The 113,593-nt window shown below is 63.2% G+C and carries 110 protein-coding genes and 1 pseudogene (2 of these 111 cut by a window edge); 69 read left to right on the top strand and 42 right to left on the bottom strand.

The features are described 5' to 3' along the window. The 4 genes from oxlT to J2R80_RS34745 all read right to left on the bottom strand — a co-directional run. Nucleotides 1-206: the 5' portion of an oxalate/formate MFS antiporter gene (oxlT, locus tag J2R80_RS34760; protein ID WP_253640159.1), read on the bottom strand. 1,153 nt of this gene lie to the left of the window's left edge; 206 of the gene's 1,359 nt are visible here — the first part of the coding sequence; the start codon lies at nt 204-206; the stop codon falls past the left edge of the window. Between the two features lie 65 nt (nt 207-271). Continuing rightward, nucleotides 272-1,054 carry a fumarylacetoacetate hydrolase family protein gene (locus tag J2R80_RS34755; protein WP_076826248.1) on the bottom strand — a complete coding sequence of 261 codons (783 nt, stop codon included), beginning with the start codon at nt 1,052-1,054 and terminating at the stop codon, nt 272-274. Between the two features lie 5 nt (nt 1,055-1,059). Next, nucleotides 1,060-2,079, bottom strand: a complete 1,020-nt coding sequence (locus tag J2R80_RS34750) for a 2-dehydropantoate 2-reductase (RefSeq protein WP_057017096.1) — start codon at nt 2,077-2,079, stop codon at nt 1,060-1,062. An 85-nt stretch (nt 2,080-2,164) separates the two neighbouring features. After that, entirely contained in the window at nt 2,165-2,578 is a 414-nt protein-coding gene (locus tag J2R80_RS34745) for a CBS domain-containing protein (protein WP_253641056.1), read from the bottom strand. Between the two features lie 238 nt (nt 2,579-2,816). Here J2R80_RS34745 and J2R80_RS34740 point away from each other — a divergent pair, with 238 nt between their 5' ends. From J2R80_RS34740 to J2R80_RS34725, 4 genes are all read left to right on the top strand, one after another. Beyond that, the gene (locus J2R80_RS34740) at nt 2,817-3,665 is read left to right on the top strand and encodes an IclR family transcriptional regulator (protein ID WP_253640158.1); all 849 of its coding nucleotides are present in this window, start codon (nt 2,817-2,819) and stop codon (nt 3,663-3,665) included. Between the two features lie 181 nt (nt 3,666-3,846). Further along, nucleotides 3,847-5,634 (top strand): glyoxylate carboligase, encoded by a 1,788-nt coding sequence (gcl, locus tag J2R80_RS34735; protein ID WP_168856846.1) that lies wholly within the window; start codon nt 3,847-3,849, stop codon nt 5,632-5,634. Nucleotides 5,635-5,670: 36 nt separating this feature from the next. Then, nucleotides 5,671-6,456: a hydroxypyruvate isomerase gene (gene hyi, locus J2R80_RS34730; protein ID WP_141341031.1), complete on the top strand. Its 786-nt coding sequence runs from the start codon at nt 5,671-5,673 to the stop codon at nt 6,454-6,456. 124 nt (nt 6,457-6,580) lie between these two features. Continuing rightward, entirely contained in the window at nt 6,581-7,468 is an 888-nt protein-coding gene (locus J2R80_RS34725) for a 2-hydroxy-3-oxopropionate reductase (RefSeq protein ID WP_168856845.1), read from the top strand. A 142-nt stretch (nt 7,469-7,610) separates the two neighbouring features. Here the strand turns inward: J2R80_RS34725 and J2R80_RS34720 are convergent, their stop codons facing one another. The 21 genes from J2R80_RS34720 to J2R80_RS34620 all read right to left on the bottom strand — a co-directional run bounded on the left by J2R80_RS34720 (nt 7,611) and on the right by J2R80_RS34620 (nt 31,697). Next, nucleotides 7,611-9,971, bottom strand: coding sequence for a xanthine dehydrogenase family protein molybdopterin-binding subunit (locus tag J2R80_RS34720; RefSeq protein ID WP_253640157.1), 2,361 nt, complete (start codon nt 9,969-9,971; stop codon nt 7,611-7,613). Nucleotides 9,972-9,986: 15 nt separating this feature from the next. Next, nucleotides 9,987-10,445 (bottom strand): (2Fe-2S)-binding protein, encoded by a 459-nt coding sequence (locus J2R80_RS34715; RefSeq protein ID WP_253641055.1) that lies wholly within the window; start codon nt 10,443-10,445, stop codon nt 9,987-9,989. Nucleotides 10,446-10,461: 16 nt separating this feature from the next. Continuing rightward, a complete protein-coding gene (locus J2R80_RS34710; protein WP_253640156.1) occupies nt 10,462-11,355 on the bottom strand; it encodes a xanthine dehydrogenase family protein subunit M in 894 nt (297 codons plus the stop codon). Continuing rightward, nucleotides 11,352-12,365, bottom strand: a complete 1,014-nt coding sequence (locus J2R80_RS34705; protein WP_253640155.1) for an ABC transporter permease — start codon at nt 12,363-12,365, stop codon at nt 11,352-11,354. Before J2R80_RS34705 ends, J2R80_RS34710 begins: the two co-directional genes overlap by 4 nt. Next, the gene (locus tag J2R80_RS34700) at nt 12,358-13,374 is read right to left on the bottom strand and encodes an ABC transporter permease (protein WP_253640154.1); all 1,017 of its coding nucleotides are present in this window, start codon (nt 13,372-13,374) and stop codon (nt 12,358-12,360) included. Before J2R80_RS34700 ends, J2R80_RS34705 begins: the two co-directional genes overlap by 8 nt. After that, on the bottom strand, nt 13,371-14,909 hold the full coding sequence (locus tag J2R80_RS34695; RefSeq protein ID WP_253640153.1) for a sugar ABC transporter ATP-binding protein: 1,539 nt from the start codon (nt 14,907-14,909) through the stop codon (nt 13,371-13,373). The genes J2R80_RS34700 and J2R80_RS34695 overlap by 4 nt, the downstream gene beginning before the upstream one ends. A 72-nt stretch (nt 14,910-14,981) precedes the next feature. After that, nucleotides 14,982-16,082, bottom strand: a complete 1,101-nt coding sequence (gene torT, locus J2R80_RS34690) for a TMAO reductase system periplasmic protein TorT (RefSeq protein ID WP_168856840.1) — start codon at nt 16,080-16,082, stop codon at nt 14,982-14,984. A 103-nt stretch (nt 16,083-16,185) separates the two neighbouring features. Continuing rightward, a complete protein-coding gene (locus J2R80_RS34685) occupies nt 16,186-18,147 on the bottom strand; it encodes a hydantoinase B/oxoprolinase family protein (RefSeq protein WP_253640152.1) in 1,962 nt (653 codons plus the stop codon). A gap of 3 nt (nt 18,148-18,150) precedes the next feature. Continuing rightward, a complete protein-coding gene (locus J2R80_RS34680; protein ID WP_253587231.1) occupies nt 18,151-20,178 on the bottom strand; it encodes a hydantoinase/oxoprolinase family protein in 2,028 nt (675 codons plus the stop codon). Between the two features lie 165 nt (nt 20,179-20,343). Further along, nucleotides 20,344-21,303 carry a helix-turn-helix domain-containing protein gene (locus tag J2R80_RS34675; RefSeq protein ID WP_200844621.1) on the bottom strand — a complete coding sequence of 320 codons (960 nt, stop codon included), beginning with the start codon at nt 21,301-21,303 and terminating at the stop codon, nt 20,344-20,346. Nucleotides 21,304-21,408: 105 nt separating this feature from the next. Next, a complete protein-coding gene (locus tag J2R80_RS34670; protein WP_253640151.1) occupies nt 21,409-22,374 on the bottom strand; it encodes a LysR family transcriptional regulator in 966 nt (321 codons plus the stop codon). 218 nt (nt 22,375-22,592) lie between these two features. Further along, nucleotides 22,593-23,570, bottom strand: a complete 978-nt coding sequence (locus tag J2R80_RS34665) for a biotin-dependent carboxyltransferase family protein (RefSeq protein WP_229189496.1) — start codon at nt 23,568-23,570, stop codon at nt 22,593-22,595. Next, nucleotides 23,560-24,435 carry an allophanate hydrolase subunit 1 gene (locus J2R80_RS34660; RefSeq protein WP_057017112.1) on the bottom strand — a complete coding sequence of 292 codons (876 nt, stop codon included), beginning with the start codon at nt 24,433-24,435 and terminating at the stop codon, nt 23,560-23,562. The genes J2R80_RS34665 and J2R80_RS34660 overlap by 11 nt, the downstream gene beginning before the upstream one ends. Nucleotides 24,436-24,477: 42 nt before the next feature. Continuing rightward, nucleotides 24,478-25,878, bottom strand: a complete 1,401-nt coding sequence (locus J2R80_RS34655; protein WP_253640150.1) for an acetyl-CoA carboxylase biotin carboxylase subunit — start codon at nt 25,876-25,878, stop codon at nt 24,478-24,480. Between the two features lie 16 nt (nt 25,879-25,894). After that, the gene (locus tag J2R80_RS34650) at nt 25,895-26,137 is read right to left on the bottom strand and encodes an acetyl-CoA carboxylase (protein WP_018270951.1); all 243 of its coding nucleotides are present in this window, start codon (nt 26,135-26,137) and stop codon (nt 25,895-25,897) included. A gap of 40 nt (nt 26,138-26,177) precedes the next feature. Next, a complete protein-coding gene (pxpA, locus tag J2R80_RS34645) occupies nt 26,178-26,906 on the bottom strand; it encodes a 5-oxoprolinase subunit PxpA (RefSeq protein ID WP_028345053.1) in 729 nt (242 codons plus the stop codon). Between the two features lie 89 nt (nt 26,907-26,995). Continuing rightward, on the bottom strand, nt 26,996-28,183 hold the full coding sequence (locus J2R80_RS34640) for an ABC transporter substrate-binding protein (protein ID WP_028345052.1): 1,188 nt from the start codon (nt 28,181-28,183) through the stop codon (nt 26,996-26,998). A 31-nt stretch (nt 28,184-28,214) separates the two neighbouring features. Continuing rightward, complete coding sequence (locus J2R80_RS34635; RefSeq protein ID WP_253640149.1) at nt 28,215-29,288, bottom strand: branched-chain amino acid ABC transporter permease; 1,074 nt, start codon at nt 29,286-29,288, stop codon at nt 28,215-28,217. Nucleotides 29,289-29,291: 3 nt separating this feature from the next. Further along, a complete protein-coding gene (locus tag J2R80_RS34630) occupies nt 29,292-30,206 on the bottom strand; it encodes a branched-chain amino acid ABC transporter permease (protein ID WP_038381946.1) in 915 nt (304 codons plus the stop codon). Between the two features lies 1 nt (nt 30,207). Then, nucleotides 30,208-30,930 carry an ABC transporter ATP-binding protein gene (locus J2R80_RS34625; RefSeq protein ID WP_141341045.1) on the bottom strand — a complete coding sequence of 241 codons (723 nt, stop codon included), beginning with the start codon at nt 30,928-30,930 and terminating at the stop codon, nt 30,208-30,210. Further along, nucleotides 30,927-31,697, bottom strand: a complete 771-nt coding sequence (locus J2R80_RS34620; protein ID WP_253624002.1) for an ABC transporter ATP-binding protein — start codon at nt 31,695-31,697, stop codon at nt 30,927-30,929. Before J2R80_RS34620 ends, J2R80_RS34625 begins: the two co-directional genes overlap by 4 nt. A gap of 100 nt (nt 31,698-31,797) precedes the next feature. Between J2R80_RS34620 and J2R80_RS34615 the strand changes: the two genes are divergently transcribed. Further along, a complete protein-coding gene (locus tag J2R80_RS34615; RefSeq protein WP_057017118.1) occupies nt 31,798-32,718 on the top strand; it encodes a LysR substrate-binding domain-containing protein in 921 nt (306 codons plus the stop codon). A gap of 103 nt (nt 32,719-32,821) precedes the next feature. Here J2R80_RS34615 and J2R80_RS34610 read toward each other — a convergent pair whose 3' ends face one another. After that, nucleotides 32,822-33,184 carry a hypothetical protein gene (locus J2R80_RS34610; protein WP_063790083.1) on the bottom strand — a complete coding sequence of 121 codons (363 nt, stop codon included), beginning with the start codon at nt 33,182-33,184 and terminating at the stop codon, nt 32,822-32,824. A gap of 8 nt (nt 33,185-33,192) precedes the next feature. Further along, on the bottom strand, nt 33,193-33,723 hold the full coding sequence (locus tag J2R80_RS34605) for a hypothetical protein (RefSeq protein ID WP_159109551.1): 531 nt from the start codon (nt 33,721-33,723) through the stop codon (nt 33,193-33,195). A 66-nt stretch (nt 33,724-33,789) separates the two neighbouring features. Here J2R80_RS34605 and J2R80_RS34600 point away from each other — a divergent pair, with 66 nt between their 5' ends. Together J2R80_RS34600 and J2R80_RS34595 are read left to right on the top strand one after the other, a co-directional pair. Beyond that, complete coding sequence (locus J2R80_RS34600) at nt 33,790-34,401, top strand: exopolysaccharide biosynthesis protein (RefSeq protein WP_253640148.1); 612 nt, start codon at nt 33,790-33,792, stop codon at nt 34,399-34,401. A gap of 109 nt (nt 34,402-34,510) precedes the next feature. Then, nucleotides 34,511-34,783 (top strand): DUF2312 domain-containing protein, encoded by a 273-nt coding sequence (locus J2R80_RS34595; RefSeq protein ID WP_016842183.1) that lies wholly within the window; start codon nt 34,511-34,513, stop codon nt 34,781-34,783. A 216-nt stretch (nt 34,784-34,999) separates the two neighbouring features. Here the strand turns inward: J2R80_RS34595 and J2R80_RS34590 are convergent, their stop codons facing one another. Continuing rightward, complete coding sequence (locus J2R80_RS34590) at nt 35,000-35,593, bottom strand: alpha-ketoglutarate-dependent dioxygenase AlkB (protein ID WP_307720382.1); 594 nt, start codon at nt 35,591-35,593, stop codon at nt 35,000-35,002. A 508-nt stretch (nt 35,594-36,101) separates the two neighbouring features. On the opposite strand from J2R80_RS34590, the gene J2R80_RS34585 reads away from it, so the two are divergent. The 9 genes from J2R80_RS34585 (at nt 36,102) to J2R80_RS34545 (ending at nt 47,297) form a co-directional block, all read left to right on the top strand. Further along, a complete protein-coding gene (locus J2R80_RS34585) occupies nt 36,102-37,088 on the top strand; it encodes an ABC transporter permease (protein WP_083714936.1) in 987 nt (328 codons plus the stop codon). Between the two features lie 59 nt (nt 37,089-37,147). Further along, nucleotides 37,148-38,170, top strand: a complete 1,023-nt coding sequence (locus tag J2R80_RS34580; protein WP_028334112.1) for a sugar ABC transporter substrate-binding protein — start codon at nt 37,148-37,150, stop codon at nt 38,168-38,170. A gap of 115 nt (nt 38,171-38,285) precedes the next feature. Beyond that, nucleotides 38,286-40,397: an SMP-30/gluconolactonase/LRE family protein gene (locus tag J2R80_RS34575; RefSeq protein WP_076826289.1), complete on the top strand. Its 2,112-nt coding sequence runs from the start codon at nt 38,286-38,288 to the stop codon at nt 40,395-40,397. A gap of 3 nt (nt 40,398-40,400) precedes the next feature. Beyond that, complete coding sequence (locus J2R80_RS34570; protein WP_253640147.1) at nt 40,401-41,519, top strand: SMP-30/gluconolactonase/LRE family protein; 1,119 nt, start codon at nt 40,401-40,403, stop codon at nt 41,517-41,519. Then, on the top strand, nt 41,516-43,057 hold the full coding sequence (locus tag J2R80_RS34565; protein ID WP_076826291.1) for a sugar ABC transporter ATP-binding protein: 1,542 nt from the start codon (nt 41,516-41,518) through the stop codon (nt 43,055-43,057). Before J2R80_RS34570 ends, J2R80_RS34565 begins: the two co-directional genes overlap by 4 nt. A 49-nt stretch (nt 43,058-43,106) precedes the next feature. Then, nucleotides 43,107-43,862 (top strand): GntR family transcriptional regulator, encoded by a 756-nt coding sequence (locus J2R80_RS34560; protein WP_028345041.1) that lies wholly within the window; start codon nt 43,107-43,109, stop codon nt 43,860-43,862. A 111-nt stretch (nt 43,863-43,973) separates the two neighbouring features. Then, nucleotides 43,974-45,650, top strand: coding sequence for an AMP-binding protein (locus J2R80_RS34555; protein ID WP_083714937.1), 1,677 nt, complete (start codon nt 43,974-43,976; stop codon nt 45,648-45,650). 11 nt (nt 45,651-45,661) lie between these two features. Continuing rightward, complete coding sequence (locus J2R80_RS34550; protein WP_076826293.1) at nt 45,662-46,966, top strand: acyl-CoA dehydrogenase family protein; 1,305 nt, start codon at nt 45,662-45,664, stop codon at nt 46,964-46,966. Between the two features lie 136 nt (nt 46,967-47,102). Further along, the gene (locus tag J2R80_RS34545) at nt 47,103-47,297 is read left to right on the top strand and encodes a hypothetical protein (protein WP_057017127.1); all 195 of its coding nucleotides are present in this window, start codon (nt 47,103-47,105) and stop codon (nt 47,295-47,297) included. A gap of 128 nt (nt 47,298-47,425) precedes the next feature. On the opposite strand, the gene J2R80_RS34540 is transcribed toward J2R80_RS34545, so the two are convergent. Further along, the gene (locus J2R80_RS34540) at nt 47,426-47,827 is read right to left on the bottom strand and encodes a hypothetical protein (protein ID WP_225646077.1); all 402 of its coding nucleotides are present in this window, start codon (nt 47,825-47,827) and stop codon (nt 47,426-47,428) included. A 117-nt stretch (nt 47,828-47,944) separates the two neighbouring features. Here J2R80_RS34540 and J2R80_RS34535 point away from each other — a divergent pair, with 117 nt between their 5' ends. Beyond that, nucleotides 47,945-49,237 carry a c-type cytochrome gene (locus J2R80_RS34535; protein WP_253641054.1) on the top strand — a complete coding sequence of 431 codons (1,293 nt, stop codon included), beginning with the start codon at nt 47,945-47,947 and terminating at the stop codon, nt 49,235-49,237. A 52-nt stretch (nt 49,238-49,289) separates the two neighbouring features. On the opposite strand, the gene J2R80_RS34530 is transcribed toward J2R80_RS34535, so the two are convergent. After that, a complete protein-coding gene (locus J2R80_RS34530; RefSeq protein ID WP_253640146.1) occupies nt 49,290-49,583 on the bottom strand; it encodes a hypothetical protein in 294 nt (97 codons plus the stop codon). A 4-nt stretch (nt 49,584-49,587) separates the two neighbouring features. Continuing rightward, nucleotides 49,588-51,558 carry a 4Fe-4S binding protein gene (locus J2R80_RS34525; protein WP_076826700.1) on the bottom strand — a complete coding sequence of 657 codons (1,971 nt, stop codon included), beginning with the start codon at nt 51,556-51,558 and terminating at the stop codon, nt 49,588-49,590. A 152-nt stretch (nt 51,559-51,710) separates the two neighbouring features. Here J2R80_RS34525 and J2R80_RS34520 point away from each other — a divergent pair, with 152 nt between their 5' ends. The 10 genes from J2R80_RS34520 (at nt 51,711) to J2R80_RS34475 (ending at nt 60,871) form a co-directional block, all read left to right on the top strand. Continuing rightward, a complete protein-coding gene (locus J2R80_RS34520) occupies nt 51,711-52,466 on the top strand; it encodes a biotin/lipoate--protein ligase family protein (protein WP_229189510.1) in 756 nt (251 codons plus the stop codon). Continuing rightward, nucleotides 52,463-53,002, top strand: a complete 540-nt coding sequence (locus J2R80_RS34515; protein WP_076826297.1) for a DUF6505 family protein — start codon at nt 52,463-52,465, stop codon at nt 53,000-53,002. The genes J2R80_RS34520 and J2R80_RS34515 overlap by 4 nt, the downstream gene beginning before the upstream one ends. Then, the gene (locus J2R80_RS34510) at nt 52,999-54,006 is read left to right on the top strand and encodes a DUF6352 family protein (RefSeq protein WP_253640145.1); all 1,008 of its coding nucleotides are present in this window, start codon (nt 52,999-53,001) and stop codon (nt 54,004-54,006) included. Before J2R80_RS34515 ends, J2R80_RS34510 begins: the two co-directional genes overlap by 4 nt. Further along, nucleotides 54,003-54,518, top strand: a complete 516-nt coding sequence (locus J2R80_RS34505; RefSeq protein WP_076826300.1) for a DUF3305 domain-containing protein — start codon at nt 54,003-54,005, stop codon at nt 54,516-54,518. Before J2R80_RS34510 ends, J2R80_RS34505 begins: the two co-directional genes overlap by 4 nt. Beyond that, the gene (locus J2R80_RS34500; protein ID WP_076826302.1) at nt 54,515-55,132 is read left to right on the top strand and encodes a DUF3306 domain-containing protein; all 618 of its coding nucleotides are present in this window, start codon (nt 54,515-54,517) and stop codon (nt 55,130-55,132) included. The genes J2R80_RS34505 and J2R80_RS34500 overlap by 4 nt, the downstream gene beginning before the upstream one ends. A 128-nt stretch (nt 55,133-55,260) precedes the next feature. After that, nucleotides 55,261-56,040 carry a Cro/CI family transcriptional regulator gene (locus J2R80_RS34495; protein ID WP_143270780.1) on the top strand — a complete coding sequence of 260 codons (780 nt, stop codon included), beginning with the start codon at nt 55,261-55,263 and terminating at the stop codon, nt 56,038-56,040. A 29-nt stretch (nt 56,041-56,069) separates the two neighbouring features. Further along, the gene (locus J2R80_RS34490) at nt 56,070-56,282 is read left to right on the top strand and encodes a twin-arginine translocation signal domain-containing protein (RefSeq protein ID WP_076826306.1); all 213 of its coding nucleotides are present in this window, start codon (nt 56,070-56,072) and stop codon (nt 56,280-56,282) included. 2 nt (nt 56,283-56,284) lie between these two features. Then, nucleotides 56,285-59,227, top strand: coding sequence for a formate dehydrogenase subunit alpha (locus J2R80_RS34485; protein WP_253640144.1), 2,943 nt, complete (start codon nt 56,285-56,287; stop codon nt 59,225-59,227). Between the two features lie 13 nt (nt 59,228-59,240). Further along, on the top strand, nt 59,241-59,837 hold the full coding sequence (gene fdh3B / locus J2R80_RS34480; RefSeq protein ID WP_011088224.1) for a formate dehydrogenase FDH3 subunit beta: 597 nt from the start codon (nt 59,241-59,243) through the stop codon (nt 59,835-59,837). A 41-nt stretch (nt 59,838-59,878) separates the two neighbouring features. Next, complete coding sequence (locus J2R80_RS34475; RefSeq protein WP_057017138.1) at nt 59,879-60,871, top strand: formate dehydrogenase subunit gamma; 993 nt, start codon at nt 59,879-59,881, stop codon at nt 60,869-60,871. A 30-nt stretch (nt 60,872-60,901) separates the two neighbouring features. On the opposite strand, the gene J2R80_RS43340 is transcribed toward J2R80_RS34475, so the two are convergent. Continuing rightward, complete coding sequence (locus J2R80_RS43340; RefSeq protein WP_256520575.1) at nt 60,902-61,024, bottom strand: hypothetical protein; 123 nt, start codon at nt 61,022-61,024, stop codon at nt 60,902-60,904. 619 nt (nt 61,025-61,643) lie between these two features. On the opposite strand from J2R80_RS43340, the gene J2R80_RS34470 reads away from it, so the two are divergent. Beyond that, entirely contained in the window at nt 61,644-62,288 is a 645-nt protein-coding gene (locus tag J2R80_RS34470; RefSeq protein WP_141342514.1) for an ATP-dependent Clp protease proteolytic subunit, read from the top strand. Nucleotides 62,289-62,728: 440 nt separating this feature from the next. Next, entirely contained in the window at nt 62,729-63,046 is a 318-nt protein-coding gene (locus tag J2R80_RS34465; protein WP_253640143.1) for a hypothetical protein, read from the top strand. Between the two features lie 36 nt (nt 63,047-63,082). Here J2R80_RS34465 and J2R80_RS34460 read toward each other — a convergent pair whose 3' ends face one another. After that, complete coding sequence (locus tag J2R80_RS34460; protein ID WP_057017141.1) at nt 63,083-63,502, bottom strand: hypothetical protein; 420 nt, start codon at nt 63,500-63,502, stop codon at nt 63,083-63,085. Nucleotides 63,503-63,906: 404 nt separating this feature from the next. On the opposite strand from J2R80_RS34460, the gene J2R80_RS34455 reads away from it, so the two are divergent. After that, nucleotides 63,907-64,986 (top strand): AI-2E family transporter, encoded by a 1,080-nt coding sequence (locus J2R80_RS34455; RefSeq protein ID WP_076826310.1) that lies wholly within the window; start codon nt 63,907-63,909, stop codon nt 64,984-64,986. Beyond that, entirely contained in the window at nt 64,986-65,423 is a 438-nt protein-coding gene (locus J2R80_RS34450; protein WP_038374727.1) for a potassium channel family protein, read from the top strand. Before J2R80_RS34455 ends, J2R80_RS34450 begins: the two co-directional genes overlap by 1 nt. 6 nt (nt 65,424-65,429) lie before the next feature. Here J2R80_RS34450 and J2R80_RS34445 read toward each other — a convergent pair whose 3' ends face one another. Continuing rightward, nucleotides 65,430-66,098 carry a helix-turn-helix domain-containing protein gene (locus J2R80_RS34445; RefSeq protein ID WP_057017143.1) on the bottom strand — a complete coding sequence of 223 codons (669 nt, stop codon included), beginning with the start codon at nt 66,096-66,098 and terminating at the stop codon, nt 65,430-65,432. 332 nt (nt 66,099-66,430) lie between these two features. On the opposite strand from J2R80_RS34445, the gene J2R80_RS34440 reads away from it, so the two are divergent. From J2R80_RS34440 to J2R80_RS34430, 3 genes are all read left to right on the top strand, one after another. Next, entirely contained in the window at nt 66,431-68,194 is a 1,764-nt protein-coding gene (locus J2R80_RS34440) for an ABC transporter substrate binding protein (RefSeq protein WP_253640142.1), read from the top strand. A 118-nt stretch (nt 68,195-68,312) separates the two neighbouring features. Beyond that, complete coding sequence (locus J2R80_RS34435) at nt 68,313-68,945, top strand: response regulator transcription factor (protein WP_253640141.1); 633 nt, start codon at nt 68,313-68,315, stop codon at nt 68,943-68,945. Between the two features lie 169 nt (nt 68,946-69,114). Continuing rightward, entirely contained in the window at nt 69,115-69,489 is a 375-nt protein-coding gene (locus J2R80_RS34430; protein ID WP_057017145.1) for a response regulator transcription factor, read from the top strand. 16 nt (nt 69,490-69,505) lie between these two features. Here J2R80_RS34430 and J2R80_RS34425 read toward each other — a convergent pair whose 3' ends face one another. Next, entirely contained in the window at nt 69,506-70,087 is a 582-nt protein-coding gene (locus tag J2R80_RS34425; RefSeq protein WP_253640140.1) for an invasion associated locus B family protein, read from the bottom strand. Nucleotides 70,088-70,114: 27 nt separating this feature from the next. Beyond that, entirely contained in the window at nt 70,115-71,002 is an 888-nt protein-coding gene (locus J2R80_RS34420; protein WP_076826319.1) for a S9 family peptidase, read from the bottom strand. A gap of 163 nt (nt 71,003-71,165) precedes the next feature. On the opposite strand from J2R80_RS34420, the gene J2R80_RS34415 reads away from it, so the two are divergent. From J2R80_RS34415 to J2R80_RS34405, 3 genes are all read left to right on the top strand, one after another. Next, on the top strand, nt 71,166-72,860 hold the full coding sequence (locus J2R80_RS34415) for a SulP family inorganic anion transporter (protein ID WP_253640139.1): 1,695 nt from the start codon (nt 71,166-71,168) through the stop codon (nt 72,858-72,860). A 185-nt stretch (nt 72,861-73,045) separates the two neighbouring features. Further along, complete coding sequence (locus J2R80_RS34410; RefSeq protein ID WP_253640138.1) at nt 73,046-75,796, top strand: decarboxylase; 2,751 nt, start codon at nt 73,046-73,048, stop codon at nt 75,794-75,796. Between the two features lie 91 nt (nt 75,797-75,887). Next, entirely contained in the window at nt 75,888-76,322 is a 435-nt protein-coding gene (locus J2R80_RS34405) for a hypothetical protein (protein ID WP_057017289.1), read from the top strand. Between the two features lie 42 nt (nt 76,323-76,364). Here J2R80_RS34405 and ppk2 read toward each other — a convergent pair whose 3' ends face one another. Beyond that, nucleotides 76,365-77,165, bottom strand: a complete 801-nt coding sequence (gene ppk2, locus J2R80_RS34400; protein WP_057017150.1) for a polyphosphate kinase 2 — start codon at nt 77,163-77,165, stop codon at nt 76,365-76,367. Nucleotides 77,166-77,187: 22 nt separating this feature from the next. Next, the gene (locus J2R80_RS34395) at nt 77,188-77,643 is read right to left on the bottom strand and encodes a hypothetical protein (protein ID WP_057017151.1); all 456 of its coding nucleotides are present in this window, start codon (nt 77,641-77,643) and stop codon (nt 77,188-77,190) included. A 155-nt stretch (nt 77,644-77,798) separates the two neighbouring features. Here J2R80_RS34395 and J2R80_RS34390 point away from each other — a divergent pair, with 155 nt between their 5' ends. The 12 genes from J2R80_RS34390 (at nt 77,799) to J2R80_RS34335 (ending at nt 87,245) form a co-directional block, all read left to right on the top strand. Next, nucleotides 77,799-78,236 carry a hypothetical protein gene (locus J2R80_RS34390; protein WP_194295332.1) on the top strand — a complete coding sequence of 146 codons (438 nt, stop codon included), beginning with the start codon at nt 77,799-77,801 and terminating at the stop codon, nt 78,234-78,236. Beyond that, nucleotides 78,229-79,461 (top strand): HlyD family secretion protein, encoded by a 1,233-nt coding sequence (locus J2R80_RS34385; protein WP_141342518.1) that lies wholly within the window; start codon nt 78,229-78,231, stop codon nt 79,459-79,461. Before J2R80_RS34390 ends, J2R80_RS34385 begins: the two co-directional genes overlap by 8 nt. A 24-nt stretch (nt 79,462-79,485) precedes the next feature. Beyond that, nucleotides 79,486-79,899, top strand: coding sequence for a hypothetical protein (locus tag J2R80_RS34380; RefSeq protein ID WP_244558740.1), 414 nt, complete (start codon nt 79,486-79,488; stop codon nt 79,897-79,899). Between the two features lie 76 nt (nt 79,900-79,975). After that, nucleotides 79,976-81,313: a TAXI family TRAP transporter solute-binding subunit gene (locus tag J2R80_RS34375; protein WP_076826329.1), complete on the top strand. Its 1,338-nt coding sequence runs from the start codon at nt 79,976-79,978 to the stop codon at nt 81,311-81,313. A gap of 99 nt (nt 81,314-81,412) precedes the next feature. Further along, nucleotides 81,413-83,152: a DUF3300 domain-containing protein gene (locus J2R80_RS34370; protein WP_253640137.1), complete on the top strand. Its 1,740-nt coding sequence runs from the start codon at nt 81,413-81,415 to the stop codon at nt 83,150-83,152. Next, nucleotides 83,149-84,081, top strand: coding sequence for a DUF2950 domain-containing protein (locus tag J2R80_RS34365; protein WP_076826331.1), 933 nt, complete (start codon nt 83,149-83,151; stop codon nt 84,079-84,081). The genes J2R80_RS34370 and J2R80_RS34365 overlap by 4 nt, the downstream gene beginning before the upstream one ends. 29 nt (nt 84,082-84,110) lie before the next feature. Next, nucleotides 84,111-84,533: a hypothetical protein gene (locus tag J2R80_RS34360; RefSeq protein WP_076826333.1), complete on the top strand. Its 423-nt coding sequence runs from the start codon at nt 84,111-84,113 to the stop codon at nt 84,531-84,533. Nucleotides 84,534-84,721: 188 nt separating this feature from the next. Continuing rightward, complete coding sequence (locus J2R80_RS34355; protein WP_076826335.1) at nt 84,722-85,150, top strand: universal stress protein; 429 nt, start codon at nt 84,722-84,724, stop codon at nt 85,148-85,150. A gap of 53 nt (nt 85,151-85,203) precedes the next feature. Further along, nucleotides 85,204-85,500, top strand: a complete 297-nt coding sequence (locus J2R80_RS34350) for an HdeA/HdeB family chaperone (RefSeq protein WP_253640136.1) — start codon at nt 85,204-85,206, stop codon at nt 85,498-85,500. Further along, entirely contained in the window at nt 85,497-85,817 is a 321-nt protein-coding gene (locus J2R80_RS34345) for an HdeA/HdeB family chaperone (RefSeq protein ID WP_253640135.1), read from the top strand. Before J2R80_RS34350 ends, J2R80_RS34345 begins: the two co-directional genes overlap by 4 nt. Before the next feature lie 209 nt (nt 85,818-86,026). Continuing rightward, nucleotides 86,027-86,293 (top strand): hypothetical protein, encoded by a 267-nt coding sequence (locus J2R80_RS34340; RefSeq protein ID WP_253640134.1) that lies wholly within the window; start codon nt 86,027-86,029, stop codon nt 86,291-86,293. Nucleotides 86,294-86,507: 214 nt separating this feature from the next. Beyond that, nucleotides 86,508-87,245: an outer membrane protein gene (locus tag J2R80_RS34335; protein ID WP_057017159.1), complete on the top strand. Its 738-nt coding sequence runs from the start codon at nt 86,508-86,510 to the stop codon at nt 87,243-87,245. A gap of 105 nt (nt 87,246-87,350) precedes the next feature. On the opposite strand, the gene aspD is transcribed toward J2R80_RS34335, so the two are convergent. Beyond that, nucleotides 87,351-88,976 (bottom strand): aspartate 4-decarboxylase, encoded by a 1,626-nt coding sequence (aspD, locus tag J2R80_RS34330; protein ID WP_253640133.1) that lies wholly within the window; start codon nt 88,974-88,976, stop codon nt 87,351-87,353. 366 nt (nt 88,977-89,342) lie between these two features. Between aspD and aspT (J2R80_RS34325) the strand changes: the two genes are divergently transcribed. Next, the gene (gene aspT, locus J2R80_RS34325; RefSeq protein ID WP_076826340.1) at nt 89,343-91,034 is read left to right on the top strand and encodes an aspartate-alanine antiporter; all 1,692 of its coding nucleotides are present in this window, start codon (nt 89,343-89,345) and stop codon (nt 91,032-91,034) included. A gap of 26 nt (nt 91,035-91,060) precedes the next feature. Beyond that, the gene (gene aspT / locus J2R80_RS34320) at nt 91,061-92,755 is read left to right on the top strand and encodes an aspartate-alanine antiporter (RefSeq protein WP_076826342.1); all 1,695 of its coding nucleotides are present in this window, start codon (nt 91,061-91,063) and stop codon (nt 92,753-92,755) included. Here aspT (J2R80_RS34320) and J2R80_RS34315 read toward each other — a convergent pair. Beyond that, nucleotides 92,689-93,336: a cupin domain-containing protein gene (locus J2R80_RS34315; protein WP_246786804.1), complete on the bottom strand. Its 648-nt coding sequence runs from the start codon at nt 93,334-93,336 to the stop codon at nt 92,689-92,691. The two genes, aspT (J2R80_RS34320) and J2R80_RS34315, sit on opposite strands and share 67 nt — an antisense overlap. A 265-nt stretch (nt 93,337-93,601) precedes the next feature. Between J2R80_RS34315 and J2R80_RS34310 the strand changes: the two genes are divergently transcribed. The 5 genes from J2R80_RS34310 to J2R80_RS34290 all read left to right on the top strand — a co-directional run bounded on the left by J2R80_RS34310 (nt 93,602) and on the right by J2R80_RS34290 (nt 97,749). Beyond that, nucleotides 93,602-94,777 (top strand): MFS transporter, encoded by a 1,176-nt coding sequence (locus J2R80_RS34310; RefSeq protein ID WP_244558757.1) that lies wholly within the window; start codon nt 93,602-93,604, stop codon nt 94,775-94,777. A 19-nt stretch (nt 94,778-94,796) separates the two neighbouring features. Continuing rightward, nucleotides 94,797-95,291, top strand: a complete 495-nt coding sequence (locus tag J2R80_RS34305; protein WP_253640132.1) for a hypothetical protein — start codon at nt 94,797-94,799, stop codon at nt 95,289-95,291. A gap of 5 nt (nt 95,292-95,296) precedes the next feature. Next, nucleotides 95,297-95,671: a hypothetical protein gene (locus J2R80_RS34300; protein WP_253640131.1), complete on the top strand. Its 375-nt coding sequence runs from the start codon at nt 95,297-95,299 to the stop codon at nt 95,669-95,671. Beyond that, nucleotides 95,668-96,978: a tetratricopeptide repeat protein gene (locus tag J2R80_RS34295; protein WP_057017167.1), complete on the top strand. Its 1,311-nt coding sequence runs from the start codon at nt 95,668-95,670 to the stop codon at nt 96,976-96,978. The genes J2R80_RS34300 and J2R80_RS34295 overlap by 4 nt, the downstream gene beginning before the upstream one ends. Before the next feature lie 90 nt (nt 96,979-97,068). After that, nucleotides 97,069-97,749: a cupin domain-containing protein gene (locus J2R80_RS34290; protein ID WP_168856805.1), complete on the top strand. Its 681-nt coding sequence runs from the start codon at nt 97,069-97,071 to the stop codon at nt 97,747-97,749. Nucleotides 97,750-98,331: 582 nt separating this feature from the next. Here J2R80_RS34290 and J2R80_RS34285 read toward each other — a convergent pair. After that, entirely contained in the window at nt 98,332-99,414 is a 1,083-nt protein-coding gene (locus tag J2R80_RS34285; RefSeq protein ID WP_253641053.1) for an ROK family transcriptional regulator, read from the bottom strand. A 48-nt stretch (nt 99,415-99,462) separates the two neighbouring features. Continuing rightward, nucleotides 99,463-100,128 (bottom strand): SGNH/GDSL hydrolase family protein, encoded by a 666-nt coding sequence (locus J2R80_RS34280; RefSeq protein WP_200844587.1) that lies wholly within the window; start codon nt 100,126-100,128, stop codon nt 99,463-99,465. 316 nt (nt 100,129-100,444) lie between these two features. Between J2R80_RS34280 and J2R80_RS34275 the strand changes: the two genes are divergently transcribed. The 13 genes and pseudogenes from J2R80_RS34275 to J2R80_RS43850 all read left to right on the top strand — a co-directional run. Beyond that, entirely contained in the window at nt 100,445-101,518 is a 1,074-nt protein-coding gene (locus J2R80_RS34275) for an ABC transporter substrate-binding protein (RefSeq protein WP_168856804.1), read from the top strand. A 97-nt stretch (nt 101,519-101,615) separates the two neighbouring features. Then, nucleotides 101,616-103,094, top strand: a complete 1,479-nt coding sequence (locus J2R80_RS34270; protein ID WP_229189103.1) for a sugar ABC transporter ATP-binding protein — start codon at nt 101,616-101,618, stop codon at nt 103,092-103,094. Between the two features lie 15 nt (nt 103,095-103,109). After that, nucleotides 103,110-104,051 carry an ABC transporter permease gene (locus tag J2R80_RS34265; RefSeq protein WP_141340193.1) on the top strand — a complete coding sequence of 314 codons (942 nt, stop codon included), beginning with the start codon at nt 103,110-103,112 and terminating at the stop codon, nt 104,049-104,051. A gap of 3 nt (nt 104,052-104,054) precedes the next feature. Beyond that, on the top strand, nt 104,055-105,002 hold the full coding sequence (locus J2R80_RS34260; RefSeq protein WP_253640129.1) for an ABC transporter permease: 948 nt from the start codon (nt 104,055-104,057) through the stop codon (nt 105,000-105,002). A gap of 7 nt (nt 105,003-105,009) precedes the next feature. Beyond that, nucleotides 105,010-105,693: an SGNH/GDSL hydrolase family protein gene (locus tag J2R80_RS34255; protein WP_141340192.1), complete on the top strand. Its 684-nt coding sequence runs from the start codon at nt 105,010-105,012 to the stop codon at nt 105,691-105,693. 354 nt (nt 105,694-106,047) lie between these two features. After that, nucleotides 106,048-106,990 (top strand): IS630 family transposase gene (locus J2R80_RS34250; RefSeq protein ID WP_141343507.1). Its coding sequence is split into 2 segments (ribosomal slippage): nt 106,048-106,386 and nt 106,388-106,990, totalling 942 coding nucleotides; the frame shifts between segments, so codons are not numbered across the junction. A gap of 190 nt (nt 106,991-107,180) precedes the next feature. Beyond that, nucleotides 107,181-108,092: a helix-turn-helix domain-containing protein gene (locus J2R80_RS34245; protein WP_253640128.1), complete on the top strand. Its 912-nt coding sequence runs from the start codon at nt 107,181-107,183 to the stop codon at nt 108,090-108,092. A gap of 246 nt (nt 108,093-108,338) precedes the next feature. Next, nucleotides 108,339-108,851, top strand: coding sequence for a heme-binding protein (locus J2R80_RS34240; RefSeq protein ID WP_253640127.1), 513 nt, complete (start codon nt 108,339-108,341; stop codon nt 108,849-108,851). Nucleotides 108,852-108,861: 10 nt separating this feature from the next. After that, nucleotides 108,862-109,911 carry an alpha/beta fold hydrolase gene (locus J2R80_RS34235; RefSeq protein ID WP_229189060.1) on the top strand — a complete coding sequence of 350 codons (1,050 nt, stop codon included), beginning with the start codon at nt 108,862-108,864 and terminating at the stop codon, nt 109,909-109,911. Nucleotides 109,912-110,007: 96 nt separating this feature from the next. Then, nucleotides 110,008-110,805 carry an ABC transporter ATP-binding protein gene (locus J2R80_RS34230; protein ID WP_141340189.1) on the top strand — a complete coding sequence of 266 codons (798 nt, stop codon included), beginning with the start codon at nt 110,008-110,010 and terminating at the stop codon, nt 110,803-110,805. Between the two features lie 113 nt (nt 110,806-110,918). Beyond that, nucleotides 110,919-111,632: an ABC transporter permease gene (locus J2R80_RS34225; RefSeq protein WP_229189057.1), complete on the top strand. Its 714-nt coding sequence runs from the start codon at nt 110,919-110,921 to the stop codon at nt 111,630-111,632. Nucleotides 111,633-111,720: 88 nt separating this feature from the next. Beyond that, on the top strand, nt 111,721-112,875 hold the full coding sequence (locus tag J2R80_RS34220) for an ABC transporter substrate-binding protein (protein WP_253640126.1): 1,155 nt from the start codon (nt 111,721-111,723) through the stop codon (nt 112,873-112,875). Nucleotides 112,876-113,037: 162 nt separating this feature from the next. Beyond that, nucleotides 113,038-113,593: pseudogene (locus tag J2R80_RS43850) on the top strand (dihydroxyacetone kinase subunit DhaK) (its annotated part continues 334 nt past the right edge of the window); the annotation flags it as partial.

Genomic DNA, 113,593 nt, shown 5'->3' with positions numbered 1-113,593 from the left:
GGCACAAGCCATGTCTCCGTCATCACGAAAATCGTGAAGGCGAGCTGGATGGCCGGACGGCCCCAGTGAAACTTCGCGTCGATCGGATCAACGAACAGCGTCCAGCCATATTGCAGGTTGGCGATCATCGCCATGCAGACGATGCCGATCGCCAGTTGCAGCCAGCGGAAGCCGCCGGGCGATGATGCCGGGTTGGTGGAGATCATGTACGCTCCTAAGGCAGATAATCGTCGTTTGGGCCGGCTGCGTCGGGTTGTCGTCCCGCCGCAGCCTACTGACGGAATTCGTTGGTCAACTCGCCGATTCCGTCGATCGCGACGGTGACCGTGTTGACGGGCTCCTTCATCACCCCGACGCCAATCGATGTCCCGCAGCAGATCAGGTCGCCCGGCAACAGCGTCATGTCGTGCGAGATCTTGCTGACCAGCGTCTGTGCGCTGAAGATCATGTCCGCGATCGGGTAGTTCTGGCGCTCGACGCCGTTCAGAATGGTGCGCACCACGAGGCGTGCGGGGTCGAGGCCTGACGCAATCACGGGGCCGAACGGGCCGTATCCATCGAAGCCCTTGGCCCGCGCCCATTGCGGGAAGGTCGGGTCGCGATTGAGGATGTCCGCGGCGGTGACGTCGTTGGTGCAGGTGTAGCCGAAGATGAAGGCGTCGGCCTGCTCGGGCGCGACCGCCGTGCAGCTCTTGCCGATGACGATGCCGAGTTCACCTTCGTAGGTCGTCTTGCCATCATAGCCCAAGGGACGCCTGATGACGGCACCAGGCGCGGTGACGCTGGTCGGCGCCTTCAACAGGTACAGCGGTTCGGCAGGCTCAGGTGATTTCAGCTTCTCCGCAAGCGCGTGAAAATTGTTCCAGAGCGCGATGACCTTGCTCGGTTGCGTCGGGGCGAGCAGCTCGACGTTGTCCAGCGCCAGCGTTTGTCCAGTCGGTCGCATGTCGCCGAACATGTCCCCTTCGTGCACGGAGATGCCGGATGGAATGAGTTGCCCGAAGCCGATTTCGGCATGGTGGCGGAAGCGGACCCAGCGCGTAACATTGGCCATCGGGATCACGCCACCGCCAGCGTTTCTGCTGCTGCGGCGCCGGCCGCCCCGTCATAGAGGCCGGCCAGCCTGGTGCGCTGCGCGACCAGGGCCAGCACCGCATCGAGGGCGGGCGTCGCGATTCCTGTCATCCGGCCCATCTCCTGCACCACGGTGATCAACGGATCGATCTCGACCGGACGTCCGCGCTCGAGATCCTGCAGCATCGAGGTCTTGTGCGCGCCGACCTTGCGCGCACCTTCGATGCGGCGTTCGACATCGACCCGAAACTTGACGCCGAGGCTTTCCGCGATCGCCTGGGCCTCCAGCATGATCGCCCGGGACAGCGCGCGCGTGCCCGGATTGCTGCAGATCACGTCGAGCGTCGCGTGGGTGAGGGCGCTGATCGGGTTGAAACAGACGTTGCCCCACAGCTTGAGCCAGATCTCGTCACGGATACGGTCGAGGACCGGAGCTTTCATGCCCGCGGCCACGAACAGCTCGGAAAGTTTCTGGACGTCGGATGTGATCTCGCCGGAGGGCTCGCCCAGCGGAAAGTTGTTGCCGTAGACATGGCGGATCACGCCGGGCGCCTCGATCTCGGTGGCGGGGTACACCACGCAGCCGATCGCGCGCTCGGGGCCGAGCTCGTTCCACTGCTGACCGCCAGGATCGATGCTCTCGAGCGTCGATCCTTCGTGCCGACCACCGTGCTTGTGGAAATACCAATAGGGAATGCCGTTGACGGCGGTGACGATGCGGGTCCGATCGCCCAGCAGCGGCCGCATGGGCTCGATGACACCGGTGATCGAATGCGCCTTGAGGCAAATGATGACGTAATCCTGCTCGCCGAGTTCGGCGGGGTTATCGGTGCAGCGAGGATGCACGACGCGCTCCTCGTCGCCGATCAGGAGTTTCAGGCCGTTCTGCCGCATTGCGGCGAGATGCGCACCCCGCGCGACCAGGCTGACATCGGCACCAGCACGCATAAATTCGACACCGAGATAGCCGCCGATCGCGCCGGCGCCGTAGATGCAGATTCTCATTCGATCCTCGCAAGCAGAGTGGGGACACAGCAGGAGCCGCAGCGGCTCGAACCGAGTAGCGTGGCAATGGCCTTGGGCAAGTCTGTCAGGCCGCGCAGGCGGCTTCCTCGAAAGCAAGGGTGATGTCCCGCATGCTCACGACGCCGACGAGCCGGCCGTTGTCGATGACGGGGACATGGCGGATTCCATGACGGGCCATGAGGCGCTCGACATCCGTGAGCGCATCTTGCGAATTGCAGGACACGAGCGGCCGCGGCGAGATGAATTGCGCGACTTTCATCGCAAGACCATTGGTGCCGCGCTCGGCGATCACAGCGACGACGTCGCGCTCGCTGAACATCCCGATCACGGCGGCGTCCTTGCTGCGCGAGGCGTTCCGGACCACGAGGGCGCCGACATTGCTCGCGTACATCAGGTTCGCCGCAATGCTCACGGTTTCGTTCGAGCCGATCGTCACCACGTGCGCATTGTTGGCGCGAAGGATGTCCCCGACGTACATGGCATCGTCCTCCCGGTTGCTTGATTTGGTCGTTGTGAAGCGATCGTGGTATACATTATCCCAGAAGTCAAACAAAAGAATCGAGCCATTTGCCAAGAAGAATGGCAAAAATACTGACCTATTCGCGAGTATTGTCGCCTTGACTCCATGGCCTTTTGGTATGCCATATGCCAATTCTGAAGCTCGCTCTCGACGAGCAATTTCGTTCTGAACCGCAACCGGTTAGGGGCAGGTCGTGATGAAAAGAGAGCCGATCCGGCGCAAGCCGTCCGATCCCGATCTTCGCGCGCAGCCGGAGCTGGACGCGCGCGACGGCGGTGTTCAGTCCGTTGATCGCGCCATGCAAATCCTGGAGACACTTGCAGAGGATGATGAAGGCTATCGGCTGACCGATCTGGCGATCCGCACCGGCCTGTCTCCCTCGACCGTACATCGGCTGCTGACCACGCTCGAGAACCGCAGGTTCGTTCAATTCGACCGCGACGAATCCAAGTGGCACATCGGCGCGCAAAGCTTCGTGGTCGGCTCGACCTTCGTGCGCCGGCGGAATTTTGCCGCGCAGGCACTGCCTTATCTGCGCAAGCTGCGCGACCAGACCAGGGAAACGGCCAATCTTGCTGTGGTCGACGATGAATCCATCATCGTCGTGTCCCGCATTGAAAGCCGTGAGATCATGCGCTCGCTGACCAAGGTCGGCGGACGCGTCGCGATGATCGCCTCGGGAGTGGGCAAGGCGGTGCTGGCTACCTATTCCGATGCAGACGTCAACGCGATCATTCGCCGTCAGGGCATGCCGCGGCTGACGGAAAAATCGATCGTGCGGCCCGGCGAGTTGTTCAAGGAATTGGAGAGCGTGCGGCGTCAGGGTTATGCGGTGGATGATGAAGAGGCGCGCCTCGGCCTGCGCTGCGTGGCCGCGGTCGTCTTCAACGATTGCAACGAGCCATATGCCGCAATCTCGGTATCCGGCATGGCGGACAGGCTGACGAACGAACGCTTGCCCGAGATCGGTACGATCGTGCATCGGATCGCAGCCGAACTCACGGCCGAACTTCGCGGGAACCGCACGCAGCAAGCGCAGGCGTAGGGCGGGCTGCAATTCCGTCCGCAACAATTTCCATTTCTACACTGACGCTAATCGTTTGAAGACGCGCAAGAAATCGCGAGCGTTGCCACAGCGCGGAAATTCCAATCGATTGCGTTGAGATCGATGCTCGCGGGCCTGATGATCCTGCTCAGGCCAACTCATAGCGAAGCGGGATCATCACATGAAGATGCGAGCAGTCGATGCAGCAGTGCGCATTCTCCAACGCGAAGGGATCACGTGCGCATTCGGCGTTCCCGGCGCGGCGATCAATCCGCTTTACTCCGCGCTGAAGCGCAACGGATCGATCCAGCATATTCTGGCGCGGCACGTCGAAGGCGCCTCGCATATGGCGGAAGGCTATACCAGGGCGAAGGCGGGCAATATCGGCGTCTGCATCGGCACATCGGGTCCGGCCGGCACCGACATGATCACCGGCCTCTATTCGGCGATCGCTGATTCCATTCCGATCCTCTGCATCACCGGTCAGGCGCCGCGGGCGCGGCTCTACAAGGAGGATTTCCAGGCGGTCGACATCGAGTCGATCGCAAAACCAGTGACGAAATGGGCCGTCACCGTGCGCGAGCCGGCGCTGGTGCCGCGCGTGTTCAGCCAGGCTTTCCATGTCATGCGGTCGGGGCGGCCGGGACCGGTGCTGATCGACCTTCCGCTCGATGTGCAACTGGCCGAGATCGAGTTCGACGACGAGACCTATTCACCGTTGTCGGTCTACAAGCCGACGGCGACGCGCAAGCAGATCGAGAAGGCACTCGAGATGCTGAACGCCGCGGAGCGGCCGCTGATTGTGGCCGGCGGCGGCGTGATCAACGCCGATGCATCCGAGCTGCTGGTCGCCTTTGCCGAAGCGGTCAACGTTCCGGTCGTTCCGACGCTGATGGCCTGGGGCGCTATTCCTGACGATCATGCGCTGATGGCAGGCATGGTCGGCTTGCAGACCAGCCATCGCTACGCCAACGCCACGATGCTCGAATCCGATTTCGTGCTCGGCATCGGAAATCGCTGGGCCAACCGGCATACCGGCTCGATCGAGACCTACACGAAGGGCCGCAAATTCGTGCATGTCGACATCGAGCCGACGCAGATCGGGCGGGTCTTCAATCCGGACCTCGGTATCGTCTCCGACGCCAAGGCCGCGCTGGAAATGTTCGTGAGCGTCGCCAGGGAGTGGCGGAAGTCCGGGAGGCTGCGCGATCGGCAGGCCTGGCCCGCCGCCTGTCGCGACCGCAAGCGTTCGATGCTGCGCAAGAGCCACTTCGAAAACATCCCGATCAAGCCCCAGCGCGTCTACGAGGAAATGAACAAGGCCTTTGGCCGCGACACCTGCTACGTGACCGTGATCGGATTGTCGCAGATCGCTGGGGCCCAGTTCCTCAACGTCTACAATGCGCGCAACTGGATCAACGCCGGGCAGGCCGGTCCTCTCGGCTGGACGCTGCCGGCCGCGCTTGGCGTGCGTGCCGCCGATCCCGACCGCGACATCGTCGCGCTGTCGGGTGACTACGACTTCCAGTTCCTGATCGAGGAGCTCGCGGTCGGGGCGCAGTTCAATCTGCCCTACATCCACGTCGTCGTGAACAATTCATATCTCGGCCTGATCCGGCAGGCGCAGCGCGGCTTCGACATGGACTATCACGTCCAGCTCTCGTTCGAGAACATCAACGCGCCCGAGATCGGCGGTTACGGCGTCGACCATGTGGCCGTCGCAGAGGGTTTGGGCTGCAAGGCGATCCGGGTCACCGATCCGAACGACGCGCAGGCGGCGTTCGCGACCGCACGCGAGCTGATGGCGAAGCATCGCGTGCCCGTGGTCGTGGAGTTCATTCTCGAGCGAGTCACCAATATCGCGATGGGAACGGAGATCGACAACATCGTCGAGTTCGAAGAGGTGCTCGATCTTCCGCTCGATGACGTGCCGAGCGCATCACGATCCGGCACGCTGTTGCCGGCCTGACCACATCATTCATCGCTTCAAGCGGAGATACGACCCGTGCCTCAATTTGCCGCCAATCTCACCATGCTCTTCAACGAGCTGCCGTTCCTCGATCGGTTCGCGGCCGCCAAGGCGGCCGGCTTCAACGCAGTCGAGTATCTTTTTCCTTATGACTTCGAAAAGGGCGCGTTGCGGGAGGAATTGGCGCGCTGTGGGCTGACCCAGGTGCTGCACAATCTTCCAGCCGGCAACTGGGCCGCCGGTGAGCGTGGCATTGCGATCCTGCGCAATCGGGTCGATGAATTTCGCGACGGCGTGGTGCGCGCGATCGACTACGCAAAGGCGCTGGATTGCCGGCAGCTGAACTGCCTGGTCGGCATCGCTCCAGCCGATACGGATAGGGCGGACCTGCAGGAAGTCCTCGTGTCCAACCTGCGCTTCGCCGCAGGCGCGCTCGCCCAGCATGGCATCAGGCTCCTCGTCGAACCGATCAACACGCTCGATATTCCCGGCTTCTTCCTGAGCCGTACGGAACAGGCGGTGCAGCTCATTTCCGAGGTTGGCTCATCCAATCTGTTCATCCAGTACGACATCTATCACATGCAGATCATGGAAGGTGATATCGCGCGGACCCTGCAGAAGCATCTGGGCCGGATCGCGCATGTCCAGCTCGCCGACAATCCGGGCCGTTATGAACCGGGAACCGGCGAAATCAACTACTGCTATCTGTTCAAGCATCTCGACAGCATCGGGTATCGGGGCTGGATCGGGTGCGAATACAAGCCGCGGACGACCACGCTCGAGAGCCTGGGCTGGCACGCCGCACAGACTTTCGTGACCTAGAGCCTGTTCCGTTCCGATTGAATCGGGACGGAGCTCTGGAATTTTATTAACGCGGTTTCTTCACGCGAGCCGAGAGTCGCTCGCCGGAAAAACGCCTTCATCCGGCTGACAGGGAGCAACGACAATGAAAGACATCGGATTCATCGGACTTGGCACCATGGGACGTCCGATGGCCGGCCACCTCCTGGCTGCCGGCTATCGTCTGTTCCTGCACGACGTCGTACCTGTTGCGCCTGAGTTGATCGCGGCCGGCGGCATCGCTTGCGAGTCCGCCAAGCAGGTGGCGCAGGAGGCGGACGCCGTGATCATCATGGTACCGGACACTCCGCATGTCGAAGCCGTGCTGTTCGGTCAAGGCGGCGTCGCGGAGGGCATCTCCAAAGGCATGATCGTGACGGATATGAGCTCGATCTCTCCGCTGGCGACGAAGGAGTTTGCACGCTGGATCGATGCGCTCGGGGCCGATTATCTCGACGCGCCGGTCTCCGGCGGCGAAGTTGGTGCAAAGGCGGCCAGCCTGACCATCATGGTTGGCGGGCGGGAGCGGGCGTTCAATGCGATGAAGCCCCTGTTTGAAACGATGGGGAAGAATGTCACGCATGTCGGCGGCAACGGCGACGGCCAGACCACCAAGGTTGCGAACCAGATCATCGTGGCGCTGACCATCGAGGCGGTGAGCGAGGCGTTGCTGTTCGCCTCCAAGGCCGGGGCCGACCCCGCGCTGGTGCGCCAGGCGTTGATGGGCGGCTTCGCGTCGTCCCGAATCCTCGAAGTGCACGGCGATCGCATGCTGAAGCGCAATTTTGATCCGGGCTTCCGCATTGAGCTGCATCAGAAGGATCTCAACCTCGCGCTGGAAGGGGCGCGCGCGCTCGGCTTGTCGCTGCCAGGCACTGCCGCAGCCCAGCAGCTGTTCAACGCCTGTACCGCCCTCGGCGGCAAAAGCTGGGACCATTCCGGCATTCTGAGAGCGCTGGAGGTCATGGCGGGCCACGAGGTCGCGGCTGCCTGAGCGCCGCGGAGGGGAATGGACGAAAATATCGTGGGCCTGGTCGGTGCGGGGACGGTAGCGCCTACCTGCCACGGATCAGGCGCCTGGCGCCCAAGTCGGTCGCTCAGCGTTCGGATTGTTTGCTGGGCATTCTCTGATGTCCCTAGGGCCACTGGTGAGGACGAACAAGGTTGTCCGCCCACACCTCGGCAATGTGAGACAGTGCCAGACCCGGCTTGCGCTCGAGCAGAAGCTCGAGCACGCGCGGCGGCGTCAGGGGTAATTCCTGCACCCGCTTTCCTGTCGCGTTGGCAACGGCGCAGGCGACGGTGGCGCCGACATTGAGGATCGGTACCTCGCCGGCGCCCTTGGTGCCGAGCGGCCCCACCGACGCCGCACCCTCATAGAGGCTGATCTCCACCGGTACGACGTCGAGCGCAAGCGGTACGCGGTAAGTCTCAAAGCCGCTTTGACTGACACGGCCATTGCTGCCGATCGTCACCTCCTCGTGCAGGGCGTAGCCCAGGCCCTGCACGACGCCGCCCTGGATCTGGCCGTGGATTGCGCGTGGATTCAGCGCACGGCCGACGTCCTGGACCACGCGATAGCTTAGCACCTCGACATGCCCGGTCTCCGGATCGACGGCGACCTCGCAGTCGTGGACGGCGAAGACGGGGATGTCGATCGCGTCGATGAAATGACCGGCAACGCAACCGGGCATCGCCGGCACGCCGGCGCCGGTGAAGGCGCCGGTGCCGGCGACCGGTCCGCCCAGCGCTTGAGCGCGGGTCGCGACCTCCGCGACGGTGCGGCCGGAGCCCGGCGCACCGGCGATCTCGATCCGACCATCGCGCATGACGAGATCGCCGGGCGCGGCTTCGATCATCTCGGAGGCGATCCTCAAAAGCTTCGTGCGGACCTCCTGTGCCGCCGACAGGCTGGCGGCGCCGAGCGAGACGGTGGTGCGGCCGCCACCGACGCCGACATCATAACCGGCCGCATCGGTATCGGCGGCGCGGACGATCACTTGCTCGGGCGCGATGCCGAGCGTGCTGGCAACGATCTGCGGCAGGCTCTGCATCATCGAGCCGGAGCCGATCTCGACACCCGACGTGACCAGGGTCGCCGTGCCGTCGGCATTCATGTTCACCGTCGCGGCCGATGGGCCGACGAAGACGAACCAGGTGCCGACGGTGGTCGCGCGTCCAAGGAGCTTGCCGTCGGTGCGCGCCGGCAGCGGCGCTGCCGCGTCGCGCAACGTATCCATCCGGTCGAGCATCGGGCCGAGCACATCGCCTTCGAATACCTGGCCGGTGGCGCCGAGATCCTTGTCGCCGAGCACGTTGCGGCGCCGGAAAGCAAGCGGATTCATTCCGATCCGCGCTGCGATCTCGTCGGTGTGCCGCTCGAGCGCGAAGGTGTTGTAGACGCCATTGCAGCAGCGGAACGCGCCGTTCGGCGCCGTGTTGGTATAGACCGCGCGCGAGACCATGCGCACGCTGCCAAGCCTGTAGTTTCCGCCGAGCGTGTGTGCGGTCATGGTGGTCAGGAAGATCTGTTCGCCGCCATAGGCGCCGCAGTCCATCAGCACGACCGCCTCGCGGCCCACGATTTCTCCGTCGCGCGTCACCGCCGAGCGGATGCGAATATCGGCGTTCTCGCGGAACAGGCAGGTCAGCATCTCGTCCTCGCGGGAATTGACGAGGCGAACCGGCCGGCCGCTGGCGCGGGCGAGGAGGGCGGCGAAGGGCTCAACCGCCAGATCGAATTTGAGACCGAAGCCGCCGCCGACCGGCGGCACAGTGACGCGCACTTGCGATGCCGGCACGCCCAACGCGCGCGCGGTTGCATTGCGGACACTCCAGGGAACCTGCGTCGACGTCTCGATATGGAAGCGGCCGTCCTCGTAGCTTGCGACGACCGCACGCGGCTCGAAGGCCACGTGGTTCTGCCGGCCGACGCGATAGAAACTTTCGACGATCTCGACGTCAGGCCGCGCAAAGGCGGCGTCGACGTCGCCGCGAACGACGGTCGCCTCCCAGGCGACATTGCCCGCACGCGCGGCGCCTTCGAGCAGCACCTCATAGCTGCGCCAGTCCGGATGAACCAGCCGCGCATCTGGTGCCAGCGCCTCCGCCATGGTCAATATTGCGGGGAGTTGCTCGATTTCCACGTCGATCGCCGCGAGCGCGGCCTGCGCCTGCGCCAACGTGACGGCTGCGACCGCGGCAAGCGGTTCGCCGTCGTAGCGAATGACATCGCGGGCGAACAGCGGGTGATCGGCGATGCCGATGCCGATCATGCCGGGCGCATCCGACGCCGTCACGATCGCACGTACCCCCGGCATGCGGGCAGCCCTCGACGTGTCGAGGCGAATGATCCGGCCCGAAGGCAGGCCGGCACGCAGCACCGCGGCGTGCAGCATGCCGGGCAGATATCGATCGATGGTGTAGCGCGTACGGCCACGCAGCTTGTCGGCGGCGTCCCGCCGGCGCAAATCCATCGTCGCGGAAACGTCGGACATGCTTGCGCCTCCCGATTATGCGTCGGCCAAGGCGAGCAGCGTCGCCTCGACGATGCGTTCGTATCCCGTGCAGCGGCAGATGTTCCCGGTGAGTGCGGCCCGGATATCGTGACGGGTGGCGTCAGGCCGGGTCGTCAAGAGATGCGTCAGGCTCACCACCATGCCGGGAAAGCACATGCCGCATTGGACCGCATCGCTGGCCTCGAGGGCCGCCTGGATGCGGTTCAGTTCGCCGTGAGGCGCAAGGCCTTCGACGGTGCGGATCTCGCGGCCATCGGCGAGCGCGGCGGGCAACAGGCACGATGGCGTCGGCTCGCCGTCGACCAGCACCATGCAGGCACCGCAAAAGCCTTCGCGACAGACCGGTTTCGCGCCGGTCAGATGCATCTCCTCACGCAGAATGTCGATCAGCGGCGTGGCGGGGTCGGCCACGGAAGAGAGGCGATCACCGTTCACTGTCAAGTTGAATCCCATGTCGATCCCCACCGGTTCAGGAGCCAAGCGCTGCGATCGCAGCGCGGCGGACGAGACCGGGTAGCACGCTGACCCGATACCAGGCCGGGGCATCGACGCTGTCGCGGCCGACGAACTCATCCGCCAACGCGGCCGCACTCTGCGCCGCCTCCGCCGCATCGAGCGGGCGTCCGATCAGAGCTGCCTCGAGCCGCTCCCAGCGGCGCGCCACCGGCTCGGCTGAACCGACCGCGACGCGCGCCGCCTGGACACGGTTCGCTGCATCGATGCTGACCGACAGGCTGACGATGGCGACCGGGTAGTCACCCGATTTGCGCAGCGGCAGGCGGGCATGGGCGCTTCTGCGCGCCGCCCGCGGCAAGATGATCCGCGTCACCAGATGACCGCGCGGAAGGGACGATCGGATCTTCAGGAAATGCGACAGGCCGATGCGCTCGCGGCCGTCGCGGTCCGACATTTCCACTTGGGCATCGAGGCAGAGCAGCGCCGGTACGCAATCCGCGGCGGCGAATTCCGACGTCGCGAGGTTGCCGCCGATCGTCGCCATCGCGCGGATCGCGGGATTGGCGGAGCGGCCGGCGGCGCTGACCAGGACTGCGAATTCCGTAAGATCAGCCAGGGCCGCCGCGAGTGCCGCATGCGTAACCGCCGCGCCGATCTCGATTGCATCGCTGTCGATACGAACCGTGGTCAGCTCGGCGATCTTGCCGATCGCGACATAATGTGGCTTCAACCGCTCATGGCGGATCGGTGACCGCATGATCCACGTGCCGCCGGCAAAGGCAGCGCCGGCCGCGCCGAATTCGCTCAGTGCGTCGAGTGCGGAAGCGAGCGAGGGCGCAACGTAGATCGAGGCAGGTGCATCGTGCATCTCGCCCGCGACGCTCTGCATGGGAGAACCCGTCGTCATTGGCGCCGCTCCAGTCGCAGGCGATCGAGCAGAACGCCGACGATGACGATCGCGCCGAGCACGACCATCTGGACGTATCCGTCGATCCGGGTGAGGTTCATGCCGTTGGACAGAATGGTGATGAACAGGGCGCCGAGCACCGCGGTGCCGACCCCACCGCGCCCGCCCGCCAGGCTTGTTCCGCCGACTACGGCGCCGGCAATCGCCTGCAGTGAAAGCGCCCCGCCGAGGTTCGGCTCGCCCGATCCGGTCCGCGCCGTCATCATGATCGCGCCGAGCGCCGCAAGCCCGGAGCACAGCACATAGGTCGCGATCAGGGTGCGCTTGACCGGCAGGCCGGCGACCGCCGCTGCGCGCGGGTTGGTGCCGATGAGGTAAAGCGAACGGCCGAACACGGTCCGCGTCAGGGTCCAATGGAGCACGGCGCCGACCCCGACCGTGATCGCGATGGCCGCCGGAATTCCGAAGGCGCTGCCGCCGTAGAAGATCTGCGAGAACGGCGCCGGCACGCCTTGCACGGGCCGTCCGGACGATAGTGTGGTCGCAATCCCGATCGCGATATTGTAGCTGCCGAGCGTTGCGACAAAGGGGTTGACCCCGAGCAGCGCAATAACCACGCCGTTGAAGAGCCCGCACGCGGTGCCGAGCACGAAGCCGGCAGCGAGCCCGGTGAGCAGCACGGCGCCTGTACCATGGCCCGACGCCGTCGCGCCGGCCATCGCCAGCGCGGTGCCGACGCTCACCATCGATACGGTCGGGCCGAGTGCGAGGTCGAAGCCGCGCGTCAGGATCACCACGGTCTGGGCCATCGCGAACAGGGCCAGATAGCTGGTCTGCTGCGCGATGTTGAGCAGGTTACCCGGCGACAACACGCCGCGGTCGACCGCGGCGAAGCCGAGCAACAGGGCCGCCAACGCGACCGGCAGCACTGCGCTCCAGAGCCAGCGACCCGGCGCCAATTTCGGGCGATCCGCGTTCTTGGCGGCGACGGACAATTCGAGGTCAGACACGAGCCTTGCTCCGTCGGCTGAGTTCGTCCAGCGCCACGGCCGCGACCATGATGACGCCGAGAAAGACCGGCTGCAGCCGGGAGTCGACGTGCAGGAGGTTGAGCGCATTGCCCAGGATGGTCAGGAACAGGGCGCTGATGGCGACGATTTCGATGCGCCCGACGCCGCCGCGCAAGCTCACGCCGCCGATCACGGCGGCTGCGATCGATTGCAGCATCATCCGGTCGCCGCCGAAGCTGGCCTGGCCGGAGCCGACCTGCGCGGTCAGCAGGATGCCCGTCAATGCCGCGAGCATGCTCGAGACAACGTAGGTGCCGACGACGTGGCGCTGGATCGATACGCCCGAAACGATGGCCGCATCGACATTGCCGCCGATCGCGTAGACGTAACGGCCGAACAGCGTGCGCCGCTGCGCAAACACCATCACGATGATGATGACCAGCGCGACGTGGACGGCGGTCGGCAGGCCGAGCGCCTGGGCGCGCCCAAAGCCCTTCACGAAGATATCGGGCATGCCGTAAACCGGGATTCCGTTAGTGATCATCAGGCCTACGCCCGCAGTCGCCGACATCGTGCCCAGGGTCACCACAAAGCCGGATACCTTGAGCTTCGCCACGCAGAAGCCGTTGACGAGCCCGACTACGGCCCCGGAGCCGAGTCCGGCCGCCATCCCGCTGGCAATGATGAGGGCATTGTTGCCGGGAAACGCGGTGGCTGCGGCGGCCATGGTCTTGGCGGTGACGACGCTCGCGAGCGCCACGACGGCGCCGACTGAGAGATCGAAGCCACCCGCGATGATGACCAGCGCCTGACCGCAGGCGACGATCGCGAGCAGCGACGCGTTGCGCAGGATGTTGAGGATGTTGATGATGCCGTAGAACTGCGGATCGATCGCCGACATGCCGGCGACGAGCAAGACCAGCAGGGCCGGCAGGAACCCGACACGGCCTGCGATCGATCGCAGGCCGATCGCGCCTTGCGGGTTTGCGGTGACCAGCGCGGGGTTCACGCGACCTCCGCGGCGAGATGGTCGCGGAAGAAGCTCGACAGCACGTTCTGCTCGGTCTTCTCGGAGTCCGTCAGCTCGGCGGCGATGCGGCCGTGATGCATGACGTAGAGCCGGTTCGACAGCGCCAGAACCTCCGGCAATTCCGACGACACCACGATCACGGCGGCGCCGGCCTCGACCAGCCGCTTCATGAACTGGTAGACCTCGAGCTTGGCGCCGACGTCGATCCCGACGCTCGGCTCGTCGAACAGGAACACGGTCAGCTCACGCGTGAGCGCGCGTGCCAGGATCACTTTTTGACGGTTGCCGCCGGACAGTGCGCCGGCGCTCCGTTCGATGTTCGGCGGCCTCAGCTGCAACCGCCCCATGATGTCCGCGATCGTGGCGCGTTCGGCGGCTTGCCGCAGCACGCCGAAGCGCGCGAACGCGGGCAGGTCGAGCACCGTCATGGATGCGTTCTCGCGGATCGGACGGGACAGCGCGAGCCCTTCAGCAACCCGATTGGCAGGGAAATAGGCGATGCCGCGCTTGAGGCTTTGCCTCGGGGTCGGGAATTCGTAAGGCAGACCGTCGATCCGGATCACGCCTGATGCCGCGGCCTCGATGCCGTAGACCGCGCGGATCAGCTCCGATTTGCCGCAGCCGACGAGACCGGCGATGCCGGTGATCTCGCCGGCGCGGGCATGGAAATTCGCCTCCTGAACGCTGCCGTCCGCGAGCGTCAGGTTTTCGATGTCGACCATCACCTTGTCAGGCCGGTGGGCGATGGCCGGGAACAGCAGGTCGATCCTGCGGCCGGTCATCAGCTCCACCAGCTCGCCGTCGGTCGAGCCGGGGGCGTCGAGGGTCTGGATGTGGCGGCCGTCGCGCAGCACCGTCACACGGTCGGCAAGGGCGCGGATTTCGCGCATGCGATGCGAGACATAGATCAGCCCGACATTCTGGCTCTTCAGGCGCGCGATCAGCTCGAACAGCCGTCCGGTCTCGCGCTCGGTCAACGAGGCAGTCGGCTCGTCAAGGATCAAAAGGCGGACGCGGCCGAGCAGGGCCTTGGCGATTTCGGCCATCTGCTGGTGCGCGCGGGAAAGGTCGTCGATCCGCTGCGCCGGATCGAGATCGAAGCCGAGCTCGTCGATCAGCGCCCTGGCGCGCTTGCGCATCTCGCGCGAGCGCAGCACGCCGCCATGGGTGACCTCGCGGCCGAGGAACAGGTTCTCTTCCACCGTGAGGCTCGGGATCAGCGAGAACTCCTGAAAGACCGGGCTGATGCCGATCGTGCGGGCCCGCTGCGGCGTGAGATGATGGATCTCCTCGTCGCCAAAATGGAACGTGCCTTCGTCCGGCGGAAACGTTCCCGAGATGACATTGATCAGGGTCGATTTGCCGGCGCCGTTCTCGCCGAACAGGACATGAAGCTCGCCGGCACGAACGTCGAGGTCGACCCGGTCGAGCGCGCGAACGCCGGTGAAGCGCTTTGATATCCCCCGCAATCGAAGCAGAGGCTCGGCGGGCTTCGGGTCAATCTCGACATCCATCCGCGTCTCCGTTGGGCCGTGAGCAAGACGGGTGGGAGCACGTGCTCCCACCCGGCATCATTCGCGAGCGGCTTACTTGGCCTTGACCGAATAGACCGGTGTCCAACTCGCCGGAGCCAGCACGAGGTCCATCTGCAATTTCGGTACGGTGGTCTTGTCGATGACAGCGGCGATCGGCTGGACAAGGCTCATGACCGGCTTCTTCTCGATGAGACGCACCGCCTGATCGATCGCGACGGCGCCTTCTCCGACCGGATACTGGGTTGCGAAGGCGAGGATGTCGCCGCGGTTGAGCGCGTCGAGCATGGCCTGGTTTTCGTAAGACGATACGATCTTCAGGTCGCTTCGGCCGGCCTCGGCAACGGCGCCGATGGCCGCTTCAGCGGTGGGGGCCGTGCCCCAGATCACATTCATGCCGGGATAGGCCTGCAAGGCGTCCTGAATGAGCTGAAGCTGCACGGCGACGCCCGAGTCGCCGAACTTCTCGGCCAAAATCTTGGCGTTCGCGTTCTTGGCAACGGCCTTCTTGAAGCCTTCGTTGAACGACTCCGCCCAGCCAGAGCCGGCCGGACCGGGGAACGTCACGATGTTGAGCTTGTCGCCAGGCTTGGATTGCGCCAGCAGGCCGGCGCCGGTGACTTCGCCCATGGCGACGAAGTCGACGTAGTTGGCCGCGGGCAGCGCGTTCGGCGGCAGCGGGTTGGTGACGCCGACGACCGGAACGCCCTTGGCCTTGGCTTCCTCGAACTTCTTGCTGAGGCCTGCGCCGGAGATGGCGCCGACGATGATGGCGTCCGGCCCGCTCGCCATGCAGTCATCGAATTGCGACAGCTGTTTCGGCAGGTTCTCGTAACCTCCGGCCTCGTAGAGGTTCATGTTGACGTTCATCGCCTCGGCCTGTTTGACGATGCCATAGGCGACGGCGACCCAGAAACTGTCCTTCATGTGCGGAAACAGCACGCAGAGCCTGTAAGGCTTCTCGGCCTTGGGGAGCGGCGTGTACTCGGCCGGCTTCGGTGTGCCGGACGACGCGTCGTAGACCTTCATCGGAAACCACGGCGTCTCGGCCGCGGCCGGCGCGACCGCAGCGGCAAGGGCGAGGCCGGCGGCAAGGCCGAGCGCGGGGCGGATCGGCCAAACTCGATTGGGGGAAAGGCACGTCGTACTCGTCATAGCACAATCCTCATGGCTCGAATGAAAGTGGAGGGGCGGTGTCGGATCCAGTTTTTCGTGAACGCTCTGTGCGGTCTGCCGACGTCGCGGCCGGCGATGGCATTCAGCCTGCTTTCCACGTTGCGACCGAGCGCCGCTCAAACACCTCGCGGAACTGGCGCGTGGATTCGGGAAGCAAGGCACCGGTGCCCCAATCGAGGATCACCGCGTGCTTGCGGATCGCGTCGAGCGCGTCGATTGCTCCGCTGCGATAGCGTTGCGCCACCAGCTCCGGATCGAGCCGGACATTGGCGACACGCTCGGAGCGGATCTTCGCACGGAGCGCCTCGGTCGCGACCTTGTCGATCTCGTAGTTGCAGAGCTCGGCGTCGGTGGTGTGCACCACGACGCCATAGTCCTTGGCGGCACGCTCGACCGAGACATAGTCGTCCTTGATATCCTCGACGACGAGGTTCGGATCGCGCTCCAGCGGATCGCCAAATCCGCCGCCGCCGGCGGTCGGACGCGAGAAAGTGTCGCCTTCGCCGATCGGGACGTCCGAGAAGATCGAGCCGAGCCGCTCCGCGGCCGTGCTGCCGGCGCGCTTCAGGGTCAGGCCGTGCGGCATCGACGGCAGGCCGCCCTCGATGCCCCACACGATCGCACGCTCGCGGTCGCAGATATAGGAGATCACGGTTTTCTCGGCCTGCAGCATCCGCGACGTCTTCACCACGCCGGCGCCGCCGCGCCACTTGCCGGGGCCGGGAGAGTCCTTGAGGATCTCGCATTCCGTGGTCAGGATCGGGTTGGCGCGCTCCTGGCCTTCGACCGGCTGCGACATCAGGCCGGTGCCGAAGCAGGCGGTTGTGACATTGCTGCCATCCTTGCCGTTGCGCCCGCCCCAGCCGCCCGGCAGCCAGTCATAGAACATGAAGATCGGCTTGTCGGAGCTGCGGGCATCGAGCCCGCCGGTGAGCAGATATTCGAGATTGAACGCGCAAGCGAGCGCGCGCTCCGGCATCAGCTTCGACCACATTTCGTAGATCGAGTTCATGATTTTCTCGAACGGCATCAGAAAGCCGGTGACCGCGATCGGCCATTTGGCGTCGACGATCGATCCTTCGGGGGCGATGATCTCGAAGCAGCGGTAGAAACCGGAATTGAGTGGCAGGTCGGGGAAGAAAGTCTTCATGCCGGCGGCGACGGCAGAGAAGGTTGCACCGAACGCCGAATTGTAGATCGAGCCGATGGTTGGATGGCTGCCGGTGAAGTCGTAGATTGCGCGATCGCCCTTGATCGTCATCTTGATGCGGATCGGGATCATGCCTTCGCCGCCGGCCGGATCGCGGTCGATGAAGTCGACGGTTTCCCATTCGCCGTCGGGGAGCGCCGCGATGCGCTGGCGCGCCGAACGCTCCACATAGTCCTGGACGGCGGCAAGCCCGGTCTCGACGGTATCACGGCCATATTTGCCGACCAGGCGCAGGATCTCCCGTTCGCAGACGGCGGTGGCTTCGGCCTGTGCCTGGATGTCGCCGATGATCGAGGCCGGATCGCGCGTATTCGACGCGATCAGATGCGCGACGTCCTTGCGCAGGCCGTTCTTGTCGAACAGCCGGACTGGCGTGATGCGCAGGCCCTCGCGGAACATCTCGCGGGCGGCGACGTCGAACGATCCCGGCACGCTGCCGCCGACGTCGGACCAGTGTCCGTTGGACTGGCTGAAAGCGATGATCTTGCCGTCGGCGAAGATCGGACGGATCAGCCGCACGTCGGAGAAGTGCGTGCCGCCGGCATAGGGATCGTTGATGGCGAAAACGTCGCCCTCATGCATGTCGCCTTCGAAATGGCGCATGACATCCTTGCAGGTGAAATGCAGCGTGCCGACGTGGACGGCAATATCCTGGTTGCCCTGCGCCGCGCATTCACCGTTGGCGTCGTGCAGCGCGCTCGAGAAGTCGCGATTGTAGATGACGAAGGAGTAGCAGGTCCTCAGGACCTGCTCGCCCATCTGGTCGACGCTGGTGATGAAGGAGTTCTTCAAAACCTCGAAGGTCACGGGGTCGAGCGGGAGAGCTCCGGCCATGGTTTACTCCTTCACGCGGATGATGATGTTGAGATATCTGTCGACCTCGGCGGCGGCGCCGGGCGGAACGACGGTGGTGGCATCGACCTGCTCGATGATCGCGGGGCCTTGAAAGGAGAAGCCGCAGGGCAGGTTGTCGCGCCGATAGACGGGTGTATCGAGCCCGCTGCCCTCGAACCAGACCCTGCGGCGGCTGACCGGCTCGGGGCTAGCGCCGGTCGGCTCGTGGACGGCAAACTCGGCCTTGGGGACCACGCCCACTGCCTTCAGATTGAGACGGAAGAAGCTGACCGGCGCGCTGTCGCGGCGGAAATTGTATTCGCGCTGATGCTCGGCATGGAAGCTCTGCACCAGATCGGCGATCGCGCCGATCGGCCGCGGCGCGTTGACGGCAAGCGAACGCCACTGGCCGCGATACATCATGTCGATCGAGCGCTGCAGCACGATGTCCTGCTGCGCGACGCCCTCATGGATCAACCGTGCGAGCGCAGCCTTCTCGAGCTCGGCGAACTGTGCCTCGATCTCGGTGGCGTCGGCCTCGGCGGCGTCGACCATGCAGCTCTGCGAAAAATCGTGCTGCATGTCGACGAGCAGGCAACCGAGCGCTGAGGTCACGCCGGGATTGAGCGGAACGATCACGACGGGAATCGCCAGCTCACGTGCGACGTCGACCCCATGCAGGGCACCGGCGCCGCCGAACGCCACCAGCGCAAAGTCGCGCGGATCGTAGCCGCGACTGATCGAGATCAGGCGCACCGCATCCGACATGTTGGCATTGGCGACCTTGACGATTGCATCTGCGGCTTCGTGCAGGCCGAGGCCGAACGGCTTGGCGACGCCGCCCTCGACCGCTTGCCGCGCCAGCTCGGGGTCGAGCTTGACCTTGCCGCCGGCGAGATCGGTGCCAAGCCGGCCGAGCGTCACATTGGCATCGGTGTTGGTCGGCTGCGTATTGCCGTTGCCGTAGCAGGCCGGTCCCGGATAGGCGCCGGCCGATTGCGGGCCGTTGCGCAGCGAGCCGGCCGGATCGGTCCAGGCCAGCGAGCCGCCGCCGGCACCGATGGTGAGCACCTCGATCGATGCGAAGCGGATCGGATAGCCGAACTCGATGTGCCAGTCCTTGGTGATCCGCGACTGGCCCTCATAGGCGAGCGACACGTCGGTCGACGTGCCGCCCATGTCGAGGCCGATCGAATTGGGGAAACCGCAAAGACCGGCGATATGGCGGCTGGCTATGGCCCCGGCGGCGATGCCGGAGCCGGCAAGGCGCGCCGCGAAATCCTTCACGCTCGCCGGCGTCATCACGCCGCCGCCGGTGTGCAGCAGCAAAAGATCACGGGTGTAGCCCTCGTCCGAGAGTCGTTCGCCGAGCCGGCTGGTGTAGTTGACGACGACCGGGCTCACCACGGCGTTGGCGACCGTCGTCGAGAACCGCTCGTGCTCGAAGATTTCGGGAAGCACCTGCGAGGAGATCGAGACCGGAATATCGGGCATCTCGGCCAGCAGAATATCGCGCATGGCGCGCTCATTGGTGCCGTTGAGATAGGCGTTCATGAAGCACACCGCGACCGCGGCGACGCCGCGACGCTTGAGGATGCGTGCGACGCTGCGCGCAGCTTCGACGTCGAGCGGCTCGATCACCGTGCCGGCAGCATCGACGCGTTCGGGCACGGTGAGGCGGTCGCGCCGTGGCACATAGGGCCGGACCACGTCCTTGTAGGTGTCCCAGAGGTCTTCCTTGTTGGCGCGCCGGATCTCGATGACGTCGCGGAACCCCTTGGTCGTGACCACCGCGGTGCGCGGCAGGCGGCGGGTGATCAGCGCGTTCGTGGCAATCGTGGTGCCGTGCGAGAACAGCGCCACCTTGGACAGGTCGATGCCGGCCTTGGATACGCCGCCCATGATCCCTTCGATCGGATCGCGCGTGGAGGAGGTCTTCTCGATGCGCACGAGACCGGTCGTCTCGTCCATGATGCAGATGTCGGTGAAGGTGCCACCGACATCGACGGCCACACGAAGGTTCTGCGCCATGCCTCTTCCTTTCGAACGAGCGTTTCGCCGATCTTAGGCAGAGCGGCGGCCTTCGTTCTTGACGCTGAGCGCAGGAAGATTTGTGCGAGAGAGCGAACCGTGCCGGTGCCCATACATGCCCAGACCGGCGGCGGTGTGCCTAAGAATCGATCAGCAGGCCAGTCTTCAGGAGTTGGCTGTGCGCGAAATGGCGCGGGCCTCGCTCGGGGTGCGTCCGAACCGGCCGCGATAATTGCGGCTGAACTGCGCCTGGTCGGCAAAGCCCCATTGATAGGCGATTTCCGAAATGCTCTTGCGGCAGTTCGCATCGCGCAGCAGGGCGTCGCACATTGAAAGGCGCTGGTTGCGGATATAGGCGCAGACGGTCAGACCTTCGCCCTCGAAGATCTGGTGCAAATAGCGCAGCGAGATGCCGCAGCCGTCGGCAATCATCTGCGGCGTGAGCCGCATATCGTCGAGACGGGCCCGGATGAATTGCTCGCAACGCAGCAAATGGCCGTTGCGCACGGAGGACGAGTGACCGGTCAACACACGGTCGTCGGATTCAATGGCCATCGCAAGCAGCTCGATCAGGTGCTTGCCCATCATCGTGCGCGCCGTCTCGTCCATTTCCTCGATCCGTTCACCGGACAGGCGCAGCGTGTCGACGAACAGCGCGCCGACGCTGCGGCTGGCGTCGAATTGCAGCGTCGCGAGGCGCTCGGGCCGGGAAATGCGGGCGCGCAGCACCGCGCTCGGGATCTTCAGACACCACAGCGCCGTCGGATCCTGATGGCTGAACTCGTAGGGTAGGTGGCTGCGCTCGATCAGGAACGCGCCCGGGCGGCAATGCACCACCTTGCCGTCCTGCTCGAAACGGATTTCGGCGAGTTCGGGCACCGTGATCAGGAAGGATTCCTCCCGCTCGCTCAGGAGATGCCGCTCATGCCGCTTGTACAGCAGGCCATTGGCGATGTTGCGGGACACCGAGACAGGGCCCATCGACCAGGCGCCAAGGCGCGCATTGAAGTCGCGCGTGCTCGGGAAGCGCAGGTCGAGCGAGTAATAGGTCTTCGAGACGACCTCCTGCCAGTACTGGCGGCGGGTCTGCAACGGGATGTCGTTGGTCGTGTAGGTGACTTGCATGTCTCACTCCCGCCGCCGGCTGTGCCTCCGGTCGTCGTGTCCCCGGGCAAAGTTTGGCGAGGACAGCCGGACGGCGTCAAGTCGAATAAAACGGAAACTGATATTCTAGATTTCGATGGCCTCCTCGGCCTGATGTCGGTGGTCCATGCTGACCGGCGGCCGGGCCGGCCCGACGCCGGCAACCGCAAAGCGCATGAAATCGCGAAAAGCCATCGCAGCCTCCGATGGCTTGGTGTCGCGACGCCAGGCAAGACCGATGTCCATGCTGGGCACCTCGTCCTCGATGACGCGGGTCTCGATCCGCTGTCCTTCCAGCGACCAGGGCCGGTAGATCAGGTCGGACAGAATGGCGATCCCCATGCCGCCGGCGACCATGGAGCGGACGGCTTCGACCGAGGAGGTACGGAACACCGTCTTCGGTTCGAGTGAGGCGTTGTTCCAATAGCGCAACGAGGTGTGCTTGGCCTCGTCGACCGTGAGCATGACATAGGGATAGGTCGCGATGTCAGCGAGGTGGACCCGCTCGGCGCGGGTCAGGGGATGCTCGGGCGCAAGCCACAGCCGGCGCGGCGATCGCAGCAAGGTCTCGCTGGTGAGCATGGCGTTGTCGCGCAGGTTCGAGACCAGCATCACCGCGAGGTCGAGCGCACCATCGACGAGTGCGCGCTCGAGCACGTCGCGCGGCGCCTCGAACAGCTCGATCGTGATCCCGGGGAAACTCGCCTTGAAGCGCATCTGATGACGCGGCAGGAAGTAGCCCGACACGGTGTAGGTGACGCCGACGCGGATCGTCCCGAACAGGGGGCCGGCGGACATCTGCGTGTCGCGCACCGCCTCGGCGACGGCGGCGAGGATATGACGGCCCTGGGAGAGGAAGCGGCTGCCCTCCATGGTGACGGTTACGCCGTTCGGCGCGCGCTCCAGCAAGCGGGCGCAGACGGTGGCCTCGAGCTGCTGGATCGCCGCGGTGACCGCTGATTGCGAGACGTTGAGATCGATGGCCGCCTGGCTGATCCGCCCGGTCTCGGCGGCGGCGACGAAGTAGCGGATCTGTTTCAGAGAAACGGACATCGCGGTTGTTCCGATGTTTGCACAACTCATGAGCAGTGTTTCTCAGCCCGAATGTGTCCGCTGCAACTCTCGTGCCGTCCGGCGGACAGCACACCGTGGCACAGACCTCAGATGTGCGAGCGCGCAATCGACAGCCACAGGTTTAGACTTGACCATGCGCGATCGCTCCGGCACCCGCGGCCGAGGTCCGTTGGCAGATGCGGTGGGCCCCCTCGCGATTACGCCATGGCGCTGCGAAGCTTGCCCAGCAGCTCGGTCCGGCTCTTGCGTGCCGCAAGCGCCTGATCCATGTCGACCTTGACGAACTTCACCGGCGTGTTGGGCTGAAGCTGACCGATCAGATCCATGTCCGCGGCGATCACGGTGCCGACCATGAAGTAGCCGCCGCCGGATACGGCGTCGCGATGCAGCACGATCGGTTCGGTGCCGCCGGGAACCTGGATCGAGCCGTAGGGATAGCAGGCATCGGTGATGTTGGACGGGTCAGAGCCGGCGCCGAACGGCGGTTCGCGCGGAACGAATTCGAGCGCCTTGCCACCCTTGAAGCGGTAGCCGATCCGGTCGGCTTCCGGCGCGACCTTCCAGGTGTCGGAGAAGAAGCCGTTGCCGGCGGCCTCGGTAATGCGGTGCCAATAGAGGCCGGGCATGGCGCGCAGCTCTGTCGGCATTCCCGCCGGTTGTCCGCGTAAATCGTTGGCGACGGTGCGGCCGTCCTTGACCGTCACGCTGGCATGGCCGACCGGCAATTCGTCGCCGGCCTCGAGCTTGCGGCCCTTGAAGCCGCCGAGCGCGCCGAGTGCGTAGGTCGATCGCGAGCCGAGCACCACGGGCACATCGATGCCGCCGGCGACCGCGATGTAGCCGCGTGCGCCTCGCTTGAGGAAGTCGAAGGAGAGAATCTGGCCACGCTTCACCTTGAAGCTGGTCCAGGTCTCGCGCGGCTCGCCGTCGAGTTTCGGCGGCAGCTCCGCGCCGGTGACGGCGACCGTGGCGTCTTCGGTGAATTCGAGCTCGGGCCCCATGAACACCGCCTCAAGCACGGCTGCGCCTGCATCATTGCCGACGAGCAGATTTGCGGCGACCAGCGCGTGACGGTCCATGCCGCCGGAGAGCGGGATGCCGATGTGATAATAGCCGGGACGTCCGAGGTCCTGGACGGTGGTCGCAAGACCCGGCTTCAAAACCCTAACGGCCATGGAGAACTCCATCGAGCTTGCTGTTGTAGCCATCAATATCGCGGTTGAACTCGGTCAACGAGAACGAGACGTCGCGGATCACAGGCGCAAACCGGCCGGCGTCGACGTCGGCGACCGCGGAGTCATAGGCTGCCCGGTCGATCGGTTTCCATTTCACGATGTCGCCCGGCTTGAATAGGCACATGAAGTCGCGCAAATAGCTGATGGTCTGATTGGGATCATAGATCGGCATCGGCGTGATGCCGAACATCTGGTAACCGCCGGCGCCGCGCACCGAATAGATGCAGCTGAAACAGCCGCCATGTCCGACGGTGAGCTTTGGCGTATCCGTGCGCGGGCGCAGATATTTCGGGGCCTGAAGCTGCCGCTTGCGCTCGACCATCTGGTAGAGGAAGGGCAGGCCGGCGACGAAGCCGACCATCGAGACGAACCAGGGCGCACTGGAATGCGCCTTGATGAAGGCATCGACGCTGTCGAGGCCGTTGATCCGCGCGGCGTATTCGAGGTCGGTGCCGTCAGGATCCTGGTGACGCTCGCGGAAGCGCATCAAGGTCTCACGGGTCCAGGGGTCGTTGTAGAGCACGGGAATCTCGATGATCCGCGTCTTGATCACCGGTTCCGATTTCTCGGATGCGGAATCCAGCCGCTTCAGCTCGGCGAGGAGATCGTCGGGCTTGATCCGCTCCGGATCGAACTTGACCTGATAGGACGCGTTCGCCGGGCAGATCTCGGTGACACCCTTGATCCTGGCATCGCGCACCGCATTGGTGATGAACAGGCTCTTGAAAAAGGCCTCGAGCGACATCGCTTCGCCGACCTCGGCGAAAATGTGCTCATCGCCGCCGAAGGAAAATCGAGTTTGCATGCTAGCGGCCTCCTGTTGCTGACGGGGCGGATTCTCTCGCCATCATGAGGCGACCTTCGCGGCTGATGGCGGCTGAGCGGTGGCAAGGGCGGCGGCATGGGACTCAAGCCAGGATTCGAGCCATGCCGTATGGAAGCGCCCAGCCTGGACGTCGGCGTCGCGCGCCAGCGCCTGGTGTAGGGGCTTGGTCGTGAAAATGCCTTCGACGCTGAGCTCGGCGAGCGCGCGCTCGAGTTTCTTCATGGCGCTCGGCCGATCCTTGTCGTGCACGATCAGCTTGCCGAGCAGGCTGTCGTAGAAGGGAGGCACCGTGTAGCCCTGATAGAGCATGCTGTCGAAGCGAACGCCGTCGCCGACGGGCAGGCTGAGCGCGCTCACCGTGCCCGGGTTCGGCAGGAAGTTTCTGGCAGGATCCTCGGCGTTGATACGGACCTCGATCGAATGGCCGCTGACGCGCATCTCGTTCTGGCTGATGCGCAAGCGTTCGCCGCCGGCGATCCGGATCATCTCGCGGACGAGGTCGATGCCCGTGATCATTTCCGTGACCGGATGCTCGACCTGGATGCGGGTGTTCATCTCCAGGAAGTAGAATTCGCCGGTGGCGTCGTCGTAGAGGTATTCGAGCGTCCCGGCGCCGCGATAATTGACCGCTCTGGCGAGTGCCACGGCCGAGGTGCAGAGCCTCTCCCGCACAGCCTGGCTGAGCGAGGGCGAGGGGGCTTCTTCCCAGACCTTCTGGCGGCGGCGCTGCAATGAGCATTCGCGTTCGAAGCAATGGATCACGTCGTGTCCGTCGCCGAGCACCTGCACCTCGATATGCCGCGCGCCTTCGATCAGCTTTTCGACGTAAAGCCCGCCGTCGCCAAAGGCCGCGAGTGCCTCGGCCTGTGCCTGCGGCATCAGATGCTGAAACTCCCCGGGGGACCGCGCGATGCGGATGCCGCGTCCGCCACCCCCGGCGGCGGCCTTGATCATCACTGGGAAGCCGGTCTTCTCGACCAGCGCGAAGGCCGCTTCGGCCGATTCCAGCCGCCCCTGGCTGCCAGGGACGGTCGGCACGCCGGCCGCGGCGGCGGCCTCGCGTGCCGCGACCTTGTCGCCCATCAGCCGGATCGATTGCGCGGTCGGGCCGACAAAGATCAATTCCGCCGCTTCGACTGCGGCGGCGAACTCGGCGTTCTCGGCGAGGAAGCCGTAGCCGGGATGGATAGCGTCGGCACCAGTGCTCCGCGCCGCGGCGAGGATGGCGGCCTGGTTGAGATAGGATTTCGACGCCTGCGGCGGACCGATATCGACCGCTTCGTCGGCGAGCCTGACCGCAAGCGAGGCCTGGTCGGCCTTGCTGTAGACCTGCACGGTTGCAATGCCGAGATCGCGCGCTGCGCGGATGATGCGCACCGCGATCTCGCCGCGATTGGCTATGAGGAGCTTCTTGATCGCCATGGCTGGTCGAAGAGCCCTAAACGTCGATTTCGGCGATCGGCTGGCCGGCCATCACGGCATCTTCATTCTCGGCCAGGAAGCGGACGATCTTGCCGGCGATGCCGGCTTTCACCTCGTTGAACGATTTCATCACCTCGATGAGCCCGATCGTGTCGCTCTCGGCGACGGCGTCGCCGTCGTTCTTGTAGACCGGCTTGTCGGGTGCGGGCTTGCGATAAAAGATGCCTGGGAGCGGCGAGAAGATCTGCTGCGTTGCCATTGTTTCCTCTTGAGAGTCTTTGGTTCGTTGCCGCGACGGTTCAGCGCGCGGTGAGATAGGGGCGCACCGCCTCGCGGACGGCTTCGGCGATGGCGACGGCGTTCGGCGTGTCGGAGTGGATGCAGATCGAATCGGAGCCGACCACGATGTCGTTTCCGGCCACCGTGCGCGTCTTGCCTTCATTGACCGCCCTTGCGCATCGGGTGGCGGCGTCGGCCGGATCCTTCGCCTCGTGCTCGCGGGTGATGATCAGGCTGCCGTCGGCATTGTAGTCGAGGTCGGCATAGTATTCGGCGACGAAGGCATGACCGCGCCGCTCGTAGACCTTCTGGTGCAACGTTCCCTTCATGCCGAGCAACGGCACCTTGTAGACGTCAGCGGCATCAGCCACGGCTTCGGCGATCTCCTCGTTGCGCGATGCCATGCCGTAAAGTGCGCCGTGCGGCTTGATGTGATTGAGCGCCATGCCTTCGGCATCCAGGAAGGCCTTGAGTGCGCCGATCTGATAGAGCAGGCAATTGGCCAGCTCCTCGCGGTCGATCTTCATCTCCCGGCGACCAAATCCCTGCAGATCGGGCAGCGACGGGTGCGCCCCGACCTTGACGCCAAATTGCTTGGCGAGCTGCACGGTCTTGCGCATGTGATTGAAGTCGGAGGCATGAAAGCCGCAGGCGACGTTCGCGACGTCGATATGAGGCATCAATGCCTTGTCGTCGCCCATCTTGTAGAGGCCGTAGGCCTCGCCCATGTCGCAGTTGATCACGACCATCTCCTGATTTCCTTCCAACTGGCTTTGCATATGACCGGCGAAGGCCGCCCCGGGTATGACTGGCGCACCCAGGGCGGCGCATTGCCGGGTTACTTGGACACCAGATAGTCGAGCGGGATCTTTTCCGAGATCGTCCACTGGTCGATCACCTGCGGCTTGCCGGCCTCGGTGTCGACGATCAGGTAGCGACCCTGGTTCTGGTGGTGGATGTCCTTGGTGAAGGTGCGCGGCCCGAACAGCGTGGACTCGTTGTTCATCTTCTCGAGCTCGGCCACGACGGCTGCCGCATCGGTCGATTTGGCGCGTTCGACCGCCTTGGCCCAGACGTCGATCAGGACGTAACCCGGATAGACGTACTGGCTGGAGGGGTCACCGCCGGTGACCTCCTTGTACTTCTTGTTGAACTCGTTGACCTTCGGGTTCGGATCGTCGCCATAGACCGAGCCCTGCACCGGGACGTAGAAGTTCGAGAGGTCAGGAACGGCGTTCATCCAGTAGCTGCCGTCGACACCCGACCCGTTGAGGATCATCGACTTGATGCCGGCGGCGCGGATCTGCTTGATGGCGGAGACAGCGCCCGGCATCATCGTGCAGAGCATGATGGCGTCAGGCTCCTTCGGCAGGCTCTTGATGCGCGTGATCTGCGAGGCGATCGAGGCATCGTCGTTCTTGAAGGTGTCGCTGCCGACCAGCTTGGCCTCCTTGAGGCGCGGCAGCATCCAGTCGAAGCCGTCGCAGATGCCCTTGTTGTAGACGGTCCAGCTGTCGAGCAGCCGATAGAAGCTGCGTGCGTTCTTCTTGGTGTAAGCCCATTCCGACATGGTCGCTCCCTGCACCGGTGCCAGCACCGAGGCCGAGAACGAGAACGGGCCGACGCCGGGGATGCCGGCCTTGATCGATTCGGCGCAGAGGAAGAAGGAAACCTTGCCGGCAGCCTGCGCCTGCAGCGCCGCGGGCGCGCCGAAATCGTAGTCGCAGGAGACGATGACGAGGTCGGCACCCTGGTCGAGCACCGCAAGGCCGGCCTTGGCACCCTCGGCCTGATCGGTCTTGGTGTCGGCAAAGACGGGCTTGATCTTCTTGCCGAGCAGGCCGCCGGCCTTGTTGATCTCCTCGATCCGGATCAGTGCCGCGTCCTGCGCCGGCTTGTCGTAGGCTTGCATGAATCCGGATGCCGCGGTCGCAAACCCAACAACGATCTCGTTGGCTGCCCGGGCAGGCGTGAACCAGAGCGCGGATGCTCCGGCCAAGATGCTGAGTAATGTCGTAAAGCGCATATCCCCACTCCTCCAATTGTACAAACAAGCGTCAGTGCAGTTCCTTCAGCGCGGTCTGGACCGGTGGCGTCAGGCGGCGCTGCAACGGCCATCGACGCCAGGAGAATTCCTGGTTGCGGGTCAGTCCCGTCGGCAAGTACATCAGGATCGCGATGGTGATGATGCCGATCGCGATTTCCTGGACACCGTTCGGCAGGCCGACGGTGTGACCGCCGAGGCTGATGCCCTTCTCGAGATTGCGGAACAGCTCGATCAACACGGAGATCGCAACCACGCCCGAGACGGCTCCGCTGAGGCTGTACATGCCGCCGACCACCAGCATCGACAGCGTGATGAACGTCGTCCGCAGATAGAATGCGCCGGGATTGACGATGCTCAGGAAATGCGCGTAGAGCGCGCCGGCGAGCCCGATGATGAAGGCGCTGACGACGAAGGCGATCAGCCGTTCGCGGACGATGTCGATGCCGGAGGCGCTGGCCGCGACCGCTTCGTCTCGCGTGGCGCGAAGTGCCAGTCCGGAGCGCGAAATCGAGTAGAGATAGGCGATCGCGATGGCCACGGCGCCGCCGATCCATCCGGTCCAGACATTCATGGTGGGCGGAATGCCGACGATCGAACCCTGTCCGCCCGTCACCGAATCCCAGTTCGAATAGACATTGTTGATGACGCCGAGCAGGCCGAAGGTCGCGATCGAGGCGGCGATGCCCGAAAGGCGCATGATGACGCGCCCGACGATCAGCGCGAACAGTGCCGCAAACAGTCCGGATATCGGCGTCGCTACCCACATCGGCAGTTGCGCGTGGAGCAGCCATGCCGGCAGGCCCTTGAGCGTGATCGACTTCATCACCGGCGGAATCGTGAGCCAGGCGGTCATGTAGGCGCCGAGGCACATGAAGTTGATATGGCCGAACGACAGCAGGCCCGAATTGCCGACGAAGACGTAGAGCCCGACCACCACCATGATGTTGATGAACATCTCGACCACGGTGCGGTTGAAGGCCCGGCTGCCGAATTGATAGGAGAGGGCCGCCATGATGAGCAGCGCCACGATCAGCACGATCGGCGTGATGATCGTTTGCCGGATGACGGACGGCCGCTGCGACATCGATCAGACCCTCTGCTTGGCGGATTTCGGTGCGAACAGGCCCTGCGGCCGCACCAGAAGGACGACGATGACGGCGCCGTAGACGAAGGCGTCGCGGAATACCCTGGCGTCATGCGGCAGGGTCGCCTGGAACACGACGCTGGCCGCACCGATCAGGAAGCCGGCGGCAACGGCGCCGGGAATGCTGCCGAGGCCGCCGATCACGGTCGCGATGAACGCGATCAGCATCACGTTGGCGCCCATGCCGATGTCGGCGGTGCCGGAATTGGTCGCCAGGATCAGGCCGATCGCCGCCGCCAGCATGCCGCTGATGGCGAAGGCCAGCAGGATCACGCCGTTGGCGCGGACCCCGAGCATGCGCGCCATGGTGAAATTGTCGGCGGCCGCGCGCATCTCGAGCCCGTAGCGCGTGCGCTTGAGGAACAGGACGAGGACCACCAGCACGGCCAGCGTGATGATGATGGTCACGACCTGGAGCATCGGGATGTGAGCACCCAGGAGTTCGACCGGCAGGCCGAGGCTCGGCCACAGCGTGATCGACTTCGGCCGGCTGGAAAACAGCATCAGCAGGAGATGCCGGATCACGAAGCCGAGCGCGAAGGATGCGATCATCATCGTCGCCGGATTGGCATTGCGGAAGCGGCGGAAGACGACGATCTCCGACAGGATCGACAGCGCGGCGCCGATCAAGAGCAGCAGCGGGATCAGCAGATAGAACGGTAGCTGCCCGGCAAAGACGATCGCCGCCGCATCGATCGACGGCCACAGCATGGCGAAGACGCAAAACGCGATGAAATCGCCGTGCGCGAAGTTGACGAGCCGCATCACGCCGAAGATCAGGGCGATACCGAGCGCGCCAAGGGCGTAGAGGCTGCCGAGGCTGAGGGCATCGAAGATGATCTGGAGCAACTCGCGCATCTCAATGATCTCCGAAGCCGAAATAGGACTGCTTCAGACGATCATCCCTGACCATATCGGCCGCTGGGCCCTCGAGCACGATGCGGCCGCCGCGGATCAGGACCATCCGTCCGCCCGTCATCATGGCGCGTGTCGAGCTCTGCTCGACGATCAGGAGGGTGAGCTTGCGCTGCGTCCGCAGCCGCACCAGGATCTCGTAGATCTGGTCGATGATCTTTGGCGCAAGGCCGAGCGACGGCTCGTCGATCGCCATGATGCGGGGCGCGGCCATCAAGGCGCGGCCAAGGACGAGCATCTGCTGCTGGCCGCCGGAGAGCATGCCCGCCGGGGTGTGGCGGCGCTCGGCCAGCATCGGGAATTCCTCGTAGACCTGATCCAGGTCGTCGGCGATCTTCTTGCGGTCGGTGCGCATGCCGGTTCCGACCTTCAGATTCTCCTCGATCGTCAGCGCGCCAAAGACATTGCGTCCCTCGGGAACCAGGGAGAATCCGCGCCGGGCGATGTCTTCGGGTGCGGCACCCGTGATCTTTGCGCCATCGATCATGATGGACCCGGAGCCCGGTGGCACGACGCCTGCGATGGCGTTGAGCAAGGTCGACTTGCCGGCGCCGTTCGGGCCGGTCACGAACAGGATTTCGCCTTCATCGATCTTCAGCGTCAGGCCGCGGAGAGCCGTCAGGCGGCCATAGCTGACGGTGATGTCGTCGACGGCAAGCAGCGTCATGACGCGACGGCCTCTTCGGCGGCGACCGGAAGCAGCTCGTCGCGCTGCGTGCCCATATAGGCGTGCCTGACCGCGTCGCTGTCACGGATCTGAGCGGGCGGGCCGGCTTCGATGACCTCACCGGAATCGAGGACGTAGATGCGCTCGCAGAGCTCGAGCACGAGGCCGATATTGTGCTCGATCAGCAGCACCCCGACATTGAGCTCGCCCGCGATCCGCCGGATGATGGCGGCAAGTTCGTGGCTCTCATGCTCCGACATTCCTGCCGCCGGTTCGTCGAGCAGCAGATAGCGCGGTGTGCACATGATGGCGCGGCCGATCGCGACGCGGCGCTCGTCGGTATAGGGCAGGGCGCCGGCGATGGTGTTGGACAGATGCGAAATGCCGAGCCAAGCCATGACGCGCTCGGCTTCACCGATCGCCTCCGGACGGGATTGGCCCAGGCCGACGCCGGTGACCTCAAGGTTGTCCATCACCGGCAGGTCGCGGAAAAGTCGGCCCGACTGGAAGGTTCGCGCCACGCCTTTGCGACGCAACTTGTGCGCTGCAATGCCACTCAGCGTCTCGCCTTCCAGTTCCACGGTTCCGGCGCCAACCGGCTGGAAACCCGTCAGCACATTAATAAGGGTGGTCTTGCCGGCTCCGTTCGGACCAATCAGTCCGGCGATACGTCCCCGCGGTACGGTCAAGGTCACGTTGGACAGCGCCTTCAGGCCTTCGAATTGGACGCTGATATCGCGAGCGACCAACTCCAAACCATCGGACATGACCTCAATGCCTCTCACTCGCGAACCGATGGATTGATTTTTCCGGTCCGCCGGGGGATTGTAAAATTCGAAATATCGTTCGCTGATATCGGAAATTTTTATGTCTCTGACGTTCCGTCAGGTTCGGCATTTCATCGCAACCGCCGAGACCGGGCGCGTTTCGGCTGCCGCGGCGGCGCTCAGCGTGACGCAGTCTGCGGTCACCGCGTCCATCAAGGCGCTCGAGGCCGAGCTCGGCCACAAGCTGTTCGACCGTCACTCGAACGGCGTGACGCTGACCTTTGACGGACGGGAGTTCTTGCAGCGTGCCCGCGCCATCGAGGCCAGCGTATCGGATGCGATACGCGGGCCGCATCGCTGGGGAATGCAGGTGGACGGCACCGTCGATGTCGCCGTCAGCTACACCATCGCCGGATATTTCTTGCCGCCTTTGTTGTCGCGCTTCTGGCGATCATTCCCGGGCATCACGGTGCGTCTCCACGAGTTTCCGCGCGACGCGATCGAGCAGAGCTTGATCAGCGGTAGCGTCGATGCGGCCATCATGCTGGTTGCGAACTTGCATGACCGGGACTCCATTCGCTCGCGGCTCTTGTTGCGCTCGCCGCGTCGCTTGTGGACTTGCGTCAATCATCCGTTGCTTCGCAAGGACAGCATCAAGCTGGCGGACCTGGTGAGCGAGCCCTATCTGATGTTGACCGTCGATGAAGCCGAACGCTCCGCGATGCGTTACTGGCAGCATACGGCGTACGTGCCGAACGTCATCTTCCGGACCCTGTCGGTCGAAGCGGTTCGCAGCATGGTCGCAACCGGCATGGGAATTACAATCCTGTCCGACATGGTCTACCGTCCCTGGTCGCTCGAAGGACATCGCATCGATCTCAAGACGCTCGATGACGACGTCCACACCATGGATGTCGGGCTTGCCTGGAAGGACAAGGCGAAGCTTTCTCCGGCGGCTCGCGCGTTCTGCGAATTCGTCGCTCATTCCTATCCCGGATCCGAGCCGGTCCAATTTGAATAGCGGACTTGCACGTGCCAAGGCAGGTTTGATGATGGATTGGACCGAAGGTTGCCGACACGTGCCTCTGCGCCAACGTCGAACAGGGCAAAGGCGGCGCAGGACGTCAGGAGGTACCTGTCGGCTTGGACATCGCTGAAAGCGCGCGTCTCAGGGCATTGGCGGCGACAACGCCTGCGCAGCAGCCGGCACCTTTGACGAATATGTCTTTTATGTAGCCATGCCTGCCGGCGAGCAGCTTTTGAATGAGTTCGAAGCCGACGATGACGGCGAGCAGTGCCAGCAGGATCGGCAGGACATGCTTCGGATAGGCGAGCGAAAAGACGGCTCCGACAACGAAGAGCGCGGCAAAGCGATCGGCGTTTGGCGATATCAACGTGTGGGGACGAAATGCCAGCGTCGTATCGGTGACGATGAAGAGGCCCAGGATCAAACCCCAAGCCAAAAATCGGAATGCGGTTTGGGGCATTTCTGAGCTCAACGGGCCATGCTGCCGGGCGCGGCATTGAGCGGTACGCCGCCAATCGAAACGGGACCTGAAGGCCTGGCGGCCCGAGGCGGCGGCTTTCTCGGCTGCGGGGTAGTTGGCGCGATCGGGGCACGCGGCACCTCGGCCGTAACAGGTGGCGGCGGCGCTGCCGGCGGGGGCAGATGCTGCAACTCTTCGACCTTCGAGGTCAGGACCGCCAACTGGTCGGTAATGGCCTTCAACTGCGCCTGCCCGTCGGCTACCGACCGATCGAGTGCGGCGAGGTCTTCCTCGAGCTTCTGCTGGGCCGCGAGGAGAGTTGGCAATGCCTCCTTGTCGCTCGTCGGCGTCGCCCCGCCGGACGATTCGTGGCTTATGGCGGGGACCAATGCCGCGACTTCAGGCCAAGCGTAGACGCCGCCGGCGCCGACAAGGGCGACGACGACGATCAGAAGAAACCACGGCCAGCGGCGGCGACCGGCGGGCAGGGGGCTGTTCGGCGCATGGCCGTGCCACGCCTGGTCGGAATCGTTGTCCATCAATGCTTCCTAGGCGCCTCTGGCATTCGTTGCAATCGATACGGAGTTCGACCATGTTACCGGGTAATGCTTCATTTGCCCGTTCCCCGCTCAGCGCCTACCCGTACTTCCCAGCTTCTCGAAGAACTCGTCGCGCAAGCACCTGACGGCCCCGTCGACCTCGAATGGCTCCTCAGCCATCTGGACAGGCGCTCGTTCGGGCTGCTCCTGCTGTTGCTGGGGCTACTCGTGATCGTCCCCGGCGTCGCCACGGTTGCGACGCTGGCCCTCCTGTTTCCGGCGGTCGAGATGATGTTGGGGCACAGTGCTCCATCTTTTCCCCGCTTCCTGTCGAAGCGGCCGTTCGACTTCAAGCGATTCAAGCGGTTCACCGTCAAAGCAGGTCCGCTGCTGCGCGCGATCGAGAGCATCAGCCGGCCGCGCTGGAACGCGCGCCATGACGTGACTGACCGGCTTGTTGGGTTGGTCGTGTTCCTGCTGGGCCTGTTGGCGGGCTGGCCCCTGCCTCTGGTCAACGTCATTCCCGGGATTGTGGTCGTCCTGATCGCGATCGCTTACCTGCAGGAAGATGGTCTGCTGCTGGCCGTAGCAATGGCGGCCGCGGTGATGTCCCTGCTTGGCCTTGGATGGACGCTCTGGACGTCGGCCGCGGCCGTGATCAGCTGGATCGCGTTCTGAAATACCGCGGCAAGCCGCGGGATAGATGCGCTACAGGAACCGATGAAGCTTAAGACATTGGTTATCACTTTGCTTTCATTTTCACCGCCTCATTCAACAAAGAGGCACCATGTCTGACATCACCATTCCCGGCGGAAAAATTCGTTCTTTCATCGAGCGGATCGAGAATCTGGACGCTGAACTGCAGGAACTGAACGAGCAGAAGAAGGAAGTTTTTTCGGAAGCCAAGGGTGAGGGTTTCGACGTGAAGATCCTCAAGGAGATCGTCAAACTGCGAAAGCAGGATCAGGATGAGCGCGACGAGCGCGAATCGCTGCTCGATCTCTATATGCGCGCCATGGAAACGGCACCGGCCGACAAGGCTGCTGCGAAAGCGGCGTGAGACGCCCGCTGCGTTCCCCGCGATCGACACTCCGGGGGCGCGCGATCTCTCGGCGGACGAACTTCCCAAGTTCGTCCGCCCCCGTCCCATCAACCATTCGCGCGGCGTTGGTCGCACCTTCCGCTCATGATTGCGTCTTCCGATCGGATCGAAGTAGCGCTCGATCAGGGTTGATGCGGCGATGCGCAGCGGAGCGCTGGAACCGGCAATCCAAGGTTATCGCGACGCTTTGGCGCCCCGCACCGTTTCGACCATGGTTCGGAAGGTGATCGAGTATCTGGGGGCCTCGACCGGCGGAATGCTGTGCTCCCATATCTGCCGTGCATCACCGGCCATCAGGTAGAGTGATCGGGGCGCCGCATCGAGCGTGAACCGCTCCCATCCGTTTTCCGTCCGACAACGAAAACGGAACTTGCATGCGGATCCCAGGGACAGTCCAAAGATCCGGTCGAAATGCGGCTTGTCGCGGTGCCAGCCGATACCGACGCCGCGATCATACTCGGTGCACAGGATCTGCCCGATCTCGGTCGACGCGCCGCCGAAGGATTGGATCGCGGCGACGATGCCGTTTAACCAGGACGGGATCGGTTCGGCACATTCCAGTCGGCGCGACCCATAGTCGTACCGGTAACCGAACGAAGCCACGCGGCGCTTGCCTTCGAACTGTCCGAACTGGAAGGGGGCAAGCGGAAGTGCCCGGATGTGGCGGATGAGTTCGCCCTCGGCCGCTTTGGAGATGAAATCCGGCGCGTAGTGCAGACCTGCCGGTCCTGCGGCGGGCGCATCGAACATCGACAGTTGCTCGGACAAATCTGGTACCGTCAGCGTTTGCGAACCTGTCACGAATATGGGCGCGCCGAGACAGAATTCAAACCGGCCGTCAGTTCGCTCGGGCTTCCACCTGGCGCGGCTTCGATGGGCGAAAGGCGGCGTCAAAGCTCGGTCTCGGCATTCTCTTTCGCCACGATCTTCAGGCCTTGGCCAGGAGCGATTGCCGCAACGTCGTCGGCTTCGTTCCATCGCCGCGGGTGACGGCGCTATGAGGACCATTGGCCTTAGGGACAGGCTCTCAAGCCGAATGTATCCAATACAACAATGTCGGCTTCAAAAGGACCGATCGAACTCGGAAAATGCGCTTCGATCGCGGACGCCAGAACATACATATATCCATTTAAATATAGATAGTTATGGAGGGCTTCAGGTGTGAATATATCCTCCGTCAAACCAGCTGCTGTCCAAAATTTGGATACGGAGATTGACTTCTGGATACATTCTGTTCAATTTCCGCTCACAATAAAATCAATCCTGGGAGGACCCGGTGACCGGCAGTTCGGGCGCGCGCGGGGCGAAATTGACGCAGACGACGGCCGTGCTGGTGATGTGCGCGGTCCTGATCGTCATTTTTTCGATCTTCCTGAAGGGCTTCCTGACGCTGGGCAATCTGTTCGCGCTGGCGCGCAACATTTCGATACTCGGCATTCTCGCGCTCGGCATGGCGGTGGTCGTGATTGGGCGTGGACTGGATCTGTCGCAAGTCGCCTCCTTTGCCGCTTCCACCGCGATCGCGATCATCCTGATGAACTCGGGCTACGCGACGCCGGTCGCGCTGCTGATCGGCTTCGTGATGGCGATCGCCATCGGCGTCCTGAACGGGTTTCTGATCTCGGTGATCGAGATGCCGCCGCTGCTGACGACGCTGGCGTCGAGCCTTGCGGTGCTGGGGATCGTGCGCACCACAGCGGTGCAGCACTATGTCGTCTATCTTTCCAAGGGGCATGACGAATTCCTGCGGCTCGGCGGCAACATCTGGGGCGGCGTTCCGATCTCGATCCTGATCTTCGCGGCCACCGCGGTCGTCGTGCATCTTTTCCTGTCGCGCACCGTGATCGGGCGCTTCGTCTATGCCCATGGCGACAATCCCGACGCCGCGCGTCAGACCGGTCTGCCGACCCGCCCGCTGACCATGATCGAGTACGCGCTGTGCGCCGCGATCGGGTATGTCGGCGGTGTCGTGATGGTCGCGCAGACGGCGCTGATGCATCTCCAGGTCGCGGAATCGACGATCATTTTCGACGTCATCATGGTTGTGGTGCTCGGCGGCGTCAGCCTCGTCGGCGGCCGCGGCAACGTGATGAGCGTCATCGCCGGAACGCTGCTGATCGGCGTGCTGCTGAACGGCATGACCATCATGGACATGGACGTGCAGACCCAGAACATCGTCAAGGGTGTCGTGCTGCTGATCGCGATCCTGCTCGATTCCCGGCTGCATCCGCGCGACGAGGAGACGTCGAAGCAGGGCGATTAAAGCTCTGCATCAACCAACGGGCCGCAACAGTCGGCCGACATAACAGGGGAGGAATTGACATGACGAAAGCTGTGCACAGGAGGGCGTTTGCCGGCATCGGGCTGGCGGCGATGGTGGCAACCGCCGCGCTGGTGGCTGCGCCATCGCAGGCGGCCGGGCCGCGCGACCAGCTGCGCGAGAAATTCGACAAGTCGCTCAAGGGCAAGACGGTGGCCTGGTCGCCGGTCTGGATGGGTGTTCTGGAATCCGAATGGACGCGCGTGATGAAGGATCGTTTCGACGATTACGGCATCAAGCTCGTCACCCGCGACGCCAACATGAAGTCCGACATCCAGCTTCAGACCGTCAGCGACTATATCAACGACAAGCCCGACGTGATCGTGGTGCAAAATCCGAACGTCACGCTGCTCGCCAAGGAGCTCAAGCGTGCGATGGACGCGGGCATCTATGTCGTGCAGGTCAACATGGCATCGAACACCCTGACCGACGCCTATGTCGGCGTCGATGCCAAGGATCTCGGCACCAAGATCGCGCGCGAGGTCATCAATCAGTGTGGCGGCGGCAAGGGCTCCGGCGAGGTTGCGATCCTCGAAGGTGAGGCGACCGCGGCCTATTCGCTCGACATGAAGAATGGCGCTATGGAGGTGTTCAAGACCGACCCGTCGATCAAGGTCGTGTCGTCGCAGCCGACCAGCTGGGACGCCAACAAGGCCGGCGACATCACGACCACCGTGTTGCAGCAGCATCCCAAGCTGTGCGGGATCCTCAGCGTCTGGGGACCGCAAACCGCGGGCGCGGCGCAGGCGATCAAGGCCGCCAACATGGGCGACAAGGTGAAGGTGTTCGTCGCCAGCGACGGCCAACCTGCGGATTGCGATCTGCTCGAGCAAGGCGCGTTCTCCGCGAACCTGTCGTATCGCGCCGACGTGCAGGGCCAGACCATCGCCGACGCGGTGATTGCGCTGTTGCAGAGCGGCGACAAGCCGGGCGCGAAGAACATCGCCTATTACACGACCCCCGCCTGGGTGAAGTCGAAGGACGATCGCATGTACTGCTTCAGCATCCCGAAGGGCGCGAAGTAAGTCGTTCCGGCGCCCGCGCCCACCGCGGCGCGGGCAGGCCGGAGCTGTCGATCCCAATCCCCCGCGTCGTCCCGCCGTTCGGCCGCTGCTGCGCCGAGCCCGCCGGAGTCTGTTGATGAAGAGCCTGCAACGAGCCTGGCACCGCCATTCGCCCCAGTTGTTCCTGGGCGAACTGCTTGAGAAGCGCTGGATGGAGCCGATCATTCCATTCACGCTGACGATCGCGGTTTTCCTGGCCTTCGCGATCATGATCCCGCGCTACCTGACGGCGGGCAGCCTGCAGGAATTGATGCGGAATTTCGCGGAGCAGGGCATGGTCGCGGTCGCGATGGCCTTCTCCGTGCTGTCGGGCGGCATCGACCTGTCGGTCGGCGCGGTGTTCGCGATGTCGAACTTCCTCGCGCTCTATCTGTATCTCATCCTCGGGCTGCCGCTGCCCGTGACCATCGTGCTTGTGGTCCTGTTCGGTGCGGCGATGGGCGCGATCAACGGCGGCCTGATTGCCTACGGCAAGACCCGGCCGTTCCTGACGACGCTCGTCGTCCTCATCATCGTCCGCGCCGCCTACAACAAGGTGACGGTTGCGTTCACGAACGAACTCGCGAGCATCGACAGCGGGTCCAGTACGTGGGACTTCATGGGTTCGGGGAGGGTTCTCGGCATTCCCTTCAACATGCTGGTGCTGATCTTGCTTGCGGTCGGAACCCACTTCTTCCTCACCCGCATCAAGCCCGGCGTCCACATCATGGCGGTCGGGTCGAGCCGCAAGGCGGCCCGCCACGCCGGCGTCAACGTCAAGCGCGTGCTGTTCTCCGCCTATGTGATGTCGGGCGCGATCGCGGCGCTGGCGGGGATCCTCTATGCCGCGCGGCAGAGCAGCTCGGGCACCGACACCGGCGTCGGCTGGGAGATCAACGCGCTGGCCGCGGTGGTTCTCGGCGGCATCAGCCTGGCCGGTGGCCGCGGTACCATCGCGCGCGCCGTCATGGGCGCGGCGATCATCTTCATGCTCACCAGCGGCATGGTCCGGCTCGGCATCTCCGGCAACCTGACCACCGCCATCATCGGCATCATCCTGCTGCTCGCGGTCGGCTTCAACGTGAAGTGGGTCAAGAACAAGGGCAAGGTGCTGCAGAAGGTCTACGTCACCCCAAGCTGGGTTGATTTCGAGCCGCCGCCGTCGGTCGAGCGGGGCAGCGGCACGCCGTTCGCGGAGAACGATCGCCTGAAGAACGCGGAAGCGATCGCGCTCGACATGATCGAGGGCCCGGAAGACATCATCCTTGACCGCAAGGACAACCTCTACACCGTCAACCGCAACGGCTCGATCATCCGCTTTCTCGCGCCGGACTATACCGTGCGCGAAGAGTTCGCGCGCATCGGCGGCCGGCCGCTCGGGTTGGCGTTCGATCGGGATCAGAACCTCCTCGTCTGCATCGCGGGCATGGGCGTTTACGGCGTGAAGCCCGATCGCTCGGTCTTCAAGGTCACCGACCGCACCACGCGCACGCGTACGCGCCTCAAGGACGACTCGCGGCTCTATCTCGCTGACGATCTCGACGTCGCGCCAGACGGCAAGATCTATTTCAGCGAGGCCTCGACCCGCTATGAACTCACCGACTGGGCGCTCGACGGCTTCGAGGGGCGCGGCAACGGCCGGCTGATCTGCCACGATCCGAAGACCGGCACCACCAGGACGGTCCTCAAGAACTTGACGTTCCCGAACGGCATCTGCATTTCGCATGACGGTCAGTCGGTGCTGTGGGCCAGCACCTGGCTATGCCAGATCAACCGCTTCTGGATCGCCGGCCCGAAGGCGGGCACCAGCGAAATCCTGATCGACAACCTTCCGGGCTATTGCGACAACATCAACCGCGCCTCCGACGGCAAGTACTGGCTCGCCTTCGTCGGCCTGCGCACGCCGGTCTACGACCTTGCGATGCGCAACCCTGTTTTCCGCACCCGCATGGTCAAGCAGATCCCGCCGGACGAATGGCTGTGTCCGGGCATCAACTACGGCTGCGTGGTCAAGTTCGACGACAACGGCGTGGTGACGGAATCGCTCTGGGATCCAGGCGGGCTTTCGCATCCGACCATCACGTCGGTCCGTGAACACAAGGGCTATCTCTATATCGGGGGTCTGGAGAACAACCGCATCGGCCGCATCCGCCTGCAGGACGCCGACCCGACCTGGGAAGCGCACAAGTCCTATTGGGGAAGGGCCTGAGCCATGTCTCTGCTTGGCGATATCATCGATCGCGTGCTGTCCCCGAACCGGGAAATTCACGGCATTCCGGTGCTCGACGGCGCCTTCTCCCCGAACCAGCGGCTCGATCAGGCGCGCCAGCTCGGCGACGAGATCGAGCGACCGGACGACATTGCGCTCGGGCAGGACGGTGCGCTCTACGTCTCGACCGGCAACCACGTCCTGCGTTGCACGGGAGACGACTTCAACACGCGCACGGAGTTCGCGACGCTCGACGGCCCGGTCGGCGGGCTTGCCTGCACGCCGGACGGCCGGCTGCTCGCCTGCGTCTCCGGCGTGGGGCTGGTGGCGCTTTCGCCGGCTGGCGAGATCATCGGCAAGCTCGAAAGCGTCGGCGGTGAAAAGATTGCCTGTCCGCTGTCGGTGACGGTCGCGCCGGACGGGGCGATCTACCTGACCGACGGCTCGCGAAACAATCGGCCAGAGCATTGGCTGACCGACCTGATGCAGAACCGCGCCCCCTCGGGCCGGCTCATCGCCTGCAATTCCTCGCTCGGCAGTGCGAGCGTGCGTGCGGACAAGCTCGCATGGCCGCTCGGCTTGGTCGTATCCGGCGACGGCAAGGAGGTCTGGGTCGCCGAATCCTGGACCCACCGCCTGACCGCTTTTTCACGCACGGGTGACGACAGGCGCGTGATCGTCAAGAATCATACCGGCTACCCGGCGCGTCTTGCCCGAGGCGCGAACGGTGAGGTCTGGATGGCCTTCCTCGCGCTGCGCACGCAATTGACCGAATTCGTCCTGCGCGAGCGGGCATTCTGCGAAGAGATGATGCTGACGGTGCCACCTGAGCTTTGGATCGGGCCGGCGCTGGATGGCCGCCTCAATCCGCGCGAACCGACCCAGATCGGCCGCATCAAGAAACTCGGTATCCAGAAGCCGTGGGCGCCGCCGCGTTCCTATGGTCTCGTCGCCCGGCTCGACGACAAGGGCGCGGCGACCGAGACGCTGCACAGCCGGGTCGATGGTCGGGTTCATGGAATCACCGCCGTCCGCCCGATCGGCTCGCGCGTGCTGGCGGTGTCCAAGGGACGCGATTGCCTCGTCGAACTGCCGCCTGGTCGCGGCATGCAGGAAGGATGAACGCCATGCCGGCGGAACAACAGGCAGGGACCCCGCTGCTTCAGATCGTCAATGGCAGCAAGGTCTATGGCGGTCTGAACGCCATCGATGGTGTCAATTTCGATCTGCGGCCGGGCGAAATCCACGCGCTGCTAGGAGAGAACGGCGCGGGGAAATCGACGCTCTGCAAGGCGATTGCCGGTGCGATCGTGCTGACCTCCGGCGACTACCTGATCCAGGGACGCAAGGTTTCGTTCGCCTCGCCAAAGGAAGCGCTCGAGGGTGGGGTCGCGATGGTCTACCAGGAATCCAGCCTGGTCCCGTCGATGACGGTGGCGCAGAACCTTGAACTCGGCATGGAGAAATGGGTCACGGTCTACAGCAAGATCAACATCGCGGCGACCCAGTCGCTGCAGTCGATGAACTTCAACGTCGACCCGCTGGTGCTGGTGGAGAATCTCGGAACCGCCAAGCGGCAGATGGTCGAAATCGTGCGTGCGGTTCGCCACAACGCCCAGGTCTTCATCTTCGATGAGCCGACCGCATCGCTGACCCCTGAAGAGACCCAGCACCTGTTCCATCTTCTCAACACCCTGAAGGAGAAGGGCGCCGGGATCATCTTCATCTCGCATGCGCTGGAAGAAGCATTGAACATCGCGGATCGCATCACCGTGCTGCGCGATGGCAAGCTGGTCGCCACCGTACCGGCGAAGGACGTCACGCGTGACGCCCTGGTGCGGATGATGGTTGGCCGTGAGGAAACCGCAGCGCAGTACGCGACCCACGGGGCTGATCCGGATGCGCCGAAGCCGCATGCCTCCCGCGGTGAGAAGGTGCTTTCGGTCGAGAACGTGACGATGGGCAGCATCGTCAAGAACATGTCGTTCTCGGTGTTCAATGGAGAAGTCGTCGGCATCTTCGGGCTGGTCGGGGCAGGACGCTCCGAGATCGCGCAGATCGTCAGCGGCGCGCGCAAGCGCAACTTCCTGCGCGGCGGGATGATCTATCTGCGGGACAAGCCGATCCGCTACCGGGTGCCGCGGCAGGCGGTGCGCGACGGAATCGCCTACATCACCGAGGATCGCAAGGTCGACGGTTTCTTCGAGACGATGACGGTGGATCAGAATATCTATCTTGGCTATCTGTCGTCGCCGCGCGTCAAGCGGTTCCTTTACTCCGCGCGCGAGATGAAACGGATCGCCGATCAATGGATCTCGGCGCTCTCGATCTCTGCATTGAAGCGGACGCTGAAGATTGTCGAATATTCCGGCGGCAACCAACAGAAAGTCGTGGTGGGAAAGTCTCTGGCCCAGGAGCCTACGGTGGTCATCTTCGACGAACCGACGCGTGGTGTCGATGTGAGCGCCATTCCACAAATTCACGAGGCGATTCGCAGGCTGGCGCGCGAGAACAAGGCGGTTGTCGTTATTTCTTCCTATCTGCCGGAGATTCTGGCTATCTCGGATCGGATCCTGGTCGCTCGCGGCGGACGTATCGTCGAGGAAATGGCACGGGCTGATGCGACCGAGGACAAGATCATGTACGCGGCCATTCATTGAAGGAGGGCCTTTCATGAGTCCTTATCAGCGGCCTCCCCATTGGAAGGACATGACGCGGGACGGCAATGAGGACGATCCGGAGTCCCGTCGCCTGATGAGCGAGAGGATCGCAAGCGAGATTCGCAGCGCGGTGCTGAGCGGCGAGATGCGGCCAGGCACGCGGATTCGGCAGGAGCTTCTTGCGGCCCATTTCGGAGCCAGCCGCATTCCCGTGCGCGAGGCGCTGAAGCAGCTCGAGAACGAGGGGCTCGTCGTGATGGCGCCGAACCGTGGCGCCTGGATTGCGGACGTCAATTCGGAAGAATCGATCGAGATCTACAAGATCCGTGAAGCGGTCGAGCCGCTTGCCATCGGCGAAAGCGTTCCAAATCTGACCGACGAGGATATCGAGACTCTTGACCGCATTGTGCGCGAACTTGAGCAGGTCACCACGCTCGAGGAGTACATCCAGCTTGATCGGGAGTTTCATCTACGGACCTATTCGCGGGCGCGGATGCCGCAACTGCTCGCGATGGTCGAACGCTTCTGGAACAGCACGCAGCATTTCCGGCGACAGTTTGTGAGCGAGACCTATGCCAAGGACGGGTTTCCGTTCTCCGATCCCCAGCATGTCCTGATCATGGACGCGATCCGGGCGCGCGATGTCGAAGCTGCACAGGTGTTGGTGCGTCTCCACATCCGGCGCACGCGCGTTGTCATTCAAGCAAAAGAGAGTGGGGCGGCCCAGCCGCCCCTTGCAAGCCGTGCCGCGCTTCCGCATGCGCGTCTCGGCTCGGTCTATCGAGGAAAAAGTGCCAATGAGTAGTGGCGGCGAACGCCTTTTGCCACGGTTCCTGCTGCGCCAGGTGGCGGCGGGCTATAGCGGCCGCCGGCCCGGACGGGGCTGCCATCGTTGCGACAGTGGTGGCAAGCGGCGATGACTGTCGACCTGGATTCCGTGTCGCGTGCACGCGCTTACGAGGAAGCCGCGGGCCGGCTGCGCGCGCGGCTCGGGGAATCGGTCGCTCCGCCCGATCCCGGAAGGCGGACGGCGCTTGATCTGTTTCGAGCCGCGCCGCGCGAGGCGCCGGCCGTGTTCTATTTCGATGCGACGCAGACCTATGCCGATATCGATCGGCTCAGCGACCGGCTCGCCGCCCGCTTCGCGCAAAAAGGAGTCGGGCGCGGCGATCGGGTCGCCGTCATTCTTCAGAATGTGCCGCAGTTCGTCATCGTCAGCGTAGCGGCCTGGAAGGTCGGGGCCATCGTCGTCAGCCTCAACCCGATGTACCGCACGCCAGAGCTTCGCAAGCTGTTCGGGGATTGCGAGCCGAAGGCGGTGATCTGCCACGACGATCAATGGGAGAACGTTTTCCTGGCCGCCGGTTCGGTCGATTCCGAGCTGGTGTTCTGGACCGGCGCTCGGGAATTCCAGCTGCGAAACGATGTCCGGGTGCTGCCGGTGCCGGGCGCAGCTCCGCAGGCCCGGGCGCTGGCGACGGTTTTCGCCGAAAATGCAGCAGCACCACCGGCACCGGTTCTGACGTCCGACGACATCGCCCTTCTCTTGTATACCTCCGGAACCACGGGCGTTCCAAAGGGCGCCATGCTCACGCATCGCAATCTGGTGGCGACCGCGTTGATCTGTTGCGATCATTTCGAATTGAACGGCACGTCGTGCATCTTTGGGGTCGCGCCGCTGTTCCACATCACCGGCTTTGAAATCCAGATGGTCGCGGCGTTTGCCGCGCGTGCAGCGATGGTGCTGACCTATCGCTTCCAGCCCCAGGTCGCGCTCGATGCCTTCCTTGAATGGCGGCCGACATTCATCGTCGGTGCCATCACCGCGTACATCGCGCTGATGAACCAGGCTGACGCAACGAGCCAGCATTTCGAGAGCTTCGTACATATCTATTCCGGCGGCGCGCCGATCGCGCCCTCGGTCATCGATGCCTTTGCGAAACGGTTTGGACGGGCGATCCGCAGTTCCTATGGAATGACCGAACTGACCTCTGCAAGCCATCTTGCGCCCAACGAAGGTCGGATTCCGGTCGATCCCGACTCAGGCGCGCTGTCGATCGGCAGGCCGACTTCGGGCGTCGATGCGATCGTCGTCGACGACGAGCGCCGCCCGCTCGGACCCGGCGCGCATGGCGAGGTGGTTGTGCGTGGCTCAGGTGTGATGGCCGGCTACTGGAGGAAGCCGGCGGAAACCGACGAGGTGCTGACCAACGGCTGGCTGCATAGCGGCGACGTCGGCTTCTTTGACGAGAGCGGCTGGTTCTACCTCGTGGACCGCAAGAAGGACATGATCTCCGCCTCCGGCTTCAAGGTCTGGCCGCGCGAAGTCGAAGACGTGATCTATGGCTTTCCGGGCGTGCGCGAAGCAGCCGTCGTCGGCGCCGCCGATCCCTATCGCGGCGAGACGGTGGTCGCCTTCGTCTCCGCTCAACCCGGCACCGTGATCGATGTTGCTGCGCTCTCGCGCTTCTGCCGCGAGCGACTGGCGGCCTACAAGTGCCCGGTCGACATTCGCGTGCTGGACGATCTGCCGAAGACGGAATCCGGAAAAATCACCCGAAACACGCTCAGGGACGGCCTACGCGGCCGGTAAGGAGAATCTACATGGATATCACCCAAAGCGAGCGCAGCCAGCAACTGGCCGCGCGTCTCCAGCGCTTCATGATGGAGCACATCTATCCGAATGAGCGCCGATACTATCAGGAGGCCGAGCGGCTCGGGCCCTGGGCTGTGCACCCGGTTGTCGAGGAACTGAAGCCGCTCGCACAACAGGCCGGCCTGTGGAACCTGTTTCTACCCGCTCACGAGGACGGGCTGACCAATCTCGAATATGCCCCGCTGTGCGAGATCATGGGGCGTTCGCATCTTGCTCCCGAGGTCTTCAATTGCAGTGCTCCTGACACGGGCAACATGGAGACCATCCTGCGCTACGGTACGGAGGCGCAGAAGGACCGCTGGCTGAAGCCCTTGCTGGCCGGCGAGATCCGTTCTTCCTTTGCGATGACGGAGCCCGACGTCGCCTCGTCCGACGCGACCAATGTGGCCAGCTCGATCGTCCGTGATGGCGACGATTACGTGATCAACGGTCGCAAATGGTACACCACCGGCGCCACCGATCCGCGATGCAAGATCATCATCTTCATGGGGCAGACCGATCCGCAGAATCCGGATCGTCACAAGCGTCAGTCGATGATCCTCGTGCCGAAGGAGACGCCCGGCGTGCATGTCGTCCGTTCGCTGCCCGTGCTCGGCTTCTACGGCGTACCGGATCGTGCATCCGAGGTGATATTCACCAATGTACGCGTGCCGGCCGCCAACATGCTGCTCGGCGAGGGGCGTGGGTTCGAGATCGCGCAGGGTCGGCTCGGGCCCGGACGCATTCATCATTGCATGCGGTTGATCGGCCTCTCCGAGCGCGTGCTCGAGCGCATGTGCCGGCGCGCGCTGAAACGTGTCGCCTTCGGCAAGCCTCTCGCCGAGCAAACCGTGACGCTCGAGCGGGTGGCCGAAGCGCGCATGAAGATCGACCAGGCGCGGCTGCTGACGCTCAGAGCTGCCTACATGATGGACACGGTCGGCAACAAGGCAGCGCGGCAGGAAATCGCGATGATCAAGGTCGTTGCGCCGAACATGGCGCAGACCATTGTTGACTGGGCGATCCAGGCGTTCGGGGGAGGCGGCACCAACAACGACCATTTCCTTTCGGCAGCGCTCGCGACGACGCGCTTGTTGCGACTGGCCGACGGCCCCGACGAGGTCCACCGCAACCAGATCGGCAAGCTCGAATTGCGCCGATGGCTCAACGTCGATCCCGCACGGACCGGCGGCGGCGCGGATCCGTTGTCGCCCGATGAATCCGAATCCTGGTCCGAAGGCGGCTTGTGGCCGCGCCCGAAAGATTTGCCATAGGCGGGTTGGGAAGGGGCTGGAGCCGGAGCGCATCGGCTCCAGCGCTGATCAACAAAAGGAGAGTTGTGAGCGATCTCACAGGGGGATGTCGAGTCCTGCACTAGTCAGGACTCTCCCAGAACCAACGGAGGTTCGCATGAAGCTCCTGATGATCGCCGGCCTGACCGCCCTCGCGCTTTTTCTGGCTGCGACGAATGTCCCGAGATCGCATCCATCGTCCGTGAGCCACACATCGGTGGCAGGGATGCCCGCTGTGCAAGAACAAGACAAGCTGCCGGTTGAAGATTTCGACGATCGATCGCTGGTGTTTCCGAGGGGAACTCAGCAATAGAGAGAATGGTGCCGTCGCATCCGAACGCATTCGGTTCGGGATGAGCGGGCTGGAAATCGTCTGGCGTTGAACAGCGCAACGCGTCGGACGGGTTGTTCGCTTGCGCAGCCCCCGTCGCGCGCTGTGTTTCAAAAACTCATGAAGATCGGGTTGATCTCAGCGGGATCGCCGACATGTTCTGGGAATTGAAACGGCGCACCGTGGCGATCGACTATCAGAATTGCCAGTAGCAGCGCCAACACCGCAGCGATGTAGATGAGCAGTGGCGACGCGTCCCGGCTGGTGGGATTGCGATCCCGCGGCGGCAACACGCGAGAATGCCAAATGCGCGAGATGAACTGCAGATATGCTTTCGGATGTATTTGCATGTTCGACCTCGATTGTGAGGCGCCTTTACCAAGACTGCGACCGCGTGGGCCGCTCTTCAAGGCGCCGCTTGTCGCACCCCAAACCGAATACGAGCTCCCTTGTTGATTACTGGTGAAATGGGCACGTTGTTGCCAAGGGCCAAGCCCGTCGCCCATGGACACGCCAGATTTCCAGAATGATCGCCGGCGGGGCCGATGGACGCCAGGGGAGCACTTTGGCCGGGCAGCAAAAACGGGCAGAATGGCTTGGGGGCTGCGCTGCGAGTGTCTCCGACGGCCATGGATTTGATTTTGCGTCTCGCCACGTTCCTTGTAACAGCATCGCTGCTTCTTGCGCTGCAACCCGCGCAAGCGCAATTGGCCGGACACGGCGGACCTGTCCGCGCGATCGCCGTTTCAGGCGATGGCAGGACGGTTCTGTCGGGCAGCTTCGACACTGCGGCGATCCGATGGTCGCTGGCAACCGAGTCCGCGGATCAGGTCCTTCGCTTCCATTCGGGTGCGGTGAACGCGGTCGCCTTCCTCGGCGATGGAAGAATGGCAACGGCGGGTGCGGATGGCCTGATTGCCATCTGGACGTCGGGCCGGCCGCAGCCGGACCGGGTTTTCGCGGACCATACGGGACCCATCGTCGGGCTCGCCGTTTCGCCCGATGCATCCAAGCTCGCATCCGCCTCGTGGGACCATACCGTGCGGCTCTCGTCGTTGTCCGACGGAGGCTCGCGCGTGCTGCAAGGTCACTCGCAAAACGTGAATGGCGTGGCCTTTGCCCCCGACGGACAGTCGCTGGTGAGCGTGGGCTACGATCTGACGGTGCGGATCTGGCGCCTGCCGGACGGCAGCGCCGAGGTCGTCACGGTGCCGTTGCCGCTGAATGCCGTGGCCATCTCGCCTGACGGCGAAATCGTCACCGGCGCAGCGGACGGCAAGCTGCGCATGATGACGGCCGACGGCAAGGCAAGCGGCGAGGTCACGGCCGGCGCCACTCCGATCGTCGCCTTGGCAGTCTCGCATGACGGCGCCTTGATCGCCGCGGCGGCCATTGACGGCACGGTGGCGATCGTCGATCGCAAGGCGCGCAGCGTGCTGCGCACGCTCGCCGGGCTGGGCGGGCCGGTTTGGTCGGTGGCATTCCTGCCCGATGGCGTGACGCTCCTGACCGGCGGCGCCGACGGCAAGATCAGGCGCTGGAATGCACTGACTGGCGCGGCGGCCGGATCGAACGTGGTGGGCACGCCGAGGGACCCGCTCGCCGCTTATGGCGGCGATCACGGCGCCGAAATCTTCAGGGCCTGCGTCGCCTGCCACACATTGTCGGAGACGGAGGTGCAGCGCGCCGGTCCCACCCTTGCCGGACTGTTCGGTCGGAGGATCGCCTCGCTGCCGGGCTATCGCTTCTCCGAAGCACTCAAGACGATGGACATCGTCTGGACGCCGGAGACCGTCTCAAAATTGTTCGAGATCGGGCCGAACGCCTATACGCCCGGCACGAAGATGCCGGAGCAGCAGATCGGCTCGGCCGAAGATCGCCGCGCGCTCACGGACTTCCTGGCGCGTGCGACGTCGAAATAGCCCGAGTTGGCGCTAGCCGCCTTGCGGCGTCCTCAAGCGAAGATATGAGGCTTTAATACCCCGGCCATTGCTCCACTGGAATTTTCGTCAGCTCCGGGTTCTCCTTGAGCATGCGGGCGATATTAATGCTGGGATGTTCCTTGAGCGCTGCCACGACGCACTGGTTGACGTATTTGCGGCGGGACAGCCACTTGATCTTCTTGCCCTTCGCCTCGGCCTTGCAGGCGACGACCGCCTGCTTGAGTGCAACCTTTTCGGCTTTGGTAAGAGCGGCGGCCTCGACGGCTGTGCCGCCAAGGGAGGTGGTGACAAGGCACGTCGACAGAACCTTCATGAATCGAGGCATGCGGCTAGTCCTTGTTCTCGCGTTGACGCAGGTAGTCATCCGTCGTTCGTGGCGGCGCGCGTTCCGGCACGTCCTGGATCGGATCGAACTGCTGTTCGCTCATGACGATGACCCGGCAATCGGCGCACATCCGCAAGGCCTCGGTCCGGCGGTCCCCGGCAGGGTACATCCAATGCCGTCCCTCGAGTTTGGTCGCGATCCGATCGATCGTGCTCTTGACGCCGAACGGCGTGCCACAGCGAATACACAGGGCAGGTTCTTCTTCCTTGATCACCCGCGCCGGCGCGCGTCTTGCCCGGAAATCGATCTGCGGGGCGAGCCTGATGACTTTTTCAGGACAGGTGCTCTGACACAAACCGCACTGCACGCAGGCGTCCTCCACGAATTTGAGGACAGGGCGGTCGGGATCGGCGCGGAGCGCGCCGGTTGGGCAGGCCGAAACACAGGACAGGCACAGCGTGCAACCGGCGACGTCGACGGTGATCGCACCGATAGGTGCACCCTCAGGCAAGGCGATCACGTCAACCGGCTTGGGGGCGAGGCGATGCAGTTCGCTCAAGCCGAAGCGAAGCAGATCGCCGCGTTTGCCGACCGTCAGGAAAGTCGCGGGATTTTCGAGGCCGGCGAGGGGGCCAATCCCCGTCAGTTGCTCGGCCAGAGTGTCGGGATCGTCGGTTTCGATCGTGCTCACGCGGCGGCCGTCAAATCCGAGTCCGGCGAGAATGGTCTCGGCCATCCGGATCGTCAGCAACGATCCGGTCACGTCGTGTCGTGGCTTGGCGCGCAGCAGGAGCCGCACGGCAGCCGCGCCATAGCCGAAGGCGCCGATGATGGCTTCCAGGCCGACCTGCGTCAGCTCGTTGACGGCGAGGGGAAGCACATTGGCCGGCAATCCGTCGCCATGGCGGGCGAGCGCATCGATCAGCGGCGTGCCGTGCTGGCTGTCATGCAGCAGCAGGACCGGATGTGTGCCGCCGGCCTCGCGATAGGCGCGCAACATGGCGCGGAGGATCTGCAACTGGGTATCGGCGGGTGGCAGCGCGTAGGATGCCGCTCCGGTGGGGCAGGCGGCCGCACATTGCCCGCAGCCTGCGCACACCTCCGCGTTGACTGCGACATGGTCGCCGTCCGGCGTGATCGCGCCGGTCGGGCACAAATCGAGGCAGCGATGGCATCCGATCAGCTTCGAGCGGGAATGCGCGCAGAGGCTGGGTGTGAAGTCGACATATCTCGGCTTGTCGAAGCTTCCGACGAGATCGCGGGCGGCGAGCACCGCACGCAGCATGGCCGCGGGATCTCTCGGATCCGCGCGGAGATAGCCGTCTCGCAGATCGTGTGCGGGAAACAGAGGCGGCTCGCCGGAGAGGTCGAGCACGAGATCGCAGCGCGAGATCGCGCCGTTGCGCGGGGCTTCGAACTCGAAGCGGGCGCGTGAGGACGGGCGTGGCTGCGCGTAGTCGTCGATCGCGAGCTCGAAGCCGCCAAAGTGCCCCCGCGCATTGCGGATCGTGCCCTGCACGATCGGGAACACGGCCGCGGCAGGCGGCACGACGTCCGCCGGCTTCCTGAGCATGACCGTGACGTCGAGATGGTCCGCCAGCAGCCGGCCAGCCTCGATCGCGGTCTCGTCGCGCCCATAGATCAGGATGATGCCATCGCTCGACAATGTGACCAGCTGATAGTCCGGCGCGGGAACCGCGGCCGCTGCAAGCAGCGCCGCCATCTTCGGGCCCGCCTTCGCGCCGTCGCGCGACCAGCCCGCCGTCTCGCGGATGTTGACGAAGCTGATCGGGCCGGCGCGTTCGCCCATCTCATTGGTGAACTGGCCGGCCTGCTGCGTGCAGGCGACGGTCAGCGGGCCGTCGGCTTTCGCGGCGTTGCGGAAATCTTCGAGCTCGGCGCCGCAGAGATGACGATGGCTCCTGATCTCGCAGTTGGGACATCCACGCTGGATCGCGGCCACGTCAAGGCGCATCGTGTCTTCACACGAGCAGATCAGGACGGTCTTCGCTGGCTGCTCCAGGTCGATCCCTCCGCGGGTGCGGCGCCGTCTTGCGGACTCGCGCCATTCCTTCACCTCGTATAGATATTCACTATCGGAAGGAAAAGGAAAGTGGAGGACGGCCCTTGCGGTCGACCCCGACCAGCCGCGTCTCCGTGACGGAAGCGATCCATCTGCCGCCGCCATTCACGCTCGTCCGGTTGCGTGAGAGCGGAGACGCCTTTGCTCACGCTTGCCGCATTGCACCTAAAAGCGGTGCCGGCACGCTGGTGTATGTCGGGCGGTTCGATCTTGCCGAATTCGCTGTGGTGCTCGAGCCGGGCGAGCCCTTGGCCACCGCGCGGCGCGCCTTCTATGCCGGCATGGTCGCGCTCACCGACGCCCTGCGCGCCTATGCGCCGCCGCACAAGACGGTCGCGATCGGCTGGCCCGACACCGTCGCGATCGACGGTGGGCTGGTCGGCGGCGGACGGATGGGATGGCCGACGTCAGCGCGCGAGGACGAGCCGCCTGCCTGGCTGGTGTTCGGCGCCATGATCCGGACGGTCGCAATGGCCGATCAGGGACCGGGCGTCCATCCGCTCGCGTCCGCGCTGGATGAGGAGGGGTTTGGCGAAGCGGGAGCCGTGCAGGTGACCGAGAGCTTTGCGCGGCACCTGATGCGGGCGATCGATAGCTGGCAGACCGACGGCTTTGGCAGCCTCGCGCGCGACTATCTCAGCCGGATCCCCCGCGAGCGGCGAACCGTGCTGCGGATCGATGACGGCGGCGATCTCCTCACGCGCCGCGTCGGTGCCGACAGGATTGAACGCAGCGTACTCGTCAAGGCACTCGGAACGCCGTCCTGGTTCGATCCGAAGCTCGGAGGGCCGCGGCTATGAAACTGCTCCGCAGCATCGCGCTCGATCCCTCCGACACCTTCGTATTCGATGTGGCGGCCGAGCCGGGCGAATGGGCCGTCTCCGGCGCCTTCCGCTTCTGCGATCAGGATCCGACGAAGCTGACCGGCAAGGCCCGCGTCGCGTTCCGCAGTGGCTTCCTTGGGGTGCAGTCCTGGGGCTGGTCGACGCTGGTGCAGATCGTGCCTGCCACCGAGAACGATTGCAGCGCGCTGATCGACCGCCTCGCGAGGCAATTGATCGATCGCTTCGGTGCGCCGGATCTGGCGACCGCGCGGGTGGCGGCGGAAGAGGAGGTCGCCTTCGCGCAGTCGCTCTGCAACCATCCGGTCAGCTCGCTCATTGCCGTTCACCGTTCGGTGAGCGACGGCGAAGTCCGGGAGTCGTTCCGCAGGCTGCAACTGCGCCAGGGTCAGGGACACAGCAAGGCGTTCTCGTTCATGGAAGTCGAAGACGATGTCGAGCCTGACGGTGATCTCAAGCTTGCCGATATGAGTGGGGAGTCGCGGCACCGATGAATGATTTCTGGATCGCGTGCGGCCACCATCTGCTCGATCGCGACGAGAGCGGGGGGCTTTGCGTCACCGACGAGTTCCTGAAGGCCTATTTTGTTCGTCCGGAGCTGGTTCCGCCGGACGAAGCATGCCCGGTCGAGCGGCGGCTGCACCGCGCGCTGCTCGCGGCTCCCCGCAGGCCGGTCGGCGCGGAAGAGATTGACGCGATCGTCGATGCGGATGCTCGGGAGAACTGGCGGCTCGTGCTTGCCTTCCGCGATCTCCTCCTGCGGCATCCGACGCTGGAGCAGGCCTATCTTGCAACCGTCCGGTCCGGGACGAGCGATTTGCCGCCGCTGTTTGTCAATCAGCTCGTGCACGTGATCCTGCGCAATGCGCTCGATGGCTGCGATGATCCGTTCGTGCTGCGCGCAGCCGAGCTGTTCTTCCGCCCGCAGCGCATCCTGCCGCAGGAGCAGGCCCTGCTGCTCGGTGATGAAGAGGTCGTCGGGGGACAGACTCCGACCCCGGTGCTCTCGCTGATGTCGATGCTGGGGGCGTTGACCGATGCCGAGCTCGACGTCTTGCGCGAGGACAATGCCGGCGATTACTGGCGCCGGAGCGATCAATTCGACATGGCATTCGACCTCACCGCAGGCGGCCGCGGGCCGGCGGCGCTGGCGCAGGCGATGGCGGGCTGGATCTCCCATCTGCTCGGGATCGACGTCAGCATTGAGCCGCTGCGCGAACTGCGTGATGCACGTCTCACCTGGTATGTCGGGCTCGACGCCGATGCGACCAGGCTCGGCGACCGTCTCTGGCATGGCGAGCAGCTCGACGACCGCAGCGCCGGACGCGTGCTCTCATTGTTCCGCCTGACGTTTGCGGACGCCAGCGTGGCCGCAGACGAGATGCGGGGCGAGCCGGTCCATCTCATTCTGTCGATGAACGCCGATCAGAAGCTGCGGATGAAGCCGCAGAACTTGCTGACGGGGCTGCCGGTCAAACATCTGGAGATGGCGACATGAGTCGGGCCGCGCTGCCACTTGTGCGTGTTCCCGTCGGCGTCGTGGTGGAACGGCACCAGGCGGACTCGCCGTGGACCGATTTCGTCTGGCGCGCGGTTGCCGTTCTGCCCGACGAGCCGGACACCAAACCCTGGACGGTGCTTCGCGACGAGAACGGGACGACGCTGTTTTATGCCGGCAGCGCCACGGTCGATCTCTATGGTTCCGAGACGGCGCGCTATCGCGACAATCTCGCCTCGGGCAGTCCGGCCATCTGGGCCGTCTTGTCGCCGGCGGAAGGCGCCTGGCCCTACTCGGTGGCTGCCGCGACCGCCGATCCTTCGGAGGGCGAGGCGTTCACGGAGGCCGGTGCGAATCTGGTCGAGGCCGTCCCCATGCCGGAGATGCTGCGTGAGCAGATTGAAAGCTTCGTGGCCGAGCACCACGTCGAACGTGAGTTCTTCAAGCGCAAGCGACGGCGGGCCGATCCCGAGGCGCTCGCGCGCCGGCAGCATGAAGGCGGACACGAATGAGTGAGGACAAGTTCCTGACGCGCTGGTCCCGCCGCAAGCAGGAGGCAAAGGCGAACGCCACGCCACCGGATCCGGCAATGCGCGACGACATGCAGTCGCCGCCGCCAGCCGTCAAAGACGACGACGCGGAGTTCGACCTTGCGAGCCTGCCTTCGATTGACACGATTACCTCGACGACCGACATCACCGCGTTCCTGCGCAAGGGAATCCCGCAGGAGCTGACGCGTGCGGCGCTTCGTCGCGCCTGGAGCGCCGATCCCGTCATTCGCGACTTTGTCGGGCTTGCCGAGAATGCCTGGGACTTCAACGACCCGACCGCGATGCCGGGCTTTGGCCCGCTGGATTGCTCCGAGGCTGAGCTCACCGCACTCATCGACAGAATCGTCGGCGGCCTCGGCAAGCCGGCCGAGGCACCGCCCGAGCGTTCGGTTGAAGTCGCGGATTCTTCGCAGGAATTGCGCGAGGTCGAGTTGCCGGGCATCGGCGCCGAAGAAGCCGCGACCACGGGAACCGCACCTGATCCTGCTGCAACGCAACGAACGCTCACCGAAAGCTCCGACGGCGAACAGGTGCCGGTTGAGCGCCGCACGCACGGCAGCGCGCTGCCTCGCTAGGGACCGCGACGAAAGGCCATAGCCTCAGACTATGCAGCTGATTGACCCCCCGTTGGGCTGGGACTAGGCTTCGCTAGCGCTTTGTAAGAAAAGCAAAATCAGCACCCGGGACTTGGATGGAGGTCCACGTGCGCGATGCTGGCCTTGAGCGAGCCATTGACGCTGCCGGCGGCGTTGCAGAGCTTGCGCGCAAAATCGGCATCAGCCAGCCCTCTGTTTCGAACTGGAACAAGGTGCCCGCGCAACGGGTGATCGCCGTCGAAGCCGCCACAGGCATCTCGCGCGATCATTTGCGGCCTGATCTGTACAGCGAGCCGTTTTTCTCCGAAGAGCCGATCGATTCTGTCGATGTCGCGCGTGCGCAGGAATATCTGCTGCTCGCGACACTGTTGTCCGCTGCACCATCGAAGAAACTGCTCGATCAACTGGCTGCGTTGACCGCCGATGCCACGCCGCTTGGGCGCGCGCATGCCGCGCTGGCCGAATCCGCCGCCAATGCAGTCGCGGCGACGGTCGAACGCGAATATTTCGATCTGTTCACAGGTCTCGGCCGCGGCGAACTCTTGCCCTACGCCTCCTACTATCTGACCGGCTTTCTCAACGAGCGGCCGCTGTCGAGGCTGCGCGCCGACCTCGCTGCGTCCGGGATCGAGCGCATAGCGAACAATTCCGAGCCGGAAGATCACGCGGCTATCCTGTGCGAGATCATGGCAGGCTTCGCGGGAGGGCGTTTCCCGGCGCCGTTCGACACGCAGCGTGCCTTCTTCGGCAAACACGTCGCGCCCTGGATGGGGCGGCTGTTCGTCGACATCGAGCGCGCGGAGAGCGCCGTCTTCTATCGTGCGGTCGGTGCGCTTGGTCGCGCCCTTGTCGAGATCGAGACAGAAGCATTCACGTTCGCGAACTGACCTGCATCCGCAGGTCCAGGAGAGATGCGATGAGTGAAGACAGGACAACCACAGTCGGGCGCCGCGATTTCTTGCGCAAGGTCGGCGTCGGCACGGTGGGCGCGACCCTCGCAACGCCGCTGGTCGGGGCTGCGCAGGCTGACAGCGAAACCAACGATGAGAAGCGCAAGGCGCGCTACAAGGAAACCGATCACGTCAAGGCGTTCTACCGCGTCAATCGTTATCCGGCCAAGGGAGGTTGACCGTGCTGATCAAGCGAACAAACCAGCGTTCCCTGCGCCAAGGCTCCGCCGCCAGCTCCCTTGCAGATCAGGCCGGTGGCCTCGACCGCCGCAGCTTCCTGCGCAAATCCGGTCTTGCCGGCGGCGCGCTTGCCGCATTCGGCAGCTTGCCGCTCGGCAGCGTGCGCAAGGCGGAAGCCGCGGCGGCCGGTCCGCTCACGGCGGGAGCGACCGTGCGCAAGAGCATCTGCACGCATTGCTCGGTTGGGTGCACGGTGACGGCCGAGGTCTTGAACGGGGTATGGATCGGCCAGGAGCCGAGCTGGGATTCTCCGATCAATCGCGGCTCGCATTGCGCCAAGGGCGCCTCCGTGCGTGAGCTCGTGCACAGCGAGCGGCGGCTGCGCTATCCGATGAAGCTGGTGGGCGGGCAGTGGACCCGCGTCTCCTGGGACACCGCGATCAATGAGATCGGCGACAAGATTCAGGCTGTTCGTGAGAAGTCGGGTCCCGATTCCGTCTATTGGCTCGGCTCAGCCAAGATGACCAACGAAGGCGCCTACCTGTTCCGCAAGCTCGGCGCGTTCTGGGGCACCAACAATACCGATCACCAGGCCCGCATCTGCCATTCAACCACCGTCACCGGCGTCGCCAACACCTGGGGCTACGGCGCGATGACCAACAGCTACAATGACATCCGCAATGCGAAGACGCAGGTCATCCTGGGCGGCAATCCGGCCGAGGCGCATCCCGTCTCGCTGCAGCATCTGCTCGAGGGCAAGGAGCTGCAAAGGGCCAACTTCATCGTCATCGACCCGCGGCTGACGCGCACCGCCGCGCACGCGACCGAATATGTGCGGATGCGGCCGGGTACCGACATTCCGGTGCTCTACGGCATGATGTGGCACATCCTGCAGAACGGCTGGGAGGACAAGGAGTTCATCCGGCAGCGCGTCTACGGTTTCGACGACCTCAAGAAGGAGGTCGAGAAATGGCCTCCTGAGGAAGTCGAGCGCGTCACCGGCATTCCCGGCGAGCAGCTCAAGCGCGTCGCCAAGATGTTCGCCACCGAGAAGCCGGCAACGTTGATCTGGGCCATGGGCCAGACGCAGAAGACCGTCGGCACCGCCAATGTGCGGGCGAGCTGCATCGCGCTGCTGATGACCGGCAATGTCGGCAAGGCCGGCGCCGGCGCCAACATCTTCCGAGGCCACGACAACGTGCAGGGCGCGACCGATGTCGGGCTCGATATCGTCACGCTGCCGTTCTACTACGGCCTTGCCGAAGGCGCCTGGAAGCACTGGTCGCGGGTCTGGGAGGTCGACTATGACTTCCTGAAAACGCGGTTCGATTCCAAGCAGATCATGGAAACCCCCGGCATTCCGCTGACCCGCTGGTTCGAGGCGGTGACGTTGCCGAAGGAGCAGGTTGCGCAGAAGGACAACGTGAAGGCGGTGTTCGTGCAGGGACACGCCTCCAACAGCATCACCCGTATCCCTGAATCCCTCAACGGCCTGAAGGCGCTCGAGCTGCTCGTCATCGCCGATCCGCATCCGACGACCTGGGCCTCGCTCGCGGTCGAGGCGGGACGCACCGAAGGCGTCTACATTCTCCCGGTCGCCACCCAGTTCGAGTGCAAGGGGTCGCGCGTCGCTTCCAACCGCTCGCTGCAATGGGGCGAGCAGATCGTGAATCCGATCTTCGAGTCGAAGGACGATCTCGAAATCATCTATCTGATGGCGAAGAAGCTCGGCTTCGCCGATCAGATGTTCAAGAAGATCAAGGTCGAGAACAACCTGCCCGAGGCCGAGGACGTGCTGCGCGAGATGAACCGCGGTAGCTGGTCGACCGGCTATTGCGGACAATCGCCCGAGCGCCTCAAGGCGCACATGAAGAACCAGGCGAAGTTCGACATGCTGACGATGCGGGCGCCAAAGGATGATCCCGAGGTTGGCGGCGACTATTACGGCCTGCCTTGGCCGTGCTGGGGATCACCCGAGGTCAGGCACCCCGGCACGCCACTGCTCTACAACACCAATCTGCACGTGATGGACGGCGGCGGCACGTTCCGGCCGCGGTTCGGCGTCGAGCGTGAGGAGAAGCTGCCGGACGGCACGACGCGGAAGGTAAGCCTGCTCGCGGACGGCTCGTATTCGTTGGGGTCGGGAATCCAGGATGGCTATCCGGAATTCACGCTGGCGAGCCTGAAGAAGCTCGGCTGGGACAGCGAGCTCACCGAAGCGGAAATGGCCGTGATCAACAAGATCAATCCGGCCAATCCGGACACGGTGTCGTGGTCGCTCGATCTGTCGGGCGGCATTCAGCGCGTCGCGCTGGCGCACGGCTGCGTACCCTACGGCAACGGCAAGGCGCGCATGAATGCCTTCGGCTTGCCGGATCCGATCCCGGTTCACCGCGAGCCGATCTATACGCCACGCGTCGATCTCGTCGCCAAATACCCGACGCTGCCCGACGCCAAGCAGTTCCGGATGCCCAATATCGGATTCTCGGTGCAGAAGGCCGCGGTGGAGAAGGGCATTGCAAAGCAGTTTCCGCTCATCCTCTCGTCCGGCCGTCTGGTCGAATATGAGGGCGGCGGCGAGGAGACGCGCACAAACCCGTGGCTCGCCGAGTTGCAGCAGGACATGTTCATCGAGATCAACCCTGTTGATGCCGCCGATCGCGGTGTCAAGGACGGCGGCTGGGTCTGGGTCACCGGCGCCGAGAACAATTCCAGGGCAAGGATGAAGGCGCTCGTCACCGAGCGGGTCGGCAAGGGCGTCGCCTGGATGCCCTTCCATTTCGGCGGCTGGCTTGCGGGCAAGGATCTTCGCGGCAACTACCCGAAGGGCACCGATCCGATCGTGCTCGGCGAAAGCGCGAACACGATCACCACCTACGGATACGATCCCGCGACGGGCATGCAGGAGCCCAAGGTCACTCTCTGCCAGATCGCGGCGGCATAAGGGAGCAACGACGATGGCACGTATGAAGTTTCTCTGCGACGCCGACCGTTGCATCGAGTGCAACGCCTGCGTTACGGCCTGCAAGAACGAGCACGAGGTGCCTTGGGGCATCAACCGCCGCCGGGTCGTCACCATCGCCGACGGCAAGCCGGGCGAACGCTCGGTCTCGATGGCCTGCATGCACTGTACGGACGCGCCCTGTGCGGCGGTGTGCCCGGTGAATTGTTTCTATACCACCGCCGACGGCGTGGTTCTGCACTCCAAGGATCTCTGCATCGGCTGCGGCTACTGCTTCTACGCCTGTCCGTTCGGCGCGCCGCAATATCCGAAGGTCGGCAATTTCGGCTCGCGCGGAAAAATGGACAAATGCACCTATTGTGCCGGCGGTCCCGAGGCCGATGGCAGCAAGGAAGAGTACGAGAAATACGGCGCGAACCGGCTTGCCGAAGGCAAGCTGCCGCTGTGCGCGGAGATGTGCTCGACCAAGTCGCTGCTCGCCGGCGACGGCGAGATCATTGCCCAGATCTATAAAGAGCGCGTGCTGAAGCGCGGCTACGGCTCAGGCGCATGGGGCTGGAAGACCGCCTATCGCGAGACGATCGAGTCCTGACGACGACCTGGCGCGGGTCGCGTCGATATCGGGAGGACCTTATGGCGTGTTTTGCACGATGTGTTCGGCTCGTCATTGGCGTGGCTGGACTCCTGCTGCTCGTCTCCGCGGCTTCCCCGTCCGTAGCCCAGCAGGTCAACCCGACCGCAAGCGCGGTCAAGGAGCAACAGCTCCTGCAGGAACTGAACCGGGTGCAGGGACGCGTCAGCATACCCGACCAGCGCTCGGGCGTTCTCGAACAGCCGGCCGGCCGTGAATGGCGCGAGTTCCGGAACGTGACGCTGCGCTGGATCGGCGGCATCGCCATTCTTGGCATGCTCGCGGCGCTGGTCATCTTCTATCTCAGCCGCGGGATGGTGCGGCTGCAGAGCGGTCGTTCCGGCCGGACCATCGTGCGCTTTTCCGCATTCGAGCGCTTCGTGCACTGGATGACGGCGACTTGCTTCATCATTCTGGCGATCTCGGGGTTGAACGTCACTTTTGGACGTCCATTGCTGCTGCCGTTGATCGGCCACGAAGCGTTTTCCGAATGGTCGCAATGGGCGAAATATGTTCACAACTATCTCAGCTTCCCGTTCACCATCGGCGTCGTGCTGATCTTCCTGATGTGGATCGCCGGCAATATCCCGAACAAGGCGGATGTCGACTGGATCAAGCGCGGCGGCGGCATCGTCGGGCACGATCATCCGCCGGCCTATCGTTTCAACGCCGGCCAGAAGGCGATCTACTGGATCGTGGTCATCGGCGGAGGTCTGGTGGCAGCGACGGGATATGCGCTGATGTTCCCCTTCTACCTGTCAGGCATCGAAGGGATGCAGCTCGCGCAGATCGTCCACTCCATCGTAGCGATGCTCTTCACGGCAGTGATGTTGGCGCACATCTATATTGGAACGATCGGCATGGAAGGCGCGTTCGAGGCGATGGGAAGCGGCACCGTCGATGTCAATTGGGCCAGGGAGCACCACAGCCTCTGGCTGGAAGAGGAGAATGCGCGCGATGCTCGACCCCAGCCCTCCGTCACCGCGGCGGAGTAGGGGGGCGCGCAGCCGTTGAACGCGAACTTGCTACAGCCGTACGCCCGTCGTTGCAAAGGCCTGTGCGACCGGTTCTTGCACCCGGTTTAGCGCCAGGGCCCCGAATGCCGACACGACGACGGCGGCCACGCAGGCGAGCAAGAAGACTTTCATTGTCGTTCTCCCAAATCGATCGGGATGCAGTGGGAGTTTACACAAGATGACGCGTCGCGGACAGCGTTGTCCGGCGCGTGTGGGCGGCCATCGCTCAAGCCATGGGGCGCAAGCGGCGGCTTTCGGGACGCTGCACCATCGAGACGCCGCATCCCGCGTTAGGTTGCCTTGGCGACCAGCAGGTCGCGTGGAGCGTGGATTGATCGCGCATGTCGAGCTTTAATGGGATTCCTCAGGCGGTCCGGTCCCCTCAAGGATCGGGGGCAAAAAGAAAGAAATGAAATGAATGACTTAAGGTAGAGATTGTCGGTGACCCCGATGCTGGATTGGACTGGCTGATCCCAGGGTCACGGTAGATGATGTGTGCTCTCGGCACAGAGCGTGCGCTTCTAGACGTCAAAATGGCGCTCCCGCCTGCGCGCTTGCTGAATTGGGTTTGATTCAGATCAACCCACGATGCGCGTCGATGCTCTGTCTATCGTGTGAGGTACCGGGTCCAATGGGGAGCGCCGTGGCAGCCTGGAAGCACGCTTTGAGGGTCCTCCGCGCGACATTTATCGATGGCGACGCAAACAGCCGGAGCGCCACGCATGGGTCGATGCGGATTGCAGGATGCGTTTTGAGCATCGCGGTCGTGCTGACCTCGACGAACTGTCTCGCGATGGAGTTTTCCCGTGTCCAGGGGTGCTTTGGAGATGTCTTGAAGCTCAGTGGAGATATCAGGGATGGGGACTTTGTCCGCTTTCGCGGATATCTGGCGACTGAGCGTCGGGTCGTTGGCCTCGATCTCGATTCCCGAGGTGGGTCACTCTACGAAGGCTTCCGAATCGCCATGCTCGCGCACCAGAGGCAAATCGCCAGTTACGTTTCCGGAGAATGCGACTCGGCATGCGCTTTCATTTTCCTGGCGAGCAGGAAGCGTTATGTGGCGCCAAATGCCAAGATCGGCGTCCATTCGGTTTCCAATTTACACGGCAACGAGGACAGTCGAACGATTCGTGACACGATCAAGCTTGCGAGGTTGTCGGCCAAGCTCCGTATTCCTCCGTCGGCCATCGGCAGGATGGTCATGACTCCGCCGGGAAAGATCTCCTATTTGAACAAGGAGGAACTCGCTTCGCTGAAGGTCATGGAGCGGAATCCGTTTGATCGCACGGCGACCGCGGAATCAAGGAGTGGCTCCATGTGCGGCGCGGCGCCCTCGAAGAGCGCGTCGGAGGAGCAACGTCCGATGCGGAACGCCGCCGGCTCGAAGGGAAGCTAGGGCGCTGGTTGAGCGGGCTTTGGCGCCGAACCGGCTCGTATAGCCCAATTGGGTCAGTCAAGCCGTCGCACGTGACCCTGACTGCTTGGCACAAGCTGCACTGGTCTCTCCATTCCACCGCGATCTACAATCGCAGCCATGGGGTATACCAGCGACAGATTTCGGCGAGTGCGTGGCGCAAGCCAGCCGGCTGGCGCTCGCAATTGGCTGCGTCGCTGGCTTGAAGAGGCCGACGGCGATATTGCCTTCAAGGTCGTGGTCGTGACGGCCGGGATGCTGTCGACCGCGGCGATCGCCTTTGGATTGCTATCGTCCTGAGCGCGCCTCTTGTTTGCCGCGCGTGATGCTGGAATTGTCGTTCTGAGGTGCTCCGCCCGTGAAGCTCTGACAAGATGAGATATCGTCTTCAGCACGACACGGATCATTCCCGGCGGCAATGAATGCACTTCGAATTAGCTGAAAAATCGAGCGGACGTCGAGACCGTCTGGCGGCCAAGTTGGGCGTCGGGACCTGCGCCGCGACCTTCCTGTTTTGCTGCGCGCAACAGACGGCCGCGCTGCCGCTGACGCCTTTCCGCTATGAAGCCCAGGCTCAGCGGCATTGCCCCGGCGATAGCGTGGTCTGGCTCGATTTTCGGCGCGGACGCTACTACCTCAAAGGGCAAAGCCGCTATGCCAGGGGCTTCGATGGCGGCTTCGTGTGCAGGAATGAAGCGCGCGAGAGCGGCTATCGGCGTTCGCTGCTCGGCCTTCGGTGACATCACCGAAGGCCGGCCTGTCACGTAAAGCCGGCACTACCATCCGTCATAGTAGCGTGGCCGAGCGTAATAGCCGTAGCCTCCGCCCGGCGGGCAATAGTCGTAGCCATAGCCGCCGCCATAGCCGTATCCACCGCCATAGTAGGGATACCCGCCATAGTAGGCCGAGCTTGCGATGGCTCCGCCAACGATCGCACCGGCGGCTGCAGCGCCCCAGCCTCGATAGCCCCATCCACGATAGCCTCCCCAGCCGCCGGTGCCGCGCCAACCGCGATAGCCCCAGCCGCCGCCGCGCCAGCCGCCCCAGCCGCCCCAGCGCACCTGAAGGGCGGTGTTGCTCTCGACCATGCCCTTCATGGCCGCGACGTTGGTCGGCAACGGGGCCGCCTGGCTCGCGCCAATGCCGACCATGCTCGCAAGCAGGATCAAGGCCGGCAGGGTCTTGGTGTTCTTCATGACGTCCTCCACATCGGGGTGACACAGGCAGTCGCGACCGAAAGGCAGCCAAATCGAGAGCGGCTTTCCGATCCATGAGGACGCCGAGCCTGTCAGCCGCGGCCGGCCCGAAGCTTGATTTGAATCAAAGTGGCAAGAGGGCGGTGCGGACGATTGATCCTGCGCCTGGGACAATTGCCGCGGATAGGCAGGACGCCGCCTGATGGGGCGCGATCGCGCTCGTGATCCCGAGCGCGAATGCATCCCGGCGAAGTCGGAGCGGCCCCCGATTCCTGCCCCCGAACCGGGCCGCTTCCTCGGTGAAAGTCCGGACGCGTCACGCTTGATCTGAATCAAGCCGTGCGCAGCAAGGCGATGGCATCGCTTCCCGCGTAGCTGCTGATGCTCGATTCGAAAGCACGCTCTTGAAAACCCTTCGCCAGCTCGTGACCGGAGACGAGTTCGTCCAGCTCGCAATTCGCCTCGGATTGCTGGCACTGTTGATCTACTGGTCGTTCGTTCTGGTCAGCCCGTTCGTGCCGATCCTGGCCTGGAGCGTCGTGCTCGCGGTCGCGCTCTATCCCGTCTTCACCTGGCTCGCAGCAATGCTCGGCGGCCATACCGGCGTCGCGGCGCTCGTGCTGACCTTGATCTCTCTGGGAGTCGTCATCGGGCCGGCGACCTGGCTCGGAATTGGAGCGGTAGAGGGGGTGAGGGAGCTCGCCGAACAACTCGGCGCCGGCCACGTTGTCGTGCCGTCGCCGCCGCCCGAGATCAAGGATTGGCCGCTGATCGGCGGCCCACTCCATGAGATCTGGGATCGGGCGTCGACCAATCTGCGTGCCGTGCTGCGCGAGGTCGTGCCGCAACTGAAGCCGTTGGCCGGGACCCTGTTTGCATTTGCCAGCGATGCCGGGATCGGGATGCTGAAGTTTCTGCTGGCGGTCGTCGTGGCAGGGTTTCTGTTTCCCTATGGCTTGCAGCTTGCGGCGGCGTGCCGGAGCTTCCTGTCCCGCATCGTGCCGGAGCAGAGCGAGCACTTCCTCGACCTTGCAGGTGCGACCATCCGGGCGGTTTCCCGCGGCGTCATCGGCGTCGCCGTCCTGCAATCGCTGCTGGCCGGCATTGGCTTCAAGCTGGCGGGGATCCCGAGCGCGGGGCTGCTGGCGTTTGTCGTGATGCTGCTCGCGATCGTGCAGATCGGGGCGGCAATTGTGCTGTTTCCGGTCATCATCTGGCTATGGTCGGCCAAGGATTTCACGACCGCACTCGCCCTCACGTTCTTCTTCCTGGTCGTCGGCGTCCTCGACAATGTGCTGAAGCCGCTGGTGATGGGGCGGGGCCTGACCACGCCGGCGCTCGTCATCTTTGTCGGCGTGATCGGCGGCACGCTTGCCCACGGCATCGTGGGCCTGTTCATCGGTCCAATCATTCTCGCGGTCGCCTGGGAATTGCTCACGGCATGGATCCGGGACGACCGCGCCCGGCTGGCGGGAGAGCGATAATGCTGTTTCAGCTCCTCGTGGGATCGGCGGTGAGCGCGATCAATATCGCGATCCATTCGCTGTGGACCGTCGCGGCGATCGGGTTGCTTCGCAACGTTGCCTTGAGCGCGGCCGGCCGGGCGGGGCTACAGCTCAGCGGCGTGATGGTCGCAACCGCGCTTGCGCTGATGCTGGCTCACACGCTCGAGATCGTGGTGTGGAGCCTGGCCTATTGGGTGCTCGGCGCCGCGCCCGCCGGCAGCAATCTGCTGTATTTCGCCTTTGTGAACTACACCACGCTCGGCTATGGCGACGTCATCCCGGTCAAGCAGTGGCTGTTGATCGGACCGATGGCGGCCATGAACGGCATTCTCATGTTCGGGTGGTCGACCGCGGTCTTGTTCGAGGTGTTGCAAAAGACCATCGAGCGCCAGGCGGCGCTGACGAAATCTCCCTGACGTCGGCTAGTTGTCCAGCCTGGACAGCTGGTCGCGGTCGACCAGCATGATCTCGCGCTGGTTCGAGCCAAGGAAGTTGAGCGCGCCATAGGCGTGCAGCTTGGATAGCGCACGTGACACGGTTTCGAGCGTCAGTCCGAGATAGTCGGCAATATCACGCCGGCACATCGGCAAGGCGACGACGCCGACTCCGGTCAGCCGGCGATCCATTTCGAGCAGAAAAGCCGCAACCCGCTCCAATGCGGTCTTGCGGCCGAGTAGCAGCATGTGCTCCTCGGCATGCCGCAGGTTGCTGGTCGTCATGACCAGCAGGTTGCGAGCCAGGGCGAAATCGGAGTCGGCCACGCGTTCGAGGCTGATCCGCCTGATCAGGTGCACGTTCGTGTCGACGATGGCTTCCGCGGTAAAGCGATGGGTTTCGGCATTCTCGAGGCCGAAAATATCCCCGACGAGGTGAAAGGCACCGATCTGGCGGCGTCCGTCGGAAAGCAGCTTGTAGCTGCGGACCGCCCCCGAAACGACCTGGTAGACGTACTCTGCCGGCTCCTTCTCCCCGTAGATCTCGGTGCCTTTCCTGTAGTGGAATTCGCTGGTGATGCAGTTGGCGTGCCGGACGGTCAACCCACCGAGGATGCTCGGCACATTGGCCGGTCTGACATTGACGCGAGCGAACATGGACTAACTCTCTCGGGTAACGACTGGTGCAGCGTCCGCGGCGGCTCGAAATGCTTGTCCCGCGCGCAATGACTACGACGGAGTCCGGCCGGTCTCTATTGGTCTTGAGGTCATTGTCCTAAAGGACAGGGTGCGCGAAATGCGACAATTTGTTCGTAAATTGATGCGCACCGTCTTAGATCACTTTTCAATTTTCACGATGATAACCGGGTGCTAGCTTTCTAACTCGTTGGTCTCCGGCTCCGAACGCTATGGGCAAGGCAATTCGGCTCTCTGGCCTGGTCATCTTCCTGGCTGCGTTATTGGCGCCGGTCGGCCTCCAGGCGCAACAGATGCGCCCGCATTCCATGCTGGTGCTGGACCAATCCGATCGACGTGGCCCCTTCTACTACCAGGTGTTCGTTGGCCTGAGGGATGCGGTGAGCGCTCACGGGCACGCGCCGACCACCGTCTACACCGAAAGCCTCGATCTCAATCGCTTCGGCGGCGAGGCCTATCAGGAGGATTTCCGGCGATTCCTCGAGGCGAAATATCGCGATCGGCCGATCGGCGTGGTGGTCACCATTGGCGCGGCTGCGCTTGAGCTTGCGCTCCGCTGGCGCCCTCAGCTCTGGCCCGACACGCCGATCGTGTTTTCGCTGGTCGAAGAGGCTGATTTCAAGCGATTGCAGCCGCCGGCCCATGTTACCGGCGGCATCGTGAACTTGAAACTCAAGGATGCCGTCACGGCTGCCCGCGCCGTGTTGCCGGGCCTCAAGACCGTCGTGCTGGTTGGCGCGGACTGGGACCGGCAAGTTCTGTTTCGCAATTGGAAAGACCAGGCAGCGGCCGGCATTCCGGGCCTCGACATCATCGAGATCATCGGACGTCCGATGCCCGAGATCGTTGAGCGGGTCGCGGCGCTCCCCGATCATAGCGCGATCATCTACACGGGCCTCTATAGCGACGGCAAAGGCAACTATTATCCGCCGTCGGATGCCCTCACATTTGTCGCGGCAAGAGCCAATCGTCCGATTGTCGTCGCCGCGGAGACCTTCCTCGGGGCGGGCGGCATCGGCGGATTCGTCATAGTTCCGTCGCTGATCGGTGCCGAGGCTGCGGGAAGGGCGCTGCGCATTCTGGATGGCGAGGCGCCCGAAGGCCTGCCACCGTCGGTCATCGATGCGGTGAAGCCGATCTTCAACTGGCGGCAGATGCAGCATTGGGACGTCAGCGAAGCCAGTCTGCCAAAAGGTAGCGAAATTCGCTTCCGTGAGCCATCCTTCCTGGAAAAATATCGTTGGCGGGCCGTTGCGCTGGCAGTGGCGCTGCTGGTTCAAACCGCGCTGATTGCGTTCCTGCTCCACGAGCGTCACATGCGGCGCAGTGCCGAGGTCGAAGCCCGCAGTCGCCTGTCCGAGCTCGCCCATATCAATCGGCAGGCGACTGCCGGAGAACTCTCGTCCTCGATCGCCCATGAGCTCAACCAGCCGCTGGGCTCGATCCTGACCAATGCCGAGAGCGCGGAGCTGATCCTCGCTTCGCCGACGCCCGACCTTCAGGAGGTGCGGGAAATCATTTCGGACATCAAGCGCGATGACCTGCGTGCAAGCGAGGTGATCCGCAGGATGCGCAGCCTGCTCAAGCGTGCGCCATTTGAGAAGAAGGAGATCGACCTCAACCAGACCATGCGGGAAGCATTTGATTTCCTCAAGCTGCAGGCCTCGGCGCGCAACGTCGCAATCTATCTGCAGACCTCACCGCAGACTCTGCGGGTGAAGGGCGATCCGGTGCAGTTGCAGCAGGTCATTCTCAACCTCGTGGTCAATAGCATGGACGCGATGGCCAAAATGCCCTACGGGCGCACCATCATCGGTCGTACGGAGGTCAATGGGGACGCATCGGCGGTGATTTCCATCAGCGATTCCGGGCCGGGAATTCCGCAGGACAGGCTGAACGATATCTTCGATCCGTTTTTCACCACAAAGGAGCAGGGCATGGGCATCGGCCTGTCCATCGCACGGACGATCGTTCTGGCGCATAGCGGCAAGCTCTGGGCCGAGAATCAGTCCGGAGGAGGGGCGGTATTCCACCTTTCGCTGCCGCTGGCCGCGTAGCGCGTTTGGGTCTTGTTTGCCGGAGTGCAAGGTTCGATTTACGACGAACGCAGCATTTTCAGATCGCCGCTGATGGACATTCTACAGGTAACGGCGATCACCCGGCGATGGAGCAGCAATGCACGCTTACGTGCACATAGTCGACGACGACGCCTCGTTTCGCGCAGCGCTGGAGCGTCGGCTCAAGCTCGCAGGCTATCGCGTCGTCACCTACGCGTCGGCCCGGGAATTGCTCGACCAATTGCCTGACGACGAAGGGACCGGCTGTATTCTGCTGGACGTTCGCATTCCCGGAATGAGTGGTCCGGAGTTGCAGCGTCGTCTCAACGAGCTGGGGTCGACGCTCCCGATCGTATTCCTGACCGGACATGCCGACACGGCGACCACCGTCCAGGCGATCAAGGCAGGTGCCGAAGATTTTTTGACCAAGCCGATCGCGTCGGAACAGTTGATCGAGGCGATCAATCGCGCCCTTGCGCGGCACGAACTGGCCCGCGGCCGGCGAACCAGGCTCGATTCGCTGCGCGCGCTGCTGGCGAAGTTGACCCCGCGCGAGCGGCAGGTGTTCGATCTGATTGTGTGCGGCCGGATCAACAAGCAGATTGCCCACGAGCTTGGCACGACCGAACGCACGATCAAGGCGCATCGTCACCAGGTCATGGAGAAGATGCAGGTGCAGTCGCTTGCCGAACTGGTTTCGATCGCCGAGCAGCTCGGCACGCGCGCGTCCGGTGGCGAGGTCAAGGCTTGATCGGCCGGGCAGCTCTGCCCCTCCTGTCCCATGGTACAATATGAAAGCTCTGTGACGCGGCGTATCTCCGATATTGGCCGCGGGAATATTGCGCGCCGGTAGCCGCTTGACGTGTCCATTATCCATGCGTGGGCGAAGGTCATTCAGCGATAGGGTGAGGCTTCAGGATTTGCCGACCGCGAAACTCGTTTTCGTTGTGGATGATAATCCTTCCATGCTTCGTGGAATCGGACGTCTGCTGCGGGCGTGCGGATTTGCATCCAGGCTATTCGAGACCGGCGGTGCGTTACTGAGACATGGCAGCTTTGACAGCGCGGTCTGTCTGATACTGGACATCAATCTCAGCGATGGGTCCGGGATCGAACTGCGGCACCGCCTGGCGGATCAGGGCATCGAGATCCCCGTCATCTACATCACCGGGAATGACAATCCGGCGACGCGCATGGCGGCAACGGCATCGGGATGCGTTGCCTATCTGACCAAGCCATTCACCGCCAATTCGCTGATCCAGCCGATTGAACGGCTGTTGGCCGGCGTGGTCTAGCGGCTGCCGGTCTCAATCATTCATCGATCACTTGATCGAGCGTCAGCGCGGGCGCGCCCTTGCGCACGCTTGCAAAGCGGTCGAGCGGCACCAATGTCGTCATCGTCAAAATGCTGGTGTCGACGACCTCGATCGAGAGCGTCTTTCCGCCATCCATGTCCTCGAGAAGCTTGGGATCGGCGACATCGGCCGCGATGCACATGTTGGTCGCGCACCAGGTGTAGGGCAACCGATGAACCGCCTGCTGGTCGACCGATAGCTTGACGCCGGCTTGCAGATACATCCCGACCGGCAGGAATAGCTGGACGCGGCTGCTGCCGTCCTCTCGCTCGATCAGATCGAGGCGAACGGCCGTCTGCCCGGTGGGGAAGGTGCCGGTGATCGTCGTCCGGCATAGTGTCTTGGCGCCGGCGGCGTTGAAGCAGACCTTTCGCCACTCGCCATACTTGATGTCCCGCACCGGCTGACGTGCCCCCCGCGGGGCCACCTCGCCACCGTCCTTCGTTGCAGCCGGTGGTGAGGGCGTCTGTTGAGCGTGGGCAGCACTGATGCAGGCCGCAAACAGCATCAACTTGGCCAAGGCACCATATCGGACCATGGATGTTCCTCCAGCGGGAACGGCCGCCTAGCGAACCTTGTCGAGAAATCGTTCGACCAAAGGCGACCACGTGGGAATGGAATCGGGAGAGCCGATCAGGAAATGCCCTTCGTCACCGAACGGCGGCAAAAGATGGTACTCGGCACGACCGCCGGCGCGCGTGAAGGCTTCGTGCATTCGCTTCGACAGGGCCGGGCCGAAGAATGTGTCGTTCTCGATATAGAACCACAGCATCGGCACCCGCGACGTATGGCCGAACATGCCGGTGGCCTCGACCAGTCTGTCGGGGCCGCAATTGTTGTTGGGTTTGCCGTCGACACGGCCGCCGCGGCCTGCCGCGAAGGTGATGATGGCCTTGACTTGCGGCGGGTTGAGGCTCGAAAGCGCGATCGCAGCCCAGCCGCCGGCCGACTGTCCGACGACGATGACGTCCTTCGGCAAGGTGCGCTTTTCGGCGGCCATGTAATCAATGATCCAGAGATCGACCTGCGCGACGGCCAGGCCCGCATCGAGGAAATTCGGATTGGTGCATTTGCCGATCTTGGAGAAGAACGGGCCATAAAGACCGCGTTCGGGAATATCGATGGCCGCCGCGCCATAGCCGGTCCCGACCGGTGCCACCACGAGATAGCCGCGCCGTGCGAACCACATTGCGGCATCGCGAAATTCGACCAGCGGGAAGAAGCTGCGATCCCTGGCATTCAGTGACACGCCGTGGTTCATGATGACCAGTGGGAAAGGGCCATCGCCGAGCGGACGGACCAGATAAGCGAACATCGGCAGCGGGGTAGGCAGCGCCCAGATCTCTTCCTGGATGCGCTGGGACGTGTCTTGGTCCTCCGCGCGCGCCGGAGCGATCAGGCCAAGCAACAGCAGCGCTGCGGTTGCGAGGGTCCGTAAGCGGTGCTGACGCATGCCATGCGCTCCGGCAGTCATCTGGCAAATCTGCAGGTCACGACGATCGAGCCGCGCAAGATCAGAAGCACATTTGAGCACTTCGAGGCTTGATCTGAATCAACGCGCATCGGGCCCGCCGGCGCAACCACATGCGACCATTGTTCGTCATACGGCGGGCTTGATGTCGATCCAGGCAGAGACGAGTTGGATGCGCTGGTTTCCGCCGGCGAACTGGCTCGCCGACTACCGGGCATCCGGGCTCGGGGCGGACGCAATCGCCGGGGTCACGCTGGCAGCCTACGCGATCCCGGTGTCGCTGGCCTATGCGGGGCTCGCGGGTCTGCCGCCGCAGATCGGCGTCTATGGCTATCTGCTCGGCGGCGTGGGCTACGCCCTGCTGGGCTCGTCCCGGCAGCTCGCGGTCGGACCCACGTCGGCGATCTCGCTGATGATCGCCGGCGCTGTCGGCATATTGGCCGGCGGCGACGCCACCCGTTACGGGCAGATTGCCAGCCTCGTGGCTTTCAGCGTTGCTGTGCTCTGCCTGATTGCCTGGCTGTTCAAGCTCAGCCTGCTGGTGCGGCTGATCAGCGACAGTATTCTGGTGGGCTTCAAGGCCGGAGCGGGGCTCACCATCATCATGAGCCAGCTGCCCAGCCTGTTCGGCGTCGCTGGAGGCGGCCACAACTTCTTCGACCGCGTGATCAAGCTTGCCGGCCAGCTCGGTGATACCAGGCCGCTGGTGCTCGGCGTCGGCCTGACTGCGACGGTGCTGCTCCTGCTCGGCGAGAAGAGACTGCCCGGAAAACCCATTGGGCTGGCAGTGGTCGCGCTGTCCATCCTCGCGGCCACTGCATTCGGGCTCGCAGAATTGGGACTGCCGGTGACCGGTCCGATCCCGACCGGGTTGCCGACGATGTCGTTACCGACATTTGGTCTGCTCGAATTTGACGATCTCTTTCCGATCGCTGCCGGATGCCTCGTGCTGGCCTATGTGGAAGGGGTGTCTGCCGCGCGCAGCTTTGCGGCAAAGCATGGCTACCCGCTGGATGTCAGACAGGAGTTTCTGGGACTCGGCGCGGCCAATCTCGCCGCGGCCTTCGGGCATGGTTATCCCGTCGCCGGCGGGTTGTCGCAGTCGGCCGTGAATGACGCTGCCGGCGCACGCACGCCGCTGGCGCTGGTGTTCTGTTCGGCAACCCTCGCGCTCTGCCTGCTGTTCTTCACGGGCCTCCTGACCAATCTGCCGAAGACCGTGCTCGCTGCGATCGTTTTCTCAGCGGTCTACAAACTGGTCGATATTGCGGCGCTCGCCAGAATGTGGCGGATCAGCCGGATCGATTTCTATGCCGCCATCATCGCGCTGGTGTCCGTCCTGTTCCTCGGGATATTGCAGGGCGTGCTGCTGGCGGCCGTCGCTTCGATCTTCCTGCTGCTGTTGCGGGCGTCGCAACCCAATATCGCGTTTCTGGGCCGTCAAGCCGGCAGCGGGCGCTATTCCGACCGGGCGCGACACGATGATGTCGAGCCCTTGACCGGGATCATCGCGTTCCGCCCGGAAACCTCGCTGCTTTATGTCAATGCCGAGACGATCTTCGAAACGGTGCTGGCGGCGCTTCGGATGTCGCCCGACGTCAAGCTGGTGGCCTGTGACCTGTCGGCCTCGCCGTTCATCGACCTTGCGGGCTCGCGCATGCTGCACGACCTTCACCAGGAGCTCGCATCGCGCCAGATCACATTCTGCATCGTGGGCGCGCACGCGCAGTTGCGGGATCTGCTTCGGGCGGATGGTCTTGCCGACAAGACCGACAGCGGCGACTGGATGCGTACGCTCGACAGCGTATTGAGCAACAGGAAGCCGCAGGCAAGCATCTAGCGTGCGCGGCCGCACGGACTGCCGCGACATTCCAGCCTTGTTGCGTCGCAAGACGTCGCGACCATGCGCGCTTGGGGAGCTGTCTCAATCCAGCTTGCAGCTTGACTTGGATCAAAGGGCGCAACGGGCCCGGTTTGTACGATTGGACAGAACCAGCGCTGAGATCACGAGATCGGGAGACACTCATGGCCAACGACGCGAAGCCGGCACAGCAGCGCATCGATCAGTTCTTCTCTGGGCCCGGCGGACGAGCCGACAATTGGCGCGATCTGGTCGAGGCCGCGAAGGTGTGGAGCAGGGGCGGCAACCGTGCGGCGTACGACGCGGCGCTGTCCGCGCTTGCGGTGACGGAGGAGTTTCACGGCTATCCGGGCCTTCGTTTGATGGCGGCGCTGAAGGAAGCTGCGGCGGCGGGCGACGCCGCCACCTCGCATATGCTTGCGACGCGGATTGCGCAGGCGCTTCAGACAAAATCCTTCCGCCAGCATGCAGGTGACTGGAGCACGCAGGACGAGGGCAATGGCGACGTTCCCGATCTGCTTCCGCCAACTCTGGGGCAATCGGCGGTGCGCCGTCCTTACTTCGAGACCCTGATCGTGACCGGGGTGCCGGCCAGCAACTGGCCCGGGCTCCTGGCGGAATGGCGCAAGCTGCGGCGTCCGGTCGACGCCTTCATCTATGAGCCCGTGGTCGTGGGCAACCTCGAGGACGCCTTCTGTGCGGCCATGCTGAACCCCAATATTGCGGCGGTGGTGATCAATGAAGGCTTCGGGCTGCGCTCGCGCCACGATGCGCCGGTGCTTCGTGCCATGACCGGCGCCATGGGGCTCAGCGAGGAGTCCGATGCGTCCGCGCTCCGGTTGGCCCATATCCTGAAGCGGGTGCGTCCCGAGCTTGACCTCTACCTGATGTCCAACCGCGACGTCGAGGAGTTGGCCGGCAATCCCGAAGCCGATGTGGTGCGCCGCGTGTTCTACTCGGTCGAGGATATCCTCGAATTGCACCTTTCAATTCTGGAGGGCGTGCAGGATCGCTTCGACACGCCGTTCTTCGACAATTTGAAGAAATATGCGCAGCGGCCGATCGGCACCTTCCACGCGCTGCCGATCGCGCGCGGCAAGTCCGTGTTCAAGTCGGACTGGATCCGCGACATGGGCGAATTCTACGGGCTAAACCTGTTCCTTGCCGAGAGCAGCGCGACCACCGGCGGCCTCGACAGCATGCTGGAGCCGACCGGCAACATCAAGAAGGCACAGGAGAAGGCCGCGCGCGCGCTCGGCGCCGACCGCGTGTACTTCGTGACCAACGGCACCTCGACATCCAACAAGATGGCGGTGCAGGCGCTGCTGGGTCCCGGCGACATCGCAATCGTCGACCGCAATTGCCACAAGTCGCACCACTACGGCATGGTGCTGGCCGGCGCGCAGCCGCTCTACGTCGAGGCATTCCCGATGACGGAATACTCGATGTATGGCGCGGTGCCGTTGCAGACGATCAAGCAGGCGCTTCTGAACGCGAAGGCGGATGGCCGGCTCGACCGGGTCAAGCTGATCGACCTGACCAATTGCACCTTCGACGGCCACATCTACAACACGCGGCGGGTGATGGAGGAATGCCTCGCGATCAAGCCTGACCTGATCTTCCTCTGGGACGAGGCCTGGTTCGGCTTCGCGCGGTTTTCACCGTTCCTGAGGCGGCGAACCGCGATGGGCGCGGCGAATGAGATCGAAGCCTGGATGCGCGATCCCAGGTCGGTCGCCGCCTATGAGAAACAGCAGGCCGAGCTCGGCAAGAATCCGTCCGACGAGGTTCTGCTCAAGACCAGGCTGATCCCCGATCCGCGCCAGATCCGGCTGCGCGTCTACCAGACCAACTCGACGCACAAGTCGATGTCGGCGATCCGCCAGGGCTCGATGCTGGCGGTCAAGGACATCGAATTCCACACCGTCGAAGCGCAGTTCAAGGAGGCCGTATTCACGCACGCCTCAACCAGCCCGAACCAGCAGCTGATCGCCAGCCTCGACGTCTCGCGCCGGCAGATGGAACTCGAGGGCTATGGACTGGTGGCCAATGCCATGGAGATCGCGTTCGCCATCCGCAACGCGGTCAACACCAATCCGTTGATTTCGAGATATTTCCGCGTCCTCGGCGCGGATGCCATGGTGCCGAAGCAATACCGCGAGAGCGGATTCACCGACTATCTGGCGGCCGGGACCAACTGGGCTAGCGCCCTGAAGAGCCTGAACGACGACGAGTTCTGCCTCGATCCGACCCGCATGACGCTGGTCTGCGGCACCGCCGGGTACGACGGAACGTCGTTCAAGGGGCTGCTCGCCAGCCGCTACAACATCCAGGTCAACAAGACCTCGCGCAACTCGGTCCTGATCCAGTCCAACATCAACAATACGCGGAGCGACGTCGCGCATCTCGTCCGGGTGCTGGCCGAAATCTCCGGTGAAATCGATCGCGGCCTGACCAAGGGCGGCGCGAACGCCAGGGTCGACTTCGACATGCGGGTCAACAGCCTGATGAAGGATGTCCCCGACTTGCCGAACTTCTCGCATTTCCACGACGCCTATCGCGGCGATGCCGGCGCGAAGACGAATGAAGGCGACATCCGCGGCGGATTCTATTCGGCCTATGACGCGGCAGGATGCGAATATATTCGCCTGCACGATCCCGAGATCGACAGGCGTCTGAAGAACGGGCCCGCTCTCGTCTCCGCCAACTTCGTGATTCCCTATCCGCCGGGCTTCCCGATCATGGTCCCTGGCCAGGTCATCACGCAGGAGACCATCGATTTCATGCGCAGGCTGGATGTGAAGGAGATCCATGGCTACGACGCGGCCGAGGGCTTGAAGCTGGTGACGACCGAGGCATTGGGCAGGATGGGCAAGCCGCGAGCGGCCGCGCCGAAGTTCAAGGCTGCATCATAGACGAAGGAGATTCCGCAAGGCATCTTCGCATTCTTGCGGCGATGAGTCTTGCGCAACGAGGCGTAACGCAACCGGTTCCTGGAGGGACATGATGAGGAAAGTGAGTTTGATCGGAGCTCTCGCAATGCTGGCCATTGGATTGGCCGGCTTCAGCACGCCGTCGCTGGCTGAAACCGGCTCGGTCGCCGTCATCTTCACCAAGGGTGGATTCATCGTTGGTGTCGGAGGCGGCGAGGGCGTCTTGACGCTGCGCGGCAAGCACTATCCGTTCACGGTGTCGGGCATGAGCGTCGGCTTCACGATCGGCGCCTCGACCACCAAGCTGGTCGGGCGCGCCCTCAATCTCAGAGGGCCTGCCTCGATCGAAGGCTCCTACAGCGCGGCAGGCGCCGGTGGGGCGATCGCCGCGGGCGCCGGCGGCGTGCAGCTTCAGAACGCCAATGGCGTGATCCTGCAGCTCAGCGGCCCGAAGGTCGGCGCCGAAGTCTCGGCCGCCGTGGGCGGGGTTTCCATCCGCTTGAAGTAGGTCCAAGGGAGGCCGGCCGCGCGCCCTGCGCGGCCTGTCCTCTCAGTAGCGTTCCTCGACGAACTTCATTCCGCGCAGTCCGGCCTGATCGTTGTAGCGACCCTTGTTGGAGCGCTTGGGGAGCTTGACCTTGTCGCGCTTGACCCGTCCGTGAGGAATTGTCTTCAGCAGGAACGAGATGCAATTCAGCCGCGCCCGCCGCTTGTCGTCGGAACGGATGACGTTCCAGGGCGCGTGCTTCGAGCTCGTCGCCTTGAACATCAGGTCGCGCGCGCGGGAGTAATCATACCAGCGGCGATAGGATTCCGTGTCCATCGGGCTCAGCTTCCATTGCCGCATCGGATCGTCGATCCGCGCCCTGAAGCGGCGCTCCTGCTCCTCCATCCCGACCTCGAGCCACAGCTTGATCAGGATGATGCCGCCCTCGATGATGTATTGCTCCATCTGCGGGCAGAGGGAAAGGAATCGCTTGTGCTCCGCCGGCGTGCAGAACCCCATCACATATTCGACGCCCGCGCGATTGTACCAGCTGCGATCGAAGATCACGATCTCGCCGGCCGCCGGAAACTGCTGCATGTAGCGCTGGATGAAGAGCTGGGACTTCTCACGATCCGAGGGCGCGGGCAGGGCGACCACGCGAAACACGCGCGGGCTGACCTTCTCGGTCAGGGCCTTGATCGTTCCGCCCTTGCCGGCCGCATCGCGTCCCTCGAACAGGATGATGACCCTGAGCTTGTTCGCCTGTACCCAATCCTGGAGCTGGCAGAGCTGGGCCTGCAGCTTCTGCAGCTCTTCCTCATAGTCCTTGCGCTTCATCTTCTCGGTCGGCTTGTCTTTCGCCATGGATATCCGTCCATCGTTTCAACTAATCACCCCAGGCAATGACAATGCCGATGTCGCCGGGCATGCCGCCGGGGTAATCAACGATCTGATAGCGGATGCGGTAGCCGCGCGGCTGCAAGTAGTCGGCCCAGAGCTGGTATATTTCCTTAGGGATACCCGTCAGCGTCTTCTCCCAGCCGGCCTCCATCTGATTGATCGCTCGCCCCTTGTCGGAGCACAGCGAGTTTGGGAAGCGATAGACCTGGACCTCGCTCAAGCCATTGCGCACCGCCCGCTGAATCACCGTCGACGCCAGCTTGACCTTCTCGTCCTCGGTAAGCCCCGAGGGCTTGCTCAGCCGCTCGATCAACGCGCGCTTCTCGGCTTCGATAGCAGCCGCACGCTTGGCATGCTCCTCGGCCTTCTCCGCTTCCTTGAGCGCTGCCTGCTTCTGGATCTCGTGCGCCTTCGGGATCAGGTCATCGATCTTGTTTCGCATGGCTGGGGACTCCTAACCCGATCTTCCACCTTGCCCCCGGAACGGTAGGGATGAGCCGACCGGCTTCCTTGATCCAGATCAAGCAAGCGCGATAGGATCGTCAGCAGTGTCGATCAGGATTCGCCTGCGGTGTTATTGCGACCGGGAGACTTGGCTTGAGCGAACAGATGCATCCGGCGGCCCCCCATCATCTGCCGTTTTTCATTCCCGGCGCCGACGGGTCGGACACCCTGATGGTGGTGATGGGCATTTTCCTCGTAGCCACCGTCTTGTGGGTTGGCACTCTGTACTGGAAGCTGCACAGCCTGCCGGAGCGCATGGCGCACAAGAGCCAGAAACTTCAGTTTGAGATCGTCGCCGTTCTCGGCTTGATATCGCTTTTCACCCACATGCATATCTTCTGGGTCGCCGGCCTGTTGCTGGCACTCATCGACCTGCCGGATTTCGGCACGCCGATGCGCAGCATCGCAGATTCCGTCGAGCGCATAGCCGACGCCACGCCGGGCGCTGCCGAACCGGTAGCCGAATCCGGACCTGGCGGCGGTCCCGATGTCCGGACGCCCGCGAAGCAAGAGGTGCACAACCATGCTTGAGCTGATGATCTGCTCGCTGGTGACGATCCTGCCGGATTACCTCTACCGCCGCTATCGGCAAGGCAAGCGGTTCGGCAAGGAGATCACGTTCTTCTCTGTCTGGTATGAACTGAGATGGGGGATCACCGGCTGCCTGATGCTCACGATCTCGCTGATCACGATGATCTTCTACTTTCATCCCTCGACAACCTCGGCGGCGATCTACTTCAGGACCGTGCCGATCCTGCCCGAAGGCTCCGGACGTGTCGTCGAGGTCAATGTCGGCTTCACCGCGCCGGTGAAGAAGGGGGACGTTCTGTTCCGGCTCGACAGTTCGAAGCAGGAGGCCGCGCTCGAGACCGCCAAGCGAAAGATCGCCGAGGTGGATGCGTCGTTGATCGCGGCGCAGGCCGACGTCGTAAAGGCGGACGCGCAGATCGGGGAGGCGAAGGCCTCCTTGCAGCAGGCCAAGGACGAGCTGGAGGTGAAGAGCGAGTTGCAGCGCCGCAATCCCGGCATCGTGCCGCAACGTGACATCGAGAAGCTGCAGGTGCTGGTTGATCAGCGGCAGTCCGGCGTCGATGCCGCCAGCGCCGCCAGGGAGTCGGCGACGTTGCGCGTCTCGACGCTGTTGCCGGCCGAGAAGGCGAGCGCCGAGGCTGCGCGGGCGCAGGCGCAAGTGGATCTCGACAAGACCTTCGTCCGTGCCGGCGTCGATGGCCGCGTCGAGCAATTCCTCGTTCGCCCCGGGGACCTCGTCGCCCAGATCATGCGGCCGGCCGGAATCCTGATACCGGACGAAGCGGGCCGCAACAGGTTGCAGGCGGGATTCGGGCAGATCGAGGCCCAGGTGATGAAGCCCGGCATGGTCGCGGAAGCCACCTGCATGTCGAAACCCTGGGTGATCATTCCACTGGTCGTCACCAGCGTGCAGGATTTCATCGCCGCCGGCCAGTTTCGGGCCAGCGAGCTGTTGATCGACCCGCAGAATCTGCAACAGCCTGGTTCGATCCTCGTGTTCCTCGAGCCGCTCTACAAGGGCGGCCTTGACGGCGTGACGCCGGGCAGCACTTGCATCGTCAATGCCTACACCAGCAACCATGACGAGATTTCCGATCCGAAAACCGGGGCGTTGAAAGGCTTTGCCCTGCATGCCGTCGACGCGACTGGACTCGTTCATGCATTGCTGCTTCGGATTCAAGCTCTGCTGCTGCCGATCAAGACGCTGGTGTTAAGCGGTCACTGACGGGCGCGAACGGGGAGACACCATATGAAACCGGACTCTAAGTTTCGCGCAATCGTGGCGACGGGCATGATCTTCGGATTGCCGGGTTACGCGCAGGCTTTCGATCTCACGGGTGCCTGGGCCACGAGCGCCGAGCAATGCCGAAAGGTGTTCGCCCACAAGGGCAGGGCGAACCAGCTGACCTTCACGAACTTCTCAGGCGTCTATGGCGGCGGATTCATCGCCGAGCCCGATCGCCTCCGGAGCAAGTTCGAGAACTGTAAGATCAAATCGCGCAAGGACGACGGCCAGACCATCAACATCATCGTCGGTTGTGCGTCCGGAATCATGGTATCGAATGTGCAGTTCTTCCTTAAGGCGGTCGACGACGATACCATTACGCGCCAATTCCCGGGCATCGAGGGGATGGAGGTCAACTATCATCGTTGCAAGATCTAGAGGCATCTGCTCCCCGCGCTGGCTCAGCGCCGCCGAACCGTTGTCGGCTGGCGCCGAACCGATCGAGTGATGCGCCGTGGATCCCAGCAGGTTGCCGAGGTCATTGCGCATCGCCCTGGTGGCCGGCCTTGTGCTTTTGGCGGGGGGTGCAAGCCTGTTTGCCTATCGCTGGTACGAGCGGCCGACGACCCTGACGATCGCGGTTGGGTCGCTGGACGGCGAGGCCGGGAGGCTGGTCTCGGCGATCGCAGGAAAGTTCGCCCAATCGAAAGCACCAGTCCGGCTCAGCCTGGTCCAGACGCCGGGACCGCTTGAGTCCGCCAAGGCATTCGCGTCCGGAAAGGTGGACCTCGCGGTCGTCCGTGGAGACGTCGGCGATCTATCGCAGGCCCAGGCCGTGATCGTGTTGGCCCACGCCACCGTCCTGTTGGTCGCGCCGCCCGGCGCTGCGATATCTGACGTGGCGGAGTTGAAACGCGTCGCGATCGGTGTGATCGGCGCCGAAGCCAATCAGAAGCTGATCAAGGTGCTGACCGACGAATACGATCTGACGCGCGCGGGCGTGACGTTCAAGCCGCTCGCCCCCGCGGATGCGCGCCGGGCGCTCGACACCAAGGAGGTACGGGCGATCCTGCTCGTCATGCCTTTGACTGAAAAATATCTTTCGCTGCTGCGCAATGTCTTCGCGCGCACCACGCGAGCCGGCCCGGTGATGATCGCCATCGAGTCCGCCGGAGCGATCGCCGAGAAAGAGCGCGCCTACGAAAGCTTCGACGTACCCAAGGGAACCCTGCGCGGCTCGCCGCCTGTTCCTGCTGATGACCTGACGACGCTCCAGACGTCGTTTTATTTGGTAGCACAGAAGAAGCTTGGGAATGACGTGATCAGCGACCTGACGCAGTCGATCATGAACGCGCGGCGAGAGTTGCTCGCCGAACTGCCGGCGCTCTCCCAGATCGCTACGCCTGATACCGACGCGGGCGCCTACATTCCCGTGCATCCCGGGGCGGCTGCGGTCTATGAGGGGACCAGGGAGAGCTTTCTCGATCAATGGGGCAATGCGATCTTCCTGGCGCCGATGATCGCAGGCGGGCTTGCGTCGGTGCTCGCGGCGGCGTGGAAATTTCTCCGCTCGAGCGAGGCACCGAGCCGGAAGGAGGCGCTCGACACGCTTTATGCACTGGCAGGGCGAATTCGGATGGCCAGGCGTGTGTCGGATCTCGAAGAGATCGAGCGCGAAATCGATCAGGTGCTGCGTACGCAGCGCGAGCAGCCGGTCGCGGACGACAAGGCCGAGCGCGCTGTCACGGCGGTGAACGTTGCGGCCCATCGGCTCGAGAACCTGATTCACGACCGCCGCATCCACCTTGCGTCGCGACAGCCGGGCCAGGCCGGAAGCCAGGTCGAAAGCTGAGTCGAAAGCTGAGCCGAAGGACAGTTTCCTTGATCTCGATCAAGGAGGGGAGGGGATCGTGGCCGATGCTGTCGACTGTTGGTGTCGATGGAGGTCGCGATGTTCCGTTGGGGCAAGATTCTGCTCGCGGTTGTGCTGGTGTCGGTGACGTCCGTTGCCGCATTCGCGCAAACGGCTGACAAGCCGCCCGCCCAGACCAGCCCGCCCGCCCAGGCTAGCCAGCCGGCTGCGGCAACCCAGCCGACCGATCAGCTCCTGAAGCCGGAACAGCTGGAAGCCCTGGTGGCGCCGATCGCGCTCTACCCGGACTCGCTGCTCGCCAACGTGCTGGCGGCGTCGACCTATCCGCTCGAGGTCGTGCAGGCCGATCGCTGGCTCAAGGAGCGCAAGAGCCTGAAAGGGGATGCGCTCAAGGCCGAGGTCGACAAGCAGGCCTGGGATGACAGCGTGAAGGCGCTCACCAGCACCGCCGACGTGCTCGCGATGATGAGCGACAAGATCGATTGGACGAAGAATCTGGGCGATGCCGTGCTGGCGCAGCAGCCCGACGTCATGGATGCGATCCAGCGGCTGCGCAGCAAGGCGCAGGCCAACAACAAGCTGGTGACGACCAAGCAGCAGAAGGTCAGCGTCCAGACCCAGGAGAGCAAGCAGGTCATCGTCATCGAGCAGGCCGATCCGAACACCGTCTACGTTCCCTATTACGATCCCGCGACGGTCTATGGCGCGTGGCCCTATGCAGACTATCCGCCGTATTATTTCGGCTATCCGTCCTATATCGGCGCCGGGGTGATCGCGGCAGGTCTTGCCTTCGGCGCCGGCTGGGTGATCGGGCGCTGGGGCAATTATTGGGGCGGCGGCTTCAACTGGGGCAATCGCAACGTCTATGTCAATCATCGGACCACCAACATCGCAAATGGCTGGCAGCACAATCCGGCGCATCGCCAGGGCGTCCGCTACAACAACAGCAATGTCCAGCAGCGCTTCGGCGGCAACGCCAATCGGGCCGGTGCCAGCGATCGGATGAACTTTCGCGGCCGTGACGGTCAGCAGGTTCTCAATCCGGGCGATCGCCAGGGTGCAGATCGCGCAGGTGACCGGGCAGGAGACCGCGGCGGCGACCGTGCGGGTGATCGCGCCGGAGATCGTGCGGGAGATCGCGCTGGAGACCGTGGAGGCGACCGCGCCGGAGACCGTGCGGGCGATCGCGGCAAAGGCGGTGACCGTGCCGGTGCCGCCGATCGCGCCAAGGGCGGCGACCGCGCCGGTGCCGGCAACAAGGCCAAGGGCGGCGGCGATCGCGCCAAGGCCGCCAACCGCGGCAATGCCGGTAACCGCGCAGCAGCGGCGAATCGTGGCGGTGGCAGTCGCGGCGGCGCCATGAACGTATCGTCCGGACGGGCAGCTGCGGCGGCATCGGCGCGCGGGCGATCGAGCATGGCCAGCATGCCGCGCGGCGGCGGCGCAAGTTTTACCGGCCGTGGCGGGGGTGGCTTCCAGGGCGGCGGCGGAGGCGGCTTCCGCGGTGGTGGCGGAGGTGGCGGCTTCCGCGGCGGCGGTGGACGACGCTCCGACATCGCGCTCAAGCACGATATCGAGCTGCTCGGACATCTCGCCAACGGCCTCGGCTACTATCGCTTCTCCTATCTTGGCAGCGACAAGAGCTATGTCGGCGTGATGGCGCAGGAGGTCGAGCAGGTCATGCCGGCGGCGGTGACGCGCGGCGCCGACGGCTATCTCAGGGTCTATTACGACAAGCTTGGGCTCAAGTTCCGCAGCTACAACGACTGGCTTGCCGCCGGCGCGAAGATTCCATCCCCGTCGGAGGCATCACGATGACACGCTCTTCGGACTCGCGACTGGATCGTGTTGCCTCCATCGGCGTGGCCACGGCAACTGTACTTGCTCTGCTGCTGTCTCCGGCGCGCGCCCAGCAAGGCTTCCCCAATCCGGAAGACGCGGCGTCCGCCTTGGCAACCGCCGTCAAGGCCGGCACCAGCCGGGCGATGCTGAAGGTGCTGGGCCGCGATGCCGCCGATATCATCGAGTCGGGCGACGATGTCGCCGACGCCAATGCGCGAGAGAGCTTTCTTTCTGCCTACGACGCCAAGCATTCGATCAAGGCTGACGGCAACAAGAAGGCCACCTTGATTTTGGGGAGGGACGATTTCCCGTTCCCGATCCCGCTCGTCAACAACAATGACGGCTGGAGTTTCGACGCCGCCGCGGGGCGGCGCGAAATCCTCTACCGCAGGATCGGCCGCAATGAGCTGGCCGCGATCCAGACCAGTCTTGCCTATGTCGACGCACAGAACGAATACGCAGAGAAGGATCGCGGCGAGGGTGTGGGCGCCTATGCCCAGCGCATCGTCAGCAGGCCGGGCAAGACGGACGGGTTGTTCTGGCGCGACGACAAGGATCCAAGCCCGCTCGGCGAGCTGGCCGCCCAGGCCGCCGCGGAAGGCTACAAGGTCGGCGAGCAGAGCATGCCGTACCACGGCTACTACTATCGGATCCTGAAGGCACAGGGCTCCGACGCTCCTGGCGGCGCGCTGAACTATGTCGTGAGGGGCAAGATGATCGGTGGATTCGCGCTGGTCGCCTATCCCGCCGAATACGGCAATTCCGGCGTCATGACCTTCCTCGTCAACCACGCAGGCACGGTCTATCAAAAGGATCTCGGCTCACGCACCGATTTCCTCGCCAAGCGCATGATCGCTTTCGATCCGGATCACACCTGGAAGAAAGTGGATCCGGCAAATCCCTGAGCGAGGAGGGGGCTGTGTTGACGCGATCCATGATCCGTTCCGTCGTACTGGCGCTTGTCGCGATGGACCTCTTGGTCGCGCCATGCTTCGCGCAGGCCGTCGGCCACGTCCAGGTCAAGTTCGTGAAGGCCGCGCTCGTCGTGGGCGGCGGCGGCGGCAGCGGCACGTTGACCTACCGCGGGCGGCACTATCGGTTCATCGCGTCCGGCTTCAGCCTCGGCGTGACTGCCGGCGCGTCGGTGACCTGGCTGGAAGGCACCGCTTCAGGCATCAAGGACGTCAACGATTTCGCCGGCAGCTACGCGCTGGTCGGAGCAGGTGGCGCATGGGCTGGTGGCGTAGGCGGGGTGAGCCTGCGAAATGAACACGGCGTGGTTCTGATGCTCAAGGGGCCGAAGGCAGGATTGGAATTCGCTGCCAATCTGGGCGGGCTTACGATCTCGCTGCGTTGAGCTCGGGCTCGATTCGCCCTGCCTCAGTTAGGTCGCAGGTGGAAGGTGCCTCCGCCGCGCGACGACCGGCGTCCGGGGTGCGGCGCTGAGCGATGGATTGATCTATCTCAAGGCCAGGTCCGAGGCTCAGGTTCAGCTTGCATTCGGCGGGCGACGATACGTCATCCAGATAACCGGGAGGTGAAGGCATGTACCGGCACATTCTCATTCCGACAGATGGGTCGGAACTGGCGGAGCAAGGGGTGAAGCACGGGTTGGCGCTGGCGAAATCCCTCGGAGCCAAGGTATCGGTCATCTTCGTCGTTGAGCCGCTCTCTGAAATAGGAGGGCGGTACCGTGATCTGCTCGCGAGATTTGCCGAGATACGCAAGGAAGAGGCCACGAGCGCGCTGGATCGTGCCGCACACGCGGCCAGTGAGGCCGGCGTTCCCTGCGAGACAAGCCAGGTCGAGAGCGCGCACCCCCATCAAGCCATCATCGCAGCAGCCGAGGATAAGGGCTGCGATCTCATCGTTATGTCATCGCACGGGCGCAGCGGGCTCTCCAAGCTTCTCATCGGCAGTGTGACGAACAAGGTGCTGACGCAAGCAAGGACTCCGGTCCTTGTCTGTCAGTGAGCGTGCAGATCGGTGGATAGAAAGTACTGTGCATGGAGCTTGGGAGAAATCGAATGAACAAAATCGCTGTGTGCCTGGCTCTTGCCGGTGCGATGCTGTCGGGCCCGCTGCAGGCGCAGACCAGCATCGATATGGCGCGGATAACCTGCTCGCAATACCTCGCCATGTCCCCGGGCGATTCTTCCGTATTTTCTGCCTGGATGAGTGGCTGGTTCAATCAGAAGAAGGGATACGTCTTCGTCGATCTCAACGCGTATGCGCGAAATGTCGCAAGCGTAAAGGCATGGTGCGCGATTAATCCCACTCAGACCGTGACGGCCGGCCTTGAGCGCTCTACGGCCGGCCAGTGATCAAACAGGGTTGGAAGATAACAATGAAACCATCGATCCTTGCCGTTGCGACCGTTGCACTCCTCGCCACCAGCGTCGTGGCCAAAGCGCAAGTCGTCGTCGATCTGTCCCTCATTACCTGCAAGCAATTGCTGGAGGCGGATCAGGAAAGACAAATGCTGATCAGCTCCTGGATGTCAGGCTATTTCAGCGCATCGAAGAACCTGACCGTCGTCGATTTTCGCTACGTCGAGCGAAACGGCAAGGTCATCGGCAAGTACTGCAAGTCGCACAAGACAGACACCGTGATGAATGCGATGCAAAAGAACTGGCGCTGATCATCGTCGCTGCGATCGCGCGAGCCTTGGAGGGCATTCTTGTCCGTCGCGTCTGCGATGAAGCCGGCGATGCCAACGGTCGGCAGGCTCGTCGCGGTTCACTGGCGCTTCCGATCGAACCGGCTGTCTCTCAATGCCGGCCGCGGCTCCCGTATTTTTACGGTCCGGGCGCTTGACCGAGGTCAAGGCGCGGCCACTGGCAAGATGGTGTGTCGCTAGGGCTGTTCGCTCTCTCCGGTGTCGCGGTGTCGGCCATCTGGTATGTCACTTATGAAATTCGCCGACGTGGTCTGCTGGCTCGAAGGGCGCGCAGTCCTCGCGAGACCAGGACATTTGCCAGCGAATCGGAAGCCAAGGCGTTCGCACGGTCAAAACTGGACGAAGGGCTGGTCGTGTTTGCCGGCACCATCAATCCGCACCTCCCCAGGCAATTGATCCCCTCGCAGAACATCGCCGATTGGCTCGTCGAACAGTGAGTCGGCTCCGGTGCTTCCTCTCCGGCAGCACGAGCTTCGTGCTGCGCCGAATGTTGAAAGCACAGCCCAAGCACGGTGTTGGTTTGCCCTTGAGTGTTGCCATTTTGGCACGCGCCTTTTCGTGACTCACATCTAGGCTTCGATCACTGCCCCGATCGGGCGAGCGCAAGGACTGCTTTTCTCGATTAACGCGAAGAGACCCGGAGATCATTCCATGAAGAGATTTTTGCTTTCTGTCGCCGCGATTATCGGCATGGCCACGCCGGCGTTGTCGGCTGACATGGCCGTCAAGGCGGCGCCTGTGCCGGTCCCTCCGCCGGTCTACAACTGGACCGGCTTCTATATCGGTGCGAATGGCGGTTGGGGTGAGAGCCGCACCTGCTGGGATTTCCTCCCCGCCCTGGGAGGTGTCGTGGCCGACGGGTGCAGCTCGCGCTCCGGTGGCGTTTTCGGCGGACAACTCGGCTATCGCTGGCAGGCAGGCCAGTTCGTCTTCGGCCTGGAAGGGCAGGGTGACTGGGCGGACCTGAAGAGCTCGCGCCTCAGCCTGATCGATCCGAGGTTCTCGACGACAACGAAGACCGACGGACTGGGCCTTTTCACCGGCCAGCTCGGCTGGGCCTGGGATGCCGCGCTGTTCTACGTGAAGGGTGGTGCAGCGGTCACCAGCAATCGCTATGACATCTTTACCACGGTCGGCGGAATCGGGGTCGCGTCGGCGACATCGACCCGTTGGGGCGGTACCGTCGGCGTGGGCTTCGAGTACGGGTTCACCCCGAACTGGTCCGTCGGGCTCGAATATGACCGTCTGTTCATGGGCGATGCCAACAACACGTTCTCGGTGGTCAATCCTATCGTGGCCGGCGCCGCCAACCGGATCGGACAGGATGTGGATCTGCTGACGATCCGCCTGAACTATCGGTTCGGCGGGCCGGTCGTCGCCAGATACTGATCGTCCTGGATGGATGTAATTTAGGCCCCGGCATTCTTGCCGGGGCCTTTCTTTTAGTTTTGGCGGCTACCGGACCAAATGCCCGATGCGCGGCAAGCGCCGCTGTCAGCGTTTTGCGGCTCCGCCCTTCGCTGCCTCGTAGGCGTCACGATAGCCTCTGGCGATGGTCCGAACGCCGCGCCCGATGTCGTCATAGACATCGTCAGGCAGGTTCGCGAGCGAGACGCGAAGCGACCATTCGGGCGCATCGAATCCGCCGCCGTTCAACAGCACGATCCCGTGGGCTTCAGCCAGCCTGAACGCCAGGTCCAGCGGGTGGACGGTTTTCTTCAGGTATTCAACCGCGTCGTCGCCGATATTCTTTCGGGCCCAGAACTCGAAATCGATCAGGGCGTAGTAGGCATCATAGTTCGGATTCGGGCTCAGCTTGTCGGCCAGCCCGAGGCCGTCGAGCATCGACCACAGGCGCTTGTTGACGATCTCCATGCAGGCGGCCTGATAGGCCTTCTTTTCGTCCATCATCTCCGCGAGCGAGAACAGGCTCATCATCACCTGCTGCGGCAACGACAATCCCGCAGTGTGATTGAGCGCCACGTCGCGGCTGTCGGCGACGATGCGGTCGATCAGTTTGAGCTTGCGCGGTTCGAGCGTAAGCGGCCCGTAGCGCTTGTCGAGCGCCTTCACGGCCTCGTCCGGAAGCTTGGCGATCATCTTGTCGAAGATGTTGTCCTCGTGGATGGCGATCGCGCCGAGCCGCCATCCCGTGCAGCCGAAATACTTCGAATAGGAGTAGACGCCGATGGTGTTGTGCGGCAGCTCGCCCAGCAGCGAACGGAAGCCGTGCACGAAGGTGCCGTAGACGTCGTCGGTGAGGATCATCAGGTCGGGGCGCTTGGTCCTGACCAGATTGGCCAGCTTGGCAACCGTCTCCTTGCTCAACGCCATCCCCGGAGGGTTGGACGGATTGACCACGAAGAAGGCCTTGATCTTCGGATCCTCCAGCTTCTTGATCTCCTCGTCGGTGAACTGGAACTTGTTCTCCTGCGGAGCCCTGATCTGAACCACCTTCAGGTCGTAGTCTTCCAGGTGCGTCATCTCGATGTAGGGCGTGAAAATCGGCGTCGCCAACGCGATCGTATCGCCGGGCACCAGCAGCCGGTTGGCCTTCAGCGACTTGAAGAGGTAGCACATCGCCGCCGTGCCGCCCTCGACCGCATAGATGTCGAATTTTCCGGCCGGCCGGGGCTCGCCGCAAACCGCCCACATCAGGTATTCGTGCACGATCTTTTCGTTGTGCACCAGCATGCGGTCCGGCACCGGGTAATTGTCGCCGATGATCGAATCGACCAGCTCGTGGACGAACGCGTCGGGGTTGAAGCCGAATTTCTTGATCGCAAAGGGCAGCATGTCGGTCAGGAAGCTCGCGCCCGGCATGTCCTTGTGCTGCTTGAGCCAGGCCTCGAACCGCCCGGCAATGCCGTTTGCCTGGGGCATGCCGCCGATGCCCGCCGGATGCTCCATCACCCGCTTGCTCTCGGTGATGGCGAATTGTCCCAGCAGGAAGAAGCCTTCGCGCGGCGTCGTGGCCACCCAATTCGGATTGCCCCGCCCGGCGTTCAGGAACGGCATCTGGCTCCGCTTCGAATTGCTCTTGGCGAGGGTGATCAGTTCGTCCTTGATTTCGAAGGGGCTCAACGCCTCGAATTTCTTCAGGGTCAGAAGATCGGCCATTTGACACTCCCGGGGGCGATGCAGGCTGTTGGAATGGTGGCGACAGGCTCTGTTGCCTGCGCAATCGCGCGCAGCATGATCGGCGACCGGTTACGAGCCTTGATCTATGTCAACGGTCACGCGCAGCGCGATGCGATCGCTGCGACGGATCGCCGCTCACGATGTAAGTGCGCGGCACGTGCGTAGTGTCGGCAAGATCATGAAATCGCGAGGCTCTCGCAGTTGCGGTTGACATAGATCAACATTCTGCTCGCCAACCGCCGTCTGATGTCGACCGATACGGTTGCTCGCCCTTTTCGGCACCCCCCGCACGAGATCGAAGCGGGCGCACGCCGAAGCCCCGGGGCAGCATGAACGGGTGACATCATGATCGATTGGCTCTTCCAGACGCTCCGCACCTATCCCGAAATTGCGATCTTCCTCTCGCTGGCCCTGGGCTACTATTTCGGTTCCTTCACCTATAAGGGGCTTGGACTGGGCGCGGTCACCGCGACACTGGTTGCCGCTGTCATCATCGGCCAGATCGGGATCACCATATCAGGGCCGCTGAAACCGTTCTTCTTTCTGATGTTCCTGTTTGCAATCGGTTACGGTGTCGGACCGCAATTCGTGCGCGGTATCGCGCAGGACGGCGTCCCGCAGGCGATTTTCGCGGCCGTGGTCTGCGTCTTCTGTCTGCTGTCCGCCTATCTCGGCGCCAAGGTCGCCGGTTACGACGTCGGATCGGCGATCGGGCTCTATGCCGGCTCGCAGACGATCTCCGCGTCGATGGGACTCGCGACCGACGCCATCAATCGCCTTGGTCTGCCCGCGGACGAAGCCAAGAAGCTGCTCGATGCCATGCCGGTCGCCTATGCCGTGACCTATATCTTCGGCACGGTTGGGTCGGCGATCGTGCTGGCGCTGCTCGGACCGGCGCTGCTCGGGATCGATCTCGAAGCCGCGTGCAAGAAATACGAGGAGGAGCATGGCGGCAAGAAGGAGCTGGGCGGCCCAGGGACGGCCTGGCACCAGTTCGATGTGCGCGCCTATCGCGTTCATGAGCGCGGACCCGTCGCCGGCAAGACCGTCGGGCAGGCCGAGGCGCTGCTTCCCGATCATCGCATCTTCGTCCTCCGGCTCCGGCAAGCCGGCAAGATCGCGGAGGCAACCTCCGACACCGTGATACATGCCGGCGATGTCGTCGCCGTCGCCGGGCGCCGCGATGTGCTGGTGCAGCTGATCGGCGAGCAGGCCGAGGAAGTTGACGATCGCGAGCTGCTGGCGGTGCCGATCGAAGGTGTCGATGTCTACGTGACCAGCAAGGACGTCGACGGCAAGACGCTGGAGCAACTGGCCAAGGAACCGGGCGCTCGCGGCGTATTCCTGCGCAAGATCGCCCGGGGGGCGATCGCGACCGAGATTCCGATCCTGCCGAACACCAAGATCAATCGGGGCGACATCCTCACCCTGGTCGGCCGCACGTCCGATGTCGCTGCCACCACAAAGATGCTGGGCCGGCCGGACCGTGCAACCGATGTTGCCGACGTCGCCTTCATCGGAGCTGCGATCGCGATCGGCGCCCTGGTCGGCGCCTTCGTCTACAAGATCGGAAGCGTGCCGCTGACGTTGTCCACCTCCGGCGGCGCATTGATCTCAGGTCTGTTCTTCGGCTGGCTCCGGTCCGTGCACCCGACCTTCGGCCGCATCCCGTCACCCACCGTGTGGTTTATGAACTCGGTCGGCCTGAACGTCTTCATTGCCGTGGTCGGAATCTCCTCGGGCCCGGGATTTGTCGCCGGCCTGCAAAAGCTCGGCTTCAGCCTGTTCCTTTGGGGCGTCGTCGTGACCACCGTGCCGCTGATCCTGGCGATGTTTGTCGGCAAATACGTGTTCCGCTTCCACGACGCGATCCTGCTCGGATGCTGCTCCGGCGCGCGCACCACGACCGCTTCGCTGGGCATGATCAACGACCGAGCGAAGAGCCAGATTCCCGGTCTTGGTTACACCGTCACCTACGCGGTCGGAAACACGCTGCTGACGATCTGGGGCATGGTGCTGGTGATGATGATGACATAGTCGCGGCCCGGGACCGTGTTGAGACGATGTTGAGCTGGCTGGCGCAATTTCTCGTTCGTTATCCGGAGCTCGCGCTGTTCCTGGTGATCGCGGCGGGCTACTGGATCGGGAGCTTCAAGATCGGCGCTTTCAGCCTTGGCCCGGTGACGGGCGCGCTGTTCGCAGGACTCGCGGTCGGCGATTTCGCGCATGTGCCCGTCTCGAGCATGACCAAATCGTTCCTGTTCCTGCTGTTCCTGTTCGGGGTCGGCTATTCGGTCGGTCCGCAATTCGTGCTGGCGATGAAGCGCGACGGGCTGAAGCCCATGCTGATGGCCGTTGTCGTGAGCCTCACCGGTCTTGTGGCGGCGATCGTCGTGGCACGCGTGCTGCGGCTCGACCCCGGCTTTGCCGCCGGGCTCCTGTCGGGCGCGCTCAGCCAGAGCGCTGCAATGGGTACGGCGACCGACGCGGTCAATTCCCTGCCTGTGTCCGAGGCACAGCGCGCGTTGTTTGTCTCGCATATCGCGGTCGCGGATGCGGTCTGCTACATCTTCGGCTATGCCGGCGTGATCACGTTTTGCACCATTGTCGTTCCGGCGCTGCTCAAAATCGATCTGAAGGCGGAGGCGCTCAAGCTAGAGCAGACCCTGGGCATCACGCGCGCCAAGCCCGGCCTCGCGTCGGCCTGGCGCAAGTTCGAACTGCGCGCCTACCGGCTGGATGCTCACGCTGCGATCGTCGGACTGACAGTTGCGGCCGCCGAAACGCGCGTGCCCGGGCAGCGTGTATTCATCCACCGCATCCGTCGCGGCGAGCGCGTCCTCGAGGCGGAGCCTGCAACGGTGCTGGCGGCAGGCGATGTCGTCGCGCTGTCGGCGCCGCGCCAGATCATCGTCGAACTGATCGGACCGCGCGGGGAGGAGGTCGAGGACCGGGAGCTCCTCGATATCCCCGTGGTCGCGGCGGACGTGTTCCTGATCAACGCGAAGCTCGCGGGCAGCAGCCTCCAGCAGGCGTCTGAACAAGACTGGACGCGCGGCCTTTATCTGCGCTCCATGAGCCGGGGCGGTGAAGCGCTTCCGATCGCTGCGGGCACGGTTCTGGAGCGCGGCGATCTGCTGAGCATCGTGGGTCCTGAAACCGTGGTGCAGAATGCGGCCAAGAGCATCGGCGTCATCGTCGCGCCCAGCACCACGATCGATTTCGTGGTGCTGGGGCTCGCGATTTTCCTCGGCGGCCTCCTTGGCGTTCTCATAAGCTTTTCGGTTGGCGGCATCACGATCTCGCTGAGCACCAGCGTCGGCACGCTGCTCGCCGGACTTCTGGTCGGCTACCTCCGTACGCGTCTGCCGTATTTCGGCCGGATCCCCGACGGCGCCATCAGCCTGATGACATCGCTCGGACTGGCTGCGTTCGTCGGCCTGACCGGGATTCATGCCGGGCCGATCTTCCTTTCCGCGATACGCGAGTCGGGCATCGGGCTGCTGCTGGGCGGCATGATCGTCACCCTGTTGCCGCAGATCGTCGGCTTCTGCTTCGGCCATTTCGTGTTGCGCATGAACCCGATCCTCCTGCTCGGTGCGCTGACTGGAGCACAGACGGTCACGGCCGCGATGGCGGCCATTCAGGAGCGCTCGGGCAGCTCCGTGGTGGTGCTTGGCTACACGCCCGCCTATCCGATCTCCAATATTCTGCTGACGACCTGGGGATCGATCATGGTCGTTGTTTTCGCTGGATGACGGGGCAGGGACGGCTCGCGCCTACCTCGCCATTGAGAGCGGCGCACAAGCGAGCGTCCCCCTGGTCCGGACGACCGTATTCCGCCTGTTCCGAACTGAACCGCGGTTTCCAACGAGTCCCTGCGGCCAGGATCGGCGTAGAGGGTTTCACAGAGGGCCAGCAAGCCCGGGTGGGTGGGCCAAGGTAACGCTGCCGAGATCGGCGTCGCCCGCCGCAACTGATCGAGGATGAGCGCGATAACGCGGTCGGCGTAGCGACGATCCTCGCTTTTCAGCGACGCGGCTTCCACGATGAGCGTCCGCAGGAGCGGGGACACATGGATGACGGTCGTGCGCGAAGTCATGCCTTGGCTGGCAGCATTGGCGACCCAGAGGCTCCGGAATTCCGCTCCCATCAGCGAGCCGACCGAATGCTTCGTACCGGCCGGCAGCCAGACGGCCTGTTCCGGAGAAATGACGACGCGCCGTCCATCCGCCTTCACGGTGAGCGCGCCTGAGATCGCGTAGACCAGCTGATTCCAGCTGTGACTGTGTTCGGCGAAGTAGCTCCTCGCGGGAAGAGACTGCACCCGAACGATCAAAGGCTTCGGTGATCCGAGGCCCTGCGGGGCATCGACCGTCTTCCAGCCGGCATTCCCTGGCGAAATGTGACGTTACATCGACATAAATTGGCAATCTGTAGAAGGAAAAGTCCAGCGATTTCTCCTTAACTCCGACGCGGTGATCCACGGCCCGGTGGATCGGCCACTGGTCTGATCGACGTCCCATCGACGGACATCTAACGGCGGAGCAAGCCGCAACGTGAACTTCAATTTTTCCGTTCCCACCCATGAGGCGCCGACCGCCATTCGCCGCGAGCGCAACAATGTCGCAAGGCTGGCTGTCGCCCAGGCTTTCGCAGGCGCCAATTCCACGGTCGTCTACGCAACCGGGGCCGTGGTCGGCGACATGCTGGCGCCCACCAAGGCACTTGCGACGCTGCCGGTCTCGGTTTTTGTCGTCGGCATGGCTCTGTGCACGCTGCCGGCGGGCGTTGTCGCGCAGCGCTATGGCCGGCGCACGACATTCCTGCTTGGTGCAGGCAGCGGCGTCCTCGCAGGCTTGATTGCGGTCCTGGCGGTACTCAACGCGTCATTCCCGCTATTCTGCGCCGGGACCTTCTTTGGCGGCGTCTACGCGGCCGTGGTGCTCTCGTTCCGCTTTGCGGCGGTCGATTGCGCAGCACCTGAACGGCGTCCGCGCGCGCTCTCGGCCGTGATGGCTGGCGGTGTGTTCGCCGGTGTGATCGGTCCACAGCTTGTGACGCACACCATGAATCTGTGGGCGCCGTACCTCTTTGCCGCGACGTTTGTCGGCCAGGCGGTGGTTGCGGCGCTCTCCGCGGTTATTCTGGCGGGCGTTGAGCTTCCTCCGCTGACTGCAACGCATCTCAACGCCGGAAGGCCGCTCGCTGTCATTGCCCGGCAGCCGCGCTTTATCCTGGCCGTGATCTGCGGGGTCGTCTCCTACCTGCTCATGAATTTCCTCATGACCGCAGCCCCGCTGGCGATGAAGCTCTGCGGGCTGCCTCAGGAATCGGCCAATCTCGGTCTGCAGTGGCACGTCATTGCGATGTACGCCCCGAGTTTCTGGACCGGCCGCTTGATCACGCGCTTCGGCGCATCCGCGATCGTCGCGGTCGGGCTGGTATTGATTGCGGCCTCTTCGTCGGTGGGCCTGCTCGGGATCGATGTCGTGCATTTCTGGGCGACGCTGAGCCTGCTCGGGATCGGCTGGAACTTCGGCTTCATCGGCGCCTCCGCGATGGTTCTGGAGTGCCATCGTCCCGAGGAAAAGGCGCGCGTTCAGTCGCTCAATGACTTCGTGGTCTTCGGCACGATGACCGTCGGCTCCTTCCTGTCGGGCGGGCTGCTGTCGTCCTTCAGCTGGTCGACCGTCCTGATGCTGTCGTTCGCACCACTCGTCGCCGCATTGCTGGCACTCATCGGCTTTTCATACCGGCCCACCGCACGACCAAGCTAGCGTCTCGAGGAGAATCCACATGAGCGTAGCGGAAACCCCGGTTCAATATATGGAGCGAACGCGCCAATATTACCGTGCCCTTGGTTACGACAACGACTATGTCTGGGCGAGGTTTGATGATGTCCCTTTCATCAAACCTGCCAAACTGTCATCGGATCTGCGTATCGCACTGATTACCACGGCCAGTCCGCCGGATTTTGACGGCGTCAAACGGGTGTGGTCGGGTGAGGTTTCGCCGCCGCCCGGGAAGCTGTTTACCGACAACGTTGCGTGGGACAAGGAGTCGACCCACACCAATGATCCGGGCAGCTTCCTGCCGGTAGAAGCCGCTTTTGGATTGGTCGGCGAGGGCGCCCTTGTCGGACTGACCCGGCACTTTCACGGCGTGCCGGCAGAATACAGCCAACGGAAAACGAACGCGGAGGATGCACCTGAAATCCTGGCACGGGTTCGAAAAGACGGGGCTGATGCTGCGATCCTTTGCCCCCTTTGCCCGTGTGTCATCAGACCGTAAGCTTGGTGGCCCGGCATCTGGAAGCGAACGGCATTCCGACGGTCATTGTCGGCTCGGCGCAGGATGTCGTGGAGCACTGCGGCGTGCCACGGTTCTATTTCAGGGATTTCCCGCTGGGCAATCCTTGCGGGCATCCTTGGCGACCGGACATGCAGCGCGAAATCATGCGCCAGGCGCTCGCCCTTTTTGACACGGCGACGGCGCCGCGAACGACTGTGAAAGCGCCATTTGCGTGGAAGGAGGAGGGTTCCCTTTGGCGGCCCCGGTATGGAAGAGTAAATCCAGAGGATCGCGAGCGGCTGCTCAAGCTGGGTGACGAGCGCCGCCGGCGGCAAGCCAAGGCCAAGCAGGTTTCCATGGAGGGAGTGTCATCAAAATGACCGAGAGTTCGATGGGAAATCGGGTGGGCGTTCTTGAAGACCGGTACGGCAACCCCTTGAGCACAAGCTCTGCCGCCGCCCGCGACGCATATGTCGCCGGCGTCGACAAGCTGCTCTCGGCTGGGTCGGGGATTGACCAGGCATTCCGCGACGCGATCGCCGCCGACGAAGGTTTTGCTCTGGCGCACATTGCGCTTGCGCGAACCCTGCAACTGCTCGGTCGCGGCAACGAAGTCAAAGCGCCGCTCGAACGCGCGATCGCGCTGGCGCCTGCTACGACTTCGCGCGAGCAAGGTCATATTGCGATCTTTGCCAAGATCCTGAGTGGTCAAGGCGCTGCGGCGGTTTCGGCGATCGCCGAACATATCAAGCACTGGCCGCGCGATGCCATGGTGCTGGCACCGGCCACCGGTGTCTTCGGCTTGATCGGCTTCTCGGGCAAGTCCGGCCGCGAGATTGAGCAACTGGCGATGCTGGAGCCGCTTGCAACCCATTACGGCGATGACTGGTGGTTTCGAACCGTGCTCGCGTTTGCCGAAATCGAGCTGCACAGGCTCGACAGTGGTTTCAGGAATATCGAGACCGCACTTCGTGGTTGTCCCCGCAACGCTCACGCTGCGCATATCAAGGCCCATCTGTTCTATGAGAAGGGACAGCGCGAGGAGGGGCTGGCTTATCTCGAGCAATGGAACGCCGCTTACCCACGCGAGGCGCAACTGCATTGCCATATCAGTTGGCATCTTGCCCTGTGGTCGCTGGAGACCGGCAGGCGGGATCAAGCCTGGCAGATCTATCGTGAGGCGCTGCATCCGGGCGGCTCATGGGGGCCGCAAATCAATGTCCTCACCGATTGCGCCTCGTTCCTTGCGCGCGCCGAGATGGCGGGCGAGCCGCGATATCCGGAACTGTGGAGCGAGATCAGCCAGTATGCGGCGAAGTGGTTTCCCAACTCGGGGATCATCTTTGCCGACATGCACAGCGCGCTCGCCTTTGCAATGGCCGGCGATGCGGAGGCCTTGGCCAGGATCATCGAGAACCCGAAGGGACCCGCCGCGGACATGGTGGTGCCCATCGCGCGCGGGTTCGATGGTTTGGCCAAGGGGGACTGGACACGCGTCGTCGATGAGCTAACGCCCGTCCTGGCAACCCATGAAAGGGTTGGAGGCAGCCGCGCGCAGCGCGACCTGCTGGAATATTCCGTGACTTGCGCCTTGCTGCGCAGTGGTCGCGCCGACGAGGCGCGGCGGCTGATCGCGTCACGACGACCGCAGAATGCGGCGAGCGGCGTTCCGCTCGCGGGGTTCTGAACGTGTCCTGGTTTAGGACCTGCGCTGGTCAAGAGATCCGAAATGGAGAAGCGGTGGGTTTCGGATAGCGCAGCCTGAGGGAGAGTAACGATGCGCATCAACGATGATCTGTCGAAGCCTGTTATCGTTCACGCCTCGAAGCTGGACTGGGTGGCGAGTCCGTCGGCCGGCGTGGATCGGCGCATGCTGTTCCGCATTGGCGCCGAGGTCGCGCGCGCCACCTCGATCGTGCGCTATGCTCCCGGTAGCGCCTTCCCGCGTCATACGCATGGCGGTGGAGAAGAGATTGTCGTCCTTGAAGGTACCTTTCAGGATGAGCATGGCGACTATCCCGCGGGCAGCTACTTCCGCAACCCTCCGGGGACGTCACATGTTCCCGCCTCGAAGGACGGCTGCACAATCTTCGTGCGGCTCTGGCAGTTCCGGGACGAGGACCGGACCCAGGTCGTGCGTCAGCCAGGTGAGGGCCAACAGGTTGCGCCGCGCCCCGGTGCAAGCAACGTCAGCGTGCTATTTGACGACGGCCACGAAGAGGTCCGCCTTGAAGACTGGCGGCCGGGTGAAATCGTCAGCCTTGCGAACGCGCGCGGGCTCGAGTTCTTTGTTCTATCGGGGGGACTAACGATCGGGGGCGAGACGCTGCAGCCGCAGGGCTGGGGTCGGCTACCCGCCGGCGTCGACCTGAAAGCGACGGTGGGCCCGCAGGGCGCGAAAATCTGGGTCAAGGAGGCGCCGCTGCTGCATCCGGATGTCTGTCGACTTCCCGGGTAGCCGGTACAGTTCTGACCGCCTCCGTTGAGCTCCCTGCAATGGCGAAGCTACTTTGCATGGGGTTGTTTTCGATATTTTGGTTGGGCCGGCCTGTTTCGGCCGGGCAGCGCTCCGAAACATCATGTTGCATTGAACCGATGTTGCGGCTAGGCAATTGAGATGACATGGAAATTTTCCGTCGCCCCGATGATGGATTGGAGCGAGAGTTTAAGCTTTTCAACCGGTTAGATGATGGCGTGTGCACGACGTGTGCACCGGGAGATCGAGAAAAATCTCAACACAGCCAACGTGCGCAGGCCTGTGGCGCATGTGCCTGGATCTGAACTTCCGAGGGCAGGGCGAGGCGAGTGCTTAAGTGCGGTCTCAGCTGTTCGACGCGGAATGGTCGAAAACCGTGGGTTTGACTCCCACTCTCTCCGCCATTTTTACGATCTCGTGCGCTAGTCTTCGACTCTGTACTATTTTACGCGCGGTAGCGCGCTGGCGACGCGAGCATAGGGTGTCTAAGCCACGGCTTTGATCTGCGCCAGGAGTTGAACACCACGCGATCCTTACGCAGGTAAGAGATCGGTGTGACGCTCCCTACTGCACCATAAAGCGCGAGTGGTATGGCAAATTGGCTGCGCCGACAGCCTTTGGCGCGACAGAGTTCGCTCCGTAGAGGAAATTCACCTCAGGGACCTCCTCATGAAGCTGGGAGCACAGGGCTTCTCCGAGTTTCGGTGGTGCGTAGCTCGAGACGACCACGGAGTTGAAACTGACAAAGCTCAGGAGGGAGCGAACTGATCCGACGAACTGGCGACAGCATAGGCGGCGCCATTCGGCGTAGTACTCCGCGGCAGCCTTCGGCAGGGTTTTGGATCCGATGTCATTGAGCACGAGCCCATGCCGCTTCAATTCCTCTCGCAAACGCTGCAGTCCGACGTCGTGGCTCATGCCGAATCTCCCCCTGTGAATCTGATAGTTCAGGACTAGGCGGCTATGCAGGTGAGAGCCCAGATAGAAGAAGAGAAAATCGGGCAGGGAGCGCGCCACGCCGAACAGGCTTTCCCCGCCCGCAGCCGCCGTAATATCATCCTGGATGTACACGGAAAGATTGAGGGTACTCTCGATGCTGGCTTGCAGATCTACCAGATCGCTCCCCAAGAGATCTCTCACGTGGTGTGGTGAGCCCGCCTCGTTTGGAGCCGCCAGTCCAATGCCAGCAACCCGGGTGCGGTACGAGGACGGAAGGGCCTGTAGAGCCTCCTCGATCTTTACAGCGAGCACGCCAGTTCCACGCAAGGCGGAGTATGGATGGGCGGCGTGGTGTTGAACCTGTCCGATGAAATCGATGATGGCAATGTCGGTCTCGCTCTCGCCGAAGCTCACACCGATCGAGAAGGCTCCTTTTGGATTGAGCGAGAGGGGAATGGTCGGCGGGCCGACCCGACCACGCTGCGCCTCCCCTTTCGAGACGAGACCTTCCTGCTCCAGTGAACGCACGATGACGGATACTGTCTGCGCGGAAAGGCCGGTCTTTTCTCCGATTTCGAGACGTGAAATTCCGGCGCTCTGCAGCAGCAATGAGAGCACAAGTCGTTCATTGTAGCTTCTCACGCTGGGCGCATTCAGGCCGCTCGCCCGGTCTGCGATCCGCAGCGGGTTTGGTGGCGCAAATCGCATGTCAGGCAAGGAACTGCTCCTCTCAGAAGAATTCAGGCAGGGATTTGCTCAGCGCTGAGAATCACCAGCCGGCCATCCGATCGCATCGATCTCCTGCGCCAGCGCTACCCCAAGTGCGCGATGCGCGCCGGCGTTGAGATGAAATCCGTCTGCTTCATCGCATTGGCATACCGTCCCTGCGTTGAAAAAATGCACGCCCAGGGAATCCGCCATGATTTCGAATTCAAGGCCGAGCTGTCGTGACTTCTCCGGTCCCCCCGCAAAGATTGATTTCCACTCCTTGATGTCATCTAGCATAGGGGGAGGGGCGACGATCATGATCTCGGGCACGCTTCCACCCGGCCCTGGCGCCAATTCTCGTATGTCGTAGATCAAACATCCCATTCCCATTGCGACCTCCGAAGGTGGCTTGTTGAATCGCACCTTGAGGTCATTGGTGCCGAGCATGATGATCACGAGATCGAGGATCGTGTGGCTTTGGATGCACGGGCGTAGATACGTCCGACCGTTCTTGTGAGTGCCCTCGATGGGGTCGTCATGAACGGTCGTCCGTCCGCTCAACCCCTCTTCGATGACGTACCATCTCGACCCAAGTTCGGCCTGAAGCACACCCGGCCATCGGGTGGCGCGATCGTAGCGTTCGAGCGGCCCGCGCCCCGGTATTTGGCCGTGAGTATTGGAATCGCCGAAACATAGAACCGAACGCACCCGCATGGTCCTGAATCTCCGTGCTTTTTCGGTCCTACATTGTCCTCACCACCGAAAGTGTGCAATAAACCAATTGATCATTCAATCTGAATAACTATTGACAAACGACGTTTCACTGTGCACTCGTAAGCTGGCGGCGGACTGAAAGCCCGTCAGCATTGGGAGTAGAACACCAAGAGGCAGCTCTTCGTCGAGAGGAGCCGATCCATCGACTTGAATGGATCTGACAACGTCGTCCGTCGCGGGAAGGCGCGCGCCGGCCTGCGCTCTGCTTCCCTCTACTGAAAAGAATTGCGCATCGCGTGCGGTGAAGGAGGGATTCATGCACCAAGGATTGAGATTAGTCGCAGGGCTGATCGCTGCGACGTTGGTCAGTTGGACGGAAGCTCGCGCACAGGAAGTGAATCTGATGCAGGGTGTCATGCCGCGGCCAGGCGATGAGCGCGTCACGGCGCCGAATCAGTTCAAAAAGGACGGTCCATGGAAGATCGGCATGAGCCATTTCGGCGTCAATGCCAACACCTGGACAGTCCAGATGGCACACGACGCGGAAGCGGCCGCCAAGCTCGACAAAAGAGTCGGTCAATTCATTCTTCTGGACGCCAATATAAGCCAAGCCAAGCAGGTCGCCGATATCGAAGATCTAATCGCGCAGAAGGTCGACGCGATCATCGTGACGCCGCTGACGCCGACCTCTGCCGATGCCGGCATTGAAAAAGCGGTCGCCGCCGGCATCCCCGTCATCGTGCACACCGGTCTTACCGAGACTGACAAGTACACCGTCGATATCCAGGGAGGGGGGGTCCACTTCGGAAAGGTGATGGGGGACTTCCTTGTCAAGCAACTCGGTGGCAAGGGAAATATCTGGGTCCTGCGTGGACTGCCGGCGCACCCCGAGGACATCAACCGCTACAAGGGCCTTCTGGAATCGATCAAAGGTACTGACGTCAAGATCATCGCGGAAGATGCCGGCAAGTGGCAATATGACGTCGGCAAGCAGGTGTGCGAGACCCTTTATCTGAACAATCCGAAGGTCGACGGTATCTGGTCATCGGGTGCCGATATGACCCGCGCCTGTGTCGATGTCTTCCAGCAGTATGGCGCGAAGATTCCGCCAATCACGGGCGAGGGCAACAACGGCTTTTTCGCCCGTTGGATCGAGCTCGGCTTCCCTTCCATCTCGCCGGAGTATGGACCGGAACAGGGGGCGGCTGGCGTGCGCGCCGTGGTCGCTTTGCTTGAGGGCAAGCAACTCCACAAGCGGTACATCTATGAGCCCGAAGGCTGGGATCTGGAGAAAGCCAAGAAATTCTACCGCAAAGATCTGAGCGCGAACGTCTGGTTTCCGACCAGCCTGACGGAGCAAGATCTGCAGAGGTACTACGGCAAGCGCTGATCTTTGCCGGTGCCGGCGCTCATTCTTGTGCGCCGGCACCCACCTTCCATCAATACAAGCATTGGATCGAAGCGTGACCACACAACCGCTTGTCCAGATGACATCGATCTCGAAGTCCTTTGGGGGCATTGCCGCGCTCGAGAACGTCGATTTTCAACTGCTTCCCGGATCGGTTCATGCGCTCATGGGCGAAAACGGAGCCGGCAAGTCGACCCTCATGAAGGTCTTGGCAGGCGTCGTTCAGCCTGATGCCGGCATGATTCGGAAGAATGGTCACATCGTCCGCTTTGCCTCACCTCGTGAGGCGCTCGATGCCGGAGTATCGACGGTGTTCCAGGAGCACTCGCTGCTTCCCAATCTGTCGATTGCCGAGAATATGTATCTTGGCAAGGAGCCGGTCACGAAGTTCGGCACGACCGACACGGCCCGCATGGAGCGGCAGGCGAAAGACATCCTGCGTGAGCTCGGCCTGGATCTTGATCCGGCGACGCTCGTCGGAAATCTTACGATCGCGGAGCGACAATTTGTCGAGATCGCGCGTGGCATCTCGGCACGCGCCGACGTGGTCATTCTCGACGAGCCGACGGCCGCGCTCAACGCCGCCGATGTCGAGGTTCTCAATGCTCAGATTCTCGCGCTCAAGAAGGAGCAGAAGGCGGTCGTCTACATTTCTCACCGCATGGAGGAAATCTTCAAGATCTGCGACACGATCACCGTGCTGAAGGATGGTCGGAATGTCGATGCCGTGCCGGTATCGTCGATCACCCCCAAGCAACTGATCGCGATGATGGTGGGGCGGGAGCTGAGTGAGTTGTTCCCGCCGAAGCCGGATCGGACGGACGGGGAGGTCGTTCTTTCGATCGATGGCCTGCGATTGACGCCGGAGGCGACGCCCTCTTCAATCGTGCTCCGGCGCGGCGAGATCGTCGCGCTTGCGGGCCTGGAGGGACAAGGGCAGCGTGAGCTTGTCAGATCGCTCATCGGACAATATGCGCCCCACGGTGGCAAGGTGGCCGTCAGGGGGCGGGAGTTTGCCCTGCCGCTCTCGGAAGAGCTAGGCATTCGAGAGATGCAGGCGCTGGGCCTCGGCTTTGTGCCCGAGGACAGAAAGCTCGAAGGACTGTTTCTTGACCTCTCGCTGGCGCACAATCTCACCATCGGTCTGCACAGCCGGCATTTCGAGCTGAAGCCGGCCGCGGCTCATCGCGAGGTGATCGCGAACTCGATGAAGAACCTATCCATAAAGGCCGCAAGACCGTCCCTTCCGGTCAACGCGCTCTCGGGCGGAAATCAGCAAAAGGTTTTGCTGGGGCGATATCTGGCCTTGGGCGCCGACATACTGATCATCGAGGAGCCGACCCGTGGCGTCGACGTTGGCGCGAAGGCCGAGATTTACAGGCTACTTCGCGACTACGCGAACGCTGGCGGCTCGGTCGTCGTCCTCTCGCGGGAGACCCTGGAGCTGATCGGGCTTTGTGACCGCCTCTACGTGATCCACGACAAGCATGTGGTGACCGAAATGCCGGCCAGATCGGCGACCGAGCATGCCATTCTCGAAGCTGCCCTGCGTGGTTGAGCGGACACGATAGTGATGAGCCACCTTGGTCGCATGTTTCTCGGCGCAAATTCCCGGCACGGGTTGTGGACCGTTCCGCTGGTCGCGGCGCTGGCCTGTTGTGCGGGCCTGACCCTCTCGACGGCCGAGTTCGCGAGCTCGCAGAACATTCTCAACTTGGTCGCACAAGCAGCGCCACTCATCCTCGTGAGCATAGGACAGATGATCGTGATCCTCGTCAGAGGGCTCGATCTGTCGGTCGGCTCCGTCGTCAGCCTGACGACGGGAATTCTGTCGCTCAATGCTCCGGCCTATGTTTCGGTGCCCGCCGTCATCCTCGCGGCCGTGGCGATCGGGCTCCTGAACGGAATTTCAGTCACCTCGTTCAGGGTGCATCCGATCATCGCGACCCTCTCGATGACCGGCATCGTGCAGGGCGTCGCGATGTTTGTGCGCCCCTCTGCCGGCGGTGCAGTGCCATCGGAGATTCTGTTCCTCGTGAGCGGTAAGGTTTTCGGCATCTACATGCCTGTCCTATGGGTTGCTGCCGCAATCCTGGTCGCCTGGAAGGTGGTGCACGGCTCCCGCTTCGGCTTGCACCTCTTTGCGATTGGTGGAGGTGAAACGGCTGGCACCTTCGGCATCGCCGAGCAGCGCAATGTCGTCGCGGCATACGTCCTGAGTTCCTGTTTCGCCGCGGTCGCCGGGATCTTCCTGGCGGGCCGCATCGTTTCGGGCGACCCAAACATCGGGGCACAATATGCGGTGGATTCAATCACGGCCGTTGCGCTTGGCGGCACCCAGCTTGCCGGGGGGATCGGCAGCCTTCACGGCACCGTCGTCGGCTGTGCGCTTCTTGCCGTCATTGCGAACGGCATGAACCTGCTCAATGTCTCTGCCTTCATACAGACCATCGTGAAGGGGCTGATACTGCTTGCCGTCATCTCGCTTCAGCCCCGCAAGACGATTGGACTGTAGGTTATGCAGCGACTTTACAGCCTGTCTCGTGTGGCGTTGCGGATGCCGCCTTCCTACATCGTTGTTGCGGTGCTCCTCGTCACCTTGTGGATGATGCGGCCCAATCTGATGAATGTCGCGATTCTCGGCACGTTCGCCCGTCAGGTCGTGCCGCTCGGCATCGTCGTTCTGGGGCAACTGCTCGTCATCTCCTCACGCTCCATCGATCTGTCCGCCGGCGGAGTCATTCTGCTTGTCAATTACTTGATTTCTTCCGGCCTCCTTTACGACCGGCCGATTCTCCAGGTCATTCCTCTCTGCCTTGCTGTCGGACTTTCGGTCGGGCTTTTGAACGGGCTTCTCGTCGGCAAGCGAAGAGCTTCCGCCGTCATCGTGACGCTTGCGGTGAACATCGTTCTGATTGGACTGGTCGAATATCTCGCGAACGGGAAGCCGCCGGGGGACGTCCCGGACCAGTTCCGCCAGCTCTATAATGTGCGGCTCGGGACGCTGCCGGCTCCGGTCATCTTCTGGTTCGTGCTTGCCGGGCTGATGAGTGCGTTTCTCGGAAGATCGGTGTTTGGCCGTTTCGTCTGGTCGATCGGCAGCAATCCGATAGCCGCACATTTTTCGGGCGTGCCCGTCGAACGGACCGTCGTGCTAGCGCACGCGATCTCGGGACTCATGTCTGCCGTGGCTGCGCTGGTCCAGACATCCTCGATAGCCGTCGGAAGCGTGCGGTTCGGACCTGAACTCGTCATGAACTCGATCGCGGCAACGATTCTGGGCGGCGTGGTCTTCGGCCGACCCGCGCAAGTCTGGGGACCATTCGTCGGCGTGCTCTGCTTCGCTCTCTTGTTCGTGGTCATGACGACGCTGGGCGTGCAGGAGCCCGGCAAGCTCATTGTCCAGGGGCTCATCATTCTTCTCGCCGCCGTCTTCTATGGCGTTCGTTCCAAATCAAACTCGTGAGGGACCGATGACGAAACGTATCCTGTGCTTTGGAGACTCGCTTACCTGGGGATGGGTTGCCGTCCCGGAGGGCTCGCCGACGACGCGTTTTCCCTATGCGGAGCGGTGGACGGGAGCCATGGCGGCGAAACTCGGACCGGACTATGAAATCATCGAGGAGGGCTTGAGCGCACGCACGACGTCGCTCGATGATCCAGCGGATCCACGGCTGAACGGGTCGGCCTATCTTCCATCCGCCATTGCAAGTCATCTTCCGCTGGATCTCGTCATCCTCATGCTCGGGACCAACGATACGAAGAGCTATTTTCGCCGCACCCCTTACGAAATCGCGGTCGGTATGTCCAAGCTGGCGGGGCAGGTGCTCACCTCGGGCGGCGGAGTAGGAACGGTGTATCCCGCGCCCAAAGTGCTCATCGTTTCGCCGCCCCCACTCGCCGATTTGCCGGACCCGTGGTTTCAGGGAATGTTCGAAGGTGGTCGCGAGAAGACGGTTGAACTCGCCAAGCAGTACAGATCACTAGCGGCTTTCCTGAAGGTCGATTTCCTCGATGCCGGGAGCGTGATCTCGACCGATGGAGTGGATGGCATTCATTTCACTGCCAAAAACAATGCTGACCTTGGAATGGCGCTCGCGGAAAAAGTGGCGGACATCTTTTCCGTCACCCAGAAGCGGGAGATGGTGTTGACGTAGTCCGCGTCAACGAGGGCATGCTGCCTTCAGCCCGCTGCGATGGCCGCTTTTGCGAATTGCGCCGCGCCACTGCCGCGTGCGCTCCGTTGTCCCGCTTGGGACGTTCCTCCCTGGACTGGTCATGGACGCCATGACCGAGCCCGCTCCTCTTGCGAGGAGCGGGCTTTTTTTGGGGCCAGCCGAGGCCGTGACAAGGTGGTCCTACCTTCAAGGAGATCGTGAACCTCGCTTATTCTTCGCCCCACGAGAAGCTAGAGCGGTTTCCAGTTGAGGTGAATCGGAACAGTCAAAGGGGATTCCCACGGGCACGCAAATCAGATTCGGTGTTGCCCGCGACAACATGCGGGGCATGCGATGGCGAAGGGATACTCCAAGGACCTCAGGGTGCGTGCGGTTGAGCTTGTTGAGTCCGGCGAAAGCGCACGTGAGGCTGCGCGCATTCTCAATCTCGGCGCTTCGACTACGATCCGATGGATGGATCGTTGGAGGAAGACCGGAAACGTTGAGGCCAAGCCCGGCACCGGGCACAGCCGCTCGCCGTTGGAGCAGCACAAGCAGTGGCTGATCGAGCTGATCGCCGCGGAGCCGGACCTGACGCTCGAGGAGATCCGCGCGCGTCTGCGCTCTCAGAGAAAGCAAAAGGCCGGCATCGGTTCGATCTGGCGTTTCTTCGACCGTCACAGCATCACCTTCAAAAAAAACACTGCACGCCGCCGAGCAGGATCGACCTGACGTCGCTGCCGAGCGTGCCGCGCTGAAAGCCGAGCAGCCCAAGCTGCGTGCACCGCGCCTCATCTTTATCGACGAGACTGCGGTCACGACGAAGATGGTCCGGCACTATGGGCGCTCTCCTCGCGGTGAGCGCCTCGTCTCTGGCGTGCCCCATGGTCACTGGAAGACGCTGACGCTTGTCGCCGCGCTGCGCATCGATGGCCTCACGGCGCCCTATGTCATCGACGGTGCAATGGATGGGCCCTCGTTCCTGGCTTATGTCGAGCAAGTCCTGGCGCCGACCTTGCGCAAGGGCGACATCGTCTTCATGGACAACTTGCGCACTCACAAGATCGCCGGTGTCCGCGAGGCGATCGAGGCTGTCGGCGCCCGCGTGCGTTATCTGCCGGCCTACTCGCCCGACCTCAATCCAATCGAACAGGCCTTCTCCCGGTTGAAAGCTGCGCTGCGCAAAGGCGCCACCCGCACGGTCCAAGCCCTGCTCAAACTCATCGGCAAACTCGTCAAGTCGTTTGCGCCGCAGATGTGTGCCAACTACTTTAGGCATGCTGGATACACCAGATGATCCACATCATGTGGAAAATGCTCTAGGACAAAAACGACACTATCGATCCTGCACTGGCCGATCCGGATTTGACTTGGAAGGGGGGTGGCATAAGATCGAAGGAAGAGCATCTTGTCGCCCGGTGCCCATCTCCCGCAAATTTCGCCAGCCGTACGCCCGCGAGATGGGAAGTCGAAACAGGGAGGAGTTGTTGGGCGCGCAAAGCCATGAAGCGTGGCATATCCCAACCTTTGCAGACGATTTCCGCGAGGATGTCTTTGTAAAGCAGCGGAAGCTGCGCACCCGGCTTCTTGATTGTGGTGCGATCCGCAACGCCCATGCGCGCGATCTGGCCGCCCACATGCTTCTGTATCTTGATGACCTGTCGGGCTGCTGGTCGATTGCGACCAGCTGGCTGCGGGCCGAGCTTCGATGTCAGCGTGTCGACACCGGCTTCGGAATGCGCGAGGCGAGGGACTATTTCCCGGGTTTCGCTGAAGCAAAAGACGCGAACTACGACGTTCCCTCGTTCGGCGGCAAAGCCGTCGATAATCGGGATGTCGCGATGCAGGCGATGTGGCTGGATCCCCACCCGGTGATCTTTGCCGATATCAAGCAGGATAGCCGCATCACGATGCGACTGCGGCAAAGGCTTGCGGGAGCCCGGACGAAGTCGAAGTTCGCCTGGGCGCTTCGGACCGGACGCGGCAGCTACGGCCTGATCTGCGCCGACTGGACTGAACATTTTGCCCCCTGGGAATCTGGCCTGTACGACTGTTTCGAGCAGACGGTGGTCGATGTCCTCAACCCGATCGTGGCCGTTGCCAAGGAGATTGCCGATCGAGATCCGGTGAGCCGGAATGGAGAGGCGCAGGGTGGCGATCCACTGACCTTGTCCATGGGCCTTTCGGCGCCGGCCTGGCTGGCAACTCTTACGCAATCAGAAATCGAGGTTGCCTCGCTGGTCGCGAAGGGCATGAGCTACAAGGAAATCGCCAGGGTTCGCCGCAGGTCCTTTTCCACGATCGATCATCAGCTCAGAAGCATCCGGCAGAAGACCGGCGTTTCAAGCACCTCCGCCCTGGTCAGCCTGCTTGCGCGGACCGAGTTGCTGCCGGTCTGAAGCACCGCGGGAGCAGCGCCGACGAAGGTCGCATTCGTGACATCGCGGAGCGAACGCCTCTCCTGACGAAAACCGGCAATGCCATGATGTTGGATCGATGAAGCCATGCTTCGCCGATTCCGATTGGTATCGCGAACCTTCGCGATAGATGGCCCCACGCGTCGCTTGGTAGACCCGTATTGCACGCGAACCGTCGTGCCGCGCTGAATCATCCTGGACGAATGGTCTTGCGAAGGGGGAGGCGAGATGACCAGACAAATGCTTGCGGCAGCAATGCTCATGGCTTGCTTGCCAACGCTCAGCGTGGCCGAGGGCTCAAAGAGCAAGCCGATACTTACCTATAACGCGGCTGAAGCGATGATTGCAGCCTGTTTCGCTGCGCAGGCGGCCGCCGGATACGCGAAGGTGAATGTCGTCGTGGTTGACGACGGGGGGCGGCTGATTGCCGCCGCGCGACAGGATGGGGCCTGCAAGGCCTGCACGGACATTGCGCAGAACAAGGCGATCACGTCGTCGCTGTATGCTGCACCGACCCGGACCTTTGCCGACCTGTCTTTTGGTGTGAAGCGCGATGGCGTGAACGCCGGATTGCCGGGTGCGGCCTTTGTCCCTGGCCTTGTGGCGTTTGCAGGCGGCCTGCCCATAAAGACCGCGACAGGCGATGTCGTCGGCGGGATCGGTGTCAGTGGCGGCAGCGAGGATCAGGACGAAAGCTGCGCGCAAGCAGGTCTCAATACAGTGTCGAAAAGCCTGAACTGAGAGCGGCGCCATGATCAACAACCCGTTCTACGGCCCCGAGACGCAGGGCAATTTCAAGCTCTACGATCTCGGCAATCTGATCCTGGAAAGCGGCGAAACCCTCCGCGGAGCAAAGCTTGCCTACCGTACCTTCGGGAGGCTGAACGCAAGGAAATCCAACGCCATTCTGGTGACGACCTGGTTCTCCGGAACCGGCAAGGTGATGGAGGACGTATATGTCGGCCAGAGCCACGCGCTTGATCCGGACCGGTACTTCATTGTCATCGTGGATCAGCTTGGCAGCGGCGTGTCATCGTCGCCGCAGAACACGCCCGCGCCACAGGCGATGGCGAAGTTTCCGAAGCTTGCCATTGGCGACGATGTCCGCGCCCAGCACCGGATGTTGACAGACCTGTTCGGCATCGAACGGCTCGCGCTTGTGGTCGGTGGGTCGATGGGCGGGCAACAGGTTTATGAATGGGCCGTCGCCTATCCGATGATGGTTGAACGGGCAGCGCCGATTGCTGCGACGGCCCGCATTTCGCTGCACCAGCAGGTTTTTGTCGAAACCCTGAAGGAGGCGATCACGTCGGATCCCTGCTGGAACGGCGGCTGGTACGCCTCGGGCGTCGTTGTGCGCGAGGGCATGGACCGGATGGCGCGGATCGTCGCGACACTCGCCTGGTCCACGCAGTTCTACCAAGAGGAGCGGTGGCGCAGCATAATTGGCATGTCGTCGCTTGACGATTTCATCAACGGTGTGATGAAGGCCTATTTCGAGCCGATGGATCCCAATGTCCTGTTGTGTGAGATGCACAAGTGGCAACTGGCCGACGTATCGCGGCACACCGCGGGTGATCTCGCTCGAGCGCTGGCGCGGGTGAAGGCAAAGACAATGGTCATGCCGATCAGCCACGACAGTTTCTTTCCTCCGCAGGAATGCGAGGCCGACTATCGACTTGTCCCGCACGCTTTGTTTCGGGTGATCGACTCACCTGAAGGGCACATGGGCCTGAACGGATTCGAACCGCGATACATGGAGCAGGTTGATCGTTACTTGAACGAGCTGCTAGCCACCTGACGATTTCTACACTCAGTTTTGAATCTCCCCCGAGCGCCGTCGCTTCGGGGAACGGGCGGGCATGTCCCGATTACCGCGCCTGAGGACGCGTGCAAGATGCAACAGACCAAAGGCAAGGCGCTCAACGTCAGAGGCGCTACCAAGACCTACAGGACACAATCGGGCGAAGTCCATGCACTGAAGGACGTCGATCTGACCGTGCGGCAGGGCGAATTCATCGCCGTCGTTGGTCCCTCGGGTTGCGGCAAGACCACGCTGCTTTGGTCGATCGCGGGATTGCACAAGCTGACCTCAGGCGCCATCGCCCTTGGCGAGGAATGGATCACCGGCCCGCATCCAAGTATCGGCATGATGTTTCAGGAAGCGAATCTTCTGCCCTGGCGGACGATCCGCAAGAACATCGAGCTTCCGTTCGAGATTCGCCGAACACGCCCGGACGCAGCGCGGATCGATACGTTCCTGCAGCGGGTCGGGCTGGGCGGTTTCGGCGACAGGATGCCTCGTGAACTGTCGGGAGGGATGCAGCAGCGCGCGTCCATCGTGCGCGCGCTGGCCAGTGACCCCGCGGTCCTGTTGATGGACGAACCCTTCGGGGCGCTCGACGCCTTCACCCGTGACGAGATGAACAAGCTGGTGGAGGAGATCTGGCTCGAGTCCCGCAAGACGGTGATCCTGATCACCCATTCGATCGCAGAGGCGGTGTTTCTGGCCGACAAAGTCTACATCATGAGCGCGCGGCCGGGCCAAATCGCGCGAATGGTGGACATTCCGTTTCCGCGGCCGAGGTCTCTGGCCCTGATGGAATCGCGCGAGTTCTTCGACCTCGTAAACATGATCAAGCACGACATTCAGCACCAACGGCCGGCCACGCCAGCGGTCGTCATGGCAAGATGAGGGGTGCCAGCATGAGCCAGACAACCCAGACCGGTGCCGGCATCGCGGGCGCAACGGGAATTGCCAGCGGGCTTGGTGACCAGGGAGCCAAGGAAGTCGCCGCGATCATCGCGGTGGCCCTGCTCGTCATCGGCGGAGGAGAGTTGCTGCTGCGTCTGTTCGAGGTGCCGCGATACATCCTGCCTGCCCCCTCGGCCATCGCCAGCGTGTTTTTCTCCCAGGAGATCTCGACTATCTGCGCACACTATTCCTTCACGCTGATCGAGCTCTTTGCTGGCTATGCCATCGGTGCGTCGATCGGGTTGCTCCTCGCTGCGGTCATTACGCAATTCCCGTTCGTGGAAAAAGTGATCACGCCCTACATCCTGCTGCTGGTGACCACGCCGATGCTGGCGCTCGTGCCGCTCTTGATCTTGAATTTCGGCTTCGGATTCACGCCGAGGATCATCGCTGTCTCTCTTGCGTCTGGTCCGATGGTGATGATCAACGCAGCCACCGGATTTCGGCGTGTCGATGCGATGAAGATTGCGCTGGCGCGATCCTGCGGGGCGTCGACCCTCCAGATCTTTACCAAGATCCGCATTCCGATGGCCATGCCGATGGTGATCGTTGGCCTGATGATCGGGGCGATCTTCGGCATGATCACCGCTGTCGGCGCCGAGATGTCGGGCGGTGGGTTCGGGCTTGGCAGCCGCCTGACGACTTATTCGTCAACGCTTCGCATGCCGGAGTTCTTTGCTTGCATCGTGATCCTCGCTGCCACCGGGATCACGATCTACGCCTTCTTTTTCTGGCTCGGAAAAAGGCTGGCCGGCTGGGAAAGCTGACTACAAACGGGCGAGACGCCGCGCGCGACCCGGGAAAGACAAACACTGCGGCCCAACCAACGAGGGAGGAGACCCTATGGCTCACCAAATGATGACACGTCGGCGGCTGCTGCAGGTCAGCGCCACCGGCCTTGTGACCACCACCGTTCTCGGCGGCGGCCTGCTGACCCCCGGCCCGGCCCAGGCCAAGCCCTACAAATCACCCTTCACCTGGATTTCGCCGCGCGGCACGATCGAGGTGATGGACGACTACCCTTACTGGGTGGCCAAGAAGATGGGCTACTTCGGTGACCTTGGGGTAGAGACCGGTATGGAGCCAGGCCCCTCAGACGGGACCGCGGTGGTGAAATTCCTGGCGGTGCAACAGGCCGACATCGGCTTTCCCTCGCCGGGCGTCCTGTCGTTCGCAGTCAACGCGGGGATGGACCTCGTCTCGGTCTTCGGCAGCGGTTGTCTCGATCTCTTCAACGTCGCTTTCCGCAAAGGCGAGGGAGTGAAGGATCTGAAACAGCTCGAAGGCAAGACCGTGCTTCTGGGGTCCGCCGCCTGGCAGTCGATCTGCGACCCAATGTTCGCCGCCGTCGGCGTCAATCCCAAGAAGATCACCTATGTCGAGGCGGGCTGGCCGACCTGGACAACTGCGCTTGCCGGCGGGCAGGGGCATGCCTGCCTCGCATGGGAGGGCCTAAGGGCTGATCTCGGCGCAAAGGGCCTCGATTTCGACTACTGGCTGGGCATGCGCGGCTCACCCCTGCCGTCGAATTCGTTGGTCGTGCGGAGGTCCGATCTCGAGGATCCCGATCGGCTGAAGTTCCTGAAGAAGTACCTGAAGGGCTGGGCGATGGGCAGCGAATTCGCCGACCGCAACCCGCGCGCCGCCGCAGATATCGTCTTCAAGGCGTTGCCGACGACCAAGGCAAACTACGGTCCGCGGGCAGGCACAGAAAGCCTCATGCAGATTCACCGCACCTTCAAGGGCAATATGGCGGCACGCGCGGGCTGGGGAGAGCACAACATTCCGGCCTGGGACAATTTCTTCAAGATACTGAAGGCCATCGGCCAGTCGAATATCGACATCGATACCACCCGCTATGTCACCAATGAATTCATCGCTGGAGCGAATGAGTTCGACAAGGCGAAGGTTCATGCCGATGCTGACGCTTATGCACTGCCCAGTGACCTTGCGGCGATCGACATGGCCGACGTCGAGGCGAAATTCTACAACAACGTGATCAACGGATAGAACCAGCGACGCTGGCGGCGTGCGTACCGAAGCATGGCGCGATCCCGGTCACCTGAAGGACCAGGCACAGGCATCGGCCATGCCACCTCGCCGGGCACTCACCTCCCGATGCCCGGCGAGGAGTTGCATTCGACCTGATGCCCAAACCAAGAGACGATCAGAATGGCGCAGTTCATCAACTCCAAGGAACACATCGTTCAAGAGGCACTTGACGGCTTGGTTGCCGCTTCTGGCGGCCAGCTTGTCAGGTTGGACGGTTACCCATTCATACGCGTGATCGCCCGGTCGGATTGGGATCAGTCCCGCGTCGCCGTGATCTCCGGCGGCGGGTCCGGGCATGAGCCGGCACACGCCGGCTTTGTCGGCCCGGGCATGCTGACGGCGGCGTATGTGGCGACGTCTTTGCCTCTCCGTCCGTTGACGCGGTGTTGGCAGGAATCCTGGCCGTGACAGGAGCTGCCGGCTGTGTCCTCATCGTCAAGAATTACACCGGCGATCGCCTGAACTTCGGTCTTGCTGCTGAACGGGCACGAGCACTGGGCAGGAAAGTGGCCATGGTGATTGTCCAGGACGATATCGCCATCCCGGACATCAGCCGTCCTCGGGGTATCGCTGGAACGCTCTTCGTGCACAAGATCGCCGGAGCAGTGTCCGAGAGCGGAGGCGACCTCGAGGCCGTGACTGCGGCCGCGCGTCGCGCGGCCTCCAATGTCATGAG

This window comes from Bradyrhizobium sp. USDA 4541, from assembly GCF_024171085.1.
Taxonomy (GTDB): Bacteria; Pseudomonadota; Alphaproteobacteria; order Rhizobiales; family Xanthobacteraceae; genus Bradyrhizobium; species Bradyrhizobium australafricanum.
This window is presented reverse-complemented; position numbering and strand designations above follow the sequence as displayed.

What these genes read in the sequence shown, in the direction of transcription:
- J2R80_RS34755 (WP_076826248.1), bottom strand. Translation starts at nt 1,054, where the DNA reads ATGGCCAATGTTACGCGCTGGGTCCGCTTCCGCCACCATGCCGAAATC.
- J2R80_RS34745 (WP_253641056.1), bottom strand. Translation starts at nt 2,578, where the DNA reads ATGTACGTCGGGGACATCCTTCGCGCCAACAATGCGCACGTGGTGACG.
- J2R80_RS34675 (WP_200844621.1), bottom strand. Translation starts at nt 21,303, where the DNA reads ATGCAAGTCACCTACACGACCAACGACATCCCGTTGCAGACCCGCCGC.
- J2R80_RS34305 (WP_253640132.1), top strand. Translation starts at nt 94,797, where the DNA reads ATGAGCGTAGCGGAAACCCCGGTTCAATATATGGAGCGAACGCGCCAA.
- J2R80_RS34295 (WP_057017167.1), top strand. Translation starts at nt 95,668, where the DNA reads ATGACCGAGAGTTCGATGGGAAATCGGGTGGGCGTTCTTGAAGACCGG.
- J2R80_RS34265 (WP_141340193.1), top strand. Translation starts at nt 103,110, where the DNA reads ATGAGCCACCTTGGTCGCATGTTTCTCGGCGCAAATTCCCGGCACGGG.
- J2R80_RS34625 (WP_141341045.1), bottom strand. Translation starts at nt 30,930, where the DNA reads ATGACGCTGCTTGCCGTCGACGACATCACCGTCAGCTATGGCCGCCTG.
- J2R80_RS34565 (WP_076826291.1), top strand. Translation starts at nt 41,516, where the DNA reads ATGAACGCCATGCCGGCGGAACAACAGGCAGGGACCCCGCTGCTTCAG.
- J2R80_RS34365 (WP_076826331.1), top strand. Translation starts at nt 83,149, where the DNA reads ATGACACGCTCTTCGGACTCGCGACTGGATCGTGTTGCCTCCATCGGC.
- J2R80_RS34680 (WP_253587231.1), bottom strand. Translation starts at nt 20,178, where the DNA reads ATGGCGCAGAACCTTCGTGTGGCCGTCGATGTCGGTGGCACCTTCACC.
- J2R80_RS34640 (WP_028345052.1), bottom strand. Translation starts at nt 28,183, where the DNA reads ATGCGCTTTACGACATTACTCAGCATCTTGGCCGGAGCATCCGCGCTC.
- J2R80_RS34635 (WP_253640149.1), bottom strand. Translation starts at nt 29,288, where the DNA reads ATGTCGCAGCGGCCGTCCGTCATCCGGCAAACGATCATCACGCCGATC.
- J2R80_RS34290 (WP_168856805.1), top strand. Translation starts at nt 97,069, where the DNA reads ATGCGCATCAACGATGATCTGTCGAAGCCTGTTATCGTTCACGCCTCG.
- J2R80_RS34725 (WP_168856845.1), top strand. Translation starts at nt 6,581, where the DNA reads ATGAAAGACATCGGATTCATCGGACTTGGCACCATGGGACGTCCGATG.
- J2R80_RS34285 (WP_253641053.1), bottom strand. Translation starts at nt 99,414, where the DNA reads ATGCGATTTGCGCCACCAAACCCGCTGCGGATCGCAGACCGGGCGAGC.
- J2R80_RS34740 (WP_253640158.1), top strand. Translation starts at nt 2,817, where the DNA reads ATGAAAAGAGAGCCGATCCGGCGCAAGCCGTCCGATCCCGATCTTCGC.
- J2R80_RS34605 (WP_159109551.1), bottom strand. Translation starts at nt 33,723, where the DNA reads ATGGACAACGATTCCGACCAGGCGTGGCACGGCCATGCGCCGAACAGC.
- J2R80_RS34695 (WP_253640153.1), bottom strand. Translation starts at nt 14,909, where the DNA reads ATGGATGTCGAGATTGACCCGAAGCCCGCCGAGCCTCTGCTTCGATTG.
- ppk2 (WP_057017150.1), bottom strand. Translation starts at nt 77,165, where the DNA reads ATGGCGAAAGACAAGCCGACCGAGAAGATGAAGCGCAAGGACTATGAG.
- J2R80_RS34570 (WP_253640147.1), top strand. Translation starts at nt 40,401, where the DNA reads ATGTCTCTGCTTGGCGATATCATCGATCGCGTGCTGTCCCCGAACCGG.
- aspT (WP_076826342.1), top strand. Translation starts at nt 91,061, where the DNA reads ATGTTGAGCTGGCTGGCGCAATTTCTCGTTCGTTATCCGGAGCTCGCG.
- aspD (WP_253640133.1), bottom strand. Translation starts at nt 88,976, where the DNA reads ATGGCCGATCTTCTGACCCTGAAGAAATTCGAGGCGTTGAGCCCCTTC.
- J2R80_RS34235 (WP_229189060.1), top strand. Translation starts at nt 108,862, where the DNA reads ATGATCAACAACCCGTTCTACGGCCCCGAGACGCAGGGCAATTTCAAG.
- J2R80_RS34220 (WP_253640126.1), top strand. Translation starts at nt 111,721, where the DNA reads ATGATGACACGTCGGCGGCTGCTGCAGGTCAGCGCCACCGGCCTTGTG.
- J2R80_RS34445 (WP_057017143.1), bottom strand. Translation starts at nt 66,098, where the DNA reads ATGTTCGCTCGCGTCAATGTCAGACCGGCCAATGTGCCGAGCATCCTC.
- J2R80_RS34240 (WP_253640127.1), top strand. Translation starts at nt 108,339, where the DNA reads ATGACCAGACAAATGCTTGCGGCAGCAATGCTCATGGCTTGCTTGCCA.
- J2R80_RS34500 (WP_076826302.1), top strand. Translation starts at nt 54,515, where the DNA reads ATGAGTGAGGACAAGTTCCTGACGCGCTGGTCCCGCCGCAAGCAGGAG.
- J2R80_RS34335 (WP_057017159.1), top strand. Translation starts at nt 86,508, where the DNA reads ATGAAGAGATTTTTGCTTTCTGTCGCCGCGATTATCGGCATGGCCACG.
- J2R80_RS34685 (WP_253640152.1), bottom strand. Translation starts at nt 18,147, where the DNA reads ATGGCCGGAGCTCTCCCGCTCGACCCCGTGACCTTCGAGGTTTTGAAG.
- J2R80_RS34510 (WP_253640145.1), top strand. Translation starts at nt 52,999, where the DNA reads ATGAATGATTTCTGGATCGCGTGCGGCCACCATCTGCTCGATCGCGAC.
- J2R80_RS34535 (WP_253641054.1), top strand. Translation starts at nt 47,945, where the DNA reads ATGGATTTGATTTTGCGTCTCGCCACGTTCCTTGTAACAGCATCGCTG.
- J2R80_RS34615 (WP_057017118.1), top strand. Translation starts at nt 31,798, where the DNA reads ATGTCTCTGACGTTCCGTCAGGTTCGGCATTTCATCGCAACCGCCGAG.
- J2R80_RS43340 (WP_256520575.1), bottom strand. Translation starts at nt 61,024, where the DNA reads ATGAAAGTCTTCTTGCTCGCCTGCGTGGCCGCCGTCGTCGTGTCGGCA.
- J2R80_RS34650 (WP_018270951.1), bottom strand. Translation starts at nt 26,137, where the DNA reads ATGGCAACGCAGCAGATCTTCTCGCCGCTCCCAGGCATCTTTTATCGC.
- J2R80_RS34230 (WP_141340189.1), top strand. Translation starts at nt 110,008, where the DNA reads ATGCAACAGACCAAAGGCAAGGCGCTCAACGTCAGAGGCGCTACCAAG.
- J2R80_RS34720 (WP_253640157.1), bottom strand. Translation starts at nt 9,971, where the DNA reads ATGTCCGACGTTTCCGCGACGATGGATTTGCGCCGGCGGGACGCCGCC.
- J2R80_RS34450 (WP_038374727.1), top strand. Translation starts at nt 64,986, where the DNA reads ATGCTGTTTCAGCTCCTCGTGGGATCGGCGGTGAGCGCGATCAATATC.
- J2R80_RS34385 (WP_141342518.1), top strand. Translation starts at nt 78,229, where the DNA reads ATGCTTGAGCTGATGATCTGCTCGCTGGTGACGATCCTGCCGGATTAC.
- J2R80_RS34595 (WP_016842183.1), top strand. Translation starts at nt 34,511, where the DNA reads ATGTCTGACATCACCATTCCCGGCGGAAAAATTCGTTCTTTCATCGAG.
- J2R80_RS34750 (WP_057017096.1), bottom strand. Translation starts at nt 2,079, where the DNA reads ATGAGAATCTGCATCTACGGCGCCGGCGCGATCGGCGGCTATCTCGGT.
- J2R80_RS34460 (WP_057017141.1), bottom strand. Translation starts at nt 63,502, where the DNA reads ATGAAGAACACCAAGACCCTGCCGGCCTTGATCCTGCTTGCGAGCATG.
- J2R80_RS34370 (WP_253640137.1), top strand. Translation starts at nt 81,413, where the DNA reads ATGTTCCGTTGGGGCAAGATTCTGCTCGCGGTTGTGCTGGTGTCGGTG.
- J2R80_RS34545 (WP_057017127.1), top strand. Translation starts at nt 47,103, where the DNA reads ATGAAGCTCCTGATGATCGCCGGCCTGACCGCCCTCGCGCTTTTTCTG.
- J2R80_RS34715 (WP_253641055.1), bottom strand. Translation starts at nt 10,445, where the DNA reads ATGGGATTCAACTTGACAGTGAACGGTGATCGCCTCTCTTCCGTGGCC.
- J2R80_RS34710 (WP_253640156.1), bottom strand. Translation starts at nt 11,355, where the DNA reads ATGACGACGGGTTCTCCCATGCAGAGCGTCGCGGGCGAGATGCACGAT.
- J2R80_RS34405 (WP_057017289.1), top strand. Translation starts at nt 75,888, where the DNA reads ATGAGGAAAGTGAGTTTGATCGGAGCTCTCGCAATGCTGGCCATTGGA.
- J2R80_RS34410 (WP_253640138.1), top strand. Translation starts at nt 73,046, where the DNA reads ATGGCCAACGACGCGAAGCCGGCACAGCAGCGCATCGATCAGTTCTTC.
- J2R80_RS34580 (WP_028334112.1), top strand. Translation starts at nt 37,148, where the DNA reads ATGACGAAAGCTGTGCACAGGAGGGCGTTTGCCGGCATCGGGCTGGCG.
- J2R80_RS34380 (WP_244558740.1), top strand. Translation starts at nt 79,486, where the DNA reads ATGAAACCGGACTCTAAGTTTCGCGCAATCGTGGCGACGGGCATGATC.
- aspT (WP_076826340.1), top strand. Translation starts at nt 89,343, where the DNA reads ATGATCGATTGGCTCTTCCAGACGCTCCGCACCTATCCCGAAATTGCG.
- torT (WP_168856840.1), bottom strand. Translation starts at nt 16,082, where the DNA reads ATGACGAGTACGACGTGCCTTTCCCCCAATCGAGTTTGGCCGATCCGC.
- fdh3B (WP_011088224.1), top strand. Translation starts at nt 59,241, where the DNA reads ATGGCACGTATGAAGTTTCTCTGCGACGCCGACCGTTGCATCGAGTGC.
- J2R80_RS34355 (WP_076826335.1), top strand. Translation starts at nt 84,722, where the DNA reads ATGTACCGGCACATTCTCATTCCGACAGATGGGTCGGAACTGGCGGAG.
- J2R80_RS34440 (WP_253640142.1), top strand. Translation starts at nt 66,431, where the DNA reads ATGCGCCCGCATTCCATGCTGGTGCTGGACCAATCCGATCGACGTGGC.
- J2R80_RS34560 (WP_028345041.1), top strand. Translation starts at nt 43,107, where the DNA reads ATGACGCGGGACGGCAATGAGGACGATCCGGAGTCCCGTCGCCTGATG.
- J2R80_RS34395 (WP_057017151.1), bottom strand. Translation starts at nt 77,643, where the DNA reads ATGCGAAACAAGATCGATGACCTGATCCCGAAGGCGCACGAGATCCAG.
- J2R80_RS34525 (WP_076826700.1), bottom strand. Translation starts at nt 51,558, where the DNA reads ATGCGCCTTGACGTGGCCGCGATCCAGCGTGGATGTCCCAACTGCGAG.
- J2R80_RS34280 (WP_200844587.1), bottom strand. Translation starts at nt 100,128, where the DNA reads ATGCGGGTGCGTTCGGTTCTATGTTTCGGCGATTCCAATACTCACGGC.
- gcl (WP_168856846.1), top strand. Translation starts at nt 3,847, where the DNA reads ATGAAGATGCGAGCAGTCGATGCAGCAGTGCGCATTCTCCAACGCGAA.
- J2R80_RS34435 (WP_253640141.1), top strand. Translation starts at nt 68,313, where the DNA reads ATGCACGCTTACGTGCACATAGTCGACGACGACGCCTCGTTTCGCGCA.
- J2R80_RS34490 (WP_076826306.1), top strand. Translation starts at nt 56,070, where the DNA reads ATGAGTGAAGACAGGACAACCACAGTCGGGCGCCGCGATTTCTTGCGC.
- J2R80_RS34655 (WP_253640150.1), bottom strand. Translation starts at nt 25,878, where the DNA reads ATGGCGATCAAGAAGCTCCTCATAGCCAATCGCGGCGAGATCGCGGTG.
- J2R80_RS34555 (WP_083714937.1), top strand. Translation starts at nt 43,974, where the DNA reads ATGACTGTCGACCTGGATTCCGTGTCGCGTGCACGCGCTTACGAGGAA.
- J2R80_RS34465 (WP_253640143.1), top strand. Translation starts at nt 62,729, where the DNA reads ATGCACTTCGAATTAGCTGAAAAATCGAGCGGACGTCGAGACCGTCTG.
- J2R80_RS34425 (WP_253640140.1), bottom strand. Translation starts at nt 70,087, where the DNA reads ATGGTCCGATATGGTGCCTTGGCCAAGTTGATGCTGTTTGCGGCCTGC.
- J2R80_RS34530 (WP_253640146.1), bottom strand. Translation starts at nt 49,583, where the DNA reads ATGCCTCGATTCATGAAGGTTCTGTCGACGTGCCTTGTCACCACCTCC.
- J2R80_RS34670 (WP_253640151.1), bottom strand. Translation starts at nt 22,374, where the DNA reads ATGTCCGTTTCTCTGAAACAGATCCGCTACTTCGTCGCCGCCGCCGAG.
- J2R80_RS34575 (WP_076826289.1), top strand. Translation starts at nt 38,286, where the DNA reads ATGAAGAGCCTGCAACGAGCCTGGCACCGCCATTCGCCCCAGTTGTTC.
- J2R80_RS34475 (WP_057017138.1), top strand. Translation starts at nt 59,879, where the DNA reads ATGGCGTGTTTTGCACGATGTGTTCGGCTCGTCATTGGCGTGGCTGGA.
- J2R80_RS34630 (WP_038381946.1), bottom strand. Translation starts at nt 30,206, where the DNA reads ATGCGCGAGTTGCTCCAGATCATCTTCGATGCCCTCAGCCTCGGCAGC.
- J2R80_RS34660 (WP_057017112.1), bottom strand. Translation starts at nt 24,435, where the DNA reads ATGCAAACTCGATTTTCCTTCGGCGGCGATGAGCACATTTTCGCCGAG.
- J2R80_RS34260 (WP_253640129.1), top strand. Translation starts at nt 104,055, where the DNA reads ATGCAGCGACTTTACAGCCTGTCTCGTGTGGCGTTGCGGATGCCGCCT.
- J2R80_RS34610 (WP_063790083.1), bottom strand. Translation starts at nt 33,184, where the DNA reads ATGCCCCAAACCGCATTCCGATTTTTGGCTTGGGGTTTGATCCTGGGC.
- J2R80_RS34360 (WP_076826333.1), top strand. Translation starts at nt 84,111, where the DNA reads ATGATCCGTTCCGTCGTACTGGCGCTTGTCGCGATGGACCTCTTGGTC.
- J2R80_RS34415 (WP_253640139.1), top strand. Translation starts at nt 71,166, where the DNA reads ATGTCGATCCAGGCAGAGACGAGTTGGATGCGCTGGTTTCCGCCGGCG.
- pxpA (WP_028345053.1), bottom strand. Translation starts at nt 26,906, where the DNA reads ATGGTCGTGATCAACTGCGACATGGGCGAGGCCTACGGCCTCTACAAG.
- J2R80_RS34255 (WP_141340192.1), top strand. Translation starts at nt 105,010, where the DNA reads ATGACGAAACGTATCCTGTGCTTTGGAGACTCGCTTACCTGGGGATGG.
- J2R80_RS34275 (WP_168856804.1), top strand. Translation starts at nt 100,445, where the DNA reads ATGCACCAAGGATTGAGATTAGTCGCAGGGCTGATCGCTGCGACGTTG.
- J2R80_RS34620 (WP_253624002.1), bottom strand. Translation starts at nt 31,697, where the DNA reads ATGTCCGATGGTTTGGAGTTGGTCGCTCGCGATATCAGCGTCCAATTC.
- J2R80_RS34270 (WP_229189103.1), top strand. Translation starts at nt 101,616, where the DNA reads ATGACATCGATCTCGAAGTCCTTTGGGGGCATTGCCGCGCTCGAGAAC.
- J2R80_RS34420 (WP_076826319.1), bottom strand. Translation starts at nt 71,002, where the DNA reads ATGCGTCAGCACCGCTTACGGACCCTCGCAACCGCAGCGCTGCTGTTG.
- J2R80_RS34505 (WP_076826300.1), top strand. Translation starts at nt 54,003, where the DNA reads ATGAGTCGGGCCGCGCTGCCACTTGTGCGTGTTCCCGTCGGCGTCGTG.
- J2R80_RS34665 (WP_229189496.1), bottom strand. Translation starts at nt 23,570, where the DNA reads ATGGCCGTTAGGGTTTTGAAGCCGGGTCTTGCGACCACCGTCCAGGAC.
- J2R80_RS34515 (WP_076826297.1), top strand. Translation starts at nt 52,463, where the DNA reads ATGAAACTGCTCCGCAGCATCGCGCTCGATCCCTCCGACACCTTCGTA.
- J2R80_RS34350 (WP_253640136.1), top strand. Translation starts at nt 85,204, where the DNA reads ATGAACAAAATCGCTGTGTGCCTGGCTCTTGCCGGTGCGATGCTGTCG.
- J2R80_RS34600 (WP_253640148.1), top strand. Translation starts at nt 33,790, where the DNA reads ATGCTTCATTTGCCCGTTCCCCGCTCAGCGCCTACCCGTACTTCCCAG.
- J2R80_RS34550 (WP_076826293.1), top strand. Translation starts at nt 45,662, where the DNA reads ATGGATATCACCCAAAGCGAGCGCAGCCAGCAACTGGCCGCGCGTCTC.